103 protein-coding genes, 1 tRNA gene, 6 rRNA genes and 3 riboswitches (1 of these 113 running past the window's edge) are annotated in these 115,343 nt (G+C 51.0%); of the genes, 93 read left to right on the top strand and 17 right to left on the bottom strand.

Features of this window, described 5'->3' with window-relative positions; genetic code table 11:
* Positions 1–87 precede the first annotated feature (87 nt).
* The 6 genes from dnaA to gyrB all read left to right on the top strand — a co-directional run bounded on the left by dnaA (position 88) and on the right by gyrB (position 6,411).
* Complete coding sequence (dnaA, locus tag R50912_RS00005) at positions 88–1,434, top strand: chromosomal replication initiator protein DnaA (protein ID WP_042231376.1); 1,347 nt, start codon at positions 88–90, stop codon at positions 1,432–1,434.
* A 196-nt stretch (positions 1,435–1,630) separates the two neighbouring features.
* The gene (gene dnaN / locus R50912_RS00010; RefSeq protein WP_039295747.1) at positions 1,631–2,773 is read left to right on the top strand and encodes a DNA polymerase III subunit beta; all 1,143 of its coding nucleotides are present in this window, start codon (positions 1,631–1,633) and stop codon (positions 2,771–2,773) included.
* Between the two features lie 46 nt (positions 2,774–2,819).
* Positions 2,820–3,047 carry a S4 domain-containing protein YaaA gene (yaaA, locus tag R50912_RS00015; RefSeq protein ID WP_039295744.1) on the top strand — a complete coding sequence of 76 codons (228 nt, stop codon included), beginning with the start codon at positions 2,820–2,822 and terminating at the stop codon, positions 3,045–3,047.
* A 23-nt stretch (positions 3,048–3,070) separates the two neighbouring features.
* On the top strand, positions 3,071–4,189 hold the full coding sequence (gene recF / locus R50912_RS00020) for a DNA replication/repair protein RecF (protein WP_042231378.1): 1,119 nt from the start codon (positions 3,071–3,073) through the stop codon (positions 4,187–4,189).
* Positions 4,190–4,205: 16 nt separating this feature from the next.
* The gene (gene remB / locus R50912_RS00025) at positions 4,206–4,454 is read left to right on the top strand and encodes an extracellular matrix regulator RemB (protein ID WP_039295738.1); all 249 of its coding nucleotides are present in this window, start codon (positions 4,206–4,208) and stop codon (positions 4,452–4,454) included.
* Between the two features lie 46 nt (positions 4,455–4,500).
* Positions 4,501–6,411, top strand: coding sequence for a DNA topoisomerase (ATP-hydrolyzing) subunit B (gene gyrB / locus R50912_RS00030; RefSeq protein ID WP_042132667.1), 1,911 nt, complete (start codon positions 4,501–4,503; stop codon positions 6,409–6,411).
* Positions 6,412–6,501: 90 nt separating this feature from the next.
* Here the strand turns inward: gyrB and R50912_RS00035 are convergent, their stop codons facing one another.
* Positions 6,502–7,389 carry a YheC/YheD family protein gene (locus R50912_RS00035; protein ID WP_042231381.1) on the bottom strand — a complete coding sequence of 296 codons (888 nt, stop codon included), beginning with the start codon at positions 7,387–7,389 and terminating at the stop codon, positions 6,502–6,504.
* Positions 7,390–7,732: 343 nt separating this feature from the next.
* On the opposite strand from R50912_RS00035, the gene gyrA reads away from it, so the two are divergent.
* The 6 genes from gyrA to R50912_RS00065 all read left to right on the top strand — a co-directional run bounded on the left by gyrA (position 7,733) and on the right by R50912_RS00065 (position 17,642).
* Entirely contained in the window at positions 7,733–10,279 is a 2,547-nt protein-coding gene (gene gyrA, locus R50912_RS00040; protein WP_042231383.1) for a DNA gyrase subunit A, read from the top strand.
* A 149-nt stretch (positions 10,280–10,428) separates the two neighbouring features.
* Positions 10,429–11,529 (top strand): HD-GYP domain-containing protein, encoded by a 1,101-nt coding sequence (locus R50912_RS00045; protein ID WP_042231385.1) that lies wholly within the window; start codon positions 10,429–10,431, stop codon positions 11,527–11,529.
* A gap of 376 nt (positions 11,530–11,905) precedes the next feature.
* Positions 11,906–13,463 (top strand): 16S ribosomal RNA (locus R50912_RS00050).
* 334 nt (positions 13,464–13,797) lie between these two features.
* Positions 13,798–16,726: ribosomal RNA gene (locus tag R50912_RS00055) — 23S ribosomal RNA — on the top strand.
* A 127-nt stretch (positions 16,727–16,853) separates the two neighbouring features.
* Positions 16,854–16,970: ribosomal RNA gene (rrf, locus tag R50912_RS00060) — 5S ribosomal RNA — on the top strand.
* Together the 16S, 23S and 5S rRNA genes form the textbook arrangement of a ribosomal RNA operon.
* Before the next feature lie 258 nt (positions 16,971–17,228).
* Positions 17,229–17,642, top strand: a complete 414-nt coding sequence (locus tag R50912_RS00065; protein WP_042231394.1) for a hypothetical protein — start codon at positions 17,229–17,231, stop codon at positions 17,640–17,642.
* Positions 17,643–17,726: 84 nt separating this feature from the next.
* On the opposite strand, the gene R50912_RS00070 is transcribed toward R50912_RS00065, so the two are convergent.
* Entirely contained in the window at positions 17,727–18,251 is a 525-nt protein-coding gene (locus R50912_RS00070) for a hypothetical protein (protein ID WP_042231396.1), read from the bottom strand.
* A 209-nt stretch (positions 18,252–18,460) separates the two neighbouring features.
* On the opposite strand from R50912_RS00070, the gene R50912_RS00075 reads away from it, so the two are divergent.
* From R50912_RS00075 to rsmI, 10 genes are all read left to right on the top strand, one after another.
* Positions 18,461–18,646, top strand: a complete 186-nt coding sequence (locus R50912_RS00075; protein WP_042241246.1) for a sigma factor G inhibitor Gin — start codon at positions 18,461–18,463, stop codon at positions 18,644–18,646.
* A gap of 219 nt (positions 18,647–18,865) precedes the next feature.
* Positions 18,866–20,602, top strand: coding sequence for an aminotransferase class I/II-fold pyridoxal phosphate-dependent enzyme (locus R50912_RS00080; protein ID WP_042231398.1), 1,737 nt, complete (start codon positions 18,866–18,868; stop codon positions 20,600–20,602).
* Entirely contained in the window at positions 20,603–21,244 is a 642-nt protein-coding gene (tmk, locus tag R50912_RS00085; RefSeq protein ID WP_039305713.1) for a dTMP kinase, read from the top strand. It abuts the gene before it with no gap.
* 113 nt (positions 21,245–21,357) lie between these two features.
* Complete coding sequence (locus tag R50912_RS00090; protein WP_036723983.1) at positions 21,358–21,687, top strand: cyclic di-AMP receptor DarA; 330 nt, start codon at positions 21,358–21,360, stop codon at positions 21,685–21,687.
* Positions 21,688–21,727: 40 nt separating this feature from the next.
* Entirely contained in the window at positions 21,728–22,171 is a 444-nt protein-coding gene (locus R50912_RS00095; RefSeq protein ID WP_039305718.1) for a YaaR family protein, read from the top strand.
* Between the two features lie 17 nt (positions 22,172–22,188).
* Positions 22,189–23,163 (top strand): DNA polymerase III subunit delta', encoded by a 975-nt coding sequence (gene holB / locus R50912_RS00100; protein WP_042231400.1) that lies wholly within the window; start codon positions 22,189–22,191, stop codon positions 23,161–23,163.
* A 149-nt stretch (positions 23,164–23,312) separates the two neighbouring features.
* The gene (locus R50912_RS00105) at positions 23,313–24,113 is read left to right on the top strand and encodes a PSP1 domain-containing protein (protein ID WP_039305726.1); all 801 of its coding nucleotides are present in this window, start codon (positions 23,313–23,315) and stop codon (positions 24,111–24,113) included.
* Between the two features lie 31 nt (positions 24,114–24,144).
* A complete protein-coding gene (yabA, locus tag R50912_RS00110; RefSeq protein ID WP_039305729.1) occupies positions 24,145–24,507 on the top strand; it encodes a DNA replication initiation control protein YabA in 363 nt (120 codons plus the stop codon).
* Positions 24,508–24,566: 59 nt separating this feature from the next.
* Positions 24,567–25,343 (top strand): tRNA1(Val) (adenine(37)-N6)-methyltransferase, encoded by a 777-nt coding sequence (locus tag R50912_RS00115; protein WP_042231402.1) that lies wholly within the window; start codon positions 24,567–24,569, stop codon positions 25,341–25,343.
* Positions 25,340–26,245, top strand: a complete 906-nt coding sequence (gene rsmI, locus R50912_RS00120; protein ID WP_042231404.1) for a 16S rRNA (cytidine(1402)-2'-O)-methyltransferase — start codon at positions 25,340–25,342, stop codon at positions 26,243–26,245. Before R50912_RS00115 ends, rsmI begins: the two co-directional genes overlap by 4 nt.
* Before the next feature lie 833 nt (positions 26,246–27,078).
* On the opposite strand, the gene R50912_RS00125 is transcribed toward rsmI, so the two are convergent.
* Positions 27,079–27,333, bottom strand: a complete 255-nt coding sequence (locus R50912_RS00125; protein WP_019914502.1) for an AbrB/MazE/SpoVT family DNA-binding domain-containing protein — start codon at positions 27,331–27,333, stop codon at positions 27,079–27,081.
* Between the two features lie 303 nt (positions 27,334–27,636).
* Between R50912_RS00125 and R50912_RS00130 the strand changes: the two genes are divergently transcribed.
* The 13 genes from R50912_RS00130 (at position 27,637) to R50912_RS00190 (ending at position 40,320) form a co-directional block, all read left to right on the top strand.
* Positions 27,637–28,920 (top strand): HD domain-containing protein, encoded by a 1,284-nt coding sequence (locus R50912_RS00130; RefSeq protein WP_042231406.1) that lies wholly within the window; start codon positions 27,637–27,639, stop codon positions 28,918–28,920.
* Positions 28,921–28,973: 53 nt separating this feature from the next.
* Positions 28,974–29,744 (top strand): TatD family hydrolase, encoded by a 771-nt coding sequence (locus R50912_RS00135; protein WP_039305744.1) that lies wholly within the window; start codon positions 28,974–28,976, stop codon positions 29,742–29,744.
* 198 nt (positions 29,745–29,942) lie between these two features.
* A riboswitch (cyclic di-AMP (ydaO/yuaA leader) is annotated at positions 29,943–30,172 on the top strand.
* 287 nt (positions 30,173–30,459) lie between these two features.
* Positions 30,460–31,620 carry a resuscitation-promoting factor gene (locus tag R50912_RS00140; RefSeq protein ID WP_042231408.1) on the top strand — a complete coding sequence of 387 codons (1,161 nt, stop codon included), beginning with the start codon at positions 30,460–30,462 and terminating at the stop codon, positions 31,618–31,620.
* A 160-nt stretch (positions 31,621–31,780) separates the two neighbouring features.
* Complete coding sequence (rnmV, locus tag R50912_RS00145; protein WP_039305750.1) at positions 31,781–32,332, top strand: ribonuclease M5; 552 nt, start codon at positions 31,781–31,783, stop codon at positions 32,330–32,332.
* Positions 32,329–33,213: a 16S rRNA (adenine(1518)-N(6)/adenine(1519)-N(6))-dimethyltransferase RsmA gene (rsmA, locus tag R50912_RS00150; protein ID WP_042231410.1), complete on the top strand. Its 885-nt coding sequence runs from the start codon at positions 32,329–32,331 to the stop codon at positions 33,211–33,213. Before rnmV ends, rsmA begins: the two co-directional genes overlap by 4 nt.
* Before the next feature lie 73 nt (positions 33,214–33,286).
* Complete coding sequence (yabG, locus tag R50912_RS00155) at positions 33,287–34,186, top strand: sporulation peptidase YabG (protein ID WP_042231411.1); 900 nt, start codon at positions 33,287–33,289, stop codon at positions 34,184–34,186.
* Between the two features lie 325 nt (positions 34,187–34,511).
* The gene (gene veg, locus R50912_RS00160; protein ID WP_036696386.1) at positions 34,512–34,787 is read left to right on the top strand and encodes a biofilm formation stimulator Veg; all 276 of its coding nucleotides are present in this window, start codon (positions 34,512–34,514) and stop codon (positions 34,785–34,787) included.
* A 125-nt stretch (positions 34,788–34,912) separates the two neighbouring features.
* Positions 34,913–35,089, top strand: a complete 177-nt coding sequence (locus tag R50912_RS00165) for a small, acid-soluble spore protein, alpha/beta type (RefSeq protein WP_039305760.1) — start codon at positions 34,913–34,915, stop codon at positions 35,087–35,089.
* Between the two features lie 175 nt (positions 35,090–35,264).
* Positions 35,265–36,119: a 4-(cytidine 5'-diphospho)-2-C-methyl-D-erythritol kinase gene (gene ispE, locus R50912_RS00170; protein WP_042231412.1), complete on the top strand. Its 855-nt coding sequence runs from the start codon at positions 35,265–35,267 to the stop codon at positions 36,117–36,119.
* 170 nt (positions 36,120–36,289) lie between these two features.
* Positions 36,290–37,117 carry a pur operon repressor gene (gene purR, locus R50912_RS00175; protein WP_042231413.1) on the top strand — a complete coding sequence of 276 codons (828 nt, stop codon included), beginning with the start codon at positions 36,290–36,292 and terminating at the stop codon, positions 37,115–37,117.
* A gap of 209 nt (positions 37,118–37,326) precedes the next feature.
* Positions 37,327–37,614 (top strand): septation regulator SpoVG, encoded by a 288-nt coding sequence (gene spoVG, locus R50912_RS00180; RefSeq protein WP_036696395.1) that lies wholly within the window; start codon positions 37,327–37,329, stop codon positions 37,612–37,614.
* 258 nt (positions 37,615–37,872) lie between these two features.
* Positions 37,873–39,276 carry a bifunctional UDP-N-acetylglucosamine diphosphorylase/glucosamine-1-phosphate N-acetyltransferase GlmU gene (gene glmU / locus R50912_RS00185; RefSeq protein WP_042231414.1) on the top strand — a complete coding sequence of 468 codons (1,404 nt, stop codon included), beginning with the start codon at positions 37,873–37,875 and terminating at the stop codon, positions 39,274–39,276.
* A 90-nt stretch (positions 39,277–39,366) separates the two neighbouring features.
* Positions 39,367–40,320 (top strand): ribose-phosphate diphosphokinase, encoded by a 954-nt coding sequence (locus R50912_RS00190; RefSeq protein WP_019914487.1) that lies wholly within the window; start codon positions 39,367–39,369, stop codon positions 40,318–40,320.
* Between the two features lie 92 nt (positions 40,321–40,412).
* On the opposite strand, the gene R50912_RS00195 is transcribed toward R50912_RS00190, so the two are convergent.
* Complete coding sequence (locus R50912_RS00195; RefSeq protein ID WP_039305774.1) at positions 40,413–40,613, bottom strand: hypothetical protein; 201 nt, start codon at positions 40,611–40,613, stop codon at positions 40,413–40,415.
* 92 nt (positions 40,614–40,705) lie between these two features.
* Here R50912_RS00195 and pth point away from each other — a divergent pair, with 92 nt between their 5' ends.
* The 48 genes from pth (at position 40,706) to R50912_RS00430 (ending at position 93,129) form a co-directional block, all read left to right on the top strand.
* Positions 40,706–41,266, top strand: a complete 561-nt coding sequence (gene pth, locus R50912_RS00200; RefSeq protein WP_042231417.1) for an aminoacyl-tRNA hydrolase — start codon at positions 40,706–40,708, stop codon at positions 41,264–41,266.
* An 89-nt stretch (positions 41,267–41,355) separates the two neighbouring features.
* Positions 41,356–41,586 carry an anti-sigma-F factor Fin family protein gene (locus tag R50912_RS00205; RefSeq protein WP_042231418.1) on the top strand — a complete coding sequence of 77 codons (231 nt, stop codon included), beginning with the start codon at positions 41,356–41,358 and terminating at the stop codon, positions 41,584–41,586.
* A 131-nt stretch (positions 41,587–41,717) separates the two neighbouring features.
* Positions 41,718–45,242 carry a transcription-repair coupling factor gene (mfd, locus tag R50912_RS00210; RefSeq protein WP_042231419.1) on the top strand — a complete coding sequence of 1,175 codons (3,525 nt, stop codon included), beginning with the start codon at positions 41,718–41,720 and terminating at the stop codon, positions 45,240–45,242.
* Positions 45,229–46,263, top strand: a complete 1,035-nt coding sequence (locus tag R50912_RS00215; RefSeq protein WP_042231422.1) for a peptidylprolyl isomerase — start codon at positions 45,229–45,231, stop codon at positions 46,261–46,263. Before mfd ends, R50912_RS00215 begins: the two co-directional genes overlap by 14 nt.
* Positions 46,264–46,547: 284 nt before the next feature.
* Positions 46,548–47,090, top strand: coding sequence for a stage V sporulation protein T (gene spoVT / locus R50912_RS00220; protein ID WP_039305786.1), 543 nt, complete (start codon positions 46,548–46,550; stop codon positions 47,088–47,090).
* A 221-nt stretch (positions 47,091–47,311) separates the two neighbouring features.
* Complete coding sequence (locus tag R50912_RS00225) at positions 47,312–48,967, top strand: putative polysaccharide biosynthesis protein (protein ID WP_042231424.1); 1,656 nt, start codon at positions 47,312–47,314, stop codon at positions 48,965–48,967.
* Positions 48,968–49,041: 74 nt separating this feature from the next.
* Positions 49,042–50,541, top strand: coding sequence for a bifunctional methyltransferase/pyrophosphohydrolase YabN (gene mazG / locus R50912_RS00230; RefSeq protein WP_042231426.1), 1,500 nt, complete (start codon positions 49,042–49,044; stop codon positions 50,539–50,541).
* Positions 50,542–50,805: 264 nt separating this feature from the next.
* Positions 50,806–51,078, top strand: a complete 273-nt coding sequence (locus R50912_RS00235) for an HU family DNA-binding protein (protein WP_039309509.1) — start codon at positions 50,806–50,808, stop codon at positions 51,076–51,078.
* Positions 51,078–51,356 (top strand): RNA-binding S4 domain-containing protein, encoded by a 279-nt coding sequence (locus R50912_RS00240; RefSeq protein WP_036723951.1) that lies wholly within the window; start codon positions 51,078–51,080, stop codon positions 51,354–51,356. Before R50912_RS00235 ends, R50912_RS00240 begins: the two co-directional genes overlap by 1 nt.
* 138 nt (positions 51,357–51,494) lie before the next feature.
* Positions 51,495–51,779, top strand: coding sequence for a sporulation protein YabP (gene yabP, locus R50912_RS00245; RefSeq protein ID WP_042231427.1), 285 nt, complete (start codon positions 51,495–51,497; stop codon positions 51,777–51,779).
* Positions 51,776–52,339, top strand: a complete 564-nt coding sequence (gene yabQ / locus R50912_RS00250) for a spore cortex biosynthesis protein YabQ (RefSeq protein ID WP_042231430.1) — start codon at positions 51,776–51,778, stop codon at positions 52,337–52,339. Before yabP ends, yabQ begins: the two co-directional genes overlap by 4 nt.
* 22 nt (positions 52,340–52,361) lie before the next feature.
* Positions 52,362–52,694 (top strand): FtsB family cell division protein, encoded by a 333-nt coding sequence (locus R50912_RS00255; protein ID WP_042231432.1) that lies wholly within the window; start codon positions 52,362–52,364, stop codon positions 52,692–52,694.
* 127 nt (positions 52,695–52,821) lie between these two features.
* Positions 52,822–53,325, top strand: a complete 504-nt coding sequence (locus R50912_RS00260; protein WP_042132690.1) for a S1 domain-containing RNA-binding protein — start codon at positions 52,822–52,824, stop codon at positions 53,323–53,325.
* Positions 53,326–53,768: 443 nt separating this feature from the next.
* Complete coding sequence (gene spoIIE / locus R50912_RS00265) at positions 53,769–56,276, top strand: stage II sporulation protein E (RefSeq protein ID WP_042231433.1); 2,508 nt, start codon at positions 53,769–53,771, stop codon at positions 56,274–56,276.
* 936 nt (positions 56,277–57,212) lie between these two features.
* On the top strand, positions 57,213–57,959 hold the full coding sequence (locus R50912_RS00270; protein ID WP_042231435.1) for a vWA domain-containing protein: 747 nt from the start codon (positions 57,213–57,215) through the stop codon (positions 57,957–57,959).
* On the top strand, positions 57,949–58,887 hold the full coding sequence (locus R50912_RS00275; RefSeq protein WP_042241248.1) for a serine/threonine protein kinase: 939 nt from the start codon (positions 57,949–57,951) through the stop codon (positions 58,885–58,887). The genes R50912_RS00270 and R50912_RS00275 overlap by 11 nt, the downstream gene beginning before the upstream one ends.
* A gap of 74 nt (positions 58,888–58,961) precedes the next feature.
* Complete coding sequence (gene tilS / locus R50912_RS00280; protein WP_042231437.1) at positions 58,962–60,404, top strand: tRNA lysidine(34) synthetase TilS; 1,443 nt, start codon at positions 58,962–58,964, stop codon at positions 60,402–60,404.
* A gap of 45 nt (positions 60,405–60,449) precedes the next feature.
* The gene (gene hpt, locus R50912_RS00285) at positions 60,450–60,989 is read left to right on the top strand and encodes a hypoxanthine phosphoribosyltransferase (protein WP_039309523.1); all 540 of its coding nucleotides are present in this window, start codon (positions 60,450–60,452) and stop codon (positions 60,987–60,989) included.
* A 111-nt stretch (positions 60,990–61,100) separates the two neighbouring features.
* Complete coding sequence (ftsH, locus tag R50912_RS00290) at positions 61,101–63,152, top strand: ATP-dependent zinc metalloprotease FtsH (RefSeq protein WP_042231440.1); 2,052 nt, start codon at positions 61,101–61,103, stop codon at positions 63,150–63,152.
* 215 nt (positions 63,153–63,367) lie between these two features.
* The gene (nadA, locus tag R50912_RS00295; protein WP_039309543.1) at positions 63,368–64,306 is read left to right on the top strand and encodes a quinolinate synthase NadA; all 939 of its coding nucleotides are present in this window, start codon (positions 63,368–63,370) and stop codon (positions 64,304–64,306) included.
* A gap of 39 nt (positions 64,307–64,345) precedes the next feature.
* Positions 64,346–65,962 carry an L-aspartate oxidase gene (gene nadB / locus R50912_RS00300; RefSeq protein WP_042231442.1) on the top strand — a complete coding sequence of 539 codons (1,617 nt, stop codon included), beginning with the start codon at positions 64,346–64,348 and terminating at the stop codon, positions 65,960–65,962.
* Complete coding sequence (gene nadC, locus R50912_RS00305; protein ID WP_042231443.1) at positions 65,952–66,824, top strand: carboxylating nicotinate-nucleotide diphosphorylase; 873 nt, start codon at positions 65,952–65,954, stop codon at positions 66,822–66,824. The genes nadB and nadC overlap by 11 nt, the downstream gene beginning before the upstream one ends.
* On the top strand, positions 66,824–67,591 hold the full coding sequence (locus tag R50912_RS00310) for a type III pantothenate kinase (RefSeq protein ID WP_042231446.1): 768 nt from the start codon (positions 66,824–66,826) through the stop codon (positions 67,589–67,591). The genes nadC and R50912_RS00310 overlap by 1 nt, the downstream gene beginning before the upstream one ends.
* 47 nt (positions 67,592–67,638) lie before the next feature.
* Positions 67,639–68,523: an Hsp33 family molecular chaperone HslO gene (gene hslO / locus R50912_RS00315; RefSeq protein ID WP_042231450.1), complete on the top strand. Its 885-nt coding sequence runs from the start codon at positions 67,639–67,641 to the stop codon at positions 68,521–68,523.
* Between the two features lie 9 nt (positions 68,524–68,532).
* Positions 68,533–69,477, top strand: coding sequence for a peptidylprolyl isomerase (locus R50912_RS00320; RefSeq protein WP_081956329.1), 945 nt, complete (start codon positions 68,533–68,535; stop codon positions 69,475–69,477).
* 124 nt (positions 69,478–69,601) lie between these two features.
* A complete protein-coding gene (gene cysK, locus R50912_RS00325; RefSeq protein ID WP_039309530.1) occupies positions 69,602–70,540 on the top strand; it encodes a cysteine synthase A in 939 nt (312 codons plus the stop codon).
* Between the two features lie 271 nt (positions 70,541–70,811).
* Entirely contained in the window at positions 70,812–72,434 is a 1,623-nt protein-coding gene (locus tag R50912_RS00330) for an anthranilate synthase component I family protein (protein ID WP_042231453.1), read from the top strand.
* Positions 72,434–73,015, top strand: coding sequence for an aminodeoxychorismate/anthranilate synthase component II (gene pabA / locus R50912_RS00335; RefSeq protein ID WP_042231456.1), 582 nt, complete (start codon positions 72,434–72,436; stop codon positions 73,013–73,015). The genes R50912_RS00330 and pabA overlap by 1 nt, the downstream gene beginning before the upstream one ends.
* On the top strand, positions 73,012–73,893 hold the full coding sequence (locus R50912_RS00340) for an aminotransferase class IV (RefSeq protein WP_042231459.1): 882 nt from the start codon (positions 73,012–73,014) through the stop codon (positions 73,891–73,893). Before pabA ends, R50912_RS00340 begins: the two co-directional genes overlap by 4 nt.
* Positions 73,890–74,747 carry a dihydropteroate synthase gene (folP, locus tag R50912_RS00345; RefSeq protein ID WP_042231461.1) on the top strand — a complete coding sequence of 286 codons (858 nt, stop codon included), beginning with the start codon at positions 73,890–73,892 and terminating at the stop codon, positions 74,745–74,747. Before R50912_RS00340 ends, folP begins: the two co-directional genes overlap by 4 nt.
* Before the next feature lie 30 nt (positions 74,748–74,777).
* Complete coding sequence (gene folB / locus R50912_RS00350) at positions 74,778–75,140, top strand: dihydroneopterin aldolase (RefSeq protein ID WP_042231463.1); 363 nt, start codon at positions 74,778–74,780, stop codon at positions 75,138–75,140.
* Between the two features lie 9 nt (positions 75,141–75,149).
* Positions 75,150–75,701 (top strand): 2-amino-4-hydroxy-6-hydroxymethyldihydropteridine diphosphokinase, encoded by a 552-nt coding sequence (folK, locus tag R50912_RS00355; RefSeq protein WP_042231465.1) that lies wholly within the window; start codon positions 75,150–75,152, stop codon positions 75,699–75,701.
* Positions 75,668–75,862 (top strand): helix-turn-helix domain-containing protein, encoded by a 195-nt coding sequence (locus R50912_RS33945; protein WP_331281922.1) that lies wholly within the window; start codon positions 75,668–75,670, stop codon positions 75,860–75,862. The genes folK and R50912_RS33945 overlap by 34 nt, the downstream gene beginning before the upstream one ends.
* Positions 75,863–75,901: 39 nt before the next feature.
* Entirely contained in the window at positions 75,902–76,918 is a 1,017-nt protein-coding gene (dusB, locus tag R50912_RS00365; protein WP_042231467.1) for a tRNA dihydrouridine synthase DusB, read from the top strand.
* Positions 76,919–77,142: 224 nt separating this feature from the next.
* The gene (gene greA / locus R50912_RS00370; RefSeq protein WP_039309541.1) at positions 77,143–77,622 is read left to right on the top strand and encodes a transcription elongation factor GreA; all 480 of its coding nucleotides are present in this window, start codon (positions 77,143–77,145) and stop codon (positions 77,620–77,622) included.
* A gap of 195 nt (positions 77,623–77,817) precedes the next feature.
* Positions 77,818–79,332 carry a lysine--tRNA ligase gene (gene lysS, locus R50912_RS00375; RefSeq protein WP_039309542.1) on the top strand — a complete coding sequence of 505 codons (1,515 nt, stop codon included), beginning with the start codon at positions 77,818–77,820 and terminating at the stop codon, positions 79,330–79,332.
* A 365-nt stretch (positions 79,333–79,697) separates the two neighbouring features.
* A 16S ribosomal RNA gene (locus R50912_RS00380) occupies positions 79,698–81,255 on the top strand.
* Between the two features lie 336 nt (positions 81,256–81,591).
* Positions 81,592–84,520, top strand: a 23S ribosomal RNA gene (locus tag R50912_RS00385).
* Positions 84,521–84,647: 127 nt separating this feature from the next.
* A 5S ribosomal RNA gene (gene rrf / locus R50912_RS00390) occupies positions 84,648–84,764 on the top strand.
* Between the two features lie 388 nt (positions 84,765–85,152).
* Entirely contained in the window at positions 85,153–86,610 is a 1,458-nt protein-coding gene (gene guaB / locus R50912_RS00395) for an IMP dehydrogenase (RefSeq protein ID WP_042241251.1), read from the top strand.
* Positions 86,611–86,777: 167 nt separating this feature from the next.
* Complete coding sequence (locus tag R50912_RS00400; RefSeq protein WP_042241254.1) at positions 86,778–88,136, top strand: D-alanyl-D-alanine carboxypeptidase family protein; 1,359 nt, start codon at positions 86,778–86,780, stop codon at positions 88,134–88,136.
* A 118-nt stretch (positions 88,137–88,254) separates the two neighbouring features.
* A complete protein-coding gene (gene pdxS, locus R50912_RS00405) occupies positions 88,255–89,136 on the top strand; it encodes a pyridoxal 5'-phosphate synthase lyase subunit PdxS (RefSeq protein ID WP_042231469.1) in 882 nt (293 codons plus the stop codon).
* A gap of 18 nt (positions 89,137–89,154) precedes the next feature.
* Positions 89,155–89,739, top strand: a complete 585-nt coding sequence (gene pdxT / locus R50912_RS00410) for a pyridoxal 5'-phosphate synthase glutaminase subunit PdxT (protein ID WP_042231471.1) — start codon at positions 89,155–89,157, stop codon at positions 89,737–89,739.
* Positions 89,740–89,828: 89 nt separating this feature from the next.
* A complete protein-coding gene (gene serS / locus R50912_RS00415) occupies positions 89,829–91,118 on the top strand; it encodes a serine--tRNA ligase (RefSeq protein WP_042231473.1) in 1,290 nt (429 codons plus the stop codon).
* A gap of 65 nt (positions 91,119–91,183) precedes the next feature.
* A tRNA-Ser gene (locus R50912_RS00420) sits at positions 91,184–91,272 on the top strand.
* 158 nt (positions 91,273–91,430) lie between these two features.
* Entirely contained in the window at positions 91,431–91,772 is a 342-nt protein-coding gene (locus R50912_RS00425; protein WP_042231474.1) for a hypothetical protein, read from the top strand.
* Positions 91,773–91,784: 12 nt separating this feature from the next.
* Entirely contained in the window at positions 91,785–91,937 is a 153-nt protein-coding gene (locus tag R50912_RS33950) for a small acid-soluble spore protein P (protein WP_042132708.1), read from the top strand.
* Between the two features lie 103 nt (positions 91,938–92,040).
* Positions 92,041–93,129 carry a DUF6612 family protein gene (locus R50912_RS00430; protein ID WP_042231476.1) on the top strand — a complete coding sequence of 363 codons (1,089 nt, stop codon included), beginning with the start codon at positions 92,041–92,043 and terminating at the stop codon, positions 93,127–93,129.
* A gap of 92 nt (positions 93,130–93,221) precedes the next feature.
* On the opposite strand, the gene R50912_RS00435 is transcribed toward R50912_RS00430, so the two are convergent.
* Both R50912_RS00435 and tadA read right to left on the bottom strand, forming a co-directional pair.
* A complete protein-coding gene (locus R50912_RS00435; RefSeq protein WP_042231477.1) occupies positions 93,222–93,788 on the bottom strand; it encodes a GNAT family N-acetyltransferase in 567 nt (188 codons plus the stop codon).
* A gap of 47 nt (positions 93,789–93,835) precedes the next feature.
* Positions 93,836–94,339: a tRNA adenosine(34) deaminase TadA gene (tadA, locus tag R50912_RS00440; protein ID WP_268794628.1), complete on the bottom strand. Its 504-nt coding sequence runs from the start codon at positions 94,337–94,339 to the stop codon at positions 93,836–93,838.
* A 308-nt stretch (positions 94,340–94,647) separates the two neighbouring features.
* Between tadA and R50912_RS00445 the strand changes: the two genes are divergently transcribed.
* Positions 94,648–96,960 (top strand): ATP-binding protein, encoded by a 2,313-nt coding sequence (locus R50912_RS00445; RefSeq protein ID WP_042231479.1) that lies wholly within the window; start codon positions 94,648–94,650, stop codon positions 96,958–96,960.
* A gap of 5 nt (positions 96,961–96,965) precedes the next feature.
* The gene (gene rluF / locus R50912_RS00450; RefSeq protein WP_042132713.1) at positions 96,966–97,667 is read left to right on the top strand and encodes a 23S rRNA pseudouridine(2604) synthase RluF; all 702 of its coding nucleotides are present in this window, start codon (positions 96,966–96,968) and stop codon (positions 97,665–97,667) included.
* Positions 97,668–97,766: 99 nt separating this feature from the next.
* Here rluF and motB read toward each other — a convergent pair whose 3' ends face one another.
* The gene (gene motB / locus R50912_RS00455) at positions 97,767–98,585 is read right to left on the bottom strand and encodes a flagellar motor protein MotB (RefSeq protein ID WP_042231482.1); all 819 of its coding nucleotides are present in this window, start codon (positions 98,583–98,585) and stop codon (positions 97,767–97,769) included.
* Entirely contained in the window at positions 98,569–99,369 is an 801-nt protein-coding gene (gene motA, locus R50912_RS00460) for a flagellar motor stator protein MotA (protein ID WP_039303855.1), read from the bottom strand. The genes motB and motA overlap by 17 nt, the downstream gene beginning before the upstream one ends.
* Before the next feature lie 205 nt (positions 99,370–99,574).
* Here motA and R50912_RS00465 point away from each other — a divergent pair, with 205 nt between their 5' ends.
* A complete protein-coding gene (locus R50912_RS00465) occupies positions 99,575–99,868 on the top strand; it encodes a hypothetical protein (RefSeq protein ID WP_042231484.1) in 294 nt (97 codons plus the stop codon).
* A gap of 212 nt (positions 99,869–100,080) precedes the next feature.
* On the top strand, positions 100,081–100,356 hold the full coding sequence (locus R50912_RS00470) for a 4a-hydroxytetrahydrobiopterin dehydratase (protein WP_042231486.1): 276 nt from the start codon (positions 100,081–100,083) through the stop codon (positions 100,354–100,356).
* A 105-nt stretch (positions 100,357–100,461) separates the two neighbouring features.
* Here R50912_RS00470 and R50912_RS00475 read toward each other — a convergent pair whose 3' ends face one another.
* The 6 genes from R50912_RS00475 to R50912_RS00500 form a co-directional block, all read right to left on the bottom strand.
* A complete protein-coding gene (locus R50912_RS00475) occupies positions 100,462–100,818 on the bottom strand; it encodes a c-type cytochrome (protein ID WP_042241255.1) in 357 nt (118 codons plus the stop codon).
* 126 nt (positions 100,819–100,944) lie between these two features.
* Positions 100,945–101,430: a GNAT family N-acetyltransferase gene (locus tag R50912_RS00480; protein ID WP_042231489.1), complete on the bottom strand. Its 486-nt coding sequence runs from the start codon at positions 101,428–101,430 to the stop codon at positions 100,945–100,947.
* Between the two features lie 248 nt (positions 101,431–101,678).
* Positions 101,679–102,170 (bottom strand): C40 family peptidase, encoded by a 492-nt coding sequence (locus R50912_RS00485; RefSeq protein ID WP_042231491.1) that lies wholly within the window; start codon positions 102,168–102,170, stop codon positions 101,679–101,681.
* Between the two features lie 5 nt (positions 102,171–102,175).
* A riboswitch (cyclic di-AMP (ydaO/yuaA leader) is annotated at positions 102,176–102,319 on the bottom strand.
* 387 nt (positions 102,320–102,706) lie between these two features.
* The gene (locus R50912_RS00490) at positions 102,707–103,135 is read right to left on the bottom strand and encodes a C40 family peptidase (RefSeq protein WP_042140612.1); all 429 of its coding nucleotides are present in this window, start codon (positions 103,133–103,135) and stop codon (positions 102,707–102,709) included.
* Positions 103,136–103,192: 57 nt separating this feature from the next.
* Positions 103,193–103,331: riboswitch (cyclic di-AMP (ydaO/yuaA leader) on the bottom strand.
* Between the two features lie 216 nt (positions 103,332–103,547).
* Positions 103,548–104,345, bottom strand: coding sequence for a hypothetical protein (locus R50912_RS00495; RefSeq protein WP_052416812.1), 798 nt, complete (start codon positions 104,343–104,345; stop codon positions 103,548–103,550).
* A 44-nt stretch (positions 104,346–104,389) separates the two neighbouring features.
* A complete protein-coding gene (locus R50912_RS00500; protein ID WP_042231496.1) occupies positions 104,390–106,405 on the bottom strand; it encodes a M1 family metallopeptidase in 2,016 nt (671 codons plus the stop codon).
* Positions 106,406–106,509: 104 nt separating this feature from the next.
* Here R50912_RS00500 and R50912_RS00505 point away from each other — a divergent pair, with 104 nt between their 5' ends.
* Entirely contained in the window at positions 106,510–107,016 is a 507-nt protein-coding gene (locus R50912_RS00505; protein WP_042231499.1) for a YwhD family protein, read from the top strand.
* 92 nt (positions 107,017–107,108) lie between these two features.
* Here the strand turns inward: R50912_RS00505 and R50912_RS00510 are convergent, their stop codons facing one another.
* The 3 genes from R50912_RS00510 to R50912_RS00520 all read right to left on the bottom strand — a co-directional run bounded on the left by R50912_RS00510 (position 107,109) and on the right by R50912_RS00520 (position 110,712).
* Positions 107,109–107,588 carry an AbrB/MazE/SpoVT family DNA-binding domain-containing protein gene (locus R50912_RS00510; protein ID WP_042231503.1) on the bottom strand — a complete coding sequence of 160 codons (480 nt, stop codon included), beginning with the start codon at positions 107,586–107,588 and terminating at the stop codon, positions 107,109–107,111.
* Between the two features lie 271 nt (positions 107,589–107,859).
* Complete coding sequence (locus tag R50912_RS00515; RefSeq protein WP_042231506.1) at positions 107,860–108,540, bottom strand: DNA-3-methyladenine glycosylase; 681 nt, start codon at positions 108,538–108,540, stop codon at positions 107,860–107,862.
* A gap of 99 nt (positions 108,541–108,639) precedes the next feature.
* Positions 108,640–110,712, bottom strand: coding sequence for a transglycosylase domain-containing protein (locus R50912_RS00520; protein ID WP_042231509.1), 2,073 nt, complete (start codon positions 110,710–110,712; stop codon positions 108,640–108,642).
* Between the two features lie 222 nt (positions 110,713–110,934).
* Here R50912_RS00520 and R50912_RS00525 point away from each other — a divergent pair, with 222 nt between their 5' ends.
* The 5 genes from R50912_RS00525 to argS form a co-directional block, all read left to right on the top strand.
* Positions 110,935–111,792 carry a carbon-nitrogen hydrolase family protein gene (locus tag R50912_RS00525; RefSeq protein WP_042231512.1) on the top strand — a complete coding sequence of 286 codons (858 nt, stop codon included), beginning with the start codon at positions 110,935–110,937 and terminating at the stop codon, positions 111,790–111,792.
* Positions 111,793–111,807: 15 nt separating this feature from the next.
* Positions 111,808–112,476, top strand: a complete 669-nt coding sequence (locus R50912_RS00530) for a GNAT family N-acetyltransferase (RefSeq protein ID WP_042231516.1) — start codon at positions 111,808–111,810, stop codon at positions 112,474–112,476.
* 47 nt (positions 112,477–112,523) lie between these two features.
* Positions 112,524–113,192, top strand: a complete 669-nt coding sequence (locus R50912_RS00535; RefSeq protein ID WP_042231518.1) for a hypothetical protein — start codon at positions 112,524–112,526, stop codon at positions 113,190–113,192.
* Between the two features lie 115 nt (positions 113,193–113,307).
* A complete protein-coding gene (locus R50912_RS00540) occupies positions 113,308–113,751 on the top strand; it encodes a YwiB family protein (protein ID WP_042231520.1) in 444 nt (147 codons plus the stop codon).
* Positions 113,748–115,343 carry the 5' portion of an arginine--tRNA ligase gene (argS, locus tag R50912_RS00545; RefSeq protein ID WP_042231524.1) on the top strand. 90 nt of this gene lie beyond the right edge of the window, so only the first 1,596 of its 1,686 coding nucleotides appear in the window; it begins with the start codon at positions 113,748–113,750; its stop codon lies off the right edge, out of view. The genes R50912_RS00540 and argS overlap by 4 nt, the downstream gene beginning before the upstream one ends.

Raw genomic sequence — 115,343 nt, forward strand, 5'->3', positions numbered from 1 at the left:
GATAAGATTCAGCAACAACCCATTTTCTTCGACATTTCCACTTCATGGCTGATGCCACATTTGGAAGATTTAAAGGAGTGACAGTCTGTGGACAGCCATACTTCCGAATTATGGCAGCAAATTTTATCGATTATTCAAACCAAACTAAGCAAGCCGAGCTATGACACCTGGTTTAAGGCTACCAAGGCCTTAACGTTTAGCCACCAGGCTCTTATTATCTCGGCGCCTACAACTTTTGCCGTAGAATGGCTGGAAAGTCGCTACACCAAACTGGTAGGAGCAACGGTTTATGAGGTCACCGGACAACAGGTTGACGTCAAATTTGTAATTGAAGAGAACAAACCCTCTGAGCCAATAGTTCAACAAATGGCGACCACTCCCGCAGTTTCACGCGAAGAAGCACAGACGCATTTGCTCAATCCCAAATACACTTTTGATACGTTCGTGATCGGTTCGGGCAACCGTTTTGCGCATGCAGCCTCACTGGCTGTAGCCGAAGCGCCCGCCAAAGCTTACAATCCTTTGTTTTTGTACGGAGGCGTGGGTCTCGGGAAGACTCACTTGATGCATGCCATCGGGCACTATGTGCTGGAGCATAACCCCAACAATAAGGTTATCTACATCTCGTCCGAGAAGTTTACGAATGAATTCATCAACTCCATCCGTGACAACCGCGGCGAAAGCTTCCGTAACAAATACCGCAGTGTTGACATTTTGCTGATTGACGATATTCAATTCCTGGCCGGCAAAGAGTCAACGCAGGAGGAATTTTTCCATACGTTCAATGCTCTTCATGAAGAACGCAAGCAAATTATCATCTCAAGCGACCGGCCTCCCAAGGAGATTCCCACACTGGAAGAACGGCTGCGATCCCGGTTTGAATGGGGATTGATCACCGATATTCAGCCTCCTGATCTGGAGACACGGATTGCGATTCTCCGTAAGAAGGCCAAGGCGGAGAACCTGGATATCCCTAACGAAGCGATGATGTACATCGCTAATCAGATCGACACAAATATCCGCGAGCTGGAAGGTGCACTGATCCGCGTTGTAGCCTATTCATCACTGACAAATCAGGATGTGAATACGCATCTGGCAGCTGAAGCGCTGAAGGATATCATTCCCTCCAGCCGGCCGAAGATGATCACCATGAATGATATTCAGCAAAAAGTCGGCGAATACTACAATTTGCGCATGGAGGATTTCAAAGCACGGAAACGCACGAAGGCTGTTGCTTTTCCAAGGCAGATTGCCATGTATCTCTCACGTGAATTAACGGATTATTCGCTTCCCAAGATCGGTGAAGCCTTCGGAGGGCGCGATCATACGACAGTTATCCATGCCCATGAGAAGATTACGCAGCAATTAAAGGTGGACCAGGAGCTCTATAAAGTGGTAAATAATCTTGCGGAGAAAATTAAAAATCCTTCCTAAGAGGAACAAAGAGCCTATACACAATCTATACACATGTGGGTAGGCTTAATTTTATGCTGTTTAGCGACTTATCCACATAAACGGAGCCCCTACTACTAATACTATTAAATAACTATAATAATTCATCTTCTAAGAGCAGGATTCAAAGAGGTCAAACGTACACCCATTTCCCAATTTTTCAGCTAGGAGTGAAATCATGAAAATCAGCATTCTCAAAAATGAACTCAACGAATCTATAGGCCATGTCTCCAAGGCGATCTCGAGCAGAACAACCATCCCTATTTTGACCGGAATAAAGCTTGAGGTTAGCCACCAGGGAGTAACATTGACGGCAAGCGACACGGATATCTCAATTCAATCCTTCATCCCTGCCGAGAATGACAGCCATACGATCGTAAAAGTGGAACAGCCCGGCAGCGTAGTGCTTCCAGCCAAGTTCTTTGTCGAGATCATCAAGAAGCTTCCCTCCAAAGAAATTCACATGGAAGTCAAAGAGGGCTTTCAAACCTATATCTCTTCCGGATCTACGGAGATTCAGATTGTTGGCCTGGACCCTGAAGAATTCCCTGTTCTGCCAAGCATTGAGGAGAATGAAACCATCTCAATGCCAGGCGATTTGCTGAAGAATATGATTAAACAAACCGCGTTCTCCATCTCTACCCAAGAGACAACACCAATTCTGACGGGTATTCTCTGGAATCTTGCCGATAACGAGTTCAAGTTCACGGCTACCGACCGCCACCGTCTGGCAACAAGAGCAGCACATCTGGAAGGTACAGAGAATGTTCAGTTTGCGAATATTGTTATTGCCGGCAAAACGCTGAACGAGCTCAGCAAAATTATCCCGGATCAGAATATGCTGGTGGATATTGTCGTTGCGGATAACCAGGTCCTCTTCAAAATCGACAAAGTGCTGTTCTATTCGCGGATCCTGGACGGCATTTATCCGGATACTTCTAGAATTATTCCAACCACCTACAAAACAGAACTAACTCTTGATACAAAAAAACTCAGCGAATCGATTGACCGCGCTTATTTGCTATCCCGTGAAGAAAAAACGAACATTGTCCGGATGCAGACTCTTGAGAATGGCGACGTAGAGATTTCTTCCAGCTCATCAGAGCTGGGTAAGGTCCGGGAAGAACTTGAAGTAATTGATTTCAAAGGTGAGCCTTTGCGGATCTCCTTCAACTCCAAATATATGCTTGATGTGCTGAAGGTTGTGGAGAGTGAGCAGCTCGTGATTGCCTTCACCGGCATGATGAGTCCGATTATTCTCAGACCGCTCGACGAGAGCCGCAGCCTGTACGTCATTCTGCCTTACCGCACAACCAATTAATGCCCTGTCCATGGCCTGTGGATAAGTGGTGGAAAGGACAAAAAAGATGAAAAAAATAGTTATCCACAGTGGATATATCAAACTGGACCAGTTTTTGAAGCTGGCAGATTGTGTATCCACAGGTGGTATGGCCAAAGCGCTGCTGCAGGAAGGGCACGTACAAGTGAACGGGGAGAAAGAAGAACGGCGTGGCAGAAAGCTCTACCCGGGTGATAAGATAGAGGTACAGGATAACGGCGTATTCGAGGTTGAAGGCGGCGGAGTCAAAGAGTAGTACACCCAAGGAGGCACAGGGTCTTGTTTGTCAAAAATATCGGTCTGCAGTATTACCGCAACTATGGGCTGCTGCGCCTTACGAGCCTGGGCGATGTAAACCTCATTCTCGGTCAGAACGCCCAAGGCAAAACAAATCTCATGGAGGCTTTGTTCGTCCTGGCGATGACCAAAAGCCACCGTACCTCCAAGGACAAGGAACTCATATCCTTCGATGCTCCTGCAGGTTCCGCACAGATTGTGGCCGAAGTGGAGCGCAAATACGGTGATCTTAAGCTGGAGCTTACCCTGTCACCCCAAGGCAAAAAAGCCAGAATTAACGGACTGGAGCAGCGCCGGCTTAGTGAATTCGTAGGTTCACTGAATGTGGTGATGTTTGCTCCGGAGGATCTCGAGATTGTCAAAGGCACCCCGGGCATCAGGCGCCGGTTCCTTGACATGGAGATTGGACAGGTCCAGCCCAGCTACCTGTTTCATCTGCAGCAATACCAGAAGGTGCTGCTCCAAAGAGGGAATCTGCTGAAGCAGCTATGGGGAAAAGAAGCTGCCGGCAAGGAGCTTCTGGAGATATGGGATGCGCAACTTATAGAGCATGGTGTTAAAATCGTCAAAAAAAGGAAACAATTCATAAAGAAGCTGCAGATATGGGCAGAAAGCATCCATCGCGGCATTACAAACGGCGGAGAAGAGCTCAAACTGCTCTATGTCCCCTCTTTCGGTGAGCGCGAAGAGGAAGATGAAGCTGTCTTATTGGACAAATTTATGTTAAAGTTATCACAAACAAGAGATCAGGAAATCAGGCGCGGCATGACGCTGACGGGTCCCCATAGGGATGACCTGTCCTTTTTTATCAACGGAAGAGAAGCTCAGGTCTACGGTTCCCAGGGACAGCAACGTACGGCAGCTTTATCGCTCAAGCTGGCGGAAATTGAACTGATCCATGAGGAGATCGGAGAGTATCCTGTGCTGCTTCTTGATGATGTTTTGTCCGAACTTGATCCCTATCGTCAGACCCAGCTTATCGAAACATTTCAAAGCAAGGTACAGACCTTCATCACCGCCACCGGTGTAGAGGGACTGAATGCCGATAAATTAAAAGGCGCGAGCCTGTATCATGTGCACGGCGGCACAGTGGAGCTATAAAGAGCGGAGGAAGACCATGTATATTCATTTGGGCGGAGAGAAAATTATTCGATCCTCAGAGTTAATTGCTATATTTGATATATCGATTGAGAAGTCCTCCAAGGTGTCGAAGCAATTTATGACTCATTCCCAGCAGGATAAAAAGCTGGAGCGCATTGGTGAAGAGGAAGCGAAGTCTATTGTCGTCACCAAGAATACTGTCTACTACTCCCCTATCTCCTCCTCCACTCTCAAAAAAAGAGCCAAAATCTTGTTAGAAATATAATGTTTCGGTAGTTACAGGAGATAATCTGAAAGAAGTAGGTGAAGGCATGTCAATGAATCAACCGACATATGATGAGAGCCAGATTCAGGTACTGGAAGGGCTGGAAGCGGTTCGGAAACGTCCCGGCATGTACATTGGCTCCACTAGCGCCAAAGGTCTGCATCATTTGGTCTGGGAGGTTGTCGATAATAGTATCGATGAGGCGCTGGCAGGTTTTTGCGACCGGATTCAAGTGAAAATTCATGAAGATAACAGTGTGACTGTTATTGATAACGGCCGGGGAATACCTGTCGGCGAGAACGTAAAGCTGAAGAAATCCACGCTTGAAGTCGTTATGACTGTCCTGCATGCAGGCGGTAAATTTGGCGGCGGGGGTTACAAGGTTTCCGGCGGTCTTCACGGTGTGGGGATCTCGGTAGTTAACGCACTGTCCGAGAAGGTAGTTGTAACGGTCAAACGTGACGGACATGTCTACCAGCAGGAATACAGACGCGGTGCGCCGCAATATGATATCAAGGTAATCGGCGATACCGAGGAGACAGGGACAACAACAACCTTCCATCCGGATCCGGAGATCTTTACCGAGACCACTGTGTTTGAATATTCCACTCTGCTTACCCGCATCCGCGAGCTTGCCTTCCTGAACAAGGGCATTGAGCTGTCTCTGCTGGATGAACGGACCGGAGTCTCCAATACGTTCAAGTATGACGGCGGTATTGTGGAGTATGTGAAGTATCTCAACGAGAAAAAAGAAGCCCTGCATGATGATCCGATCTACGTGGAAGGCTCACGGGATATGATCGCTGTTGAAGTGGCTCTCCAATATAACGATTCTTATACAGAGAACATCTATTCCTTCGCCAACAATATCAACACCCATGAGGGCGGAACGCATGAATCCGGCTTCAAGAGTGCTTTGACGCGGATTATCAATGATTATGCCCGCAAGGCAGGCGTGATCAAGGACAGCAGCCAGAATCTTACCGGAGATGATGTCCGTGAAGGTCTGACGGCGATTATTTCCGTCAAAATTCCTGAGCCGCAGTTTGAAGGCCAAACCAAGACCAAGCTGGGGAACAGTGAAGTCCGCGGGATCGTCGAATCTCTGTTCGGCGAGAAGCTGCAGGAGTTCCTGGAAGAGAATCCTGCTGTCTCACGCAAGGTGCTGGAGAAGTCGCTGCAGGCTTCCCGTGCCCGTGAAGCGGCCCGCAAGGCCCGTGAGCTGACCCGCCGTAAGAGTGCCCTAGAAGTCAGCGCCCTTCCGGGCAAGCTGGCTGACTGCTCCTCCAAGGATGCGTCGATCAGTGAGCTGTACATCGTCGAAGGTGACTCTGCGGGCGGATCGGCCAAGCAAGGCCGTGACCGTCATTTCCAAGCGATCCTGCCGCTGCGCGGTAAGATTCTGAACGTAGAGAAAGCCCGGCTCGACCGGATCTTGTCCAATGCGGAAATCCGGGCGATTATTACCGCTCTTGGGACTAGCATCAGCGATGATTTCGATCTGTCCAAAGCACGTTACCACAAGGTTGTAATTATGACCGATGCGGACGTCGACGGTGCCCACATCAGAACATTGCTGCTGACGTTCTTCTACCGCTACATGCGGAAGATTGTCGATGCCGGATATATCTATATCGCCCAGCCTCCGCTGTTCAAGATCGAACGCAACAAAGTCATCCGCTATGCGCAGACCGAGAAGGAACGCGATGAGATCATTGCCGGCTTTGGTGAGAACGTCAAAGTAAACGTTCAGCGCTACAAAGGTCTGGGTGAGATGAATGCTGCACAGCTCTGGGATACTACAATGGATCCTGAGAGCCGCACGATGCTGCAGGTAACGATTGAGGATGCGATGCTGGCTGACAGCATTTTCGATACACTGATGGGTGACAACGTTGAGCCGCGCCGTGAATTCATTCAGGAGCATGCCCAATCGGTCAAAAATCTCGACATTTAAGCGTAAGCTGTATAACGAACCTCCGGTTTTCTCCCTTATAGGGGGGACCGGAGGTTTTTTAATGCAGGGAGAGAGTTTTTTGGCGTAACTTTAATGCTTGAGTGTTCGTCTGCGGCGGTAGGTTGGGGACGGGTGGGTGCGTTTCAAACGTCCATAGGCAACAGCATAGCGGTGGATTCTGCGGTAAATGGCTTTGTTCGGAAACATTTTGAAGACGATGATCGAAGGCAGCGTATTAACTTCAAGCAGCCATAGATCATGATGCTGATCCATCGCCACATCCAGTCCGATTTCTTTGAGGCCCGGATAGGCAGTTTCCAGCTGGGACCCGATTCTAACCCCCAGTGATTTCAACTGCTGGATGGTTGCCGTCATTTCTTCAGGCGTCATATGTTCTTTGAACAGGGCATCTACCGAAAAAATGCTGCCTCCATTGTGATAGTTGGTGACCACCTTTTGCGGCGCAGCCACCCGCCCGAGCATGCCTGTAGTCTCCCAGGATCCCTGAAGATTCTTCTGGGTCAATACCCGTAGGTCAAATGGCCGGTCCTGATGCTGAAGCAAATCAATGCCTTGCTGAACGAGATAAGAACGTCCCTTAATCCGCGGCAATAGGGCAGCATGAAGCTCTTCCGGTGTATTGAAGATTTCTGCATCCTTGGCGTATCTCAGAATATACATCAGCTTGGGTTCTGCTGGTGCTTCCGCTTCACATGTTAAAGGTTCTGTTTCCGGTTGGCTTAAATCCGGCTGCTGCTCGCTTGGGCTTAAATGAACTACCCGCTGTTCAGCTCTCATGACTCCGCTGCCGTAGGTGCCGCGGTCCGGTTTGATATATACCGTTCCGTACAGACCCAGCAGCTCTTTCAAATCTTCCAGGGCGTATTTACGTGTTTCCGGAATGAAGACCGAGAGCAGGCGGTTCTGAAGAATGACTTTCGTTTTTGCCCACTTGCTGGACACGCGCTGAATCCTCATTTTCTGCCTCCTTGGGTAGTTGTGCGGTTGCCGGTTTCGCCACAGATGAACGTATATCCGTTTGTTCATCTGTGGCGAATTTTCAGGACAATCTAACTAAACAATGTTATAATATAAGGATATGGGGTTATGCTTTTTTGGACGAAATCAGGGTCATAGAGCCATTCTTCTAGTCTTTACAGTCTATGTACTGAAGACACCAGCGGAAAGGGCGTATATCCTTATCCGTACTAAAAGAAAATCAATATAGAAGATAAAAGGCTATCATGTTTAATTGTGCTGCTTTTGTGAAAGTAATATAATAAAGGGTAGCGGTTTTTAACTGAAGGAGGTCCACCAACTCATGGCTGAACAAAATAACCCGCAAATCAGGGATCGGGACATTGGCGTGGAAATGCGCGAATCCTTTATGGATTACGCAATGAGCATCATTGTAAGCCGGGCTTTGCCGGATGTGCGGGACGGACTTAAGCCTGTTCACCGACGCATTTTGTTTGCGATGTCGGAACTTGGAATGTCCTCGGATAAACCTCACAAGAAATCAGCGAGAATCGTCGGTGAGGTTATCGGTAAGTACCACCCTCACGGTGACTCGGCGGTTTATGAAACAATGGTACGTATGGCACAGGATTTCTCCATGCGCTATATGCTCGTAGACGGCCACGGAAACTTCGGCTCTATTGACGGAGATATGGCAGCTGCGATGCGTTATACCGAAGCGAGGCTGTCCAAAATTGCGGGAGAAATGCTCCGCGATCTGAACAAAGAAACGGTTGATTTCGCTCCCAACTATGACGGTGAAGAGCATGAGCCTGTAGTATTGCCGGCGCGTTACCCTAACCTGCTTGTGAACGGGGTTTCGGGGATTGCGGTCGGTATGGCTACCAATATTCCTCCGCACAATCTGGGCGAGGTCATTGATGGTGTGCAGGCAATGATCAAGAATCCTGAGATTACGCCTATGGAGCTTATGGAATATATTCAAGGTCCGGATTTCCCAACGGCTGGTTATATTTTGGGCCGTGAAGGTATCCGTCAGGCTTACCGCACTGGACGCGGGTCGGTTACTATGCGTGCCAAAGCGACGATTGAAGAGAATAACGGTAAAGCGCGGATTATTGTGCACGAGCTTCCTTACCAGGTCAACAAAGCCAGACTGGTTGAGAAGATTGCTGAATTGGTGCGTGAGAAACGTATCGAAGGCATTACGGATCTGCGTGATGAATCTGACCGTAACGGAATGCGTGTAGTCGTTGAAATGAGACGTGATGTGAATCCTAGCGTCGTGCTCAACAACCTCTACAAACATACCTCCATGCAGTCTACCTTCGGGATCAACATGCTGGCTATTGTCAATAATGAACCGAAGATTCTGAACCTGCGTGATGTGCTGTATCATTATTTGCAGCATCAGATCGAAGTTATCCGCCGCCGGACCGTGTTTGACCTGAAGAAGGCGGAAGCCCGGGCGCATATTCTGGAAGGGCTGCGTGTTGCCCTCGATCATCTGGATGAGGTTATTGCTCTTATCCGTGCTTCACGGACAACAGATATTGCCCGTGAAGGCTTGATGGAGACCTTCAGTCTAAGCGTGGAGCAGGCGCAAGCGATCCTAGATATGCGGATGCAGCGCCTTACCGGTCTGGAACGTGAGAAGATCGAGAATGAATATAACGAACTGCTCGCCAAAATCACTGAATACAAGGAGATTCTGGCTAACGAGCATCTCGTACTGGAGATTATCAGCAATGAGCTGCAGGAGATTCGTGATAAGTACTCGGATGACCGCCGTACGGAAATTACGGTTGGGGAAGAGAGTATTCTCGATGAGGATCTGATTCCGCGTGAAGAGGTTGTAATCACGATTACACATACCGGTTACATCAAACGTCTTCCGGTCAGCACTTACCGCAGCCAGAAGCGCGGCGGCCGCGGGGTGATCGGGATGGACACCAAGGACCAGGACTTTGTGGAGCATCTCTTCGTGAGTAACTCCCACAATTACCTGATGTTCTTCACCGACAAGGGTAAAGTGTACCGGATTAAGGCTTATGAGATTCCGGAGCTCGGACGTACCGCCCGGGGAACGCCGATCATCAACCTGATCCAGATTGAGCAGGGCGAGAAGATTAGTGCGGTAATCCAGGTAGAGGAAGCGGACAGCGACAAATACCTGTTCTTCGCTACCCGTGAGGGAATCGTGAAGAAGACGCCTCTGGAAGACTACAACAACATCCGCAAGGGCGGTCTGATAGCGATCAATCTGCGTGAGGAAGATTCACTGATCGAAGTGAAGCTGACAGATGGAGAGCAGAATCTGATTATCGGTACGGCACGCGGAATGTCGATTACTTTCTCGGAGAGCGATGTCCGTTCCATGGGCCGTAGTGCTACAGGGGTTAAAGGGATCACGCTGGATGACAATGACCATGTCATTGGTATGGACTGCGTAGATAAGGATCTTGAAGTGCTGATCGTAACAACCAAGGGTTATGGTAAACGTACGCCTGCCGGCGACTATCGTTCCCAGACACGCGGGGGTAAAGGCATCAAGACCATTAACCTTACCGATAAGAACGGTCCGGTAGTCGGGCTGAAGGTTGTCAAGACAGATGAGGACCTGATGATTATCACGACCAGCGGTACCCTGATCCGGACCAGTATGGATGGAATTTCTACCATGGGCCGGTACGCACAGGGCGTTAAGCTGATTAACATCCGTGAAGATGATGCAGTGGCTACGCTCTGCAGAGCGGATAAAGAGGAAGATGACTTGTCTGAGCAAGAGGACGGCGAAGAAATTCAAGGTGCAGTAGTGGAAGGCGATGGCGAAATCAGCGAGCCTGAAGCGGAAACTGATACCGGGAACGAAGACGATAGCATCGAATAATCCTTTGCAGCGAAAGCATGAGTTTCTGATTATAGAAGCTCATGCTTTTTTTAATTTTGTAGAATGGGAATCCTCTATCTAGCCGCTTGCCGGGTTCCATACTATAATTAGAGAACTAGAGGTGTCAGAGAAATAAAGGGGCTGAATTTATGCCAAATATATCCGTTGGAGAGATCAAGGCGGGATCAAAGATTATTAAGGATGTAATCACTCCTTTGGGAGGAGTGTTATTCGGTAAAGGCAAGATCATACTTCCGCGGGATATTGAGATTCTCCAAGCTTTTTTGATAGGACAAGTTGAAATTGAGGGAGTTCAGGGAGAGGACAAAGCGCCAGAAGTCTCCAAGCCGCCAGCAAAGCAGCAGACTGCCAAAACAGGTGCACTGATCAATGAATCCGTACTGGCCAAAAGTAATTCTCCGCTTCATGATGAGTATGAGAAAATGCTGGTGCTTATTAAGCAGAGCTATCGTGCAGCAACCGCAGCGGTACTTCCGATTTTTGAATTGCGGAGCCAACTGGAGCTGCTGATCAGCCATTTGAAGGATTATCATGTCCTGAAGTTTGCACCGCGTGTCCTGTTTGACCAGGAGTATAATTATCATAACGCTGTATTGTCTGCCTTAACTTCATATAAAATTGCCCAGTGGTGCGGATATCCGCAAAAGGATTGGATGCAGGCTGCCTTTGCCGGCTTGCTTCATGATATAGGTAACATTAAGGTAGATGAGACTTTGCTACACAAACCGACTCCCCTGACGGGCGCGGAGATAGAAGAAGTACGCAGGCATACCACTTATGGCTACCAGCTGCTGCGTAATGTTACAGCAATCAACGAAGGCGTCAGATTAGCCGCCCTGCAGCATCATGAGAAGATCGACGGTTCCGGTTATCCGCTTAAGCTGGAAGGCACTCAGATTCACTTCTATGCCAAGATTGTTGCAGTAGCTGATATCTTCCATGCCATGACGCTTGAAAAAGCCTACAGAAAGGCTCAGTCGCCTTATCTGGTACTGGAGCAGATTCAGAAGGAGAGCTTCGGGAAGCTCGACCCGGTTATTGTACAAACCTTCATTCAAAAAACAACGGATCTGTATAATGGAACACGGATACGGCTCAGCGACGGGCGTCACGGAGAAATCATCTTCACGGATCGCACTAATCCCACAAGACCAATGGTTCAGGTAGAGGGCAAGATCGTGAATCTGGTCAATGAACGGGAGCTGCATATTCAGGAGATTATCGCTTAGGTGGTAAGCGGGTATGATTTACAGAAGCTATGTCATCTGTGGCTGGCTGTGGCCGGGCGTTTATAAGGAGCATAGCTTTTAAATTTGATTTCAAAATACTGCTTGCAAAAAGAATCTATACATGATATATTCTATTTCTGGCCGCGAAACATCAACGCCGAGCTCGAAAAGAAGTTGAAAAAAAGAGCTTGCATTGATCGGTTGGATGTGATATATTATAAGAGTTGCTGGTGACGCGGTAGTCGTCGCTGACAACGAGCTTGATCTTTGAAAACTGAACAACGAGTGAGTGGGAGATCGCTTCGGCGAGATCCAAAAAAGAGAATGAAAATTCTCGTCAGATGTTTCAAAATGAGCAATCGCTCTTTCTAAAACCAATTTGGAGAGTTTGATCCTGGCTCAGGACGAACGCTGGCGGCATGCCTAATACATGCAAGTCGAGCGGAGTTCATTTGAAAGCTTGCTTTCAAATGAACTTAGCGGCGGACGGGTGAGTAACACGTAGGCAACCTGCCCTCAAGACTGGGATAACTACCGGAAACGGTAGCTAATACCGGATAATTTCTTTCCTCTCCTGAAGAGAGAATGAAAGGCGGAGCAATCTGCCACTTGGGGATGGGCCTGCGGCGCATTAGCTAGTTGGTGGGGTAATGGCTCACCAAGGCGACGATGCGTAGCCGACCTGAGAGGGTGAACGGCCACACTGGGACTGAGACACGGCCCAGACTCCTACGGGAGGCAGCAGTAGGGAATCTTCCGCAATGGGCGAAAGCCTGACGGAGCAATGCCGCGTGAGTGATGAAGGTTTTCGGATCGTAAAGCTCTGTTGCCAGGGAAGAACGTCCGGTAGAGTAACTGCTACCGGAGTGACGGTACCTGAGAAGAAAGCCCCGGCTAACTACGTGCCAGCAGCCGCGGTAATACGTAGGGGGCAAGCGTTGTCCGGAATTATTGGGCGTAAAGCGCGCGCAGGCGGTCATTTAAGTCTGGTGTTTAAACCTTGGGCTCAACCTGGGGTCGCACTGGAAACTGGGTGACTTGAGTACAGAAGAGGAAAGTGGAATTCCACGTGTAGCGGTGAAATGCGTAGATATGTGGAGGAACACCAGTGGCGAAGGCGACTTTCTGGGCTGTAACTGACGCTGAGGCGCGAAAGCGTGGGGAGCAAACAGGATTAGATACCCTGGTAGTCCACGCCGTAAACGATGAGTGCTAGGTGTTAGGGGTTTCGATACCCTTGGTGCCGAAGTTAACACAGTAAGCACTCCGCCTGGGGAGTACGGTCGCAAGACTGAAACTCAAAGGAATTGACGGGGACCCGCACAAGCAGTGGAGTATGTGGTTTAATTCGAAGCAACGCGAAGAACCTTACCAGGTCTTGACATCCCGATGAAAGCATTAGAGATAGTGCCCCTCTTCGGAGCATCGGAGACAGGTGGTGCATGGTTGTCGTCAGCTCGTGTCGTGAGATGTTGGGTTAAGTCCCGCAACGAGCGCAACCCTTGACTTTAGTTGCCAGCAGGTTAAGCTGGGCACTCTAGAGTGACTGCCGGTGACAAACCGGAGGAAGGTGGGGATGACGTCAAATCATCATGCCCCTTATGACCTGGGCTACACACGTACTACAATGGCCGGTACAACGGGAAGCGAAACCGCGAGGTGGAGCCAATCCCAGCAAAGCCGGTCTCAGTTCGGATTGCAGGCTGCAACTCGCCTGCATGAAGTCGGAATTGCTAGTAATCGCGGATCAGCATGCCGCGGTGAATACGTTCCCGGGTCTTGTACACACCGCCCGTCACACCACGAGAGTTTACAACACCCGAAGTCGGTGGGGTAACCCGCAAGGGAGCCAGCCGCCGAAGGTGGGGTAGATGATTGGGGTGAAGTCGTAACAAGGTAGCCGTATCGGAAGGTGCGGCTGGATCACCTCCTTTCTATGGAGAATCGTTTCCTGCAACGGAAACATTCAAATCGGAAGCTAAAGCTTCCACAACGAACCTTAGGGTTCAAACACTCACTCGTTGGTCAGTTTTGAGAGTTTAAGCTCTCATCTTTACCTTGATCCTTGAAAACTGGATACCGAAACGAATTTGCGTTTTAGAACATCTTTTAGCTGAAACTTGTGTAAGCAAGTTGAAATAGTTATTAGTGCAGAACGAAGGTTTTCGATTGTGCAGCGACCTTTGGCTTTGAATGTGTTGGTGAATGGAGCAATCCATGAGCAGTATTCAAAACAAGATGAGCAAGCAAGCGAAACACCGGAGTGACGGTTAAGCTAATAAGAGCACACGGAGGATGCCTAGGCGCCAGGAGCCGACGAAGGACGTGGCGAACAACGAAACTGCCTCGGGGAGCTGTAAGCAAGCTTTGATCCGGGGGTGTCCGAATGGGGAAACCCAGCTGTGGTAATTCGCAGTTACTCGTATCTGAATACATAGGATACGCAGAGGCAGACCAGGGGAACTGAAACATCTAAGTACCCTGAGGAAGAGAAAACAATAGTGATTCCGTCAGTAGCGGCGAGCGAACGCGGAACAGCCTAAACCAAGGGGCTTGCCCCTTGGGGTTGTGGGACGTCTCACATGGAGTTACAAAGGAATATGGTAGGTGAAGAGGTCTGGAAAGGCCCGCGATAGAGGTAAAAGCCCTGTAGCCTAAACTGTGTTCTCTCCGAGACGGATCCCGAGTAGTGCGGGGCACGTGAAACCCCGTATGAATCCAGCAGGACCATCTGCTAAGGCTAAATACTACCTGGCGACCGATAGTGAAACAGTACCGTGAGGGAAAGGTGAAAAGCACCCCGGAAGGGGAGTGAAATAGAACCTGAAACCGTGTGCTTACAAAAAGTCAGAGCCCTATTACTGGGTGATGGCGTGCCTTTTGTAGAATGAACCGGCGAGTTACGTTTAACATGCAAGGTTAAGTCGAGAAGACGGAGCCGCAGCGAAAGCGAGTCTGAATAGGGCGAATGAGTATGTGGACGTAGACCCGAAACCGTGTGATCTACCCCTGTCCAGGGTGAAGGTGCGGTAACACGCACTGGAGGCCCGAACCCACGCATGTTGAAAAATGCGGGGATGAGGTGGGGGTAGCGGAGAAATTCCAATCGAACTCGGAGATAGCTGGTTCTCCCCGAAATAGCTTTAGGGCTAGCCTCGGTGAATGGAGTGGTGGAGGTAGAGCACTGATTGGGTGCGGGGCCCGCAAGGGTTACCAAGCTCAGTCAAACTCCGAATGCCATTAACTTCTTGCCGGGAGTCAGACAGTGAGTGCTAAGATCCATTGTCAAAAGGGAAACAGCCCAGACCATCAGCTAAGGTCCCCAAGTGTGTGTTAAGTGGGAAAGGATGTGGAGTTGCACAGACAACCAGGATGTTGGCTTAGAAGCAGCCACCATTGAAAGAGTGCGTAATAGCTCACTGGTCGAGTGACTCTGCGCCGAAAATGTAACGGGGCTAAACACACCACCGAAGCTATGGCTAGATACTTTGTATCTGGGGTAGGGGAGCGTTGTATGTGGGTTGAAGGTGTACCGTAAGGAGCGCTGGACAGCATACAAGTGAGAATGCCGGTATGAGTAACGAAAAGATCAGTGAGAATCTGATCCGCCGAAAGCCCAAGGTTTCCTGAGGAAGGCTCGTCCGCTCAGGGTAAGTCGGGACCTAAGGCGAGGCCGAAAGGCGTAGTCGAAGGACAACAGTTTGAAATTACTGTACCACCGTAATCCGCTATGAGCGATGGGGTGACGCAGGAGGGTAGTGACGCGGACTGATGGATATGTCCGTCTAAGCAGTGAGGCTGATGTGTAGGCAAATCCGCACATCAATAAGGCTGGGCTGTGATGGGGAGCGAAAATTGTAGTAGCGAAGGTCATGATCTCACACTGCCAAGAAAAGCCTCTAGCCAGGAGAAGGTGCCCGTACCGCAAACCGACACAGGTAGGCGAGAAGAGAATTCTAAGGCGCGCGGAAGAACTCTCGTTAAGGAACTCGGCAAAATGACCTCGTAACTTCGGGAGAAGAGGTGCCTCGGTAGGGTGAATAGCCCGAGGGGGCCGCAGTGAAAAGGCCCAAGCGACTGTTTAGCAAAAACACAGGTCTGTGCGAAGCCGCAAGGCGAAGTATACGGGCTGACGCCTGCCCGGTGCTGGAAGGTTAAGGGGAGTGGTTAGGGGCAACCCGAAGCTGTGAACCGAAGCCCCAGTAAACGGCGGCCGTAACTATAACGGTCCTAAGGTAGCGAAATTCCTTGTCAGGTAAATTCTGACCCGCACGAATGGCGTAACGACTTGGGCGCTGTCTCAACGAGAGATCCGGTGAAATTTTAATACCTGTGAAGATGCAGGTTACCCGCGACAAGACGGAAAGACCCCATGGAGCTTTACTGCAGCTTGATATTGAATTTGGGTACGATCTGTACAGGATAGGTGGGAGCCGTAGAGGCAGGAGCGCAAGCTTCTGCGGAGGCGCCGTTGGGATACCACCCTGATCGTATCTAGGTTCTAACCTAGTACCCTAAGCGGGTACGGGGACCGTGTCAGGCGGGCAGTTTGACTGGGGCGGTCGCCTCCTAAAGAGTAACGGAGGCGTTCAAAGGTTCCCTCAGAATGGTTGGAAATCATTCGCAGAGTGCAAAGGCATAAGGGAGCTTGACTGCGAGACCTACAAGTCGAGCAGGGACGAAAGTCGGACTTAGTGATCCGGTGGTACCGCATGGAAGGGCCATCGCTCAACGGATAAAAGCTACCCTGGGGATAACAGGCTTATCTCCCCCAAGAGTCCACATCGACGGGGAGGTTTGGCACCTCGATGTCGGCTCATCGCATCCTGGGGCTGAAGTAGGTCCCAAGGGTTGGGCTGTTCGCCCATTAAAGCGGTACGCGAGCTGGGTTCAGAACGTCGTGAGACAGTTCGGTCCCTATCTGTCGTGGGCGCAGGAAATTTGAGAGGAGCTGTCCTTAGTACGAGAGGACCGGGATGGACGTACCGCTGGTGCATCAGTTGTTCCGCCAGGAGCATGGCTGAGTAGCTACGTACGGACGGGATAAGCGCTGAAAGCATCTAAGCGTGAAGCCCCCCTCAAGATGAGATTTCCCAACTAGTAAGACCCCTTGAAGACGACGAGGTAGATAGGTTGGAGGTGGAAGTGCAGCAATGCACGGAGCTGACCAATACTAATCGGTCGAGGGCTTATCCAAATTTCTTAGAGCGCAGATTCGTTTCGGATTCAGTTTTCAGGCGATCAAGCCTGTACGCCATGAAATTCATTCACACATCCGTGATGAACCGAATTTCAAGCGGCAGCGTCTGTTTCACAGACGCATGTTTGGTGGCGATAGCGGAGGGGTTCCACGCGTACCCATCCCGAACACGACCGTTAAGCCCTCCAGCGCCGATGGTACTTGGACCGAAGGGTCCTGGGAGAGTAGGACGCCGCCAAGCACATGAGCCATTGTTGAGCAATCGACAATGGCTTTTTTGTATATATATTGAGAAAAAGAGGGCAAATAAGCAGAAACCATATATAAAACGCTTACAAACGAGTGACATTTTTGTTACCGACGTGTCGATAGTTCCAAGTATAATAGAAAAGTGCAAATATTAAGCAGAGGCCTTAATACGAATGAACTACAGATAAATTCTAACTTTGAATTTTCTTGCGTCTTTAGATGCATGGTAGAGGTAAGGAGGATTTAAGGTATGAAGCGAACCCAACCTTTATGGATATTAGTTATTCTTTGTATAGTTGGAGTTATGCTGGCCGGCTGCGGAGCGAAGGAGCCGGCCTGGGAGACTTTTGACGGTGCGCTCAATGAGAAAAGCTTTCCCGTTCCTAAAGAAGCCAGTTCCCCCGACAGGACCACTACGAACGTGGCCATGGATTATGTAAGATACTCTTTGCCCGGGCTGAAAGAGAAGAAGGGTGTACCTGAGCCTTATCTGGAGGAGATCAAGGCATGGGGATGGGAAGAGCAGAGTAATGAGGATTCAGGAAGCTCGCGCGTTTTTCAGAAGGAAGGACTTATTGTACACTTAACCGTGCATGATGGCTACTTCATTGTAATGATCCCGAAGGAAAAGAAAGTCACCACCAAAGGATTAAAGAGCAAATAAAAAAATCGCCGTCCGTATAGGGATGGCGATTTTTTTGTGTGGGATGCAAGTTGAATATGCGCCCGTATGTATGATTGCATAAGATTATTGGGCGTAATAGGAGGCATCAGACGGATTAAATTTCAGCATGCCGTCTTTCGCTTCGCTGCGCAGCCGCAGAAGGGTATACAGGCGGGGCAGCAGCAGCCATAGATGGCATATTACTAAAGATGCGGTAAATGCAGGCGGTGCCCAGACGATAAAGAGCGCTGTGATGCAGAGACCGATCCACAGGTTATGCATTTGTACTTTGCTGAAGATGCCATAGTTGATATATTGATCAGGCATATAACCGGGCCAGGGCAGGTGCAGGGACATTTTCCACCGTTTTACGATAGGGTGTCCGGAGATCAGCAGAACTGAACGCGAAATGACATATTGAATCCACAGCATTACGGGTCCGGCAATAATCATGAACAGAATGCTTAGCCAGGATAGGAAAACTGTTTCCAGTACAAGGAACACAAAAGGAAGCGCAATATAGACCCGCAGCAGGGATGCGGAAATATTAATTTTTTTGATAAGCTTGTATTGATAGAATGTAGCAGCGCCTTTAGTGTTTGGTTCCATAAAGAAATTTCAGACCTCCTCACAAGTTCTCATGTTATTAATATCGGCCTAACCGTGCGATTTATTAAACCCGGGATCAGATACACCGATTGGGCATTAGGCGAATATATATATTTCAGGCTATGAAGGATTAGGAAAAAACTATGAAAAGGTTTAAAATGATAGAAGGTGTACCATACTGATCTTAAAAGAGTCAAGGTGGGATGATTATGGAACAGCAAACCGGGCAGGCCTGCATCATCTGCGGGCAAGTAAAGGAAGAAGGCATTGTGATTGTCTCGCATTTCATCTGTGAGGATTGTGAGAGTGAGATGGTGCGTACAGAGGCGGAAGATGCCAAGTACCGTTTTTTCATCGGCCGGATGAAGAAGATCAATCTGCAGAAGAATGCTTAACCCGAGAGCAGCAGCAACAATTTACAAGTAAGTATATAAAGAGCGGGCGGTGGATGTGTGTCGCGTTGGCTGCAAATAAAAGGGTTTCTCTAACGGTTTCTCCGCCAGGGTCTGGTGTGGGAGCCGTTTTGTTGTTTCAGGAAGACTTTGTGCATAATAATAGGCGTTTGGGTATATTTGCGTTAAAATAGAAGGTAACCCCCAGGGAAGGAAGAACAAATGAACAATTTACAGCCTGGCAGGGCACCTGTATACGAAATGCTGGAACAATATAAACTTAAGGGTAATATATCTTATCATGTGCCGGGGCACAAGAATGGCGAAGCTTACCGGAATACCGGCGGTGCAGGGTATCTGGCTGACGTGATGCGCTATGATGCGACAGAGATTACCGGAACGGATGATCTTCATCATCCTGAAGGGGTAATTCAGGAGGCTCAGGAGCTGGCGGCGGATTGTTTCGGCGCAGAGGAGAGCTTCTTTCTGGTAGGCGGCAGCACATCAGGCAATCTGGCACTTATTCTGACCGTTTGCTACGAGCCGGGGATGCTGCTTATCCTGCAGCGCAATGTCCACAAATCTGTAATCCACGGACTGATGCTGGCCGGGGCACAGGCCGTTTTCTTGGAGCCGCAGATTGATCCAGGCAGCGGGCTTGCGGTTGCACCGGCGGTAGAAACGGTCCAGGCTGCACTGGCGGCTTATCCGGAGGCTGCCGCGGTACTGGTTACTATGCCGAATTACTACGGCATGGGCAGCGATCTTGCGCCCCTCGCGCAGGCCTGTCACGACAGCGGGATTCCGCTACTGGTGGATGAGGCGCACGGGGCGCATTACGGGCAGCACCCGGCGCTGCCAGCCGGGGCGCTTGCCAGAGGCGCGGACGGCGTGGTGCAGTCCACGCACAAGATGCTGACGGCGCTGACGATGGGCGCCATGCTGCATGTGCAAGGGCCATGGCTCGACCGTGCGCTGCTTCGCCAGCGCCTCGCCATGGTGCAGAGCTCCAGCCCATCATACCCCGTGATGGCTTCGCTCGATCTGGCCCGGCGGCTGCTGCACAGCCAGCGCGCCGGTGCCTTCACGGCGGGGCTTGCCGCCGTGGACGTCCTGCGGCGCGGCCTGGCTGTGCTGCCGCGCTTTGGTCTGCTGCAGCCGGCCGTGCCGCTGCAGCGCACCTGCGGCGGTGCTGACGCCGCAGAGACAGATACGCCGCCGCAGCACGGGGCGGCGTACGGGACACAGGACCCCTTTAAGGCCGTCATTTATGACGCCGCCGGGGTCCTGGGGGGCTTCGAGCTGCAGCGCAGGCTCGAAGAAAGAGGAATCGTGCCGGAGATGAGCGACGACCGGCACGTGGTACTGGCTTTCAGCCTCGGCTCGAAGGCAGAGGATGCAGCGGTGCTGCTGGAGGCGCTGCGGGATATCGCGGCGCAGACAGCCTGCGGGGTGCCGCAGAGGAGCGGCACGGGGTCAGCTTTTGATTCTGGATGCGGCCTTGCTTCTATTTCCGATGCTACAGCAGGCTCTGGCTTTGTCCTTAATTCTGCCCCTATCGTAGAGTCTCAATCGGATTCCACCTCCAGGACCATACTGGCGGCTGCATCATACAATAAGGGGGAAGAGGCTATGTCAGCCTTTTCCAGCCTAAATTCCACGTGGAACAATTTCAGCACATCGCTGATCTCAGCTCCGGTCCGGTTCTCCACGAAGCCGGTTGCTGCTAGGGAGACAGAGAGTATAACGCTTGAAGCAAGTGCGGGCAGGGTGGCGGCCGAAATGGTTATTCCCTATCCGCCCGGAATACCGCTGCTTTATCCCGGAGAGATCATAACAGAGTCCATATGCGGCAGGCTGGGCAGCCTCCGCGCTGGCGGGGCTAAATTTCAGGCCTGTGCCGATCCCGCCTTACAGCATATTAAGGTATACAACATTCAGAAGGGCGGAGAAGTATAAGTGAAGCGCGAAGGTTTCTTCATTACTCTGGAGGGAGGCGACGGCTCCGGTAAAACAACCGTACTCGGCAGAGTAGCGGCTTATCTGCAGAATCATTCCATGCCCTACTTAATCACCCGCGAACCGGGCGGAATTGAAATCGCCGAGAAGATCCGCTCCATTATTCTGGACCCGGCCCATACGGCTATGGATGCCCGGACAGAAGCCCTATTATACGCGGCAGCAAGAAGCCAGCATCTGGCGGAAGTAGTCGAGCCTGCACTGCAGGAGGGGATTACTGTGTTATGTGACCGATTTGTAGACAGCAGCCTGGTCTATCAGGGTTATGCAAGAGGACTCGGCATCGAGGAAGTGTGGGGAATTAACCGGTTCGCGACCGGCGGCAGGATGCCTGACCTTACCTTCTATCTTGATGTTGATCCTGAGGTGGGGTTGTCTCGGATAGCAGCTAATCAGAACCGGGAAGTCAATCGTCTGGATCTGGAGAGCCTTGAATTTCACCAGAAGGTTAAGGCGGGTTACCAGCTTGTGGTGGATTCCGATCCGCAGCGGATTGTTGTACTTGATGCCAACCGCCCGATCCATATGGTGGAGCAGGACATTGTACAGACACTGAAAGACCGGATATTAAAGGATTTCTAAGAGGTTTTGTCAAATAAACAATAGAGGTATAATGATTACACACAGACCTGAAGCAGGCTAGCGCAGCTGCGAGGAACTCTGTGATCACACAACATGCAGGAGGGGAAACGAAGATGAATTTGATCATTGCAATTATCCAAGATAAGGACAGCAACCGGCTATCCAGTGAACTAGTCAAAGCGAATTTCCGTGCAACCAAGCTGGCCAGTACAGGCGGATTTTTGCGGGCGGGGAACACCACTTTTCTGATTGGGGTAGATGATATTCAGGTTGATGCAGTACTGAGTGTAATCCGCAACAGCTGTAAAGTACGTGAACAATTGGTCACACCTGTAACACCGATGAGCGGTACGACAGATTCATATTTGCCTCTTCCCGTGGAAGTTCAAGTAGGCGGAGCTACAGTATTCGTCCTTCCGGTTGATCGTTTCGAGCATTACTAACGCATAATATAGCAATAAACCATAGGGGCGGTAGATACCTTTGAAGATCAACCCGGGCTACAGGCCCTTAAAAAGTGAATTGTCGACCACGGAAGCTGACCGGCGGCCTGTTCAGCAAAAGAACTTCACCGATGTATTTCAACAGCAAAGTGAGCAAAAAACAATAGATGAACTAAACCGCCAGATTAAAGATATCCAGCAGCAAGGCGACCGGCTCTCTAAATCCATGACCGTCCGTGAACTGGCGATCTACCGGAACATGATCAAACGGTTCCTGGAGGAGACCGCCCGCCGCGGAGTGATCCTGAAGGAGACCAAGGGCTGGGACCGACGCGGCCGGGGCAAACGCTACAAGCTGCTGGATGAAATTGATGCCGCTCTGCTGAATATGGCAGATGATCTGCTGGACAGTGAGCAGGGCAGGATTGATCTGCTCGGACGGGTCGGAGAGATCCGAGGACTGCTGATTAATCTTTCGTTCTGACAAACTTGGAGGAATATATGTCTTTTCATGAACTATTAGGCCAGGAGGATGCCAAGCGGCTGCTTCAAAATGCCTTGCGTAAGGACGCTGTAAGTCATGCCTATCTGTTCACTGGTCCGCCAGGGAGCGGCCAGGTCAGAATGGCTATGACGTTCGCCCAAGCGATATTCTGCACGAAGTGCAAGGATGATGCCTGCGGGGAATGTCTGGAGTGCCGTAAGGTGGAGCATGGCAACCATCCCGATTTATCGTTGCTGCGGCCCGATGGGGCGAGTATCAAGATTGACCAGATCCGCGAACTTCAGCGTGTTTTTTCCTACCGCTCGGAAGGAATTAACCCGAAGGTTTATATTATAGAAGGAGCGGACAAAATGACGGTGCAAGCCGCCAACAGTCTGCTGAAATTTCTGGAGGAGCCTCCTGCTCCTGCGGTAGGAATTCTGATCTCTGATAACAGCAGTTCCCTGCTGCCGACGATCCAGTCCAGAACCCAGCGCATTCCGTTTAGTCCGCTTCATCCGGATATTATGCTTCAGGCGCTGTCCAGTGAAGGGGTTCCGGTGCCGCTGGCACGGTGCGCGGTATCACTGACTGCAGGTCTTGACGGCTGCAGGGAACTTTTGGCACAGAATTGGTTTGCAGAAATGAGAAATCTAGTGTTACAATTAGCAAAGGAGTCTTTGGGCAAAGGCAGCTCCGCAGTAGCAACTGCAGGGCAGAAGGTGTTCAAGACCGGGCTAGGTGAACATTTGGATATTCTATTCAGCATGTTTCACTTATGGTTCAAAGATATGCTCTACTTCCTGTACCGAAAGCACGAAAGTATCGTTTTCATAGATCAGTTAGACTTCATTTCCAGGGCTGCCCGTCAGCGGAGTACGGAACAATGGGTAGCTTACATGGAATTTGCGGTGGAGAGCAAGCGCAGGCTCCGCTCCAATACCAATACCCAGTTGTGTTTGGAGCAGTTCTTAATCCGGTTGGAAAGTTAACAGGCCGGGTTATTTATGATAAATCCTCCGGATAAACGCTTCAGCACCTGGAAGTACGGGTTTAACGGATGAGGAAGGACAAGCATGAATCATCTGGGAAGCAGGCTTGCTTAAGGATTCCTTTTACCGGCAAACAAGGGGGTTAATTTTTGTACAGCGTAGTAGGTGTCCGCTTCAAAAAAGCGGGTAAAATATATTATTTTGATCCACTTGATTTCCCGATTGAGCGCGATCAATGCGTTATTGTTGAGACAGCAAGAGGGGTCGAATACGGTAAGGTTGTCGTTGGCAAAAAAGAGGTGCAGGAAGCAGACGTTGTACTGCCGCTCAAGAAGGTCATGCGTATTGCCGGTGAAACCGACGCACGTGTGGTCGAAGAGAACAAAGGTGCTGCAAAGGACGCTTTTACCACCTGTTTAAATAAAATCCGCGATCATGGCCTCAAAATGAAGCTCGTGGATGTGGAATTTACGTTTGACCGTAATAAGATCATTTTTTATTTCACTGCCGAGGGCCGCGTGGATTTCCGCGAACTGGTTAAGGACCTGGCAAGTATTTTCCGAACCCGCATCGAGCTCCGGCAAATTGGTGTGCGTGATGAAGCCAAGATGCTTGGCGGACTTGGACCTTGCGGACGGGTGCTCTGCTGCTCCTCCTGGCTGGGTGATTTCGAGCCGGTGTCCATCAAGATGGCCAAGGACCAGAATCTCTCGCTGAACCCGACCAAGATCTCGGGACTATGCGGACGGCTGATGTGTTGTCTGAAGTTTGAGCATGATAATTATGAGAGCACGAAGGAAGAAATGCCGGCGGTAGGCAAAATCGTCGTAACCTCACTGGGTGATGGCAAAGTAGTAGGTATTAATGCCGGAAGCCGCACAGTTCATGTGCAGTTGTTTGAAGTGGGCAAAGTTAAAGAACTTCCAATGGATGATGTTGTCGTCAAGTAAACCATTATAAGGTTACTTTCGGGGTGGAAACTTGGAGAAGAAAAATATATTTGCACACATGCAGGAGATGGAAGCGCAGATGGATGAAATGCGCGCCACTCTAGGAGATTGGAAACAGACGGTTAAAGAGCTGATGGAAGCAAACCAGAAGCTTAGTCTGGAGAATGAGCAGCTACGTATCATATTGAAAAGGGAAGCCCCTCTGGATAAGGCCGCGCTTTCTGCTGAGGCGGAGGCTATACTGGCTGCCGAAGGCAAAGAAGAGGTTGTCGGAGAAGGTTACGATAATCTGGCCAGACTGTACCATGAAGGTTTCCACATCTGCAATGTCTATTTCGGGCATTTGCGGACGGAAGGCGATTGTCTGTTCTGCCTTTCTTTTCTGAATAAATGAGGATATCCAGCCGTAGGAGATTTTCGCCTACGGTTTTTTTGAATTTGGAGGAATGTACAATGACCAATTCGTTTAACGATACCCCGGTGTCCTTGCATAGTGCGGAGCGGATCGATGACTTGCTAACCCATGATCTGCGGATTATCCAGAGTGACGAAGTATTCAGCTTCTCTATGGATGCTGTACTGCTGGCCCGGTTCGCCAGTATACCGCCGCGCGGAAGAGTACTTGATCTATGCACCGGTAACGGAGTTATCCCTATGCTGCTGACCACGCGCACCAAAGCTTCTATTGAAGGGATAGAAATTCAGCCCCGTCTTGCCGACATGGCCCGGCGCAGTGTAGCTTTGAACAGGCTGGAGGAGCGGGTGCTGATCCATGAAGGTGATTTGCGGGAGCTGCATAATACCGCAGGGTATGGTGTATATGATGCAATAACGGTTAATCCTCCCTATATGCCGCTTAACGGGAGCGACCTGAAGCTGAATTCACATCAGGCCATGGCCCGTCATGAAATTGGCTGTACGCTGGAGGAGGTCATTCAGGCCTGTGTCCGGCTGGTCCGCACTGGAGGCAAAGTCAGTATGGTACATAAGCCGCAGCGTCTGGTGGATATCATCAGTCTAATGCGTAAGCACCGGCTGGAACCGAAGCTGATCCGCTTTGTACATCCCCGTGCCCATCTGGAGGCGAATATGGTACTGATTGAAGCGGCGCGCGACGGGAAGCCGGAGGTGCGTTTACAACCACCTTTAATCGTATATAATGAGGACAATCAATACTGCCCGGAGATTATGGATATTTATTATGGGAACAAAGAGGATAACAGCCAATGACGATAACATGCCAAAGCAGCTTTCAAAATAACAATGACGGAGCAAAGCCCGAAGGATGCGGCTGTCTGTATCTGGTGGCTACACCGATCGGTAATCTGGAAGATATGACGTACCGCGCGGTACGCACTTTGAAGGAATGCGATATTATTGCCGCAGAGGATACGAGACAGACGCGTAAATTACTGAGCCATTTTGAAATTACACCCTCCATGCTGTTCAGTTACCATGAGCATAATAAGGCGGCAAGCGGACCTGAACTGATACGCTATATAATAGAAGGTAAAAATTTAGCCCTTGTCAGCGATGCCGGCCTGCCGGCGATTTCTGATCCTGGAGCTGATCTCGTAGCTCTTGCTGTAAGTCATCAAATTCCGGTCATTCCGATTCCCGGAGCTAACGCGGCGCTGTCAGCTTTGATTGCTTCGGGATTGCCTACCGCCAGCTTCACATTTATCGGTTTTCTGCCCAGAGAGCGCAAGGATATCCGGGCCGTTCTGGCACCTCTCCGCTCAGCCCAGGGCACACTACTCTTCTATGAGTCACCGCATCGTGTCGCTAAGACGTTGGTTCATTTGCAGGAAGCCTTTGGCAACCGCCGGGTTACACTGGCCCGTGAGCTGACCAAACGGTATGAGGAATTTCTGCGCGGTACGATTGAAGAATGCTGTGCCTGGCTGGAGGAGCATCCTCCGCTTGGTGAGTACGTAATTGTGCTTGAGGGGGAGAGCAAAGAAGAGGCGGAGCTCGCGGAGTCTTCCTGGTGGCGGGAGCTGAGCATCGAAGCTCATGTGACCCACTATGAAGCTTCAGGCCTGACGCGAAAAGACGCTATGAAAAAAGCGGCCTCTGACCGCGGCTTGGCCAAGCGTGATATTTATAATGCGCTGCTGGAGCGGGAATAAGGGGATAGCGTAACTGATCACGTTTATTGCGAGTTAAGTATCTGTTAGATAAACTCTGAAATAGCTCAGATGATTAGAATGTATGATGAAATAATTGTATTCTATACACTTATATGGATATAATTATTCCTTATATTAGATATAAGTGTAGTTTGTACATTTATATTTATGGAAAAAGGATAATTTAGAGGATATGTATGGATATAATTGTATGAAATACAACTAAAACAATCAGCCGCTCACTTTGGTATTAAATAACTGTACAGAATGCAGCTATCCAATTTTTCCAAAACCGATTATCCAATATTGCACCTAAACATTTTCCAGTATCAACTGGCTGCACCAATGTTAACGCCACTCTGACAGATAGCGATTCCCGCAGGGAGAGCGGTTCCACGCTCAAATGTCGCTTAAGAGCGTAACCGCACGGCCGCTGCAAATGCGAAGCGTGCGGCGGAATACTGCGCATGGCAAGGCCCTGAGGACTTACCTTCAGGGAGTCCGAAAAGGGCCGGTCCACCGCTGAACATTGCTTCCTTCCGCGCCATCTGCAGAGTTAGCCAAACTTCCGGGTGTCCAGAGGGCCGGGGCCCTTGGGGCCCTCCCTGTAGGGAGGGTTTGGGAGGGGAAGAAGAAGTTAAGGGTTATGATCTAAAGGTTATGATCTAAGGGTTATGAATTTAATAGTTAATGTTTAAATAGGATAAAGGGGCATCCGGGGAAAGTCCCCGAAAAAAGTGCAAAAAAATACCTCCCGCGCGAACGGGAGGCCAAGGAGATATAAAAAGGTTAGAATTAACAATTTGATTAGTTCCTATTATAACCTATTTGTTTTAGTTTGTCACAGGGGTAGGGATAGCAGAAATACATTCATGACAAACAATTTTACCTTTGAAATAGGTTACATTCTCAGCATTGCCGCAGAAAATACAGGCAGGCTCATATTTCTTAAGCATGATCCGCTCACCGTCCACGTAAATTTCGAGCGCATCTTTTTCTCCGATACCCAGTGTGCGGCGCAATTCAATTGGAATAACGACCCGTCCAAGCTCATCTACCTTACGTACAATTCCTGTTGATTTCATCATTACAATCGTTGCTCCTCTCAATGTTCAAAAGCGTCAATATTCGACATTGTTCACTGTTTTATGATATTTATAATACCAACCATTCCCAAAACAGTCAACCTTTTTTGAGGCGAATTTTAAGGAAACTTTAAAGGAAACATTCATACCGCCATTGATTAGGCATATATCCTAAAAAGAACCTCGAAAATATTTGTCGATTTGTAAGTTGTTAAATTGTCATAATTCGACAAAGTACGACAATATTTATTATTATAACTGTAATTTCATCCTATTTCTATGGATATTTTCAAAGGAGTTGATCTCATGAAGCAACCGTTGACAGAAGAGAAGGTATTTAAGGATCCGGTTCATAACTACATTCACGTCCAGGACACCATTATCTGGCGACTGATTAACACCAAGGAGTTCCAGCGTCTGCGGCGCATCCGCCAGCTTGGCACCTCTTATCTGACTTTCCATGGAGCAGAACACAGCCGGTTTTCCCATTCGCTTGGTGTTTATGAAATTACCCGGCGGATTATATCGCAGTTTGAAAGAAGCGGATATAAGGATTGGATGCCTGAGGAGAGTCTGCTTACCCTGTGTGCGGCACTGCTGCATGATCTGGGACATGGTCCGTTTTCCCATTCTATAGAAGAAGCTTTTGAGATGGATCATGAGGACTGGACCTGCCGGATCATTCTGGAGGATACGGAAATTACCGCTATTCTGCGTGATGTAGCTGAGGATTTCCCTAATAAAGTAGCCTCTGTGATCTCCAAAACGTATGAGCATGAAATTGTTGTCAATTTGGTGTCGGGGCCGCTGGATGCAGACCGGATGGATTACCTTTTGCGAGATGCCTATTATACAGGGGTGAATTACGGAACCATTGACATTGACCGTATTCTGCGGATGCTGCGCCCCTATGACGGCCGGGTAGTTGTTAAAGAATCCGGCATGCATGCGATTGAGGATTACCTGATGTCACGTTATCAGATGTACTGGCAGGTCTATTTCCATCCGGTAACACGCAGCTCGGAGATTATTCTGCGCCAGATTCTCCGCAGAGCCAAGGAGCTGGTGCAGGAGGATTATGGTTTCCGGTTCATGATTGAGCCGCTTAGTGATTTGTTCCGCGGGGATATAACGGTGCAGCAGTACCTGCTGCTGGACGAGGCTTTGATGCAGACAGCCTTCATGCAGTGGACGCTGGAGAAAGATGAAATTTTAAGCGACTTGTGCAGCCGTTTTATTCATCGTAAACTGTATAAATATGTGGAGATGGAGCATCTGGATACAGAGACGATTGACGAAATCCGCCGCAGCTTTGCGGGTGCCGGACTGCGAGCGGATTATGATCTGGAAATCGATTTTCCGACAGACCTTCCTTATGATGTATTTCGTCCAGGGGATGCTTTTGACAGTAAACAGATTCTGCTTCTTGACCGTCATGATAAGCTGCGGGAGATCTCTGAGGTATCAGATATTGTACGCTCGATCAGCGGGATTCACCGAGGCAGATACCATCTCTATTTCCCGCAGGACAGGCTGCAGAAAGCCCTTCCACGGCTGCCGTCCTCCATTGCAGATATTTTTGCAAAATAACCTAAAATACTTGTAATTCTTCATAGAAATCAAGGCGGAAAGGATGTAATATAATGCAGTTATTCGACACACATACCCATCTGGATGCTCCGCAATTCGACGAGGACCGCGAGGAGGTAATCGCCCGGGCGCTGGAGTCCGGAGTCAGTAAAATGATCAATATTGGCTTCAACCGGGAGACGATACCGACAACGATGGAGCTCGCAGAGAAATATGATTATATTTATGCAGCGGTGGGCTGGCATCCCCAGGATGCATTCAGTATGAAGGAGGGCGACCTCGAATGGATCGCTTCGCTTTGCAGCCATCCCAAGGTAGTGGCCATCGGCGAAATCGGACTTGACTATTATTGGGACACCTCTCCTAAGGATGTACAGCATGAGGTATTCCGCAAGCAAATCGGCCTGGCGCGTGAACTGAAGATGCCCATCTGTATCCATAACCGCGATGCCCACGAGGATGTAATCCGGATTCTGCGGGAGGAAAAAGCGGGTGAGGTTGGAGGGGTGATGCATTCGTTCTCCGGCAGCTGGGAAAGCGCCAAAATGTGTCTGGATCTCGGCTTCCATTTGTCCTTCGGGGGACCGATTACGTTTAAGAATGCCAGGGTGCCCAAAGAGGTGCTCGCCCAGACTCCGCTGGACCGGCTACTGATCGAAACGGACTCCCCATATTTGACTCCGCACCCCTTCCGCGGCAAGCGGAATGAGACCGCACACGTAAGACTTGTAGCGGAGGCAGCTGCGGCAATAAAAGGGATTGATTTACAGGAATTGGCTGAAATTACGTATGCGAACGCACTGGAACGATTTGGGATTGTCTGAAAACGGGAGAAAAAGCGGTGAAAAATGAAGTATAGCCGATATATTAAACTTTTATAGTCCAAAAACGGCTGAATATTACAATATTTTAATCATTTTTTTACGTAAACGTGGTTGAATCGTCCTTTACAACATGCATCAAAACAGGATATCATCTTTTCAGTGCAGTGAGCTGTTGTTACTGTGACAGTCACTATTTCATGGATCGTCTCGCTGAGTCTCCGTATGGAGAACGGGGGAACCAATAAATGCCCTGCCGCATGCCCGTACATAGAGTACAACACAGAATTGCCGCAGAATTTATTTGATTTCTTCACGTGGTCTTTGGGGTGAATTTGAGGGCAACCGCCGTGAGCGGGTGACCTGAGATAGGGCGTCTCTCTTATGCCCGAACCCGACAGCTAACCCCGTAAGCGCAAGTAAGAGAGGAAACCTCGTGCATAAACATTCCCGCGTATTCGACACCGGAGAAGCCACGAAAGAGTCCTCTGTGAACTCTTTTTTGGGCTTTTTTTGTTATGAATAATGCGGATGTTCCCGGCATACTGTTATACAACAGATATCCGGAGTAGCTATGCCGAGCAGGCGATCCATGAGCAGGAAACGCTGGAGCAATGCGGGCGTATCCTGTTGCAATCTCAAACCTAGTTTCGTCAGAAATGATGCAGTCACCATGATATAACTTGGACGACGGGGCTATGTAAGGAGGATGGAGAGAGTGGGCGTATTCCAACCAGAGGTATCCCATGATTCGCAATCATCCAGCAGGTCTTTCGCATTACGGCTGAAGCAAGTGAATCCTCGCGTACTTTCACTTGCAGGTGTGATATCAATTGTTATCGGACTGTTAATTCTGCTGTACGTACACGGTCAGAGCAATAAAGAAATAATTTTAGTTATAGACGGACAGGTGCAGACACTGGAAACGCGGGAAACGCTGCTCAGTGATGTGCTGGCAAAGGAACAAATTTCGCTGCAGCCGTATGATAAGCTATCTATTGGCCTTAGTGATGAAATACAAGACGGCGACCGTGTCGTAATCACCCGTGTGCAGAAGCTTTTGCTTACTGCAGACGGTGCAACCAAGACCCTATACACCACCGAGGATTCGCTCGGAGATGCCATTACCAAGCTGGGTTACAGCCTGGAGGGCAATGATAAGATTTTCCCTTCGCTTGATACCGCAGTCACACCCGACATGGAAGTCAAGATTGTCCGTATTACCAAGCAGACCGTACAGCGGACAGTAAACTTGCCTTTTAAGGTCATCAAAACCGCAGACCCCTCTCTGTATAAGGGAGACGTAAGAGTTGCACAGGCAGGCAAGCCGGGCGCGATCATCCAGCATATCGAGAAGATATATCAGGATGGGGAGCTAGTCTCCATGAATATGGTCGGCAAGGAAGTTCAGACGGTAACCAAAGACAAGGTTATTGCCGTCGGCACCAAAGCGGTTCCGAAGCCTGTTGTAGCTGCTGCAACTACATCCAAAGCAACAACAACCTCCAAATTATCCAAAGTCAGCGCGAAGAGCAACAACGTCACGAGCAAGGCAGGCGTAGATTTTGAATACAAAAAAATGATCAAAAACGTATCTATGACGGCGTATTCCTCGGAAGAACCGGGAATTGGAACACGTACCGCCTCCGGCACACGCGTAACGGAAGGCCGCACTATTGCAGTGGATCCGAATGTAATACCAATTGGCTGGTGGGTGTACATTGAGGGATTAGGGTTTCGCCGAGCAGAGGATACCGGCGGTGCCATCAAAGGCAACAAGGTGGATGTTTACTACGATTCACTAAGCCATGCCCGTAATTTCGGCCGGAAGTCGCGGACCATCTATGTGATTGGACCTGTGAAGCCGGAGCTTAACTAAGCGCCAAGTCTTTTGCAAATTAGCGGTTTATAAGATATAGTGGGGGTAGCACTTACGGAATTTAGAGAGCTACCGCTCATCACTTATACATTCTTTAGCCAAAAAGAAGAGGAGCGAATCCTCTTCTTTTTGCGTTTTAGAGTAGGGGAGTAAATTATTTATGATTAAAGAATTAATTGTCGTCGAAGGTAAAAGCGATACCGTAGCCGTTAAGCGGGCCGTAGAAGCGGATACGATTGAAACAGGCGGATCCGCAGTGGACCGCAAGGTCATTGCGAAGATTACATTAGCCATGGAGCGCAGAGGGGTTATCATCCTCACGGATCCCGATCATGCCGGAGAACGGATTCGTAAAATTGTCTCCTCCAAGGTGCCCGGATGCAAGCATGCGTTCATTCCGGAGAAGGACGCTACCCGCAAAGGGGATATAGGTGTGGAGAATGCTTCGCCTGAGGCCATCCGCCATGCGCTGGAGCATGTTCACACGTCTTTTGAGGGGGCGCCGGCTGTAATCGGGCTGGATGATCTTATGGCCGCAGGCATGATGGTACACGCACAGGCAGCAGAGCGAAGAATGCAGCTTGGCAATCTGCTCGGTATCGGTTATTGCAACGGCAAGCAGCTGTACAAGCGTCTGGCGATGTTCGGTATTACACGCGAAGAGTTCGCGCGCGCGCTCGCCCAAATTGATCAGGGAGGCATTACTTCATGAGCGAAACTCTGAATATCTCATCACCAACCAGAACCAAAGCAATAATACAGCGGTACGGGTTTTCGTTCAAAAAAAGCCTGGGCCAGAACTTCTTGATCGACCAGAATATTCTGGACAAAATTGTCGATGCTGCAGGCCTGGATACTGCCGCAGGCGCACTGGAGATTGGCCCGGGTATCGGAGCCCTGACGGAAAGGCTGGCGATGACAGCGGGAGCAGTCACAGCGGTGGAGATTGACCGCAGACTGATTCCGATCCTAAGGGATGTCCTCTCACCCTATCCCCATGTAAAGATCCGCAATGATGATGTACTGAAGGTCAATATGCAGGAGCTGTTTGCCGAGGATTTCGCCGGTGTGGACCGGGTCAGTGTAGTGGCCAACCTCCCGTATTATGTAACGACCCCTATTCTCATGAAGCTGCTGGAAGAGAAGCTGCCGCTTGATAACATCGTCGTTATGATCCAGAAGGAAGTTGCAGAACGTATGGCGGCTTCTCCGGGCGGTAAAGAGTACGGAAGCCTCAGCATTGCCGTCCAGTATTACAGCGAGCCTGAACTGGTCTGCATGGTACCCCGCACGGTGTTTATTCCGCAGCCGAATGTGGAGTCAGCCGTCATCCGGCTGAAGGTCAGAGAGCGCCCGCCGGTTGAAGTAGCTGATGAGAAGCATTTCTTTGATGTCGTCCAGGCATCCTTCACCCAGCGGCGCAAGACAATTGCCAATAACCTGAAGGCCCGCTTCTTCCCTGAAGAAGGACGTGAACGTCTGGAGGCTCTGCTGGCGGAAGCAGGGATTGAGCCCTCCCGCCGTGGTGAGACGCTTAGCCTGGAGGAATATGCGCGTCTCAGTGCTGTCCTGCTGGCAGCAGGAATTGCTTAATCAATAGAAAACGCGCTGTGTGATGAACCATCCGGGACCTTTGCCCATAACATGGGGTAGAGGTGGTGTTGAAATGAATTTAGGAGACTTGGTCGTTCGTAAATCTTATGGCGGCGATGTGACCTTCCGGGTGGATAATATATTTCAGAATCGGGCCGTCATCAAGGGGACTGAATTCCGTCTGCTGGCGGATTCTCCGCTGGACGATTTGGTGCAGGTGCCGCCTACCCGGATTACCGAGCGGGGGCAGCAGGCACAGATCAAAGCTATAGAATCCCTAAGCTGGCTGCGCAAGAACCGCCAGGAGCAGAGCCAGCGCAGCGGAGAGAGTGTGTCCGGGACATGGACCCAATCTCCGAAGGAAGCTGCTTATTTTGAAGTGCCGGGTAAGGTGCTCCATCTGGACGGCGACGCGCTTTACCTGAAGAAAAGCCTGAGTCTGTATGAGCAGTTGCGCATACCCGCCGAAGGGCATCACATTCATGAGTCCAAAATGGCGGAGACCTTATACCGGCTGCTGCCCCGTGTGCGCCCGGATATTGTGGTGATTACCGGTCATGACGGAGTACTTAAGCAACAGCAGGCTTATGATCTCTACAGCTTGAGCAGCTACAAAAATTCACAGAATTTTGTTGCGGCCATCCAGGTGGCCCGGGAGTATGAGCGGAATTTCGATGCTCTGACGATTGTTGCAGGGGCCTGCCAATCGCATTTCGAGGCGCTGCTGGGCACAGGGGCGAATTTTGCCAGCTCACCGGGAAGAATACTCATTCATGCCCTGGACCCCGTCTATATTGCGGCCAAGGCTTCGTTCACTTCGATCCGCGATACGGTCAATTTGAGCGATGTATTGAACCATACCATTAGTGGCAACCAGGGAATGGGCGGAATTGAGACCCGCGGGAGCTTCCGTATCGGGATGCCCCGGCTGCAAAATCTTGCTACCCTGAAGGTGGCGCCTTCGGTGATGTAGTGGCAGATATAGAGAAGGAAGGATAAGCGATCCGGCTTATCCTTCCTTTTTTCGTGGAAATATAAGAATTTATATGTTTCACACGATAACTTATCCTTCTATTTCTCGCTGAAACAACACCGTCCCTTAAAAGGACGGCAAAGCCGTTTCTACTTGGCAGATTTGCGTTCAGCATTACCGCTAACAAGGAGCTTAAGCCGGGACTTCGTGATGCTAAAAAAATTCCGTTGACAACTTTTTTGGCATCATCTATAATTATTTATTTGATTTGACAATGATTGTGAAAAGTTGTATAATGGACAAGGAAAGAGGTGGTCGTCAGGCAATGGCTAATAACGCGCTGTTGGAAATCAAACGCAGTCTCGAAGCTCACGTCGGTCATAAGATCACGTTGCGGGCTAACGGTGGTCGTCGCAAAACCGTTGAACGTACCGGTGTCCTGGAAGAAACGTACCCTTCTGTATTTATTGTCAAACTGGATCAGGAGCAGCAAACCTTTAAGCGAGTCTCCTATAGCTATGCCGATATACTTACTGAATCTGTGGAAATCACAGTTACCGAAGACGATGGGCAGATGCGGATTATGTATATTAAAGCTTAGCGTCACGGACAGTCTCCCTGCAGGGGGGCTGTTTTTTGTTTTTCCGCTGCATGACCTGTGTCCCTTGGCCGCATACTACATAAGCAGTAGCTCATCATCCAATAGCATAAAGGGAGGAATCCGTAATGAGCCGCAGAAGACGGGGCATGATGTCGGAGGAACTGAAGACAGAGCTGGCCAAGGAGCTTGGATTTTATGAAACGGTAGAGCAGGAAGGCTGGGGCGGGATTCGGGCAGTTGATGCCGGGAACATGGTCAAGAGAGCCATTCAGCTTGCTGAACAGGCAGCACGGAAATCGTAACGCCGTAAGCTGGGGTCTGCAGTTGTAACCTTGGTATCGCCTGCCGGCGGTACCTTTTTCCAAATACAGGGGTCCGTAGAAGCTTGCTCAACTTTTGTTAATGGACTTCACTGCCAGTTTCTCATATAATATGTTAAGTTGTTTTTACGGGAAAAGCTGAGGGTGGGTGAACGCCTTGAAAATGTATGAGAAAGCGCCGGCCAAGATTAATTTGATGCTGGATGTGCTGAATAAACGCGCTGACGGATTTCATGAAGTGGAAATGATTATGACTATGGTCGATCTGGCCGACCGTCTGGAGCTCTCCGAGCTGAAGCGTGATTCCATTATTATCTCTAGCCAGGCCGGGTATATTCCGCTGGATGAGAAGAATCTGGCCTTCCAGGCCGCAAGACTGATTAAAGACCGCTATAACGTGAGAAGCGGTGTACATATTCACCTGGACAAAAGAATTCCGGTCGCTGCCGGCCTCGCCGGCGGCAGCAGTGACGCCGCGGCTACGCTGCGCGGCCTGAACCGGCTCTGGCGCCTCGGGATCCCGGCGCAGGAGCTGCAGGAACTGGGTGCCGAGCTGGGCTCGGACGTCCCGTTCTGCGTCACAGGAGGCACTGCCCTCGCTACGGGCAGGGGAGAACGGCTGACGCAAATAGCGAGTCCGCCGCAATGCTGGGTCGTCCTGGCCAAGCCGCCGATTAATGTATCGACGGCTGAGGTGTACGGACGCGTACGCGCGAATAACATCGCGGTTCATCCGTCCGCACTCCGGATGCAGCAGGCGATTGAGGCCGGCGATTTCGCGGCGGTCTGCGCGGGCCTGGGCAATGTGCTGGAGGATGTGACCCTGAAGCTGCACCCGGAGGTACAGCAGCTCAAAGAAGCGATGGTGAAGCTGGGAGCAGACGGGGTACTGATGTCCGGCAGCGGACCGACAGTGTTCGGCCTGGTGTCGAAGCAGTCCAAGGTGGCGAGAATCTATAACGGACTTCGCGGATTCTGCAAGGAAGTCTATGCCGTGCGTTCGCTGAGCTGATCCAGAAGGCACACAGAAACGGTTAGCGCTGCCCTGGCGGCTTAGCCGTTTCTTCTTGAGCCGAAGCGCAAGCCTTCTTCTGAAGGACGGTATAACCGTTTTCGCTTGTGTAAATCCGTACAAAAATGATATTATTCATAATAATATTCGGTTTTGGCGAGGAGCATTCCGTGAAGAAACTTAAACGAAGCCAGCGATTGGTTGATATGACCCAATTTTTACTTGAGAAGCCGCATGATCTGCTGCCGCTCTCGACCTTCGCAGAGCGGTACGGTGCAGCGAAGTCATCGGTCAGTGAAGATCTGGCTATTATAAAAGAGGTATTTGAAGGCGAAGGCATGGGCGAACTGCAAACCCTTGCGGGTGCTGCAGGCGGAGTCAGGTATATTCCGCGGATGCCGATGGACATGGCACTTGCTTTCGTGAACCGGCTGTGCGGACAGCTGGAGCAGAGTGACCGGATTCTGCCCGGCGGTTATTTGTACATGTCCGATCTGCTGGGACTGCCGTCCCTGATGGAGCAAGCCGGTAAGATTATTGCTACGGCTTTTTACGGAGTAGAGATTGATGTCGTGATGACAGTGGAGACCAAGGGGATTCCGCTCGCTTATGCGACGGCTGCACAGCTTGGGCTGCCTGTAGTACTGGTGCGCCGCGACCATCAAGTGACCGAGGGTTCGGCGGTAAGCATTAACTACGTCTCGGGTTCGCACAAGAGTATACATACGATGTCGCTGTCCAGACGGGCATTGCGTGAGAAATCACGGGTGCTGATCGTGGATGACTTCATGAAGGCGGGCGGTACCGTACGCGGGATGGTTGATCTGCTGGGCGAGTTCAATGCCGAGGTCGCCGGTGTAGGCGTACTTGTAGAATCCGGAGCGGTGGAGAAGGAAGAACGCCTGCTGCATGATTACGTATCGCTCGTAAAGCTGACGGAGGTAGATTCCAAGGTACGGCGCATTTCCGCGTATCCCGGCAATTATTTCTCCTCCTGAGTGAGCTGGATTTCCAAAGTTAAAAACCCGGGCATAATGTCGAAACCGTGAGGAATCTTAAGATAACAGCACGAAATGTGTCGAAATCAAAGGTTCTGCGAAAATAATCTTCTTTATCAGGCATTTTATGGAATGAAAAAGAAGGAATTCGCTTTGCTGTGTGGAATTATACACCAAGTCTCTGATGGAAAAAGGTGGTGAACACACACATGCAAATTACGGATGTCAGACTCCGCCGCGTCAACTCTGAGGGGAGAATGAAAGCAATCGCATCCATTACAATCGATAACGAGTTTGTTGTTCATGACATACGCGTCATCGATGGTAATAACGGGATGTTCGTTGCAATGCCCAGCAAGCGTACACCTGACGGTGAATTCCGCGATATCGCTCACCCGATTTCTTCGGGAACGCGCGAAAAGATTCAATCTGCGGTTCTGGCCGAGTACGAACGCGCCGCTACGGAAGAAGAAGAAGTCATTGAAGAGGGAGCTTAAGCTGTGAAGCGCTGACTCTCAAGGATTGCTGCCCTCCCGGGCGGCGTAAAGCCATGCCGTTTTTTAAGATAAGACTTTTTTATGTTTCGGGGTCCCCGCAAAAGTACCTGGGTCAGCCTCGAAGCCAAAGCCCCACTTTGTGGGGGGATTTTATTGGGGTTCGAAGAAAAGGGAACCATGCCTTCATGGTTCTCTTTTCTTTTTGCCCGGAATGAGATATATTCAGTAGTGAGTTCAAGAAGTAGGAGGTTGGCATTCTTGAAAAGAATGGCTGTTGTACTTGCTGCAGGCCAAGGCAAGCGTATGAAATCTAAATTATACAAAGTGCTGCACCCCGTCTGTGGCAAACCGATGGTAGGGCACGTGCTTGATACAGTAAAGGCGACCGGATGCGAGCGTACAGTAGTCGTCGTAGGCCACGGCGCTGAGAAAGTTAAAGCTTATGTAGGCGACAATGCCGAATATGTGCTGCAGGATATCCAGCTTGGAACCGGGCATGCCGTCAAACAAGCCAAAGATCTGCTTGGCGGTGAAGAAGGAACTACGATCGTGATCTGCGGGGATACACCGCTGGTAATGACCGAGACACTGGAAGGGCTGATGGCGCTGCATGAAGCACAGAAAGCTGCCGCAACCGTCCTCACTGCTGTTATGGAGCAGCCTGCCGGATATGGCCGGATCATCCGGGGCGAAGACGGCGGAGTGCAGAGGATTGTAGAACAGAAGGACTGCACAGAGAGCGAAGCCGCTGTCAGCGAAATCAATACAGGCACTTATTGTTTTGATAACGTTAAGCTATTTGCCGCTCTGGAGAAGGTTACCAATACCAATAACCAGCAGGAATATTATTTGACTGATGTTATCGGTATACTCCGGGCACAGGGAGATATCGTTCTTGGATATCAGGCCCATGATGCTGCAGAGTCTATTGGTGTGAATGACCGCCTGGCGTTGTCCGAAGCGGAAGGCTATATGCGTGAGCGTATCAACCGCGGGCATATGCTGAACGGTGTAACTTTAATCGACCCTGCCTCTACCTATATTGGAGCAGATGTTGTCATTGGAGCAGACACTGTGCTGTATCCGGGCACTGTGCTCAAAGGCAAGACGGTAATCGGCGAAGATTGTGTGATCGGACCAGCGAGCGAAATTGAAGACTGCGTGATTATGGACGGTGCTGTAGTGAAGCATTCCGTACTGAATCAGGCTGAGGTCGGCGCACGGGCTTCCGTTGGGCCTTTTGCGTATTTGCGTCCGGGTGCCGTGCTTGGCGAAGAGGTCAAGATCGGCGATTTCGTGGAGATCAAGAATGCTACAATCGGTCACGGCTCCAAAGTGTCCCATTTAAGCTATGTCGGTGATGCTGAGGTCGGTAAGAATGTGAATATCGGCTGTGGTGCCATCACCGTTAACTATGATGGCTATAACAAGTCAAGAACAGAGATCGGTGATGATGCTTTTATCGGCAGCAATGTGAATCTTGTCGCTCCGGTAACTGTGGGCAAAGGCGCATTCGTTGTCGCCGGATCCACCATCACGCGTTCTGTACCAGAGAATGATCTGGCAGTTGCCAGAGTAAGACAGGAGAACAAGCCGGGTTATGCGGACAAGATCCGCTCCCGTGCCAAAGCGAAGAAAGACCAGTCGAAGAGTCCATCGTAAAGCGCTCAAGGCCAAAGCGCCGGACGGACTCTGCAAATCCGCGCCGGCGCTACTTGGAAGTTAAATTCCGTCACGGAGGGTTTATATTTTATGACTTATTGCGATTCCAAACTAAAGATTTTCACCTGCAACTCCAATCCTAAGCTGGCTAGTCAGATTGCCGATTATATCGGTATTCCGATGGGCGAGTCCCATACTACTAGCTTCAGTGACGGAGAGATTCAGGTTAAGCTGTCGGAAAGCGTCCGGGGCTGTCATGTCTATATTGTACAGTCCACCTGTGGACCGGTTAACGACAATCTGATGGAGCTTCTCGTTATGGTGGATGCGCTTAAGCGTGCGTCTGCGAAGAGCATCAATGTCGTGATTCCTTACTACGGTTATGCGCGCCAAGACCGTAAGGCCCGTTCCCGTGATCCGATTACGGCCAAGCTGGTAGCCAACCTGATTGAAAAAGCGGGTGCACATCGCGTCATTACCATGGACCTTCATGCGATGCAGATTCAAGGCTTCTTCGATATTCCTGTAGATCATCTGCTGGGTGTTCCGATTCTGGCCCAATATTTCCGCTCCAAGCAAATTCAGAACCCGGTTGTCGTCTCACCGGACCATGGCGGTGTTGTGCGGGCAAGAAAGCTTGCTGACTTCCTCAACGCTCCACTGGCGATCATCGACAAGCGCCGTCCGGAGCCGAACGTTAGTGAGGTTATGAACATTATCGGTAACATTGAAGGTAAAACAGCGATTCTGATTGATGATATCATTGATACGGCAGGAACCATCGTTCTGGGGGCCAATGCTCTGATGGAAGGCGGCGTGAAGGAAGTCTACGCTTGCTGTACACATCCGGTATTGTCTGGACCTGCGCATGAACGCCTGGAGAACTCTCCAATCAAAGAAATTATCGTGACGGATACCATTCCAATTCGCAGCAGTAATCCGACAAGCAAGCTCAAAGTGCTGTCCGTAGCTCCGCTTATGGGCGAAGCTATTATTCGTGTGCATGAAGAGCTGTCGATCAGCAAACTGTTCGAGATCGAATAAGCTGCTTATATTAGAAAAAGGGTTACACCTCCGTGAAGCGGAAGATGTAACCCTTGTCGGCGTGATGCGGGAAACAGAGCAGATCGTACGTCTCAGTATCCCGGGCGGGAGATGAAGGTGAACAGGCTGCGGTTGTATAGCGTCCCCTGAAGCTCCACAAAGCCTTCATCCACCGCTGTAATCACACCGATGTCTACATGAGCGCTACCCCTAAATACTTCAACAGGCACAGCATATTGAATATGGTACTGGAAATGGCGCGGTAATGTTAAAATATCGCCCTGATGTGGCATTGTTCATCACCTGTCTTCGGAGTATAAACTTATTGTACCAAAAACGGAACTCTTCTGCTGGGAGTACCGGGCGGAAAGGATAGACTTTAGTTATGAAATGGATTGTTGGACTCGGAAATCCCGGAACGCAATATGCGAAGACCAAGCATAATGTTGGTTTTATGGCGCTGGATGAGCTTGCGTCCAGACACGGCATTGTCTTTAACCAGAATAAATGCAAATCGGTGATCGGCGAAGGGGTCATTGGCGGAGTTAAGACCGTACTGATTAAACCGATGACCTTCATGAACCTGTCCGGTGAGGCGGTCCGCGCTTATATGGATTATTACAAGGTGCAGCTGGAAGATATGATTGTTGTCTATGATGATCTGGATACGGAGCTGGGCAAAATCCGGCTGCGCTATCAAGGCAGTGCCGGTGGACATAACGGAATCAAGTCGATCATTCAGCACACAGGCACCCAGAGCTTCAACCGGGTGCGGATGGGAATCTCACGTCCGGAGCCGGGATTTGCAATTGTCGATTATGTGCTGTCTACATTCGCCAAGAAAGACGGACCCAAGCTGGAAACGATGATTATGGATACTTGTGATGCAGTGGAATTTGGCCTGCAGCACACATTTGAGCAGACTATGGCCAAGTTCAATGGCTGATTACAAGGTATAGGGTGCAGTAATTTAAGGCTAAAGCTATCCGGGGCGGGGCATACTGGAGGTATATACTACCTTCAGGAGGCATATAGATGGCAATAAACTATGTATGCAGGCACTGCCGGACATTCTTAGGAAGCATCGACAGAAGTGATATCACAGAGATGCAGCTGGGCCTACATTCCTTGACCCCTGCGGAACGCAGAGATATAATAGCGTATGATTCAGAAGGTGAGATTACGGTGAAGGTTACCTGCGGTTACTGTAAGCAGGCCCTGGATAACAATCCGGAACTTAGCCTGCTGGCCAGTCCGCTTCAGTAGGTGGAAGCGCCTGTCTCTATCGTCATCCGCAAGCCTTGGCCTTATCCGCTGAGGCTTGTTTTCGATTCTAATTATAATAGGTGGCAGCGGCAACGCTGCTGTCAGCCTATTTAGTAAGAGAGGTGCACCTGTTGTTACAAGGTCTTATAGAAGCTTTTTCGAAGGATCCCGATTTTCAGTCCGTCACCAGCGGTATCGCTGCAGGTATGAAGGAGCAGCTTATCTCCGGCTTATCCGGCTCGGCCAGACAAATTATGCTGGCTGCGCTGCATGAAGAGACGGAGCGTCCGCTGCTGGTAGTCACTCATAATATGTTCTCGGCACAGAAGATGGCCGAGGATTTGCAGGAAGCGCTTTCTCCGGACCGTGTGCTGCTGTATCCGGCTAATGAGCTGGTAGCTGCTGAAGCTGCAGTCTCCAGCCCCGAGACACTCGCACAGCGTATTGATGTGCTTACGAAATGTGCCAAGGGCTTCCGTGGAGTTGTAGTTGTTCCCTACTCCGGTGTCCGGCGGCTGCTCCCCGCCCCACATGTGATGGCTGGAGCCCAGCTGACCGTTTCGCAGGACGGTACCCTTTCGCTCGATGAATTCCTCATGTCTATGATTGAAATGGGCTACGAGCGTGTCGAGCGGGTGGAGAACCGCGGTGAACTCAGCGTGCGCGGCGGTATTATTGATTTCTATCCTATGACTTCTCCACTAGCTTACCGGGTGGAGCTGTTTGATGATGAAGTAGACTCCATTCGTACCTTTGATCCCATAGACCAGCGGTCTATTGATAAGGTCCGCACTGTGAAGATTACTCCGGCCAAGGAGATTATTGCCGATCAGCTGCGCCAGGATGCGGCCTCTACAGCTGCGTCAGCACTACTGGAGCGGCAGCTCGAGAAAATGAGCGACCGTCAGGCCAAGCTGCGTCTGCGTGAGGAAATGGGCCGGGAGCTGGAAATGCTGCGCGAAGGCACTTATTTTCCGGAACTCTATAAATATATTAGTCTCTTATATCCTGAACGCTCTCATCTGTATGATTACATGGCACAGGATACGTTGCTTGTACTGGATGAACCGGCCCGATTGCTTGAAACTGCGAAGCAGCTGGAGCGCGATGAGTCGGAATGGAACCTGCACCTGCTGCAGAACGGCAAAACGCTGCCTGACCTGCATCTTTCTGTCGAGAGCGATGTGATTATGTATCACCGTCCGTTCCAGAGCTTGTTCATGTCGATTTTCCTGCGTCAGGTTCCGCATATTCAGCCGCAGAATATCCTGGGCTTCATCAGCCGGGGAATGCAGGATTTCCATGGGCAGATGAACGTGCTGAAATCCGAGATGGAACGCTGGCATAAGTCCGGCGTGAAGGTTATTATGCTGGCCAATGGCGAGGAGCGGATGGAGCGTGTCCGCCGGGTGCTGGACGACTACGGGATTGAAGCCCCGACCATCCTTCAGGGCAACCTGGGCTCCGGTTTTGAGCTTCCTTCGATTCATTTGGCTGTCATCACCGAAGGTGAGATGTTCTCGCAGAAGCAGCGCAAGGCGCGGAAGGTCTCCAAGGGAATTGACAATGCCGAACGGATCAAGAGTTATACGGAGCTGAAGATTGGCGATTATGTGGTTCACCAGAACCACGGGATCGGCAAGTACATGGGCATCGGCACGCTTGAGGTCAGCGGGATTCACCGCGACTATATGCATATTCTCTATGCCGGCGGCGACAAGCTCTCGGTTCCGATTGATCAGATCGATCTCATCCAGAAGTATGTCGGTTCTGAAGACAAGGAGCCGAAGGTATATAAGCTTGGCGGCAACGAGTGGACGAGAGTTACCAGCAAAGTACGGAGCTCGGTCCAGGATATCGCCGATGATCTGATCAAGCTCTACGCCGAACGCCAGAGCGCGCTTGGTTACGGCTTCGATAAGGATACGCAGGAGCAGCGTGAATTCGAAGAGATGTTCCCGTATGAGGAGACCCGTGACCAGCTTCGCGCGATCGAAGAGATCAAGAAGGATATGGAGCAGAACCGTCCGATGGACCGCCTGCTTTGCGGAGATGTGGGCTACGGCAAGACAGAAGTGGCGATCCGGGCTGCTTTTAAATCAGCGATTGAAGGCAAGCAGGTGGCAGTCCTCGTGCCAACGACGATTCTGGCACAGCAGCACTATGAGACCTTCCGTGAGCGCTTCGCTAATTATCCGCTGAATATTCAGGTGCTGAGCCGTTTCCGCAGCCGCAAGGAGCAGAATGACACCATTAAGGGAGTAAGACAGGGTACCGTGGATGTGGTTATAGGCACACACCGACTGCTGTCGCAGGATCTGGTGTTCAAGGATCTGGGTCTCCTGATTGTCGATGAAGAGCAGCGTTTCGGCGTGACCCACAAAGAGAAGCTGAAGAAGCTTAAGACCAATGTCGATGTGCTGACCCTGACGGCAACGCCGATTCCACGCACTCTGCATATGTCGATGCTTGGTGTGCGGGACTTGTCAGTTATTGAGACGCCGCCAGAGAACCGCTTTCCCGTACAGACGTATGTTGTTGAGCATAGCCAGACCCTTACCCGTGAAGCGGTAGAGCGGGAGCTTGCCCGTGGCGGCCAGGTCTATTACCTCTATAACCGCGTCCAGGGGATTCAGGAGATGGCTGCACAAATCTCCATGCTGGTGCCGGAGGCAAGAGTAGGCATCGGGCATGGACAGATGTCAGAGTCGGAGCTGGAGAAGACTATTCTCGATTTCCTCGATGGAGAATACGATGTGCTGGTCAGCACAAGCATTATAGAAACTGGTGTGGATATTCCAAACGTCAATACGCTCATTGTGCATGATGCCGATAAAATGGGACTTTCCCAGCTCTATCAGCTGCGCGGACGTGTAGGACGTTCTAACCGGATAGCTTATGCCTATTTCACGTACCAGCGGGATAAGGTGCTGACAGAAGTGGCCGAGAAACGTCTGCAGTCAATTAAGGAATTCACGGAGCTTGGTTCAGGCTTCAAAATCGCTATGCGCGATCTCTCTATCCGCGGAGCAGGCAATCTGCTCGGTGCGGAGCAGCACGGATTCATTGCTTCTGTTGGGTTCGATCTGTATTCGCAGATGCTGGCGGAGGAAATCCGCAAGCGTAAGGTCAGCGTGCTAGGTGAAGAGGATACTTCGCTGAAACAGGGCAATACCGTGATTGATTTGTCGATTGACGCATATCTTCCATCCGAGTATATTTACGACAGTATCCAAAAAATTGAAATCTATAAAAAAGTTGCTGCAGTGGCGACTTTTGAGGATGCCTCGGAGCTTGAGGATGAGCTGCTTGACCGGTTCGGCGAATTGCCGGAAGCAGTCATCAATCTGCTCTCTGTGGCCCGGCTGAAGGTATACGGCAAACTGTATGGTATGGAATCCATGGTCCGGCGGGGCGATGAGGTCTCACTCAATTTCCATGAAGGAACTATCGGGGCGTTAGATACGGCGAAGCTGGCCAAAGTTGGAAATAGCTTCGAAAGACGTGTACAATTTGATAAGGATGCGAAAGCAACGATCCGCATCAAGTCCAAAGACTTGGGCGACAAAGAGCTGCTTGAACTGCTGGAGCAATTCCTCGGGGCAGCTAAACAGTCTTTAAAATCGAAGGGAGAATTACACAATGTCGTTAAATAAAAAACCATGGAAAGTGCTGCTGGTCTCACTGGTTGCAGCAGTTTCCTTCTCAATGCTTGCTGCCTGCAGCAGCAACAGCGGCGATGATACAGCGGTGGCAACTTATAATGGCGGAACGATTACTGCGAAGGAATTCGATCTGGATACCCGCGTAATGAAATTCCTGTCTCCGCAGCAGGCGCAGTATCTGGAGATTGATATGTTCAAGGAGTCTATCCTGAAGCAGGAGGTCGCGTTTGAACATCTGGCTGGCCAGGCAACGGATGAGGCGAAGAAGGCAGCAGAGAAAGAGGTCGATACACAGATTGAGACGATCAAGAGCAGTCTGGGCGACTCCTATAAAAGCTCTCTGAAGGAGCAGGATCTAAGCGAATCGGACCTGCGTTCTTATATGCAGCGGGTGCTTACCGTTTATCAGGACATGCTGCTCAAAGTAACGGACGAGCAGGTGAAGACAGAGTACGAAGCGATTAAAGCTGATTTCACCGTGGCTACACTGCGTCATGTGCTGGTTGGCTTGACGGATGGTGACGGCAAGGAGCGTGCGGATGCAGATGCGCTGAAGCGTGCCAATGAAGCGAAAGCGAAGCTGGACGGCGGTGCAGACTTTGCAGCCGTTGCCAAGGAATATTCGGATGATACCAGTACGAAGGATACCGGGGGCTTATATAAGGATGAGCCGCTGTCCAAGTACGTAGAAGAGTTCAAAGCCGCAGCCCAGACGCTGCCGCTTAATACGATTAGTGATCCGGTGAAGAGCAGCTACGGATATCACGTCATTAAAGTTGAAGCCCGCAAGGAGACAACCTTCGACACGCTGACGGCAGAGCAGCTGGAGACTGTTAAGAGCTCAGCAGCTTCCACCAGCCTGGAGTCGTTCCTCGAAAAGGATCTGGATAGCCTGAAGATTGAGATCAACCTGCCGAAGAGCACCGCCGCAGCCGATGAACCGGGAACAGCAGCTACTCCAGCCCCGGCTGATGCCACACCAGCTCCGGCCGCTACAGAAGCAGCCAAATAATTTTATAGGTGGACAAGCCGTCTGATGCGCCAAGCATCAGGCGGCTTTTTTTGAACAGGCTGGAGCAGGTATAGAATGGTGAATTTAAGAACATAACTGGAATGATGCGCCTGTTGTGTTTGTGATTTTGCATGAACTATTTTAAACAGGCGGCTTGAATGTATAAGGAACTGGGAAGAGATGAATACTATGGTCAGATATTACGATAAATCACTGGGATTAACCATTCCCATAATGGACAGTAGTTGGACCATACTTCTTAAGAAAGCGGGGCAACATGTGAAATGAAAGCTACTGGAATTGTACGCCGTATTGATGACCTCGGACGAGTTGTTATCCCTAAAGAGATTAGACGCACCTTGCGCATTCGGGAAGGAGACCCTCTGGAAATCTTCGTCGACCGTGATGGTGAAGTTATATTGAAAAAGTATTCTCCGATTGGCGAGCTGGGTGATTTCGCGAAAGAATACGCGGAGTCACTGTTTGAGGGAACAGGGCATATTACGATGATTACGGACCGGGACACCTTCATCGCACTCGCCGGCGGCTCCAAGAAGGATTATTTGGAGAAGCAGGTTGGCGTGCTGCTGGAGAAGGTAATGGAAAGCCGTAAAACGGTGCTTGAGACGAATGGGGGCAGCTACGACATCAGCAAAGACCACACGGAGCTGCTATCCAGCTATGTGGCAGCACCCATTATCTCCGGCGGAGATCCAATCGGCTGTGTAGTACTGCTGAATAAGGATGACACGGTGAAAATGGCGCAGATGGAAGTGAAGATGGCTGAAACAGCCGCAGCCTTCCTGGGCAAGCAGATGGAGCAGTAAGAGATTGGCCTATAGAACCCCGCTTATCCTCTGGGTATGACTCCACAGGAAATGGCGGGGTTTTGTTGTATGAAGTGAAGCCATTTCCACTTACAGGCATACTTAAGCTATAATATAGAAATTCATTCTAATATGATGAGCTTAAGAATGGGGACCTCATTGTAACATGCTTAAGTTCACGTTCAATAATATGGCAGTCACGCTGTAGAAGCAGGTATATCATGAAATCGGACACCCAAGGCTCGAAGCTGCTGCAAGGTGCATTTATTCTTAGCGCGGCAGCTATTTTCTCAAAACTGATCGGTACCCTGCAGAAGATTCCGCTGCAGAACCTGGGCGGTGACGCAGCATTCGGTATCTACAATACGGTCTATCCGCTATATACGATCCTGGTCACGGTGGCCATGCTGGGATTGCCTGCAGCCATCTCCCGGTTCGTGGCAGAGGCATCTGCTGCGCAGGATGACCAGGAAGGACGGCGGGTGCTGCGCCTGTCAGCGGGCATTACAGCAGTCTCCGGACTGATTCTCGGGATTCTGGTCTATACCGGAGCACCGGTTATTGCTGTGTGGGTCGGCAATTCCCATATTACCTCCGCTCTGCGCAGCAGTGCCTGGGGACTGGCAGTAGTACCGCTGATGGCCGCACTGCGCGGTTACTTCCAGGGGCTGCATAATATGATGCCAACCGCTGTGTCACAGGTCGTAGAGCAGTCGGTGCGTGTGGCAGTCATGATCGCACTGCTGCTCTATCTGACAGCGGCCGGTGCCGATGCGGCAGGTATTGCCGCCGGCGCATTGCTCGGTCCTGCGGGCGGAGGATTGGCAGGTCTGGCCGTTATGCTCCTCTATTGGCGCACTTACCGCCGCAGCGGGCTGAAGGCCGCTATGCTTCAGGTTCCCGCCAGAGGGAAGCCAGCCGCAGCTGAAGTCCACCCGGAACGCGAGACGAATGTCCGTAAGCTGCTGGCTTACGGACTGCCGGTGATGCTGGGCGCTCTGGCTATGCCGCTGATCGGCCTGGTGGATGTGTTCACGGTTCCCCGTCTGCTGACGGGAAGCGGCAGCAGCGAGACGGCCGCTATGGCCCAGTTCGGCATCTATAACCGCGGACTGCCGCTCGTCCAGATCGTAACCATGCTGGCCACCTCATTGTCGGTAGTATTCATTCCGGCCCTGGCGGAAGCGAAATTCCAGCGGAACGAGGAACTTATCCGCACACGCATCACGTTGTCGCTGCGCTGGTTCTGGCTCCTCGGCTTGGCCGCGTCCGTAGGCCTGGCCGTCCTTGCAGAGCCCGTTAACACGGCTCTGTACGGGGACGCTGCCGGCAGCGGCGCGATGACCTGGCTGGCCTTCACCGCCGCCGGCGGCACGGTCAGCATCATCTCCGCCGCGCTGCTGCAGGGCCTTGGCGCCGTGCGTGCGCCGGCGCTGCACCTTCTGGCCGCCGCTGCGCTTAAGGCGGCCCTGAACCTGCTGCTGGTCCCGCAGCAGGGCATTACCGGTGCGGCCATCGCCGGCGTGGCCGCACATCTCTTCGCAGCAGCGCTGAACGTGCTGCTGCTCTACCGCCAGGGCTATCTGCGGCTGCGCTTCGCAGATGCCCTGCTGAAGCCCGCGGCGCTGCTCGCGGGCCTGGGGCTGGTTGCCGCGGCCGTGAGCCTCGCCGCGGGCAGAGCGGCGGACGCGGCCGGCTTCGGCGGCGGGCGGACCGCTGCGCTGGCGCAGAGCCTGCTCGGCGTGCTCGCAGGCTGCGCCGTCTTCGCACTCGGCGCAGTGGCGCTGCGGCTGCTCAGCGAGAACGAGCTGCGCCAGCTTCCGGGCTTCGGCCCCCGGCTGGCGGACAAGCTGAAGAAGCTGCGCCTGTTCCCTTAAGGCTTACTAATAATTTACATAGGGCCACCGGCTGCACAAGCAGCAGGCAGATGCCCTCAAAGGAGTAGACAGGCATGAGCGCAATACTAACGGTGGTCGGCCTCGGGTCCGGTAATCCGGACCGGCTGACACTGGGCATTATCAAGAAGCTCAAGGCGGCATCCGCCGTTTACGTGCGGACCGCAGAGCATCCCGCCATGGCTGCACTGGCTGAGTTTGAGATTTCTTCGGAGTCTTTCGACGGGCTGTATGAATCGTTATCCTCCTTCCCTGAGGTCTACGAAGCCATTACGGCAACCCTGATTGAGAAGGCAGCGGCGGCTCCGCAAGGCACAGAAATCGTCTATGCCGTGCCGGGACATCCCATGGTTGCTGAAGCCGCTGTATCCCTGCTGCGACAACGCTGCCCGGAGGCCCGCATTGAGCTGAATATCCTCGGCGGGGAAAGCTTCCTCGATGAGGCATTCGTCCGTCTGGGCTTTGATCCGATTGAAGGATTTCAGCTGCTGGATGCTTCGGGCATCCGCAGCTCCCAGCTCCACCCGGAGCTGCACACACTGATCGGGCAGGTCTATGACAGCTTCACTGCGTCAGAAACCAAGCTCTGCCTGATGGAGCTGTATCCGCCGGAGTATGAAGTAGTTGTCGGACATGCTCTCGGTGTAGAGGGTGAGGAGCAGATTCTGCGTGTGCCGCTGTATGAGCTGGACCGGCTGGACGGATACGGCAACCTCTCGCTGGTGTATGTTCCAATCAACCCTGCAGAGGATGCGCGAAAGCGTACGTTTGCCCGGCTGCATGAGATTGTCGATATTTTGCGGAGTCCGGAAGGCTGTCCCTGGGACCGTGAGCAGACCCATGAATCCTTGCGCAAGAACCTGATCGAAGAGACCTATGAGGTGCTGGAAACGATCGACGAGGATGACCCGGACCATATGAAGGAAGAGCTGGGCGACCTGCTGCTCCAGATTATGCTTCATGCCCAGATGGAAGAGGAGCTCGGTACATTTAGCGTCTATGATGTGATTGAAGGCCTGAATGAGAAGCTGATCTTCCGCCATCCGCATGTCTTCGGCGACCGTGTTGCCGGCAATGCCGAGGAGGCGCTGCAGAACTGGGACGGCATGAAGGCCGAAGAGAAGCGGCGCAAAGGCGTGAAGCCTGAAGCGCTATCCGCGCTCAGCGGGGTTCCCCGTGACCTGCCTGCACTGATGAAGGCTTACAAGCTGCAGAAGAAGGCCTCCAAGGTGGGATTCGATTGGGATAATACCGGAGATGTCCTAGCCAAAATCCGTGAAGAGGTCGACGAACTGCAGGAAGCGATTGAAACGGGGCTGTCTGCCGAGGAGCAGATGCTGGAGCTGGGTGATCTGCTGTTCGCGGCAACTAATGTAGCCCGCTTCATCGATGCCGATCCGGAGGAAGCGCTGACCCGCACAAACCGCAAGTTTATCTCCCGGTTCCAGTACATTGAGCAGCGGCTGCTTGATAGAGGTACTAGTGTTCAAGACAGTAGTCTGGAAGAGATGGAGGCTCTCTGGCAGGAAGCCAAGACAGAAGAGCGGAGCCAGTAGGGTATACAGTGCCGGAGAAACGGTAATGCTGTGAACAGGACCTTAAATCTCTGATTTAAAATGCAAATAGAGGTTTATAATGTTATAGTGCTATAAGCCCCGGTTCTCTGCCAGCGGTTACTTTTTTAAAAAAAGGGCGGATCATGGCAGGAATTGAAGGCAGCATCAAGAATATCATAAAGACGAAATGACGATTTGCGGCATTTTTTGCCAGCGAGCCGGAATTTCATTTATTTTTTTGTATCCTAGGAGGAACTTCAAATTATGAACAAGACAGATCTGGTAAACAACATTTCCGAAAAAAGCGGATTGGCCAAAAAAGATGTAGAAGCGGTACTCAATGGGGTTCTGGGCGAAATTACAGAAGCTCTGGCAAGCGGAGATAAAGTGCAGCTGATCGGATTCGGCACTTTTGAAACCCGCAAACGTTCCGGCCGTACCGGCCGTAACCCGCAATCGGGCACACCTATTGAAATCCCTGAATCGACTGTACCGGCCTTCAAGGCAGGTAACAAGCTTAAAGAAGCCGTTAACTAATGCGTCTGGACAAGTTCCTGAAAGTTTCCCGTCTGATCAAGCGCCGCACCGTGGCCAAGGATGTGTCCGAACAGGGCCGGGTACTGATCAATGGACGGGAATCCAAACCGAGCAGCACTGTGAAGATCGGTGACGAGATTACCGTGCAGTTCGGCCAAAAGCTTGTGACGGTCAAAGTCGAAAAGCTGGTGGAGACCACCCGCAAGGACGAGGCCGCCGGAATGTATACCCTGCTCCGTGAAGAGCCTGTGGCCAAAAGCACCGGACTCGACTGGTAAGGCAGATTTCAGTCAGTAATCGAAAGCGTAACTTTACTCTATGTGAAGTTACGCTTTTTTACGATGCATGGCACGCCTTCATGTTCTATACCCTGTCCTTCCGTCATAGATTAGAACCAAGAAGGAGGGGTACATGCTATGATCGAGCCAGCCAAAGTCAATAAACAACATGATCTGCACATGCACAGCCGTAAACAGGTCGAACTTACGGGCGTGCAGAATGTAGAGAGCTTTGACAGCGAGGAGTTTCTGCTACGTACGGAACTCGGCCATCTCACCATTCGGGGAAGTCATTTACATATCAAAAATTTGAGTCTGGAGAATGGATTGTTGTCACTTGAAGGCAATGTTCATTCCCTGATTTATCTGGATCCCGGTACGCAGGACAAAAATAAAGGGATTCTCCGTAAGCTGTTCAAATGAATCCCGCGGTCCAATGGATCACCCTGCTCTATATGGTGCTGGCCGGCACAACCATGGGACTGGCCTATGACAGCTACCGGGTGCTGTCGCTGAAGCTGAGCTTTCCCAAATGGCTGAATGCGCTGCTGGATTTGCTGTACTGGATAGCAGCTGCCCTGTTCGTCTTTCGCATGCTTTATGCCGGAAATCAGGGACAATTGAGGTTTTATGTCTTTCTCGGACTCTTTCTAGGTGTATGGATCTATTTTTTGATCTTCAGTGTTACGGTGCGGCGTTTTGTGTTAATGTTAATTCAGTCGGTTCAGTATACGTGCAGGCTGCTATGGAGATGTATTGAGATCGTGATCGGATGGCCGCTTCTCTGGCTGTGGCGCCTTGTAAAGGGAACGCTGCTGCTGCTCGGCCGGATCCTACTCTATATTTTCAAGCTGCTGCTGCGTCTAACCAAGCCAATCTGGGTACTTCCTGTAAGGTGGGTCTCTCCGTATCTTTCCCGGTTCTATCATAGTCCCAGGGTAGTGAGGATCACTAAATGGATATCGGGATGGCGGAAACGCTGATCTTGAACTGGGGGTACGCTGTATGAACAGATTCTCTGCGGAAGAGAAGAATAATAACAATAAGGCTTCGGCCGCAGGCGCGAAGAGAAGAAAGTTTATATGGATTTTTGTAGTGGCGGTATTCTTCGGCTGGGCCGGGTTTACTTTCTTTGCCCAGAGTTCAGCTATTGCCGACAAGACTGAACAGCTTGCGAAGAAGCAGCAGAGCAATGAAAGCGTCACAGCTTCGCTCAACCAACTGAAATATGAAGTCTCGCGGCTGAATAATGATGAGTATATCGGACAATTAGCGCGTAAATGGTATAATATGTATCCAGAAGGTGAATCACCTATCCGCACAGAGCAATCTGAGTAATAAAAGCAGGCTAAAAGGGGCTTTCGCTCTGTTGCCTTGCTTTGTTCTTTACTGTATAATCAAATCACCGCAGACAGGATGAACTAATATTCGTCTGTATATTTTTAAGGGAGGATCATTTTATTCTATGGCAATTGAAGTGGGCACCAAGTTAGAGGGCAAGGTGACAGGCATCACGCATTTCGGAGCATTTGTGGATCTGTCAGGAGGTGTCACAGGTCTCGTTCACATCTCGGAGATCGCCGATAACTACGTCAAGGATGTTAACGATCATTTGAAGATTGCGGATGTAGTAACCGTCAAGGTGATCAATGTTGACAAGGACGGCAAGATCGGACTTTCCATTAAGCAGGCCGTTGATAAGCCGGCGTCGGAAGTACGTCCCCCCAGAGCTCCAAGACCAGAACGTCCAAGCGGTGGAGACCGTTTCGGCGGTGGTGGCGGCAGTGGCGGAGGCGGCGGTGGTGGATTCAATCGTGAACGGGGTGGGCGTCCATTCAAGCCTGCAGCCGGTAAACCTTCATTCGAGGATAAAATGTCACGCTTCCTGAAAGACAGCGAAGAACGGATATCTTCGATCAAGAAGAACACAGAAGGAAAGCGCGGTGGCCGTGGAGCCAAGCGCGTATAATCTGAGTCTTGCACATCATAAATAACCGCTGGGGCTTCATGCCCTTCGCGGTTTTTTTGTTTGTCCTGGTAATTGTTCAATTCCTGGCATTTGCCCGCGGGTGGCAGGAAGCTCTGCAATACCTTCAGTGTAGGATTCGCAGCCGGGCTGTTTTTTGTCGGCCACAAACAAATTGCCGACAGCATCCAAGCCATTCTCACATAACTCTAGGGCAATCGCTGACGAATGTCTGCGGGGGCACCGGCAACGTCCGCCGTCAAGGCCAGCCCCAGCATGGGCTAACCTTTTGCTCCGTAAGGGTTAGAAAGGTTTTTCCATAAAATGTCGGCAGAGGCTTTTTTGTCGGAATATTTTTGCAGCCTGCTCTCTGTTTCTGACAAACTTTCATAAGACCCCCGCTATATAATGAGAACCATAAATTCATATACGGGTGGTGCAGGGGAATGAGTAAAAGCAATGTGGTGAATTTGCCGGAGTGGACAAGAGCAGGAAGCAAAGACAAGGTTCAGAAGGAAGCTTGGAGTACACGTCTGAAGGCGTGGAGTATGAGACAGCCGGTCCTCCAGTTCATCGCGGTCAAGAAGTGGGCACTGCTGCTGAGTCTGATGGGCTTTTTACTAGGCCGTGCCATGATTTTGGACGAGCTGACTCCCTTTGCTGCCGCTTATTTCGCCGTCATTGTATTTATGCGCAGGGACTCTACGCTGCCTGTGGCTGCGGCTATTCTTCTCGGAAGTCTGTTTACCCCGTTTCCCGGTGCTATAGTGGTTGCCGCAGAGCTGATTATCTTTTATCTGATTTACAAAGGAATGGAGAACTTCCAGCGGGTGGATCTGTCCTATGCGCCGCTCATGGTATTCGTCGCTTCTTTTATGGTGGGACTGTTCCGGGTGGTAATCGGGCCGACGCTGGCCTGGTATCCGCTGATGATGGCAACGATTGATGCCTTGCTTGGGTTTGTGCTGACGCTCGTATTCCTGCAGGCGCTTCCAGTGTTCACTTATAAGCAAAAAAGCAGGGCGCTTCGCAATGAAGAGGTCCTCTGCCTGATTATTCTGCTGGCCTCCGTGATGACAGGCCTGGTCGGGTGGACGGTAAATGGCCTTTCTCTGGAGCATATTTTATCGCGTTTCCTCATTCTGCTCTTTGCCCTTGCCGGTGGAGCCCCGCTCGGGGCAGCCGTCGGTGTCGTCACCGGTCTGATCCTTAGTCTGGCTGATGTAAGTGCCATTTATCAGATGAGTCTGCTGGCCTTCTCCGGTATGCTGGCGGGAATGATGCAGTCCGGACGCAAAGGGGCCGTCTCAATCGGGATGCTGCTGGGTTCAACCATATTGTCGGTATATTTCATGGGACCAGGCGATGTGATGAATTCCACCTGGGAGACCTGCGCCGCCGTAGTGTTGTTTCTTTTGACACCTAAAGGCATTATTTCTGCCATTGCCAAATATGTACCGGGCACTGCTGATCATAGCCGCTCTCAACATGAATATGCCCGCAGAGTACGGGATATTACAGCAGACCGGGTTACCCAATTCTCTCAGGTATTCCGTCAGCTCTCCAGCAGCTTTGGTCAAATTCCCCGTGCCACGGAAGCCGGTAAAAGCGACCGTGAAATGGAGGACTTTATGAAAACGGTAACGGAAGGAGCCTGCGCCGGCTGCATCCGGCGTACCCACTGCTGGGATGCCAAGTTCTATCAGACATACAGATATATGACCGATATGATGACTACTGTGGAAGAATGCCCCGACATTACAGCGGCCCAGCTGCCTCCGGAATGGAACCGGATCTGCGGCAAGACGGGCGAAGTACTCGAAGTAATGAAGGGCCAATATGAACTCTATCAGCATGATATGCGCTGGAAGCGGCAAATATACGACAGCCGCCAATTTGTTGCCGAACAATTATCCGGGGTCTCTCAGGTTATGGAGGATCTGGCGAAGGAGATCAAGCGGGAAGGCCAGGCGATGTACCGCCAGGAGGGACAGATCCGCGAGGCACTGGAGAAGCTGGGCCTGTCAATTCATACCATAGAAATTCTAAGCCTTGATCCCGGCCGGGTAGAGATTGAAGTGGTGCATGCTTATACCCGGGGCTTCGACGAATGCCGCAAAATGATTGCCCCGTTGCTCTCCGATATCCTGGAGGAGAATATTGCGGTGGTAAGTGAAACAGCGGTGCACCCGCGCGAAGGCTTATCTATGGTGACTTTTGGTTCAGCCAAGGCTTATGAAATTAACACAGGTGTAGCCGGTGCTGCCAAAGGAGGCGATATAATGTCCGGCGACAGCTTCAGTACGGTGGAGCTCGGAAATGGCACCTTTGCTGTGTCGATCAGTGATGGAATGGGCAACGGCGAGCGGGCCCGGATGGAGAGCAGTGCTGCGCTATCCATGCTGGAGAAGCTGCTGCAATCAGGGATGGATGAGAAGCTGGCGGTCAAATCTGTCAATTCGATTCTGCTGCTGCGTTCCCCGGATGAATTCTATGCGACCGTGGATATGGCGCTGATCGATCAATATTCGGCGCAGACCATCTTCATGAAGATTGCGTCAGCACCAAGCTTTATCCGGCGGGGAAGCGAGGTTATTCCGGTGACAGCCAGCAATCTGCCGATTGGAATTATTAAAGATATTGAAGTGGACCTGGTCACCATGCAGCTGCGTCCCGGAGATATTCTCATTATGATGACCGATGGTATTTATGATGCGCCCGGATATGCCGTTAATAAAGAGATATGGATGAAACGACTGATTCAGGAGCTGGAAGGCGATGATCCTCAGGATATGGCCGACAGCCTGCTGGATAAGGTAATCCGTTACCAGGGCAATGAGATCCATGATGATATGACGATTGTCGTCAGCCGTGTCGATCATTTCCATCCCGAGTGGTCCAGCCTGCATATGCCGGGAGTGGGCCGGATGGAGAGACCGCGCACAGTTAGTTAGGTAACCTATCATTTACCTGACACTGTTCTTTCATTATCTTCTATATAAGATTAGCAAAACTTAAGAATGACAGCCGGCAGCCGATAAAAGATTCCCCTGCAGGGTAAGGATTCCTCCATGCAGTAAGTTGGATTCTTAGGTCCACTCTGTCTTCTGCCCGGTATGCAGCAATGGGATTCAGGGAACTTAGGAAGGCAATACCGGTTCGTCTCTGTGCAGACATTAAATGTTGTACTGAGTGCAGCTTTGATATGAAGAAACCAGGGTGTTTGGAAAAATTGTTGTACGAAATACAAGAATTGCTTCGCAAAGTGGCTTGGAAGCTGAGAAATCCTGCATTTCGTACAACAATATCCGTTTAAGGGTGATTGGTATGAGGGAATTGTTGTATTTGGTGCAGGATTTAAGACCTCAGACTGGAGGAGCGATAGCGGGCACTTAATAGTTATCTGCATGATAACTTATCAATTTAGCTGCAGCAGTCACCAGATTCCCACCAACTAGCTAAGTGGTTAACCAAGTTGATCACCACTGGAGGTTCCAAATATTCTGCTGGCTGAGGCCTGTGTTCTCAATCTTGCGTTAACCGGCAAGTGCATTCCATCCACTGGCCCGTTTCTGCCCGCCCCGTTTCAACCGCCGCTGACTCAGCGGCGTAAACTTGTATTGATGGAAAGTGAAGTATATGGAACGGAGAGGAATTTTGGAGCCGCAGAAGCGGCAGTGTTCGCCTTTGTCCTCTGATTTCAACCGCAAACTGCGGTACTCAAATCAGGAAATCAGAGGACAACAGCGATCGGAGGCCCAAAACTTTCTCGCAGTGACCCTTATTTCACGAAGCCATTCGATTCTAGTTTTTCCCGCTAAGCGGCGTTTGAAATCTCTCTACCTTGGATATGCTAGAACTAGATACAAGGCAAAGGGGAGTGAACGGTCATGAAGCAGATCCTACTCATTACTGACGGTTGTTCGAATGTGGGGGAAAGTCCGGTACTTGCGGCGGCGCATGCCCGGCAGGAGGGTGTTACGGTCAATGTCGTAGGTGTCGTGGACTATGGAACGATCGGTGAACTCGGAAGCCGGGAGATCGCTGATATTGCCAAAGCGGGAGGCGGACTCAGCCGGATTGCCTCAACGTCGCAGCTGGCACAGACCATTCAGATGATGACCCGCAAGACCGTGGTTCAGACGATCCAGCAGGCGGTTAATAAAGAGGTAAAAAAAATTCTCGGCGAGGGTTCCCTCGAAGAATTGCCTCCGCAGCAGCGGTCACAGGTGGTTACGGTTGTCGATGAGCTGACCGAGACTTCTCCGCTGCGTATTGCCCTATTAATTGATGCAAGTGCGAGCATGAAGCCCAAGCTGGGTGCCGTGGAGGATGCCATCCGTGATTTGGCTCTCAGTCTGGAGGCACGGGAAGGGCGGAGCGAGCTTGCCGTGTTCCATTTCCCCGGGCGTACCAGCAGTGAAGATATCGTGCTGGATATGGACTGGACGCGGAATGTATCGGAAGTCCGCTCACTGTTCTCCAGGCTGAAGATGCGGGGGGCTACTCCGACAGGACCGGCTATTTTCAAGGTGCTCGAACATTACCGTTATGATAAACTGGATGAACCTCGTGACTATCTTGTGAATGGAGATGACGAGGCAAGAGAAGGGATGATTGGTGGGTATGTCGTCTAATCCACCCTTTCCGGCAGGCACTGTAATTACCGGCAAATGGCGGGGGAACCGTTATGTTGTGGAGCGGATGCTGGGGAAAGGGGCAAACGGAACCGTATATCTTGTGCAGCGGGAAGGCCGGCGGGAGCGGTATGCGCTCAAAATCGGATACGATACGCTGGAGCTGCAGTCAGAAATCAATGTACTGACTTCTCTGCAATCCTGCCGTAAACGCAGCGAGCACCGGGCGCGCAAGGAGTCACCGTTGTCCTCTTACCTGCTGGAATCGGATGATTTCAAGGATAGGGACCATACTCCTTTCTACGTGATGCGTTATGTGGAAGGCAGGCCGCTTCATCATTTTTTGTCCAGGAACGGGGCGTCCTGGCTGGGGCTTGTCGGCATGAAGCTCCTGGAGAAGCTGCAGACCCTGCATGAGTGCGGCTTTGTGTTCGGAGACCTTAAGCCGGAGAATGTCATGGTATCCAATTACGGGGAAGCCGAGCTGATTGACTACGGAGGCGCGAGTCCCCTGGGACGCAGCGTGAAGCAGTTTACCGAATGGCATGACCGCGGGTTCTGGAACGCCGGCAGCCGGACGGGAGACGAGAACTATGATCTGTTTGCTTTTGCCGTACTGTGCCTGCGCCTGCTTAATGAAGAAGGTCTGAAGTCCGCAGCCCAGCAGCTGCCGCAGACCCGGAGTGTGGATGAACTGCTGAAGCTTTCCAGAAATCTGCCTGACAAAAAGCTGGCCTCCTGGCTGTGTCTGGCGCTCAAAGGCGGTTTTCCCGGTTCCGCACAAGCTGCGGAGATCTGGAGAAGTCAGATATACAGAGCACGGAAGACGGGAAAAGATACGATGGCAACTCCCCGCTGGCTCAAAAATGCGTTTGCGCTGTCTTTATTTCTGCTGGCCTTTACGATCTACTGGGTATTCCGTTTTTGAAATTATACATAATACCAGCGTGCTGGAATTCCGGAGCAAGACAGGCAAGTGATCTGCAAGAAAGGATGCCGCATATGGAACAAATGAAAGAACTGGTGGAATCCGTACTGGAGGCTGCGGCTGAGCATGAACTGTGGCAGCCCCATGACACCATAGTAGTCGCAGTTTCCGGAGGGCCGGACTCTGTGGCTCTTTTGCGTATTTTGCACGAGATTGCCGTAAACCGGATGCCATTAACTCTGGTCTGTGCCCATGTGAATCATGGCTTCAGAGCCGAATCAGCGGAAGAGGCGGAGTTTGTCAGGAATATGGCTGCTGAGCTGGGAATCCCTTTTGAGCTCGCGGAGTTTGATATTCCATCCATGGTCAAGGAAATAGGACTGGGTCCGGAAGGAGCGGCAAGGGAGAAACGCTATCAATTTCTGATTGAAACCGCGCACCGTTACCATGCACGTTCTGTCGCACTGGCCCATCATGCCGATGATCAGGCTGAGACTGTGCTGATGCGGCTGCTGCGGGGGAGTGGTCCTTCAGGCCTTGCAGGCATGCGCTGGAAACGGACTGAAAAAAAGGTGGAACTCATCCGCCCCTTCCTGCGTATTAACAAAACAGCTCTTGTCGGCTTATGCCGGGAAGAGGGGTTTGCTTACGCGGAGGATGCCAGCAATCTGCTTATGAAGTATAAGCGGAACGCGGTCAGGCTGGAAGTATTGCCCCTGCTTGAACAGCATAATCCGAGAGTGAGACAATCACTTCTGCAGCTGTCTGAAATTGCCGGTGCGGAAGATGAATATATGGAGGCGAATGCGGCAAAATGCTTCGAAGAGCTTGTTTTTATCGAGCATGGAAAATACACCTTGAAGAGAGCTTCATTTGCGGCCCTACCCTCCGCTTTACAACGGCGTTTGATTAAACTAATATTAAATTATCTGTCAGCGGATTCATCTGTGATGGATTTCCCCAAGATTGAAGCTGTGCGCCGGGGAACGCTGCAGGAGCACCCCACCGTATGGACTTTGGATTTGGGCAGGGGTTTCGTCTGTATGCGGCAATATGATACCCTTTTATTCTCGTCCAAGCCCTTGCTTCGGCAGGTGAGCTATACATACCCTCTGTCTTTGCCTCATCCCCGGATTCACCTGAAGGAGATAGGAAAAGTTATGACGATGAAGGTGCTGGAGAGAGAAGATTTTTTTGCACAGGAGGAGGACTCTGGGAAGATGTCGGCTTGGTTTGATGGCGATGAGCTCGTCTTACCACTCACCATCCGTTCCCGATTGCCTGGAGATACCATAAGGGTTATGGGATTAAACGGAAGCAAAAAGGTAAAAGATATTTACATTGATGATAAAATACCTTCTTCCGAACGCTCTGCGATTCCCCTCGTTTGTGATGGTTTGGGCAATATCGTCTGGATTCCGGGCGTTAGGCGCTCGATGCATGCCGCAGTAGGGCGGCACACGGCCTCGGTGCTTCTCCTGTCCATGGAAGACATGGAACAGGGCGAAGAAACGTAATGGTCGAAGTAAGTCTTTCATAGTATAACTTAGGAGGTTCGCAAGTTGCAGAATGATATTCAAGAAATCTTGATCAGCGAAGAAGAAATCCAACAAAGAATCAGGGAGCTTGGCGCCCAGCTGAGCAAGGAATATGCAGGCCGCACACCTTTAGTCATCTGTGTACTCAAAGGTGCGTTTATCTTTATGGCGGATCTGGTTAAAGTGATTACAGTACCCGTTGAGATGGACTTCATGGCAGTATCCAGCTACGGTGGTACGACCAAATCCTCCGGTGTAGTCAAAATCATCAAGGATCTGGACACATCGGTTGAAGGCCGCGATGTTCTGATTGTCGAGGACATTATCGACAGTGGTCTTACCCTCAGCTATCTGATTGAGATGCTGCAGGGCCGGAATGCTGCTTCCGTCAACGTAGTCACCCTGTTCGATAAACCTTCAGGCCGTGCAGTTAATCTTGAAGCCGAATATACCGGTTTTGTGATTCCTGATGCTTTCCTGGTAGGCTATGGACTCGACTATGCCGAACTGTATCGGAACCTCCCATACGTAGGTGTACTGAAGCCTGAAATTTATTCCAAATGAACCAATCGACAGCCTTAGATTCAAGGATCACTTTTCTGGATTTCCTGACAATTTGAGGAGTCTGGTCAGGCTATGGTACAATAACTTGAGCGTTGTGAGAGGAGGTAGGGGATGAATCGGTTCATCCGGAATTCTGGTTTTTATTTGATTTTATTTTTAGTCGTGGTGGGCATTGTCCAGTTTGTAAGCAATGGAAATGAATCCGCCGATTTCCCTAGATATGATGAGTTAAGACAGGAGATCAAGGACAATAACGTGAAGAGCCTGACGGTTCAGTTTGAGGGTAACGCATTTCTGGTTACAGGCGAATACAAAGAATTGCCACCTGAAACTAAATCTAAGAATTTCTCCACTTATGTTCCTCCTACAGATCGGGCCCTTGATGAACTTATAGCTGCCAGTGAAGATAATGGCGTGGAGCTGACTCAGAAGAAAATGGAAGGCGACAGCATCTGGCTGACATTCCTTTCTTCCATCATTCCATTAGTTATCATGTTCATCCTGTTCTTCTTCCTGTTTAACAATGCACAGGGCGGCGGCGGCAAGGTCATGAATTTCGGCAAGAGCAAAGCCCGGTTATATAATGAAGAGAAGAAGAAAATCAGCTTCGAGGATGTTGCAGGAGCTGATGAAGAGAAGCAAGAGCTGGTGGAGGTCGTGGAATTCCTCAAGGATCCGCGTAAATTCGCAGCTGTAGGTGCACGTATTCCTAAAGGGGTACTCCTTGTGGGACCTCCGGGAACAGGTAAAACCTTGCTGGCCCGTGCGGTAGCAGGTGAAGCCGGTGTTCCATTCTTCAGTATCTCCGGTTCCGACTTTGTGGAAATGTTCGTCGGTGTCGGCGCATCCCGGGTACGTGATTTGTTCGAGAATGCGAAGAAGAATGCTCCTTGTATCATCTTTATCGACGAAATCGATGCTGTGGGACGTCAGCGTGGCGCAGGACTTGGCGGCGGACATGACGAACGCGAACAAACCCTTAACCAATTGCTCGTTGAAATGGACGGCTTTGGCGGCAACGAAGGCATTATCATTGTCGCGGCTACTAACCGCGCCGACATACTGGATCCGGCATTGCTCCGTCCAGGCCGGTTTGACCGTCAGATTACGGTTGACCGTCCAGACGTGAAGGGCCGTGAAGCTGTACTGAAGGTTCACTCCCGCAACAAACCGCTTACCAAGGATGTTCGGCTTGACGTAATTGCCAAGCGTACAACTGGCTTCACCGGTGCGGATCTGGAGAACCTGCTTAACGAAGCGGCACTGCTTGCTGCACGCCGCAACCGTAAGGACATTACCATGCGTGAAGTGGATGAAGCGATTGACCGTGTAATTGTCGGCACAGAGAAACGCAGCCGCGTAATCAGTGACCGCGAGAAACGTATTGTAGCTTACCACGAAGCAGGTCATACCATTGCCGGCTACTTCCTCGAGCATGCCGATGTGGTGCATAAGGTTACCATTATCCCGCGCGGCCGCGCAGGCGGATATGTCATTATGCTTCCTAAGGAAGACCGGATGATCGTTACCAAGCAGGAACTCTTGGATAAGGTTACCGGACTCCTGGGCGGACGTGTTGCTGAAGAATTGTTCATTGGCGAAATCGGCACAGGCGCTTATAGTGACTTCCAGCAGGCTACGCGCATTGTGCGTGCGATGATTATGGAATATGGAATGAGCGATAAGCTTGGGCCATTGCAGTTCGGGACATCCCAAGGCCAAGTCTTCCTTGGCCGTGATATCGGACATGAACAGAACTACAGTGACTCCATTGCTTACGAGATTGATCAGGAAATGCAGAACCTTATCCGCAGCAGCTATGAGCGCTGCAGAGAGCTGCTGACTAAGCATTCCAAAGAAATGCACCTGATTGCGAACACCCTTCTGGAGAAGGAAACGCTGGAACTTGATCAGATCACAGAATTGATTGAGCAAGGCTACCTGACAGAGGATGGCAAACCGGAAGAAACAGAGGCAGTTACGCACGAAGCGGGCGAGCCAGTAATTGATTCTATCGGTGATGTACGTGTACGCATTCAAGGCAAATCCGGTGAAGAACCGCCATTCCTTGGCGATCTGTCCAAGGATATTCCGAATAAACCGGATCCTGAAGAAGGAAACGGTTCGGATGAGGGCAACAAAGGCGGCGGAAGTCTGGTTTAATCACTTTTTGAACAAAACATCGTAATTTTATCCGGAGAACCTGAGGTTCTCCGGATTTTTCTGTCTATACGTACATCAAGACATAGAGCTACACCCGGCTTGCCCGCATTGACAGGGGGTGGAACGTTGTGTACATTAGTGATTAAATATTAAATAAGTTAACTTAATAGAATGTACTGGCTATAAGCCATGAAGACATAAGGGGGAGAATGACCGTGGAAGCTCTGGCGCTTGAGCGCAAGCAGGAACAGAATCGTGAACTTCGTGTGCGCCTCGAACAGCTTAAGAAAGAACGGAATGCAATAATTCTGGCTCATTATTATCAGCGGGATGAAATTCAGGAAGTAGCGGATTTCCGTGGCGACTCTTTTTTACTGGCTCAGAAGGCTGCGGAGACAGAGGCAGATGTGATTGTATTCTGCGGGGTTCACTTTATGGGGGAAAGCGCCAAGATTCTTGCGCCTAACAAAACTGTAATAATTCCTGATGAACGCGCCGGCTGTCCTATGGCGGATATGGTCAACGTGGACGGACTCCGGAAGCTGAAGGCGCAGCATCCTAATGCCAAAGTAGTAACCTATATCAACTCCTCCGCTGAGATCAAAGCAGAAACTGATATTTGCTGTACCTCTGCCAATGCGGTGAAGGTGATTGAATCGCTTGATGCGGAAGAGATTATCTGGGTACCCGATAAGAACCTGGGCCAATATGTTCAGGATAAGACCGGCAAGAAGCTGATTATATGGGAGGGCTACTGTAATACTCACGATATGCTTACCGTCAAGGATGTAGTGGAGATGAGAGCCAAATATCCGGAAGCAGAATTTGTGGTACATCCGGAATGCCGTCCTGAAGTGGTGGCCATGGGTGATTATGTGGGCAGCACAACCTCGATTATAGAGTATTGCCGGAAATCGGACCGCCGGCAGTTTATCGTGGGAACTGAGGATGGAACCGGATATCAGCTGCGTTTGGACAGTCCGGATAAAGAATTCCATTTTGCCACCAAATTTCTGGTCTGTCCCAATATGAAGGTTAACAATTTAAAGAAACTGGTAAAATGCCTGGAGACGATGAAGCCGCAGATTTATGTACCGCCCGCTGTCGCCGACAAAGCCAGAACTTCCCTAGAGCGCATGCTACAAGTCCGGTAGCATGCGCTACTCTTTCGTTGAAACAGGTGAAAAGCGGTCATGATTCCAAAATATTTGGTTGATTTCGATCTTCTGGGGCTTCCTGTAATTAAAACAGACTGTATTGTGATTGGTTCGGGCATTGCCGGTTTGTTCACAGCGATCAAAGCCAGTGAAGACCGGAAGGTCATTATGATTACGAAGAAGACAGTGATGGAGAGCAATACACGGTATGCCCAAGGGGGGATAGCCGCTGTGTTCTCAGACGATGATTCTCCGGTGTACCATCGTCAGGATACCCTGATGGCCGGTGCGGGGCTAAACTCCTCTGCGGCTGTTGATGTACTGGTGAATGAAGGTCCGGAAGGTGTCCGCGAACTCATTCGGCTCGGGACGAAGTTCGACAAGGAGAATGGCGAGCTTGCGTTAACACAAGAGGCAGCACATAGTCACCGTCGTATTCTGCATGCGAATGGGGATGCTACAGGCTATGAAATTGTCCGCGCCTTGGCTGAGCAGGCAGAGCAGCATAAGAATATCGAGGTATGGGATGACCATTATGTCATTGATCTGATTACCGTAGACGGGGAATGCGTGGGGGCACTGGTACAGCGGCCGGGCGGCGGACGTTTGTTCCTGCAAGCCGATGCAACCATCCTGTGCTCAGGCGGAGCAGGGCAATTATACCGCTATACGACCAATCCTGAAGTGGCAACCGGTGACGGTGTCGCCATTGCTTATCGGGCTGGAGCCCATGTACGGGATATGGAATTCATCCAGTTCCACCCGACAGCACTCAGTTATCCCGGAGCGCCGCGCTTCCTGATCTCGGAAGCGGTACGCGGTGAAGGCGCTGTGCTGCGCAATATCAACGGAGACCGTTTTATGGAACGGTACCATGAGCTGCTGGAACTGGCCCCGCGCGATATTGTGGCCCGGGCGATTGTGAGCGAGATGGAGCTGACCAAATCCACCTTTGTCTACCTTGATATTACACATGAATCAGCCGATATGGTCAAACACCGCTTCCCGACGATCTATGAGACCTGTATGAGTTATGGACTGGATATTACAAGTGACTGGATTCCAGTGGCTCCTGCTGCGCATTATATGATGGGGGGCGTCAAGACCGATCTGAACGGGGAGAGCACCGTTTCCCGCCTGTTTGCCTGTGGCGAGGTTTCTTCTACAGGGGTACAGGGAGCCAACCGGCTGGCCAGTAATTCCTTATCGGAAGCGATTGTCTTTGGCCGCCGGATCGTAGAGCGCATCCGTCAGCTCCTGCCGCTTGGGCAAGATACAGTATCAGCAGGCTGTGACCATGGCCGGGTGGAGTCGCCTACCCAGGCAATTGTGGAACGTCGTCTGAAGCTGCAAAAGGTTATGGTACGCTACGCCGGACTACGGCGGAACCAGGAAATGCTGATTAAAGGACTGGATGAATTAAAGCGTCAGCTGCCGATTTTTAATGCGGCACTTACCAAACGTGAAGAATACGAGTTCGCTAATATGCTTACGTGCTGCCTGCTGATTACCGAATCAGCGCTGGCACGGGAGGAGAGCCGCGGCGCTCATTATCGCGAGGATTATCCGCTGCGGAATGATGCAGAGTGGCAGAAGCATCTGCTCCAGATTCGCGAACTGGGAATAGTGGAGGAATTAAGTGATGATGTTTAATGGCTATAATGAAGAACTGCTCCAGTCTATTAAGGGATGGCTGCAGGAGGATGTCGGATCAGGGGATATCACAACACGTACCACTATACCCCAGGGACATGAATCCAAAGGGATTATCCATGCCAAAGAGGACGGAGTAATCTGCGGAATTCCCGTGGCTGAACTGGTTTTTGAGGTGGTAGACCCGACACTCGTATTTACGGCATTGGTTCAAGAGGGCCAGCCTGTGTCCAAAGGCACGGTCATCGCAGAAGTCGAGGGCAGCACGCATGCCATTCTTACAGGCGAACGGCTTGCCCTTAATCTGATGCAACGGTTGTCCGGTGTGGCCTCGCGGACGGCGTCATTCGTGCAAGAGCTTCAAGGTCTGCCAACCCGGCTGGTGGATACCCGCAAGACAACACCAGGTCACCGGATGCTGGAGAAGTATGCTGTGCGCATAGGCGGCGGAGCCAATCACCGCTTCGGCTTATATGACGCGGTAATGATTAAGGATAATCATATCAAGGGCGCCGGAGGCATTCGTCAGGCGGTAGGACGCGCCCGGGCCAATATCCCCCACACCATGACGATCGAAGTGGAAACGGAAAGCCTGGAGCAGGTAGAGGAAGCACTCGCTGCGGGGGCGGACATTATCATGCTTGATAATATGTCTCCTGAGCTGATGACGGAAGCGGTAAGAAGAATCAGAACCAAAGCGCGGCATGTCAAAATCGAGGCTTCAGGCAATGTATCTCTGGAAACGGTACGCGGGATTGCAGAATCGGGTGTAGATGTTATTTCTGTAGGCCGGCTTACCTATTCCTTCGCCAGTCTTGATATCAGTCTGGATCTGAATGGCAAGAAAGGCGGAAATCTCTAATGATACTTGTCGTTGATATCGGGAATACGAACATCGTGCTTGGAGTCTATCGGGGGCCTGAGCTGCTTCATCATTTCCGGCTTAGCACAGCGCGTCAATCGACTGTGGATGAATATGGTGTCCTGATTCATAATCTGTTCCACATGTCGAATATATCGTTTAAAGATGTAGAGGGCGTCATCATCTCCTCAGTTGTTCCGCCGCTGGTTCAGGTTATCGTGGAAATGTGCGTGAAATATATCGGCAAAGACCCGCTGCTCGTAGGCCCCGGAATCAAAACCGGGCTTAATCTGCGTTATGAGAACCCGCGCGAAGTGGGGGCAGACCGGATTGTTAATGCCGTTGCGGCTATCGAGCAGTATAAATGCCCGCTCGTGGTCGTTGATTTTGGTACGGCAACTACGTTTGACTGTATTGATTCCGGAGCGAACTATCTTGGCGGGGCAATCGTGCCGGGTCTCGGAATCTCTACAGAGGCCTTATATCAACGGGCATCCAAGCTGCCGCGGATTGAGCTGGAGAAGCCCAAGAAGGTGATCGGACGCAATACTGTTCACGCGATGCAGGCAGGAATTATTTTTGGCTATGCCGGCCAGGTAGAGGGAATTGTAAGACGCATTAAGCTGGAGATGAATGCGCCCGTTCTCAAGGTTATTGCTACAGGGGGGCTTGCTCCGCTGATTGCCGGCGAGACAGATTGCATTGATGAGGTTAATCCGATGCTCACGCTGGAAGGACTGCGTATTATTTACAATCGTAACAAATAATCATGAAATGAAACCTTATACAGACAGATAGGAGGAGTATGCACCCAATGGAAAAAAAGAAGGATCGGCTTATCCGGGGAACTGCCATGAACGGGAAGGTCAGAGCGTTCGCAGTCCGGACAACAGAACTTGTCGACGAATTGCGGCGCAGACATGATACCTATCCGACAGCTACAGCTGCGCTTGGCCGTACTGTAACCGCCGCAGCCATCATGGGCGCTATGCTCAAGGGTCAGGAGAAGCTGGCGATTATGGTCAAAGGGAATGGACCGATCGGACAGATTACGGCCGAATCCAACGCCCTGGGCGAGGTTCGCGGTTATGTGAGTAATCCGCATGTTCATCTGCCGAGCAATAGCCTTGGCAAGCTGGATGTCGCAGGTGCTGTGGGTACGGAAGGATTCATTGATATCAGCAAGGATCTGGGGATGAAAGAGCCGTATCGCGGCAGTGTGCCTATTGTCTCAGGAGAACTGGGCGAGGATTTCACTTATTATTTTGCCGTTTCGGAACAAACACCTGCTGCTGTAGGGCTGGGTGTATTGGTGGAGACAGATAATTCGGTAAGAGTTGCCGGAGGGTTCATCATTCAACTGCTTCCCGGCCTGACAGATGAAGAGATCACCGAGATTGAGCATGCCGTCGGAGCGATGCCTTCAGTGACGGCGATCCTGGACCAGGGCCTTGAGCCTGAAGAGATGCTTCGTTTGCTGCTGCCGGATGCTGTAGTCCTTGATGAACTCGAGATCTCTTTTGTCTGTCAATGCTCGCGTGAGCGGATAGAAGAGACACTGGTCAGTCTGGGCCAGCACGAACTGGAGCAGCTGATCGAAGAAGATGATCAGGCTGAAGTCATATGTCATTACTGTAATGAAGCTTATGTGTTTAACAAGGATGAACTGCAGGTAATCCTCGATCAAGCGAAATCGTAGGGCTATGAGATGATGACAAGACAGGAGCGCGCGCTGCGCAATACCGTTATATTACTCGCCGTCGCGACCTTAATGCTTGGAGGTCTTTTATTCTGGAGCCTGCGTGCAATGGCCCTGCTTAAGGGAGAGGCTGCAGACGGGGAGGCTTCGGATATTGCTGCCGCTGGAGGCCAGCCGGTCACGGACCGGGAATGGATAGATGAACTCAAAAAAAAGCATGGAGCTGAAGTGCTGCTGGGCATGCTTAATCATATCGTTGTTGGCAAGGAAGCCAAAGCTCTCGGTATTACCGTGACCGATGAGGAGATTGAGCAGGAATTGAAGCGCGGCATGTCCGGCTACGGTTCAGAGGAGCAGTATTATGATCAGATGCAGTCTGAGCTTGGTCTTTCCCGCCAGGAGCTGCACGACGAGACCGCGTATCGGCTGACGCTTCAAGCGGTAGCCACCGCCGGTATCACGGTTAGTGAAATTGAAATTGATGAATATTTGACCCAAAACGCCGAGAGATTTACTCCCAGGAAGCAAATGCAGCTCTCTATGATTAAGCTGGCAACCTATAACGGGGCTAATCAGGTTATGGACCGCCTGGAGCAGGGAGAGGATTTCGCCGGCCTGGCCAGAGAGGTATCCATTGATGAGGAGAGCCGCCAGCATGGCGGTAATATCGGAACAGTGGAGGAGAATGATCCGTTCTGGCCGGAGGAACTGCTGAAGACAGCAGCGGGCCTTGAGACGGGAGACATCGCAGGGCCGCTGCAGGTCGAAGGCGGCTATGCCGTGATCCGGCTGGAGAAGCTTATTGATCCCGGGAAGCCGGATCAGGATGAGCTCCGAGGGCTGATACGCCAGGAGCTGGCGCTTGAACAAGCAGCGCCCCTGCAACAGGTGGAAAGCGATTTGCGTGCCAAATATGCTACAGCAATATATATTGACAACAGCCTGCAAGATTGATAATATGAAATTATGTAAAACCTACTGATTTAGTCGGAAATAATAAGCGGCACAACATATGCGAATCATAACTGTCACAGGTTCCGCACCCAATTCATCTATCATCCCAAGGAGGTTTTTGCTCATGGCTAAAGTCGTCAACAGTGTAACAGATTTGATCGGTGGCACACCGCTCGTTCGTCTGGGTCGGATTGTTCCGGAAGGTTCAGCAGAAATTTACTTGAAGCTGGAATATCAAAATCCGGGTTCGAGTGTGAAAGACCGCATCGCTATCAGCATTGTGGAAGAAGCTGAGAAGGACGGTTCCCTGAAACCTGGAGGCACCATTGTAGAAGCGACCAGCGGTAATACAGGGATTGGCCTGGCGCTTGTTGCTGCTGCCAAAGGCTACAAGGCGATTATTGTTATGCCTGAAACGATGAGCCTTGAGCGCCGCAACCTGCTGCGTGCTTATGGTGCTGAGCTGGTATTGACTCCAGGATCCGAGGGGATGAACGGGGCAGTTAAGAAAGCTGAGCAAATCCTCAGTGAGAATCCGGATTACTTCCTTGCAGAGCAGTTTAAGAACAAAGCCAATGTGAAGATTCACCGCGAGACCACTGGACCGGAGATCGTGGAAGCAATCGAATCCATTGGTGGGCCCCTGGATGCGTTCATCGCAGGTGTCGGTACAGGCGGAACGATCAGCGGCGCGGGTGAAGTGTTGAAGAGCCAGTATCCTGATGTGAAGATCTATGCTGTAGAACCTGCAGCTTCCCCAATCCTGGCCGGAGGCAAGCCGGGTCCCCACAAAATCCAGGGGATTGGCGCCAACTTCGTTCCTGACATCCTGAACCAGGATATCTATGATGAAATCATTCATGTAGAGAATGACGAAGCCTTTGAAACAGCCCGCCGCGTAGCCAAAGAGGAAGGCGTTCTGTCCGGTATTTCTTCCGGCGCTGCTGTATTTGCTGCCCTCAAAGTAGCTAAGGAACTGGGCGCAGGTAAAAAGATCGTTGTTATTATCCCAAGTAACGGCGAACGTTATCTGAGCACACCGCTGTATAACTTTGAAGTATAATTGCTGAGAACCAGCAATTCAGAAGAGCCTGTGATCCGCTTCCATAGGGATATCGCAGGCTCTTTTTCTGAATAATAAGCATTTATGAGGTCTAAAGGCTTTTCAAAGTAACCGGATGTACAGTATACTGACAGGCAATAAACTATCGTAGAAGCCAGCGTATGCTTTCGAGGCTATGCTTCACAAAACTTAGCACATGCTTCCGAAGCGAGTTTTGTTGCGAAGTAATTCTAGAGAAGCAAAGGCTTCACAAAACTTTAGGGGGATAAATGTGGGGATCTTAACGGCTTGGCAGGAGTGGGAACAATGGGCGGACGAAGCCTGGAGCGTTCTTCCGCTGGTCCTTCAGTCACGGCAGGAGAAAGCGGGACTGCCGGGCAGCTGGCAGAGAGCCTGGGAGATGGCTTCACCATATTCCGTGGTCCTGGAGAGCGGTAAGGGCGGACGGTATACGTATCTGGGCTTGCGTCCGGTTTCAGTCATAAAGGGCATTGGAGATACTGCGGAGCTCTACAGTCTATTTGATGCGGCTGTGGGACAGGCCCAAGCTGAACCTGAAGCTACGGAGCTGCTTCAAGGACAGCCGCTGAAAGTGCTGCAGGAGTGGATGAAGGATTATGTCTCACCCCGCGTACCGTTCGACGGGCAGCCGCCCTTTACCGGAGGTTGTATCGGATTTCTCGGCTATGATGTAGTCCGCTCTCTGGAGAAGCTGCCGTCCTGTGCCAAGAGGGATCCCGATTTCCCGGATTATCTGTTCATGAGGCTGGAAGAGCTGTGGATCTATGACCATCACGAGGATATTGTGTATTGTGCAGTCCATGTACCTGTTCCGGCTGTGATATCCGCTAACAGGGCTGAGCTGCACGCCATGTATCTTGATGCTGTGAGCCGTGCGGAGCGAATGCTGGAGGAGTGGCAGCGTATCATGGCACCTGCTTCTTCTGAAGCAGCTGCTGCCTCCCAGTATGCTGACATTTCCGGCCTGATTGATACTGAAGCTAGTATCACCGGAGAATGGCCGGGCATGAGCTCGGATTTCTCGCCGGAGCAATTCCAGCAGGCCGTGCTGGATGTTCAGGAATACATCCGTGCCGGCGATGTCTTCCAGGTGAACCTATCGCTGCGCCAGCAGGCGCAGCTGCAGTCCTCGCCGGAGGATGTCTACGAGTGGCTGCGCAGACTCAACCCGTCCCCGTACATGGGGCTGCTCCGCACGCCCGGCTTCGCCCTCTCCAGCGCTTCGCCGGAGCTGCTCGTGAAGCTGCACGGGGACAAGGTCAGCGCCCGCCCCATAGCCGGTACCCGGCGCCGGGGCCACACTCCCGCGGAGGATGCCGCCATGGAGGCGGAGCTGCGCGGGAGCGAGAAGGAGATCGCCGAGCATGTTATGCTTGTCGATCTCGAGCGCAACGACATCGGCCGTGTCGCTGCGTATGGGACGGTCAGCGTGCCGGAGCTGCTGACCGTGGAGCGATACTCGCATGTGATGCATCTCGTCTCGCAGGTGGAGGGCATCGCCGCACCCGGCAAGGATGCTTACGATGTCATTGCCGCCTTATTCCCCGGCGGCACGATTACCGGAGCGCCCAAGGTGCGCACCATGGAAATCATTGAAGAGCTGGAGCCGGTCCGCCGGGGTCCATATACTGGATCCATGGGCTGGATTGACTATAACGGCAATATGGAATTAAATATAATTATACGTACACTGGCCGTGAAGGACGGAATCGGCTACATTCAGACAGGAGCGGGTATTGTGATCGATTCGGATCCTTACCGGGAGTACCGGGAATGCCACAACAAAGCCAAAGCGGTAGTGAAAGCGATTCTCTGCAGTGAACGCGAGCAGGAATTGCGGACTACCTCCGGCACAGAAGGAGGAAGCTTTTAATGATCTTGGTCATCGATAATTATGATTCCTTTACGTATAACCTGGTGCAATATCTGGGGGAGCTGGGGGAGGACGTTAAGGTATCCCGTAACGATGAGATCAGTATTCAGGAGATTGAAGCCCTGGCACCGGATCATATTTTGATCTCTCCGGGACCCTGTACACCCAATGAGGCAGGCATCAGTCTGGAGCTGCTGCAGCATTTCAAAGGAGTCATCCCGATCTTTGGTGTATGCCTCGGCCATCAGGCCATCGGACAAGCCTTCGGCGGTAATGTGATCCGGGCAGAACGCCTGATGCACGGCAAAACCTCGCCGATTCACCATAAGGGCACCTCTGTCTTCGAAGGACTGGAGTCCCCGTTTACAGCAACACGATATCATTCCTTGATTGTAGAACGTGAGAGTCTGCCGGATTGCCTGGAGATTACTGCAGAAACGGCCGAAGGCGAGATTATGGCCCTGCGCCATAAGGAATACCCAATCGAAGGCGTGCAGTTCCATCCCGAGTCGATCATTACCGATCATGGACATACGATGCTGCGCAATTTCCTGAAACGGAGAGCCGGAGAACCGGCATGAAATATATAGGACTTAACAATAAAGCAGTCGACGCCAAAGACGCCGTGGTCTCCGCCCTGGATCACGGCTTTTTGTACGGAATGGGTCTGTTTGAGACCTTCCGCACCTACGGGGGGGAGCCCTTTCTGCTGCAGAGGCATCTTGACCGGATGGCAGAGGGCTGCCGGCAGCTGGGTATTCCCTTTGCGCCGGATGTGCAGCAGCTGCTGGAATGGATTCGGCTTATAATGGACAAGAATGAGCTTAGCGAGGCTTATGTCCGCTATACAGTTACAGCCGGTGAAGATATCCTCGGGCTGCCGGCAGGAGATTACAAGCAGCCTAATCAGCTGCTGTATATCAAAGCGCTGCCGGAACTGCCGGACAGCCTGTATAGCGAAGGCAAAGAACTGCAACTGCTGCATCACCGGCGGAATACCCCGGAAGGCCCTGTACGGCTGAAGTCGCTGCATTATATGAACAACATTCTGGCCAAGCGTGAGCTGGCCGGATACCCGTCTTCGTCTAGAGGAGCAGAGGGGTTGATGCTGACGGCAGCGGGCGACATATCCGAGGGAATCGTGAGCAACATCTTTTTCGCCGCAGATAACCGGCTCTATACCCCCGATATAGCTACAGGCATTCTCCCCGGAATTACCCGGGAAATGGTGCTGGAGCTGGCAGCATCCGCAGGGCTCCATCCAGAACAAGGCTTTTACCGCTGGGAGCAGCTTGAGGCTGCTGACGAAATTTTCCTAACCAATTCGGTGCAGGAGATTGTACCGGTAACGGCTCTCTGGAACGGGGACCGGCGGATAAAGATAGGCAGCGGGCGCTGCGGAGAACGGACAAATGCAATCCTGAAGCTTTACAGAGAAAGGGCGGGGGGGCTGGAATGAAGCCGGTAATATATAAACGGACCTACCGATGCGGAAGCGGCAGGCTGATTTTAGGCGAACGGACCCTGATCATGGGTATCCTCAATGTGACGCCGGACTCTTTTTCCGATGGGGGATTATGGACAGACCCGGATAGAGCGGTAGAGCATGCACTGCGAATGGCAGCCGAAGGTGCCGATATTATTGATATAGGCGGAGAGTCAACGCGTCCCGGTCATCAGCCGGTAGGAGTTGAGGATGAGTTGGAACGCGTACTGCCCGTTATCGAGAGCATCCACCGTGCCGCGCCTCATCTGCCGCTATCTATAGACACCTACAAAGCGGAAGTAGCGCGCCGTGCGATTCAGGCAGGTGCCCATATCATTAACGATGTCTGGGGAGCCAAAGCAGATCCGCAGATGGCGGCAGTTGCCGCACAGGCGGGTTGTCCGATTATCCTGATGCATAACCGCCATGACCGCAATTATCAGGAATTGATCAGCGATATGACGGAGGATTTAACCGCGAGTATTAACCTTGCCCTGACAGCCGGAGTAGAGCCGCAGAATATCATTCTCGATCCCGGAATCGGCTTTGCCAAGGATTATACGGAGAATCTACAGGCAATGATGGGCCTGGATGTACTGGGGGAGCTTGGGTATCCGCTGCTGCTGGCCACTTCGCGCAAAAAATTCATCCGTACCGCACTCGATTTGCCGGCGGATGATGTTGTGGAAGGGACCGCTGCTACGGTCGCTTTCGGAATTGCCCAGGGCTGCCAGATCGTGCGGGTGCATGATGTCTCTTTAATCAAACGTACGGTAGATATGTGCGATGCCATGTTGTATGCCGCAGCACCTGTGGTGCGTGAATAGACTATTTTCAAGAGAAGGCAGGTACCCTAGATGGATAAAATGAAGCTGCACCGCATGGAATACTATGGATATCACGGTGTGTTTGAAGAGGAGCGCAAGCTGGGCCAGCGTTATTATGTGGATTTGGAGCTCGAGCTTGATTTGCAGGGAGCGGGTCTCTCTGATGATCTGGAGCTAACCGTGAATTATGCCGAAGTACATTTCTTGGTCAAAAAAATTGTCGAAACAAAGTCCTTCAAGCTGATTGAGGCTTTGGCAGAATATATTGCATCCGCAGTACTGGACACTTATACTGTTATCAATGCAGTAACCGTCAAGGTGACGAAACCGCATCCGCCATTCGATATTCATTTTCAGGGAGTGACCGTAGAACTGCGCCGGACGAGAAAGTGAGACAGAGTCATGAATATACATTCTACCTCTGAGGCATCAGAGGCTTATATTGCTTTAGGGGCTAATTTGGGCGACCGCGAAGGAACGCTGAGAGAAGCTTTGAACCAGCTGGACCGGCATGAAGAGATTGAAGTTCTACGCACCTCATCGGTATACGAGACCGAGCCGGTGGGTTATCTGGATCAGCCCCAGTTTCTTAATATGGCTGCGGCTCTGCGTACTACGCTTGCTCCGGAGGCTCTGCTTCATGTGATGCTGGAGACAGAAACCCGGTTAGGCCGTGTACGTGATATCCGCTATGGGCCGAGAACGGTGGATTTGGATTTGCTTTGGGTAGAGGGGTTGAGCCTGGATACACCGGACTTAACGCTGCCGCATCCCCGGATGCTGGAGCGTGCGTTTGTGCTCTTACCGCTTAGTGATATCGTTTCGCAGAATGAAGAGTCTTCCGGATTCCGCGGCTTAATTACAACAGCGCTTCAAGACATAGACGGAAAGGAAGGAATTCGCTTGTGGACAACAAACGTATGGGACGGCGGGTTAGGGCGTTCCGAAAGCTGAAGGGCTACACTCAGCAGGAGTTGGCGGATTCTGTCGGAATATCCTTGGCCGTGCTTGGTGCGGTCGAGCGGGGTAATAGACGTTTGGAAGATCAAATTTTAAATAAAATTGCGGATTTCCTGGGAGTTACGGTCGATGAACTAGCCAACCCGGCTACGTGAGCTCCTCAAGCTGATCCACAATATAAGGAAGTGATTCGTATGTTGAAGATTGGTGATATTGAGATGAAGAACCAGGTGGTATTGGCCCCTATGGCCGGCGTGTGTAATCCTGCGTTTCGTCTGATTGCCAAGGAATTCGGGACGGGTCTAGTCTGTGCCGAAATGGTGAGCGGCAAAGCTATTGTGCATGGCAATGCGCGTACCCGTGAGATGCTGTTTGTGGATGAGCGCGAGAAACCGCTGAGTCTGCAGATTTTTGGGGGAGACCGCGAGTCGCTGGTTGATGCAGCCAGAATCGTGGATCAAGAAACGAACGCTGATATCATTGACATTAATATGGGCTGTCCGGTGCCGAAGGTGACGAAATGTGATGCCGGAGCGCGCTGGCTGCTGAATCCGGACAAGATTTATGAAATGGTATCTGCCGTTGTGGATGCCGTGGATAAACCTGTGACGGTGAAGATGCGCATCGGCTGGGACAGCGAGCATATCTTTGTCGAAGAGAATGCACGTGCAGTGGAGCGTGCCGGAGGCAAGGCAGTCAGTGTTCATGGCCGCACCCGCGAGCAGCTCTATACAGGGCATGCCGACTGGAAGTATATCCGGATGGCCAAAGAAGCTGTGTCCATTCCGGTCATCGGCAATGGTGATGTGAATACGCCTGAAGATGCGCGGGCGATGCTGGATCAGACCGGCTGCGACGGCGTAATGATCGGGCGGGGGGCGCTGGGCAACCCGTGGATGCTGTACCGGACCATTCAGTACTTGAGTACCGGAGAGCTGATACCTGAACCGGACGCTGAAGAGAAAATCAAGGTGGCCATTCTTCACATGGACCGTCTGATCGCCCTTAAGGGTGAGGCGGTGGCGGTCCGCGAAATGCGCAAGCATCTGGCTTGGTATTTGAAGGGCCTTAAGTCAGCCGCACGGGTGAAGGACATTATTATGGAAGAAACGAAACGTGACGAGATGGTGCGGATTTTGAGTGATTTTGTCGTTCAGCTTAAGGACGAAGAAGTGCAAGAAGGCGCAGATATCGCTCTTTCGGCCGTTTAATTCCCTGATTTGCCGCGTTGTCAGACCCGTCCCTGCCTGCATTATTGAATATCGCTAAACATTATATGGGGCGTCATTGACATTTTGTAGCGGTTCCAATATAATTTCACAGTATAAAATCGCCGTTACAGCAGGAGCAATGGAGAAGGAGGGTTCTGTTCCCTCCGGATTCGCATATAGTATGGTGTTTTCAATAAATGTATACGACAGGAGAATCGGTTGAGATGAGCGATAAAGAAGTCATCCTTACACCGGACGGACTTAAGCGTCTGGAAGAAGAACTGGAGACCCTCAAATCCGTAAAACGCCGCGAGGTAGCGGAACGTATTAAAGTGGCCATCGGCTACGGAGATATCAGTGAAAACTCGGAATATGAAGACGCGAAGAATGAGCAGGCCTTTATCGAAGGACGTGTTCTGACTTTGGAGAAGATGCTACGCAACGCGCGTATCATTAATAGTGATGAGATTGTGACAGATGTAGTAAGCATCGGGGTTACAGTGAACGTTGAGGATATGGAGTACGGAGACGTTATGGAATATACAATCGTCGGAACCGCCGAATCCGATCCGCTGAATAATAAAATCTCCAATGAGAGCCCGGTTGGCAGAGCCATCATCGGTAAGAAGATTGGTACCATTGTGGATGTAAGTGTCCCTGCAGGCGTCATTCAATATAAAATTCTTGATATCAAAATGAAGTAAGATGGATCCGAAAGCTTCCTTAGGGGAGCTTTTTTCAAAAGTTAAGAATTTATAGGCTTCGCGCAACGTATAACAACCGAAAAATATGGGTGAACACATACAGCTTATATTTTGTACTGGAACGGACTGTCCCCTTGGTATGAGGGCGGAGCCGTTTCTTCTTTTGTATACCGTGAGTAAGAGAGGATGAAGAACATGACGGAAGAAATCAACAACGTGGAAACTACAGAGAGTGAACTAAGTGAGTTGCTGCAGATCCGCCGGGGTAAGCTGGACGAGCTCCGCGCGCTGGGAATCGACCCGTTCGGCAAGAAATATGAGCGTACAGCAGCGGCTGGCGATCTTCTGGCCAAGTATGACGGACTAACCCATGAGGAACTGGACGAGCTGGCACTTGAGGTTAGTGTAGCAGGACGTATTATGGCTAAGCGGGTAATGGGCAAAGCGAGCTTCTCGCACATCCAGGATCTCAGCGGTAAAATTCAGATTTATGTCCGCCAGGACAGCATTTCTGAATCCCAGTACGCAGCTTTCACCATTCTGGACCTGGGCGATATTATCGGAATCCGCGGTACCCTGTTCAAGACCAAGACCGGTGAAACCTCTATTAAAGTGCATAACCTTGAGGTGCTGTCTAAATCCCTGCTTCCGCTTCCAGAGAAATATCATGGACTGAAGGATGTAGAACTCCGCTACCGTCAGCGTTACGTTGACCTGATTATTAATCCGGAAGTACAGCAGACATTTATTGCGCGTTCACGGATTATCCAGTCGATGCGCCGTTATCTGGACTCATTGGGCTATCTCGAAGTAGAGACTCCAACACTGCATACGATTGCCGGGGGAGCCGCCGCCCGTCCGTTTATTACACACCACAACACGCTGGACATGCAGCTGTATATGCGTATCGCAATCGAGCTTCACCTGAAACGTCTGATCGTAGGCGGTTTGGAAAAAGTATATGAAATCGGCCGCGTATACCGTAACGAAGGGATCTCTACACGCCACAATCCGGAATTCACGATGATTGAGCTGTACGAAGCATATGCCGACTACAAGGATATCATGCAGCTGACAGAGAATATGATCGCTCATATCGCTCAGGAGGTTCTTGGCAACCAGGTGATTAACTACCAGGGGCAAGAAGTAGATTTGTCTCCAGGCTGGCGCCGTGTGACTATGGTGGACGCTGTCAAAGAAGTAACAGGCGTAGACTTCGGGGTCCACATGACGAATGAAGAGGCACAGGCTCTGGCTAAGGAGCATCGTGTACCGGTTGAGAAGCATATGACCTTCGGACATATTCTTAACGCATTCTTCGAGCAGTTTGTAGAGGAAACATTGATTCAGCCGACGTTCGTAATGGGACACCCAGTAGAAATATCACCGCTGGCCAAAAAGAATGATCAGGATCCACGCTTTACTGACCGCTTCGAGCTGTTTATTGTAGCCCGTGAGCATGCGAATGCGTTCAGTGAGCTGAACGACCCGATTGACCAGCGTCAGCGCTTCGAGGCACAGATTCACGAGAAAGAGCAGGGGAATGACGAAGCGCATGAGATGGATGATGATTTCATCCGTGCACTGGAATATGGCATGCCGCCTACAGGCGGACTGGGAATCGGCGTAGACCGTCTCATCATGCTGCTTACGAATGCCGCGTCTATCCGCGATGTACTACTGTTCCCTCATATGCGCAACAAAGACTGAATAATTATCTGATTCTTAACCATAATATCCAAGGGAGCTGCACAAGCAGTTTCCTTGGAACAATGGTTGAAGGGTTAATTGAAATAAATGCTTGCAAAAAGAATCTATACATGATATATTCTATTTCTGGCCGCGAAACATCAACGCCGAGCTCGAAAAGAAGTTGAAAAAAAGAGCTTGCATTGATCGGTTGGATGTGATATATTATAAGAGTTGCTGGTGACGCGGTAGTCGTCGCTGACAACGAGCTTGATCTTTGAAAACTGAACAACGAGTGAGTGGGAGATCGCTTCGGCGAGATCCAAAAAAGAGAATGAAAATTCTCGTCAGATGTTTCAAAATGAGCAATCGCTCTTTCTAAAACCAATTTGGAGAGTTTGATCCTGGCTCAGGACGAACGCTGGCGGCATGCCTAATACATGCAAGTCGAGCGGAGTTCATTTGAAAGCTTGCTTTCAAATGAACTTAGCGGCGGACGGGTGAGTAACACGTAGGCAACCTGCCCTCAAGACTGGGATAACTACCGGAAACGGTAGCTAATACCGGATAATTTCTTTCCTCTCCTGAAGAGAGAATGAAAGGCGGAGCAATCTGCCACTTGGGGATGGGCCTGCGGCGCATTAGCTAGTTGGTGGGGTAATGGCTCACCAAGGCGACGATGCGTAGCCGACCTGAGAGGGTGAACGGCCACACTGGGACTGAGACACGGCCCAGACTCCTACGGGAGGCAGCAGTAGGGAATCTTCCGCAATGGGCGAAAGCCTGACGGAGCAATGCCGCGTGAGTGATGAAGGTTTTCGGATCGTAAAGCTCTGTTGCCAGGGAAGAACGTCCGGTAGAGTAACTGCTACCGGAGTGACGGTACCTGAGAAGAAAGCCCCGGCTAACTACGTGCCAGCAGCCGCGGTAATACGTAGGGGGCAAGCGTTGTCCGGAATTATTGGGCGTAAAGCGCGCGCAGGCGGTCATTTAAGTCTGGTGTTTAAACCTTGGGCTCAACCTGGGGTCGCACTGGAAACTGGGTGACTTGAGTACAGAAGAGGAAAGTGGAATTCCACGTGTAGCGGTGAAATGCGTAGATATGTGGAGGAACACCAGTGGCGAAGGCGACTTTCTGGGCTGTAACTGACGCTGAGGCGCGAAAGCGTGGGGAGCAAACAGGATTAGATACCCTGGTAGTCCACGCCGTAAACGATGAGTGCTAGGTGTTAGGGGTTTCGATACCCTTGGTGCCGAAGTTAACACAGTAAGCACTCCGCCTGGGGAGTACGGTCGCAAGACTGAAACTCAAAGGAATTGACGGGGACCCGCACAAGCAGTGGAGTATGTGGTTTAATTCGAAGCAACGCGAAGAACCTTACCAGGTCTTGACATCCCGATGAAAGCATTAGAGATAGTGCCCCTCTTCGGAGCATCGGAGACAGGTGGTGCATGGTTGTCGTCAGCTCGTGTCGTGAGATGTTGGGTTAAGTCCCGCAACGAGCGCAACCCTTGACTTTAGTTGCCAGCAGGTTAAGCTGGGCACTCTAGAGTGACTGCCGGTGACAAACCGGAGGAAGGTGGGGATGACGTCAAATCATCATGCCCCTTATGACCTGGGCTACACACGTACTACAATGGCCGGTACAACGGGAAGCGAAACCGCGAGGTGGAGCCAATCCCAGCAAAGCCGGTCTCAGTTCGGATTGCAGGCTGCAACTCGCCTGCATGAAGTCGGAATTGCTAGTAATCGCGGATCAGCATGCCGCGGTGAATACGTTCCCGGGTCTTGTACACACCGCCCGTCACACCACGAGAGTTTACAACACCCGAAGTCGGTGGGGTAACCCGCAAGGGAGCCAGCCGCCGAAGGTGGGGTAGATGATTGGGGTGAAGTCGTAACAAGGTAGCCGTATCGGAAGGTGCGGCTGGATCACCTCCTTTCTATGGAGAATCGTTTCCTGCAACGGAAACATTCAAATCGGAAGCTAAAGCTTCCACAACGAACCTTAGGGTTCAAACACTCACTCGTTGGTCAGTTTTGAGAGTTTAAGCTCTCATCTTTACCTTGATCCTTGAAAACTGGATACCGAAACGAATTTGCGTTTTAGAACATCTTTTAGCTGAAACTTGTATAAGCAAGTTGAAATAGTTATTAGTCATGCTGAGCGATGGTTTTGGATTATGAGCGACTTTTGGCGTTAAACAGACTAGCGGACGGATTCATCCGGAAGCGCTGTTTAAAACAAGATGAGCGAATGAGCCAATACCGGAGCGATTGGTTAAGCTAATAAGAGCACACGGAGGATGCCTAGGCGCCAGGAGCCGACGAAGGACGTGGCGAACAACGAAACTGCCTCGGGGAGCTGTAAGCAAGCTTTGATCCGGGGGTGTCCGAATGGGGAAACCCAGCTGTGGTAATTCGCAGTTACTCGTATCTGAATACATAGGATACGCAGAGGCAGACCAGGGGAACTGAAACATCTAAGTACCCTGAGGAAGAGAAAACAATAGTGATTCCGTCAGTAGCGGCGAGCGAACGCGGAACAGCCTAAACCAAGGGGCTTGCCTCTTGGGGTTGTGGGACGTCTCACATGGAGTTACAAAGGAATATGGTAGGTGAAGAGGTCTGGAAAGGCCCGCGATAGAGGTAAAAGCCCTGTAGCCTAAACTGTGTTCTCTCCGAGACGGATCCCGAGTAGTGCGGGGCACGTGAAACCCCGTATGAATCCAGCAGGACCATCTGCTAAGGCTAAATACTACCTGGCGACCGATAGTGAAACAGTACCGTGAGGGAAAGGTGAAAAGCACCCCGGAAGGGGAGTGAAATAGAACCTGAAACCGTGTGCTTACAAAAAGTCAGAGCCCTATTACTGGGTGATGGCGTGCCTTTTGTAGAATGAACCGGCGAGTTACGTTTAACATGCAAGGTTAAGTCGAGAAGACGGAGCCGCAGCGAAAGCGAGTCTGAATAGGGCGAATGAGTATGTGGACGTAGACCCGAAACCGTGTGATCTACCCCTGTCCAGGGTGAAGGTGCGGTAACACGCACTGGAGGCCCGAACCCACGCATGTTGAAAAATGCGGGGATGAGGTGGGGGTAGCGGAGAAATTCCAATCGAACTCGGAGATAGCTGGTTCTCCCCGAAATAGCTTTAGGGCTAGCCTCGGTGAATGGAGTGGTGGAGGTAGAGCACTGATTGGGTGCGGGGCCCGCAAGGGTTACCAAGCTCAGTCAAACTCCGAATGCCATTAACTTCTTGCCGGGAGTCAGACAGTGAGTGCTAAGATCCATTGTCAAAAGGGAAACAGCCCAGACCATCAGCTAAGGTCCCCAAGTGTGTGTTAAGTGGGAAAGGATGTGGAGTTGCACAGACAACCAGGATGTTGGCTTAGAAGCAGCCACCATTGAAAGAGTGCGTAATAGCTCACTGGTCGAGTGACTCTGCGCCGAAAATGTAACGGGGCTAAACACACCACCGAAGCTATGGCTAGATACTTTGTATCTGGGGTAGGGGAGCGTTGTATGTGGGTTGAAGGTGTACCGTAAGGAGCGCTGGACAGCATACAAGTGAGAATGCCGGTATGAGTAACGAAAAGATCAGTGAGAATCTGATCCGCCGAAAGCCCAAGGTTTCCTGAGGAAGGCTCGTCCGCTCAGGGTAAGTCGGGACCTAAGGCGAGGCCGAAAGGCGTAGTCGAAGGACAACAGTTTGAAATTACTGTACCACCGTAATCCGCTATGAGCGATGGGGTGACGCAGGAGGGTAGTGACGCGGACTGATGGATATGTCCGTCTAAGCAGTGAGGCTGATGTGTAGGCAAATCCGCACATCAATAAGGCTGGGCTGTGATGGGGAGCGAAAATTGTAGTAGCGAAGGTCATGATCTCACACTGCCAAGAAAAGCCTCTAGCCAGGAGAAGGTGCCCGTACCGCAAACCGACACAGGTAGGCGAGAAGAGAATTCTAAGGCGCGCGGAAGAACTCTCGTTAAGGAACTCGGCAAAATGACCTCGTAACTTCGGGAGAAGAGGTGCCTCGGTAGGGTGAATAGCCCGAGGGGGCCGCAGTGAAAAGGCCCAAGCGACTGTTTAGCAAAAACACAGGTCTGTGCGAAGCCGCAAGGCGAAGTATACGGGCTGACGCCTGCCCGGTGCTGGAAGGTTAAGGGGAGTGGTTAGGGGCAACCCGAAGCTGTGAACCGAAGCCCCAGTAAACGGCGGCCGTAACTATAACGGTCCTAAGGTAGCGAAATTCCTTGTCAGGTAAATTCTGACCCGCACGAATGGCGTAACGACTTGGGCGCTGTCTCAACGAGAGATCCGGTGAAATTTTAATACCTGTGAAGATGCAGGTTACCCGCGACAAGACGGAAAGACCCCATGGAGCTTTACTGCAGCTTGATATTGAATTTGGGTACGATCTGTACAGGATAGGTGGGAGCCGTAGAGGCAGGAGCGCAAGCTTCTGCGGAGGCGCCGTTGGGATACCACCCTGATCGTATCTAGGTTCTAACCTAGTACCCTAAGCGGGTACGGGGACCGTGTCAGGCGGGCAGTTTGACTGGGGCGGTCGCCTCCTAAAGAGTAACGGAGGCGTTCAAAGGTTCCCTCAGAATGGTTGGAAATCATTCGCAGAGTGCAAAGGCATAAGGGAGCTTGACTGCGAGACCTACAAGTCGAGCAGGGACGAAAGTCGGACTTAGTGATCCGGTGGTACCGCATGGAAGGGCCATCGCTCAACGGATAAAAGCTACCCTGGGGATAACAGGCTTATCTCCCCCAAGAGTCCACATCGACGGGGAGGTTTGGCACCTCGATGTCGGCTCATCGCATCCTGGGGCTGAAGTAGGTCCCAAGGGTTGGGCTGTTCGCCCATTAAAGCGGTACGCGAGCTGGGTTCAGAACGTCGTGAGACAGTTCGGTCCCTATCTGTCGTGGGCGCAGGAAATTTGAGAGGAGCTGTCCTTAGTACGAGAGGACCGGGATGGACGTACCGCTGGTGCATCAGTTGTTCCGCCAGGAGCATGGCTGAGTAGCTACGTACGGACGGGATAAGCGCTGAAAGCATCTAAGCGTGAAGCCCCCCTCAAGATGAGATTTCCCAACTAGTAAGACCCCTTGAAGACGACGAGGTAGATAGGTTGGAGGTGGAAGTGCAGCAATGCATGGAGCTGACCAATACTAATCGGTCGAGGGCTTATCCAAATTTCTTAGAGCGCAGATTCGTTTCGGATTCAGTTTTCAGGCGATCAAGCCTGTACGCCATGAAATTCATTCACACATCCGTGATGAACCGAATTTCAAGCGGCAGCGTCTGTTTCACAGACGCATGTTTGGTGGCGATAGCGGAGGGGTTCCACGCGTACCCATCCCGAACACGACCGTTAAGCCCTCCAGCGCCGATGGTACTTGGACCGAAGGGTCCTGGGAGAGTAGGACGCCGCCAAGCACATGAGCCATTGTTGAGCAATCGACAATGGTTTTTTTGTATACTTTTATACATGGAAAATGCATAGACGTTACGGTGTTAAATTATGGATGATTATATAATCTGTCCACTGTACACGGACTTTAGTCCAAGAATTCGCTTACCCGGAGCAAGATTTCTTAATACCTTATCAGAAGATGTAATATTCTTGACAGGCCAAAAGCCCTTTGCTAAGATAGCTCTAATATATTTTTGGACAAGCATCTCAAACCTTAACTGAAGACACTATTATGTATAACTCCCAAGCCTTTACCGCTGTCTATCGGGTATGGACTTGAAGCAGGAGTTTTTTTATTCATAAGTTAGCAGGCAGGTGGAGAAAAGAATATTTCGAGGAGGAATGACCCAGGTGTGGGAAGATAAGTTTGGTAAAGAAGGATTCACTTTTGATGATGTGCTGCTGGTTCCGCGTAAATCCGAGGTACTGCCTAAGGAAGTGGATTTAACCACTGTACTTAGCAAGAATGTGAAGCTGAACATCCCTTTGATGAGTGCAGGTATGGATACAGTCACGGAAGCAGCTATGGCGATTGCTATTGCCCGTGAGGGCGGGATCGGCATCATTCATAAGAATATGTCCGTGGAGCAGCAGGCGGAAGAGGTGGACCGTGTGAAGCGCTCCGAGAGCGGCGTTATTACCAATCCATTCTCACTTACGCCAGACCACTGGGTATCCGATGCTGAAGTTCTGATGGGGAAATACCGCATTTCAGGTGTACCTATCGTAGATGAAGGCGGTAAGCTTGTTGGTATTCTGACTAACCGTGATTTGCGTTTTATCCACGATTTCAATATTCAGATCAAAGAAGTTATGACTCATGAGAATCTGGTTACCGCTGCTGTAGGTACAACGCTTCAGGAAGCGAAAGGCATCCTTCAACGTCACAAGATTGAGAAGCTGCCGCTGGTGGATGAGCACAATATTCTTAAAGGTCTCATTACTATTAAAGATATAGAGAAAGCTATCCAGTTCCCTAACGGGGCCAAGGATGCTCAAGGCCGTCTGCTTGTTGGAGCTGCAATCGGTATTTCTAAGGATACATTAGAACGCACAGAGGCATTGGTAAAAGCCGGTGTTGACCTTATCACAGTGGATTCGGCACACGGACACCATATTAATATTATCGACGCGGTCCGCCAGCTGCGCGAATTGTATCCTGATCTTACTATTGTGGCTGGTAATGTAGCTACAGGTGAAGCTACCCGGGAATTGATTGAAGCCGGAGCATCCGTGGTCAAGGTCGGTATTGGACCCGGGTCGATTTGTACAACCCGTGTAATTGCAGGTATCGGCGTTCCACAGGTTACAGCAATCTATGATTGTGCAACGGTTGCCCGCGAATACGGGATTCCAGTTATTGCTGACGGGGGAATTAAGTACTCCGGAGAGATTACTAAGGCAATTGCTGCCGGAGCTGCTGCAGTGATGATGGGCAGCTTGTTCGCCGGTACGGAAGAGAGTCCTGGGGAGTCGGAAATTTATCAGGGACGTAAATACAAGGTATACCGCGGAATGGGCAGCATGAGCGCCATGAAGCAGGGCAGTAAAGACCGTTACTTCCAGGATGATGATAAGAAGCTCGTTCCTGAAGGCATCGAGGGGCGGGTTGCTTTTAAAGGGCCGTTGTCCGATACCGTTCATCAACTGATCGGCGGATTGCGCTCAGGTATGGGTTACTGTGGTACGAAGACATTAGAGGAACTGCGCAATGATACCTCATTTATCCGTATCACTGGCGCGGGTCTTCGTGAGAGTCACCCGCATGATGTGCAGATTACCAAAGAAGCGCCGAACTATTCCCTGTAAACCGGGAAGAATCGCATATTTTTGCGGACAGGCAGGACTAAATTCGTCCTGTCTGTCTTTTTTTGCAGATACCCCTGTGTTAGAATAGAACAAGCACTGATCTGAGGATTAAAGGAGAGTAGTAATCATTGAAGTACAAGCGGAAACTAAGTAGTAAGCAACTTGTGATGAAGACAGCGACAGTAGGTCTGCTTTTAAATATGCTAGCATTCCCGGCAGCGTCTGCCATGGCAGAGGCGGTAAGCACACCGGCTGCAACAGAGGCTGCGGCTCCATCGACAGCGGCAACACCTGCCAAAACGGCAGTAACCAAGATTCCAAGCGTGGAGTCACTCGGACTTAATCTGAAGTCTGCAGTATTAATAGAGCCGACCACAGGAGAGATCCTCTTATCTTTGAATGCGGACGAGCCATTGCCACCGGCAAGTATGACGAAGATGATGACAGAATATCTCGTGTCTGATGCGGTGAAGAACGGACAGATATCCTGGGATGAGAAAGTTGTTGTACAGGAGAATGCGTCGAAGCAGATCGGGTCACGTATTTTCTTAGCCGAGGGCGATGAACATACCGTCAAAGAACTCTACATAGCCATGGCCGTCGGGTCAGCCAATGATGCCACGGTAGCTTTGGCTGAACTGGTGTCGGGTTCTGAGCAGGAATTCGTAACCCTAATGAACGAAACCGCTAAGAAGATGGGGATGAAGACCGCCCACTTCATTAACTCCACAGGGCTTGACCGCGCTGATATGCCGGAGAAATTCCGTCCGGAGGCTGAAGGCGAAACGTTAATGTCCGCTATGGATGCTGCCCTGCTCGCTAAGTTTATTGTAACGGACCATCCGGATTTCACCGAGTTCACGACAATTCAGTCCTACAAGTTCCGTGAACGTGACGCGAAACCGATGATTAACTATAACTGGATGCTGGAAGCCAACAAAGATATTGCTAATTTCAAGGCCTATGCCTATCCGGGTCTCGACGGATTGAAGACTGGACATACCACCAATGCCGGCAACTGTTTCACTGGTACGGCCGTTCGTGATGGCATGCGTCTGATCAGCGTAGTCATGGGGGCCAACTCAGAAGCACACCGTTTCACGGAAACGAAGAAGGTGCTTGATTTCGGCTTCAATAACTTCGAGATTAAGCAGGTTGTAGCGCCTAAGGCAGTCATTGCCGGAACTGAAACAGTGCCTGTACTGAAAGGGAAGAACAAGGAAGTATCCGTTGTTACCGACGCTGGAGTTACGTTCATGGTACCAAAGGGTACGGTTTCTCCACAGATCAAAACTACAGTGGTGACGAACGACCCCGCAACTTTGATCGCGCCGATTGCCGGAGCCAGTAAAGTAGGTAAGGTCACATATAGCTACCAGATCGAAGGAATGTCTCAGGTTCAGGAGAAGACGGTTAACCTGATTACTGCTGAGGAAGCAGAGAAGGCTGGCTGGTTCAAACTGCTGATGAGAGCAATCGGTGAGTTTTTTGGCGACCTGTTTACAGGAATTAAGAACTTGTTCTAACTGCAAGGCAGCCTAATGCCAGCAATACGACAAATTCCCAGTAAATAGGTTGTATATATCACCGCCTTGCGGTAGAATTACAAGTTAGATTAGGATAGATCATTCGGGAGGCTTAGACATGGAAACAGGAACATCGCGAGTTAAAAGAGGCATGGCAGAAATGCAAAAAGGTGGCGTCATTATGGACGTCATGAATGCAGAGCAGGCAAAAATTGCTGAGGCAGCGGGCGCAGTAGCCGTTATGGCTCTGGAACGTGTACCTTCCGATATCCGCGCAGCGGGTGGTGTAGCACGTATGGCCGATCCTACTATTGTAGAAGAGGTTATCAAGGTAGTGAGCATTCCTGTTATGGCTAAAGCCCGTATTGGCCATTATGTAGAAGCCAAGGTTCTTGAATCCCTCGGTGTTGACTATCTGGATGAGAGCGAAGTGCTCACGCCGGCTGATGAAGTGTTCCATATCAATAAACGTGAATTCACCGTTCCTTTTGTATGCGGAGCCAAGGACCTTGGGGAAGCCCTGCGCCGGATTAACGAAGGAGCTTCGATGATCCGTACTAAGGGTGAGCCGGGAACCGGCAATATCGTTGAAGCCGTCCGCCACATGCGCTACATAAACAGTCAAATCCGCAAAGTGACTAACCTCTCGCTTGATGAGCTTTATAATGAAGCCAAGACACTGGCTGTTCCTTATGAGCTGCTGCTGGAGGTTCACCAGCTTGGTAAGCTGCCTGTCGTTAATTTCGCGGCCGGCGGTGTAGCTACACCTGCCGATGCTGCGCTCATGATGCATCTTGGTGCTGACGGCGTGTTCGTCGGCTCGGGGATCTTCAAGTCGGACAACCCTGAGAAATTCGCGCGTGCCATTGTAGAAGCGACCACCCACTTTACAGACTACAAGCTGATTGCTGAAGTGTCGAAGAACCTTGGCGCCCCGATGAAGGGGATTGATATTGCCACTTTGACTCCGGCTGAACGTATGTCGGAACGCGGCCGTTAATAGAGAGAAGGCTTCCGGATGAGAATAGGAGTGTTGGCGCTTCAGGGCGCTGTAACAGAGCATATCGTTAGTATTGAGAAGACGGGTGCGCAGGGTCTGCCTATCAAGCGTGTAGAGCAGCTGGAAGAGGTAGAGGGTCTAATTATTCCCGGCGGCGAGAGCACGACCATCGGCAAACTGATGCGCAAATATGGCTTTATAGAAGCTATACGTGAGTTTGCGGGTCAAGGCAAGCCGATTTTTGGCACATGCGCCGGTATGATTGTCCTGGCCAAGCACATTGCCGGAGGCGAACCCGGCCATCTGGAGCTGATGGATATTACCGTTTCCCGGAATGCCTTTGGCCGCCAGCGGGAAAGCTTTGAATGTGATCTGGAGGTTAAAGGGATTGCTGAGCCGGTACGTGCGGTATTTATCCGTGCTCCGCTCATTAACGAGGTGGGTCCGGATGTCGATGTGCTTACCATCTATAAGGATGAGATTGTAACTGCACGTCAGGGCAACCTGCTGGTATCCTCTTTTCACCCGGAACTGACTGATGATTACAGGCTGCATCAATATTTTGCCGACATGGTAGAGGACAGTATCGCAGCCAATCAATAGAACTGCATATAAAACATCCTGACTCTTTCAAAGCTGTAAACAAATCAGCATTTTGAAAGAGTTTGGGCTGTTTTCAGGAGGGAAACTTTGTGTTAGATGTTAAAGTGTTGCGTAGTGATTATGCCAGAGTAGAAGAGGCCCTTACTAAAAGAGGAAAGTCGCTCGATTTGATTGCCAGCTTCCCGCAGCTTGATCTGCGCCGCCGTGAGCTGCTTCAGGAAACAGAGGGACTTAAGAACCGCCGGAACACCGTATCCGGAGATGTAGCCAAGAAGAAGAAAAATGGAGAACCGGCGGATGATTTGATTGCAGAAATGCGTACGGTGTCCGACCGGATCAAAGAGCTGGACGATGAAGTACGAGAGCTCGAAGCTAAGATTGATGAATTAACCATGAGCATTCCGAACATCCCGCATGAATCGGTGCCGGTTGGGAAGTCCGAGGAGGACAATGTTGAAGTACGCCGCTGGTCGGAGCCTAGAGAGTTCGGATTCACTCCGAAATCACACTGGGAGCTGGCGCAGCAGCTGGATATCATTGATTTTGAAGCGGCAGCCAAGGTTACGGGTTCCCGGTTCGCCTTCTACAAAGGGCTGGGAGCAAGACTGGAGCGCGCGTTAATCAACTTCATGATGGATCTGCACAGCGGAGAGCATAACTATGAAGAGATGCTGCCGCCGTACATTGTCAACAAGGACAGCCTGTATGGAACAGGACAGCTGCCGAAGTTCGAAGAGGATTTGTTCAAGCTGCGTGATACAGAATATTATCTGATCCCTACAGCAGAAGTGCCTGTAACGAACTACTACCGTGAAGAGATTCTGACGGCTGGTGATCTGCCGAAGTACCATGTAGCCTACAGCTCTTGCTTCCGTTCGGAGGCCGGATCTGCGGGGCGTGATACCCGCGGTCTGATCCGCCAGCATCAGTTCAATAAGGTGGAGCTTGTGAAGCTTGCCAGTCCGGAGACCTCCTATGAGGAGCTGGAGAAGATGACAGCCGATGCTGAACGCGTCCTACAGCTCCTGGGACTGCCTTACCGCGTCCTGCTGCTGTGTACGGCAGATATGGGCTTCACATCGGCGAAGACGTATGACCTGGAGGTGTGGCTGCCGGAGAGCGGAATGTACCGCGAAATTTCCTCCTGCTCCAACACCGAGGATTTCCAGGCCCGCCGGGCCAATATCCGCTTCCGCAAAGAGCCCAAGTCCAAGCCGGAATTCGTGCATACGCTGAATGGTTCTGCGCTGGCCGTAGGCCGTACGGTAGCGGCTATTCTGGAGAATTACCAGCAGGAAGACGGCAGTGTTCTGATTCCGGAATGCCTGCAGCCGTATATGCGTAACGTGAAATCCATAAGCGCACAAACTGCTCAATAATTATAGTTGCATATTATTTGTTGGGTGTGTTATAATTCCTAATGCATGTGAAATTTAGATGCATTGGAGAGGTACCGAAGCGGTCATAACGGGGCGGTCTTGAAAACCGTTAGGGTGCAAGCCCACATGGGTTCGAATCCCATCCTCTCCGCCATTCCTTTACACTCAAAGATTTGCAGATAGAAGCCGTTCTCCTTATGGGGGACGGTTTTTTGTTGTACTCAGAGGATTCTTTTGGATGGAACCTGTTCCAAAGAGAATAAAAAGCTCTCTTTCTCGGCAATGTATTAGAGAAGGAGGATGATCATAAAGATGGACCGACAATTACAAGTAGATCAGCAGAATCTGGTGTCTGCCTGGCAGGAGCGCCTGCCTGCACTGATGGAGGATGGGGACAGCTTCAGTGTGCAGGGGGATGCGGCGGACCAGAACAGTCTGCTTATTCATTTCAATGCATCCGGGCGTCAAGGGTATTCCCTCGATTTCCGCTGCACCTATGTGGATAGCCGCGAGGTTGCTGTGGATCTGCTCGATGCCGAGCAGGATGGGCGCGTGGCGGACGAACGTACGGATGCCGTACAGCTTTTGGCGCAGCAGTATACAAGGCAGATTCATGAATGCGCGCAGGCGCTTCAGGGCTTAACCAATCCATAGGAGGTGAACAAAGTGAGCAAACCAAAAAGCATGCCGGTACCCGGTGTACAGCAGGATAATCAGGGACCGCGCAAGGAACATCATTCATCAGGTCCTGAGCCGTTGTCCGGTTCAAAAAAGGTAAAACAGGCTAACCACGTTGACCATAATAATCCTCAGGGCTGACCCTAGCCGGAGATGAAAATGGAGAGAAATGTTTCTCATATTTGCCAAATGGTTTATCATTAGGGAGGGGAAAGAATTTTTCACATGGGAGAGGAGAACAATAATGAATAAAAAATGGGGGTTATCCGCTGCCGCATTGCTGCTCACCGCCGCAGTAATTCTGCCGGGGTGTGCAAAGAAAGAGGCTCCGAAAGAGGCATTGTCCGCTGCTGCAAATAAAGTTGCGGCGATGACATCGTATGAAATGAAGACGAAGCTTACCGTTAATGACCTGACGATCGACACAGGTACAAGCGAAGCTGATGCTACAACGGGTCAGATTCTCAGCATGCTTAAGAATGCTGAGCTTACAGTTGATGGAGTCTACCAGGCAGAGCCGATGCAGACAGAGCTTACAATGGTTCTGAATCTGAAGGGGGATATGGCGATGTCCTTCACGGTTCCGATGGTAATGACAGCGGAGAAGCTGTATGTCAAAGTGCCGTCCATTCCGTTCCTGCCGCTTCCCGAGACAATCGTAGGTAAATTTGTTGAAGTGGATCTGAAGGAACTGGCCGAGCAGGAGGGGGCTAAATTCAACCCTTCGGCTATGGACACGCAGAAAGTGCAGAAGCTGTCTAATGAAGTGATGAACACATTACTGGGTGAGTATAACGAAGAGAAGTACTTTAACGAAATCAAACCTAAGGAAGCCGGCCTGCCTGAAGGGGTTGAAGCCAAACAGGTTGTCCAGTTCCAGGTAACGAATGATAATGTCAAAGAGGCGCTCACCATCCTGGTGAACAATGCGCTGCCTAAGATCATCGATATTCTCGGCAAGGATGAATACAAGGAACTGCTGAAGATCGATGCTGCCGACTTGGCTAAAGCGAAGGAAGAGCTGCAGTCCAGTGAAGCACGTGCTGAATTCGATAAGGATCTGGCTGAGCTGAATACGCATCTCACGATTAACCAGTTCCATCTTAACACGGCGATCAATGACGATAACTTCCCGGTGTATCAGGATATGCTAATGGATATCAAAGTGAATGATCCTGAACAAGGTGAGAATGTCGCTCTGTCTATGACCGCTAGCAATCAATACAGCAAGATCAATGAGAAACAAACCTTCCAGATCGGAATTCCGCAAGGCGAAGATGTGATTACCCTGGAAGAGCTGCAGCAGCAGTTCGGAGCCACAGGCACTTATTAATAAATACTGCAGCAACACAGAAATCCCGTATAAGCGAACCTCCGCTCATACGGGATTTTTGTGCTGCTTGCCGGCGGCTCCGGCAGATCAGGCTATTGCTCCTGTGGAAGAAAATCTTCAGCCAGAATGGCGTAAGTGCGGTGGTCCTGCCATTCTCCGTTGATTTTGATGAAGCGGCGGGCAAGCCCTTCAGCCTGAAAGCCGTTCTTCTCCAGTACTCTGCGGGAGCCGTCATTATGAGGCAGGATGGCCGCCTGCAGCCTGTGAAGGCCGAGGGAACGGAAGGCATAGCCCAGGATCAGATGCACCGCTGCGCTGGTATACCCTTTACCCTGCATTTCATAATCAATAAAATATCCGATATCGGCAAATTGTCCGACACCCCGTACCACATTAGAAATGGTAATCTGGCCAATCAGCTCGCCGCTGAGCAGATAGATGCCGAACATATAAGCACTATCCTGCCGGGCGTCCACGATGCGCTGGTTAATCAGCTGCCGCTGGCTCTCCAGGGTGAAGTAGTCATTGTCACGGAGGGGTTCGAACTGCTGATGCTCCTTGCGGTTGCGGTGACGGAGGTTAAGCAGCGCTTCGGCATCCGTGAGCTTCAATAAAGAGATATAGATTCCCTTCGGGGTATTGTACAGCTTAAAAGACATGGATCGTCCTCCTGGTCACAATAGAATGATATATCTGATCCGTTTCATTAGAGCTTGGCAGGTCTTTGCCGCAGCCGGCGGAAGAACGAAGTCAGCAGCTCTGCGCATTCTTCCTGCAGCACACCCTGGATGACCTCTGTACGGTGGTTAAAACGCGATTCCTCCAGCAGGTTCATCAGAGTCCCTGCACAGCCGGCCTTGGGATCAGGAGTACCATACACGGTGAGCGGGACTCTGGCCTGCACCATGGCTCCTGCACACATGGGACAGGGCTCCAGGGTCACGTAGAGCTGGCAGTCGAGCAGACGCCAGGAATTAAGGGCCGTACTCGCTTCACGGATGGCAACCATCTCCGCATGGGCAGTGGAATCGAGCGTGGTCTCACGCAGATTGTAGCCGCGCCCGATAATTTTACCTTCACGGACAACCACTGCCCCGATCGGCACTTCACCCAGTGCTTCTGCTTTGCGGGCTTCGCCTATTGCCTCGTTCATCCAATATTCATGAATTGCCCGCTCGTCAGGCGGCAACTCTTCAAGTCGTGTATTCAAGTTCATCTTCCCTTCTAAAATAGCCCCTTGTACAACGAACAAATATTCGTTCTTAACAAATTGTGGACAACTCTGTGGATAAAGCCCGACTTATGCACAAAATTGTACACATCGCGATTTAGCAAAATGTTTATATGTGCATAACCTGTGGATGGTTTCCTACTTATTGTAGAGAAAGTGTCTGAAGAATTCAATATGTTCCCCAGGTTATCCCTGTTTGAAATGTCTTTTCAAATGGAGAGGCAAAAGGTATGATAATTATGAATGCTCCGCTAGGATTTACCAGCGGTAAGAGGTGAACAATACGCTTGTCTATAAAAACGAAATTATCGGCTATTATTTTCGGCTCGGTACTCTTAATCCTGACGCTGAATCTTACACTTAATCTATATGCCGTCCGGAATAATCTGCGTAATGAAAGTCTGAGTAATATGAAGATAACTGCCATGCAGATCGCTGTTTCGGTTGAGCAGAGCAGTTATAGTTCCAACTATGTGCAGCATAAAATTGCCCAGAACCTGAGGATGACCTCTATTCTGGCTTCGCTTGAGCTTGATCCGGATATCAAGAATGTGGACAATAGGGAGCTGCAGGCCTTGGCCATCAAGCTGGGCGTGTCTAATATCTCGCTTCTGGTCAAGACTGATAATGATATTGTTGTAGCCAAGTCATCAGATCCCACAGAGATCGGACTCTCGACCAAAGGCATGGGATACTGGTATGTGGCTTTTTTGGAGTTGTTTGCAGGCCAGCGGGTATCCGTTGACCAGGGGCAGACGATGGATAATTTCTGGTCCGGCCCTTTCGAATATTCAACCTCAAATCCCGAGTACATTGATAAATGGGGTTACTATTATGATGGCACCAGCAACTATATCATAGATCCTTATATCCGCAGTACTGCCGTAAGCGATTACGTCAAGATTATGGGACCTGACGAAATTATTCAGGACTCCAAAGCTGTGAACCCCGGCATCCTGGAGATCACAGGCTTTAATCCCAAAACGTTCGGATCGCCCAGCATGCTGCCCGATGGCAGTGACCCGATCAATGTGAAGCTGCGCAACCGTCCTATTCATTACGGTACGTATACGTACGGCAACGTTGCACAGGATAAAGCTGCAATACGGGAAGCGATCAACGGGGGTGAGCCGGTAACGCTGGATACGGAGGTTCTGGGCAAAAGAGTGCTCAAGAGCTTCATTCCAATCAAACAGCCGGGAGCCGACGATTATGTAATTACTGTGGTTATGGATTACTCGCTGATCTCATCCGTAATTAAAGAGCAGCTGTTCAATAATATCACCACGTCCGTGCTGCTGCTTATTATCTTTTTCCTGGCCAGTTATATTATGGCCGGCTTCGTCACGCGGCCGATTCAGGATATACTGGCTAAGGTGAATGATGTGGCCAAGGGCAAATTTGAGCCTCCATTAAATGTAGAGAGCCGGGATGAACTCGGACAGCTGGCCCACCGGATCAACGCGATGACCTCCCACTTGCTGCAGCATACGGACCGGCTGGGACAGACACTGGAAGAGAATAGGGCGGTTAAAGAGCATCTCGAATCGGTGATTAACGGCACCTCCGATGCGATTCATACGGTGGATATGGATGGACGGATTATCAGCACGAACAGAGCCTTTGAAGAGCTCTATGGATGGAGTGCTGCGGAAGCGCTGGTCAAGACGCCATATCTGGTGCCGGCTACAGTACAGGAGCAGGAAGATGTCCGTTTGCGGCAACTCAAGAACGGAATGTCTCTGCCACCGGTAGAGACCGTACGTCTGAAACGTGACGGTTCTATCGTAGAAGTCAGTGTGAGCACCTCGGTGATCCGGGATGAGGAAGGGCAGCCGCAGTCTTTTGTACATGTATCCCGTGATATGACTGAGCGCAACCGGATTGAAGAGCTGCTCAGACGCTCTGAGAAGCTGACTACGGTCGGCCAGCTGGCAGCAGGAGTTGCCCATGAGATCCGCAATCCCTTGACCACCTTGAGAGGGTTCCTGCAGCTGCAGCAGGAGAAGAAGGTTCTGGTCCCGCTGCATATTGATCTTATGCTCTCGGAGCTGGACCGGATCAATCTGATTGTAAGTGAGTTCCTGATCCTGGCCAAGCCGCAGGCCGTTCATTTTCAGTTGAGGGATTTGCGGCATATTGTCGGCGATGTGATCTCTCTGCTGGATAGCCAAGCCCATCTTTTTGGCATAGAGTTTGTAACGTATTTCTCGGATATGCCGGCTATGGTGCACTGTGAGGAGAATCAGCTGAAGCAGGTATTCATTAATGTAATCAAAAATGCGATTGAGGCTATGCCTGACGGAGGGACGATTACCCTGGAGGAGCAGCAGCAGAATAATTCTGTGGTTATTATTGTTTCTGATGAAGGCGGAGGGGTTCCGGAGGATATGCTTCCTAAGCTGGGCGAGCCGTTCTTCACGAATAAAGAGTCAGGGACCGGGCTTGGACTCATGGTCAGTCAGCGTATTATACAAGCCCATAAGGGCAGTCTTGAGATCCGCAGTGAGTATGGACGGGGGGCGCAGGTGACCATTAAGCTGCCTGAAGCCGGGGAGAATAACCTTCCGTCAGGCATGTATATAGAACGGAGTGAATGACAGATATGAGAATTAATAAGTTCATCAGTGAGACAGGGTACTGTTCGCGCCGTGAAGCAGACAAGCTGGTGGAAGGGGGAAGAGTCACCATCAACGGTGAGACCGCTCTGCTGGGCAGTCAGGCAGAAGCCGGAGATACGGTGCTGATCGACGGCAAACGCCTGGAAACAGGCAGCAGGATCGTTTACATCGCACTTAATAAGCCGGTAGGCATCACTTCTACAACAGAAGGCCATATTCAGGGCAATATTGTAGATTTCATTGGACATGAAGAGCGTATTTTCCCTATCGGCCGGCTCGACAAGGATTCTGAGGGATTAATTCTGCTGACGAATGACGGGGATATTGTGAACAAAATATTGCGTGCTGAAGGCAGACATGAGAAGGAGTACGTAGTTACCGTGGACAGGCCAGTCACGCAATCTTTCCTTACAGGTATGGCCACCGGGGTGAAGATTCTGGGCAGCAGAACGCTACCTTGTGAGGTAACGCGGATCAGCGAGCGGGTATTCCGGATTATTCTTACCGAGGGCAAGAACCGGCAGATCCGCCGCATGTGCAGCGCGTTTGGCTATGAAGTGCGGCGTCTGCAGCGCATCCGGGTAATGAACATCCGGCTGGGCGCCCTGCAGACCGGGGAATGGCGTGATCTGTCACCGCAGGAGAAGCAGGAGCTTGGGGCGATGCTGAACTATGAGCTGCAATAAGGAGCAACGTATCAAGTGAGTAAATAAAGAGCTGTTCCGGAAGGCTGATGATGGCCTTTGGAACAGCTCTTTGTGCTTGATGTACTATGAATGTTCGCATTATTTACCGGGAGCGGCAACATCAGTTGTTTCTGTTGTTGCATCTTTGTATTTGCGGAGAACGGAAACTTCTACACGACGGTTCTTGGCCCGTCCGGCGGCAGTCGTATTCTCAGCGATGGGATGATATTCCCCGTATCCGATCGGACTGAACTTGACCGGGTCCAGATTGGGGTTAAGCAACAGAATTTTCATGAATTGAAGGGCGCGGGCCACACTAAGATCCCAGTTGGAGGAGTAGCTGCTATTGGAGATAGGAATATTATCCGTATGTCCCTGCACTAATATATCATAATCGGGAAACTGCTGCAGCATCGTCGAGATCGACTTGGCCAGCTGGCGGGAGTCATCTTTGACTATAGCCTGTCCCGAAGCAAATAAGGCGTTGTCGCTGATCGTAATCATTAATTGGGACTGATTCAGCTTCGTACTGAGCAGATCAGTCATTCCGTTATTCTTGATGTACTGATCGAATTGCTCCTTCAGCTTCTCCAGATCCTCCTGTTCTTTGGCACGAAGTTTGGAGATCTCGGAGGTGCCTGTATTTTTATCTATAACATTATTCAGTTTATCTTTTGAACCTTGGTCTAATTGAGTACTCGTAGGTGAATCCGAGCGGAATTCCAGTACGCCGCCACCGCCGCTAAGCGCTGAATTGAATGCTTGGGCCATTTGCTCAAACTTCTGGGCGTCCGTAGCACTCATAGCATACATAACCAGGAATAGAGCAACCAGTAGGGTCATCAGATCGGAATAGGGCAGCAGCCAGGATTCATCGGCATGCTCTTCGTGCTCCTCATGCCTAGTCTTTTTGCTCATTGGAGGCGCCCTCCTTCTCACTTAGCTTGGCCCGTTCGGACGGAGTAAGGAAGACGGAAAGCTTCTGATTGATAGCAATGGTGGAGACCCCGGACTGAATGGACAGTAAACCTTCTACCATCATCAGGCGGACTTCAATCTCGCGTTTGGAAATTCGCTTTAACTTGTTGGCCATAGGATGCCACATTACGTAACCGGTGAATATCCCCAGGAGAGTAGCAATGAAGGCTCCGGCAATCGCGTGGGCCAGGACGTCCATGTTGCTCATATCCCCCAAGGCGGCAATCAGCCCGATAACAGCCCCGAGCACCCCCAGTGTAGGGGCGTACATCCCGGCTTGGGAGAAGATTAAGGCGCCGGCTTTATGTCTATCTTCTGTAGCGTGAATATCTTCCATTAATACATCGCGGACAAATTCCTGGTCATTGCCGTCGATAATCATCCGCATACCGTTTCTTAGGAAATTATCTTCAATTTCATCAACATTGGATTCCAGCGCAAGCAGACCTTCACGGCGGGTGATCGATGCCCATTCCATGAACATTGTAATCAGTTCGGGCTTGCCGACCATCTTTTTCTTCACAAATAGGATCTTTAGCAGCTTAGGGAAATTCTTGACTTCCGACATAGGAAAGGCCATGAAGATTGAGGCGGCCGTACCAAGAAAGATAATTACATAGGCGGCGGGATTGTTCAAGCTTTCAAGCGGAGCATGCTTGAGTACCATCCCCCAGACTACTGCGATCAGACCAAAAACCAGTCCTAGTATTGTTGAAATTTCCATTTATGCACCTCGTCCATGAGAATTAAGAAGTGATCCGACTATACCGCGTTTATCATCCTTGAACCGCGGGAGGACACTCTGCACGTAACCAAATCACGTATATTCTTATTTATCGACAGCATTCCCTTTTTTGTGAAGTGATTTTTTCGGCTATAATGGATAAGGTAAGTAATTATTCATCAGCGAAGAAAACGGAGTGATTGACGTGGGAGTAAAGCATGGCAGAGATTACAGTGAAATTCTGGTTGAGCTGACAAGCGCAGTCGGACGGATTTCCGACGGGTATATTTTTTTCGAAATGGAGCCAGAGGAGTGGGAGAACCTGCCGGAGGAGTCGAAGCTGGAGGTATGGGAGGCGCTTGCGGAGGATCTGTTCTACGCACTGGGCAATGAGCCGGTGATTAAGGTCGGAAGCGGTGTTGTAATGTACGATAAAGAAACGCACCGGATCAATATTCTGCTCGGCGACGAGGATTTGGCGTCGGTCGTTCTGGTGTAGCCTGGAGGCAGCCGCGGAGCGGAGTTTGTCCCCAGGCATCTGCCCATGTTAAAATTGGGATAAGAAGTACTATTGGCCGGGATTTAAGAATACATTTAATCGAAAAAAATCTTTGGCCCGGCACATCCCTTGGACTTTAAGAAGCTGAGGGATGTTTTATTTAAAAGACAGGACTGCTGTGATGTAGCTAATTAAGCAAGGGAGGAAACAAATTGCCATTTACAGAGGAAGAACTGCGGGAGCAGATCGGCAAGCTGGAAGGCTGGAAATTGGAAGAGGATATTATGGTACGCAAATATATGTTCAATGAATATATGAAGGGAATTGCCTTTGTAGATGAGGTTGCTGCGATCTCGGAAGCGTTCGACCATCACCCGCATATCACCATTGATTACAAGACCGTTATCGTGCGTCTGCCTGCAGATGTGCAGAAGCTGGATATCCGCCAGGCCAATGAAATTAACGAGGCTTTTGAGAAAAACCGTTAGAGGACAGGATCCTTATGGAAATGACAGTACTGCCTGATCCATAAAAATGCCCGTGCAAGGATACCAGGTATCTTTTGCAGCGGGCATTTTGCTTTGGGCATGTTATTATTTCTTCTCGGCCAGCCATAAAGCGACATTCGCAATTTCCTCAGGGGCTAGTTTGTCTTTGAAAGAAGGCATCTGCCCGCGTCCCTTGGTCACAATGCTGTAAATCTGCGCCGCGTCATGCTGAGCGCCCTCCTGCTGCAGGTTCGGCCCTACACCGCCCTGAAGCTGATCCCCGTGGCAGGTGATGCAGTTGGCTTTTACCAGGGCCTCCGCGCTGGCTGCGTCCAGCACAACCTCAGGCATTGTAGGCTTGTTCTCTTCAGCCACCTCGGCTTTGCCGGGCAGGGTAAACATTAAGACCACGGCAAAGGCACAGGCGGCAAAAAACAAACCGCTCATGATCCATTTCTGCATCTGCATCCGTCCCTTCATGTAAGCTGCTTCCTTCATTATACCGGATGGTGAAGCGTTATCATAGTATTTGTGTCAAAAAAATGAACGAAACTCCTGGGAAATTTGCATACATACAGAAGTGGAATGCTATTTCTCATAGACCATACAATAAAATGGTTTATCGCCAGATGGAGTTCTTCGTTCATAAGTATCCGTTATGGTAAATCCGCATTTCTGGTAAGCACGGATGGCCCGCTGATTCCAGGTCAGTACCTCCAAATCGATCTCCCGTTCCGGATAACGCAACAGAGCCGCCTGAACGATGGCCTTCATGAAGAGATGTCCCATGCCATGACCGCACAGATCGGGCCGCATGCCGATTCCGAGCCGGACTACACCCTCCATAGGGAACAGCTGGGCGAAGCCGCATAGGATTCCCTGTCCGTTCACGATGGAAACGTATTGTTCGCTGCGAAGCTGCGGATCACCGAATTCAACACCGAGCGCCTGCATCTGCTCCCAGGGCATCCAGCCGTAAATATTATACGGGGGCCTATAGTTCCACTCACAGATCTCAGCGCCATGCCGCGACTCCATAGCAACAACATAAAAAGATACCGGAGAACTTATCATAAGCGGAGGCCACCTTTCAAGGGAACATTACTTCATTCTATAAATATTATATACAAAATGAGCAGGATTCGACGCAAAAACCTTGCAGATAGACCGGAACTTGACAAACGCCAAAAAATATTTTAGGAAAGGGCCGAATTGATGTTTTACAAATATAGAGCGGGGTAAGTAATTTTATAGACAAAAAAATAAGCCCTCCTCCAAGATTTCGGCAAAAATCCTGGAAAAGCGCTTATATTTAGGACAAATTATTGCACATCGTCATTGTCTTCGGAATCAGTAGCTACAGTCTTGTAAGCATCTGTACTCATAATCCGTTTGGCGCCAACGTAGCGGTTGACGTAGTAGCTGTCACTCAGCGAACTGATGGTTACACCACGCGAGGAAGAAGCATGTGCGAACTCACCGTCACCAACATAAATACCGACATGGGAAACGCCTTTGCCGCTTGTATTGAAGAATACAAGATCGCCCGGTCTCATCTCATCACGGGATATAGCAGTGCCCATCTGATATTGGGAGCCGGATTGGTGGGGCAGGTTAATTCCGATCTTATCAAAAACATACATTGTAAATCCGGAGCAATCAAAACCGTTCGTGGATACACCGCCGGATACGTATTTGGTCCCGATGGCTTTGTCGATAACTTTATCCATTTTGGAATCCGCGAAAGCGCTTCCTGCTCCAATGGTGAAGATGATGGAAAAGCTTAGTACTGCGGCTGCTAGCTTCTTCTTCAAAAGTAAATACCCCTTCCAAATGCCTACGAGGTTAGCTTAAGGGTTCGGTTGAAGGTCCCCTATGACCCCTCTTAGAATAGGAGGTCAATTCACCCAAAGTTGGTTCCCCCGTTTCCCTAAATCTTTAGGGAACTCGGCACGACTGTTGATTAGGATTAGCTGTTATTCAATACATGACAAAACCTTTGTTAAAAGCGATTCAATAATTACAAAAATGTTACTAAAAGCTCACTGCGATAATTGTAGCAAAGACTAGGGCGCTTGGCAATCACTTATAACATATTAATGCATTTTTTTTGCGTTTTTTAGAGTTATAGCTGCATAGAAAGACTCATATTTAACGCAGCGGGTGAGCTGTTGATGAATTTTCTTTGGATTTGGGATAAAAAGGTGTTTCAGGGCCTGCAGATGAGTGTAAAAGGTAGAATAAGGAAAAGGAAAAACCCGGAAATGATTACGGCAATAATCAAAACCGGGCTCGTATAAGTTACATTTAGATGTTAGAGGTACAAATATTCGAGGAAATGTTCAAGGGTTCAATCGTAAGCGACAGCTTGGTAGGCTGTTGTGCTCATTACTCTTTTAGCGCCAACGTAGCGGTTGGCCCAGTATGCCTGACTCAGCGAACTGATGGTTACACCACGCGAAGTGGAGGATTGTGCGAATTTTCCATTGCCAACATAAATACCGACATGGGAAACTCCGTTGCCCAGGGTATTGAAGAATACCAAATCACCGGAACGCAAATTACTCTTGGATACGGCTGTTCCAACGCTGTACTGTGCCTTAGAGGTGCGCGGCAAGGTCAGGCCGATACTCTTGAATACGTATTTGGTGAATCCGGAACAATCAAAGCCGCTGGTGCTGGTGCCCCCGGTTTTATATGACGTTCCAATGGTTTTTGAGATCACAGTATCCATTTTGGAATCTGCGAAAGCGCTGCCCGCTCCGAGTGTAAATACCATCACAAGACCTAGCGCTGCTGCGGTGCATTTCTTCTTAAAGTTCTGACTTCTCAAAAGATGTACTCCTTCCAAGGCCTGCGAGGTTAGCTTAAGGATTCGGTAGAAGGTTCCCCTATGACCCCTCTAAAGCGAGATCAATTCACCCAAAATATGGTTCCCCCACTCCCCGGTGCTGGGAATTCGGCGTTTTGTGCACCAGAATAGTGACATATCGACATAAGGTTAATGGCTTCGGTTACATAGCTGCATAATTCCATTTGAAAGATTACAAATTTGTTACTAGTAGTACAGGCATCATTGTACCAAAGGATTTACAGTTTTGCAAATGCACTTGTCGCAGCTGTAAACAAAAAAGAGTCATGCACCTCACCAGAGGGCGATGACTCTTTTAGTATGCCGTTTTGGCGGCCGATTATTGTGGGAATGATTTACTGGACCAGAGATGATACTGCGCGGCTATGCCCCACATTTTGAATAGAGTGGATGGCAGAGGGGCAGCCTGGCGCAGGAGCAGGGCCGGGAGACCCGGAAAGAAGAGCGCTGCAGCGCCGCAGAGGATCAGCATCACCAGACTTCCTGCGCCCAAAATGACGGATATCCCGATGGAGTGCAGAAGGACTTTCAGACAGATCAGCAGCGAAGGGAACATGCCCGTGCCTGCAGTATAACCAAACTGCATATACAGCAGCAGCTTGCGGATAAGGAAGAGGTAGATGAGCCAGCCCAGCACATAAGGCACGAGCGTCAGCAGCAGCGGATAATCGAGAATGCCGTTCAGAAGCAGACGGTACATCTTCGGCAGCAGCCAATAGAGCGGCAGAAGGACCAGCGCCCATTCAACGAGACTGAACAGCAGGACAGGCAGACCATAACGCTTCATCCCGGGAAAAAAGAACAGTCCGCGCTCCCCGGCGCGTTCCTGGTGAAGCTCATGCAGCAGGCCCGCCCGGATAAAGGGGGAGAGCAGCAGCCGCAACACAGTCAGTGCCAGGAGCAGCCATAGCCATTGCTGGACGTCCGGGTCCGTGTGCAATGCAGTCTGCCCTTCAATATAATACAGCAGCCTGCCTATGCTACTGCCGCCGGCGTTCGCATCCGGATAACGCAGCAGTACCGGAACGACGGCGCTTTTAATGAATTTGTACATGAAGTAGCCCCAGAACAGCCGGTAGATAAATAGCAGAATCAGGATATAAAATTGCTCTTTCATGCTGTGCCAACCGCGGGTTATCGAAATTTTCACAATCCTTCACCTCACCAGACAAGAGTTCCGAGCAGGGTTTCAAGCAATGTCGTCGCACTGAGCGTCCAGCGGGAAAGAGTAGTGTGCTCAAGCTCCGCCATTCTGAAATTATTAAGATGCTTGCTCTCCAGCAGTATGGAATGTCCCGGATCAATCTCGGCGGAGACCAGAGGTGCTTTATACGATAATTCAAACGATGTTGTCTTCCCTTCGCCGTTCCAGTATTGCTGTACCGAGTACCCGTCCGAGAAAATAAATTTTACAGGAACATCCCCATAATGGCTGCCCTTGTTGCTTACCTCAACTACAGCATCATATTGAATGCCTGCTCCGTTGCCGCCGTCCCGTTTAGCTGTGAGCCTGATGTCGTCTACTGTAAAATCAGGGGCTCCGCCGCTGTAGACATACTGGTCAAAATAAGTCTGCCAGGATTGCTTGGTCACTTTCTCCACAATCTTCTGGAAGTCAGCGGTCGAGGGATGCTTGAAGCGGTATTTACGGGTATAGGCAGCGAGAATGGCATCCATGCTCTTGGCTCCTGCTAACCGTTCGATGTCACGGAGCACCAGCTTGCCCCGGATATAGACATTGCGCGTGTAGGCATCATCTCCGGTGTATTTCCACGTCTCCAGATTGAGCGGCTGCGAGGAGGAGACCAGACTGGACTGCAGCGGAAGGCTTGAGGCAACGCCATATTCCTGCTCCATCAGCCGATCTTCGGCATATGAGGTGAAGCTCTCATCCAGCCACGCCTCCTCGAATTCATTGCTGGCGACCATGCCATAGAAATACTGGTGACCGATCTCATGGATCACGGTCCGTTCAAGCGAGGTGCCGGGCGATGCCTCGGCAGCACCGAAGGCAGTGATCAGCGTCGGATATTCCATCCCCCCGGCCCCATTGCCAGATTCAGGCGGGACTACAATGGATAAGGTGGAGTATGGATACGGGCCGTACCATTTGCTGAAGGCGGTCAGGGCAGCCTCTGCGGCCTGGAAGTAGCGCTCCTGAAGATCCTTATGCAGCGGGTCCAGATAGAGCTTGATCTTTACTCCGGGCACCTGCGGCGCGGAGAAGGCCTTCTCGGCAACCACAAAATCCGGCGATGCCGCCCAGGCGAAGTCATGAACATCATCTGCGTAGAACTGATAGATTTTGCGGTCCTGTACCAGCCGCGCGTTCTTCACCGGAAATCCGGTGGCGGCAACCTTGTAATCAGACGGGACGGAGATGGTTACATTGTAAATACCGAAGTCACTGTAGAACTCAGATGTGCCATGGTACTGATGCAGGTTCCAGCCTTCCTCCTGTGCTCCTCTTGTGCCAGCAGGCTCGTAGACGCTGAGCTTGGGGAACCATTGGCCGGCCATGACGAAGTTACCGGCGGTTCCCATACGGGCGAATATTTTCGGCAGCTTGACCTCAAACTGGAGTTTGAGTGTTACGCTCTCACCACCGTTTACCGGCTGGGGCAGGTGGACCTTAAGCAGGGTCTTGTCATTCACATTGCCGTCGTCAGGCTGTACATACTGGGTGCGCTGCATTAGCGAAATCCCCTCGGAGGTCCGCAGATCCGTCAGCGTCAGGCTGCCGTATCCGCCCGCAGGCATAGAGTCGCCCCGGAGAGTTCCTCCGGATTCCTTCATAAAGGTTGTATTGCCGGAAGCGAATGCATTGGGATAAAGGTGGAAATAGAGCTCTTGGACCGGGTTTTTGCCCGGATGGATCCAGGTCACCGTTTCGGAAGCTGTTAAGGTTCCCGTATCGGCCAGCAGCTGAACATCCATGTGGTATTCCACCACACGCTGGCTTAAAACCTCCGACACTGGAGGCGGAGTGATCTCCGGAAGAGTGGACTGCACAATTTGCTGCTGCGGCAGGACGGCGGGGGACTTGGCCTCTTTTGGGGCAGAGGCAGTCCATACGGCAGGGCTATGCCCTGAAAGAAACCATATTCCGCCTCCAAGCAAGGTGAGAACAGCCAGAGCTGCGAAGATGAGGGTATACCTTAATGAATGTGGCTTCATACTGTGATTCCTCCCGTGACAAGCATCTACGGGATGTATATGTTTGCAATCGGCGCATTATTAGCTAAAATTAAATAATTAGTGAATGGAAAGGATGTGCACTTGTGGATAACGTACAACCAGAGGGCAAAAAGCAGATTGCCTTGAATATTGTGAATGCCAAGAGTAAGCATAAAGGCTTCGGGGCAGGCTCCATTGATCTGGGTAATGTATCGCCTGTTATTATTGATCAAGGTATCGCCGTTATCGATATCGGTGCCATGCATGCCAAGAGCAAAGTGGAGAAGGGGATTAAGTTCTCCGTGAACCGTGAGGATGTACCGGAAGGAAGACAGGTCTGGGTGGTCTGGGTCGCTGTGGACCGTACACCGGAGGGCCAGTTCTACGGCGGAATTACCGCCTGTGAGATGTGGATCGATTCCGAAGCCCGCCGGGGCTGGAAGATTCTTGCCGATCATGTCAATAAGCTGGATGCTGCCCTGAAACGGAAGATTATTGTGGAGGGACTTGGGTCTATGGAGCGGGAAGCGCTGAAATCACTGCTGATTGCCCATAATGAAGAGTGGTGGGCCGCTTCACCTGACGAGCTGAAAGCGGCATTGTCGGAGTAGTAAGCTGAACGAACATGTATATCGAAAAACAAGGCTTGGCTCTCTGTTAGCAGAGGGCCAAGCCTTATGTATAAGATGATGGATATGCGCTGCTACGGAGTCACTCTGCCGGCAGTATTTAGCTTGCGCTTCAACTGGCTTACTCTGGCCTGGCTGATTCCGAGCACCTCGGCAAGCTCCTTCTGGTTGGCATAGGGGTGGTCTTCCATCGCCTTCTCCAGACGCTGGCTCATTTCCTCCGTCTTCGTTCTCCGTCCACTGCGGACAGGTTCGGCAATCTCCTCTGCAGGGCCTGAGGAGATTGTGATCTCTTCAGATCCGCGCCCGGGGTCGCTCAGCTCTTTGAGGCAGGTATTGCAAATGAATTGATCTTTATAATAGGTTACATGATCAAGGCTTCTGCAAAAAGTGCATTCTGTGGAGGTGTACTTTCTGAGGACGATAATTTCCTCATTCAGAATAAAAAACTCGATGGGATCCCCAATGTCAATATTTCGTGTCATGCGGATTTCTACGGGAACCACAATTCTACCAAGACTGTCTAAACTCCGGATCATGCCTGTATCTTTCATTCCATGTCCCTCATTTACATCTTTATATTTTTTGTGGATATCTCTGATTATAGCAGTAATTGTAAGTTTAGAGAACGGGGAAAGCGCATACAAATTATGTTGTTTCTTGTCGCTTATACGGGAAATAGCCCGTTTTACTGCGCAGGAGAGGGTCCGGGGCAAAAAAACATATAAAACCTCTCCCTTCGGGAAATCCCAAGGGAGAGGTTTATTAGGGTTCTCTATTTTTTACCCAAATTAGCACAGTCGAAACAGCGGGATGAAACTATCTTCAGGTGAGGATAACCGGCTGCGCATCCGTGCTGCTGACCGAGACATAGGGATTGCCCCGAAGATAGAAACGCCAAGGCTTCAGCGCGTATTCTTCTGCATAGGGAATATTGATGCGCGGAGCCTGGACAATATCCAGAGATTCCGGGGCTTCACCTTGCTCCAGCCAAATCGGTCCCCCGCGGAGATCAAGCCTGGCCATGTTGAGGCTTTTGTCTATCCTCAGTGCCCGGCACAGCTTGCCCGGGCCGCCGGACAGATCCGAAGGCTTGCGGACAGCCATTCCCCGGTATGCAGCCATGAGCTCCGCGTCCCTGGCGGTAAACGGCTCCACTGCACGGATCAGGACCGCATGCGGTTCGTCTTCAGCAGCGGTAACCACATTGAAGCAATAGTGCATCCCGTAGATCAGGTATACATACGTAGCGCCTCCGGAGCTGAACATTGCTTCTGTACGGGTTGTCCGCCGCCCTCCGTAGGCATGACTCCCCTTGTCTTCAGCGCCGCCGTAGCCTTCAGTCTCCACAATACGGCAGCGGATATCACCGTTATCGGTGCGCCGGACGAGATGCTGGCCCAGGAGGCGCGGAGCTGCATCTACTGCCGCAAGCGCATAGAGTTCAGGCGGCAGCAGCCGCTGCGGGGCGGAATGGTCTGGTCCGACTGAAGAATTCAGCTTCATGAATGGTTGACACCTTCCTGCGGCGGACTAACGCTTACGAGAGCGCCTTGCCGGGCTCATCCCATCGTAACGCAAGTCTCCGGCGGCAGCAATGCCGGATCAGTTCATCCACCAGCGTTTGATATCATTCCATAGCGAATGTTCCTCCTTGACAGGCTCGGCAATCTCAGAGTTGCTCCCATCCGGGGAAGCATCGGAGTCGCCGGCGGCATGCTGGTCGCAGTACTCAGTAGGCTCAGTGCCGCTGATGAAGGTTGTAAGCTCCTTCTCCGGACAGGCTGCTGTAGCCAGCTTGCCGGACTGCGGATTGATATACACGCTGACCACGCCATCAGGAATCGGGAAAATCTTCGGCGGTACATTCTCCAGCGCTTTTTCCGTAAACTGCGCAAAGATAGGCGCTGCACGTCTTCCATCAGCGGTGGCAATGTCCCGGCCCTTGTCGTAACCTACCCAGACCGCAGTGGAGAGCTCAGGAGTGAAGCCCACCATCCAGCCGTCTGTATCGGTAGTGCCTGTTTTGCCGGCGACCGGGCGTTTAATCATCGAAGCTACGCGGTTCCCCGTTCCTCCGCTCTCAAATACGCCTTCCATCAGCCGGGTCAGCACATAAGCGGCTGCCGGTTCTACCACAGACTGCCCTTGAGGCTGCGGAGCTTCATATAGAAGGTGTCCGCCCGCATCTGTAATTTTCAGAATTGCGGTAACAGGCTGTTTGACTCCGCCATTGCCGATAACTGCGAAGGCGGAAGCCATCTCCAGCGGACTGACAGGGGAAGTGCCGAGCGCCAGAGACGGGACACTTTGCAGCGGGCTGTTGATTCCCATAGCGGCGGCCATAGCGGCCACCTTATCCGCGCCAATCTTCATAATTGTATTTACGGCATAAATATTGTCGGAAGCGGCAATCGCCTGCTTCATGTTGATCTCGCCAAGATACTTATCGCCGAAGTTGCGGGGCTGATAGGTTTTGCGGTTGTTGTCATAGTGGAACAGTGTCGGCTGGCTGTTGAAGACAGACAACCCGGTCATCTCCTTGGAAGACAGCGCGGATAAATACATAATAGGTTTAAAAGAAGAACCGGGCTGGCGTGTGGTGGCCAGGGCATGATTAAATGCGCTCGAACGGTAATTGGTCCCTCCGACCATGGCCTTCACATAGCCGGTACGGGGGTCAATGGATACCAAGGCGGTTTCCAGCTCGCTGTTATGGTCCATTCCCTGATCCACGGCCTCTTCCGCAGCCCGCTGCATATCCGGATCAAGTGTCGTGTAGACATTCAGTCCGCCCTGATCCAGTTCGTCGCTGCTGATATGCAGACTGTCTATAACGAGGCTGCGCACATAATCGCGGAAATAAGGAGCGGCTACAGTAGTATCCTTCTGCCCCTGCGGCTTGAAGGTCAGCTTCTCCATGGCTGCGGCCTCCGCCTGCGATTCCGTGATATCCCCTACATCGACCATGGCTGCCAGAATGATACCCTGCCGCTTAACAGCACTATCCAGGTGCGTGTAGGGCGAGTAATAGGTGGGGCCTTTGGGAACTCCAGCCAGCAGGGCACTCTCCGCCAGATCCAGGTCAGCGGCCGGTTTGCCGAAGTACATTTGGGCAGCTGCTTCAATACCATAGGCACCATGACCATAATAGATTTCATTTAGATACATATTCAGAATCTCGTCTTTGCTGTATTTCATCTCCAGCTGAAGGGTGTAGAGAGCCTCCTTGCTCTTGCGGGTCCAAGTTTTCTCATGGGTCAGGTACAAATTACGCGCAAGCTGCTGGGTTAGTGTACTGGCCCCTTGCGTACGCCCTCCTGCCTGCAGGTTGGCGAGCACCGCTCTGCCCATTCCTTTGAGGTCAAAGCCGGCATGACTATAGAACTTACGGTCCTCTACAGCCAGAGTGGCCTTGATGAGCAGCGGGGAGATTTGTTTAAGTTCCACAGGATCACGGCTGCGCCCGTCAGTAGTGAAGGTGGTCAGTACATTGCCCCTGGAGTCAAGCAGTCTGGAGCGGATATCATCCCCTAGAGGAGGGAGCGGTTTCTGATATAGGAACCCAAGCAGGACTCCGGCGCCCGCCAGGAACAGCAGGGCAGAGAAGAGCATCAGCCGGAAGAGCCGGCGGAGGCGGCGTTTCGGGACTTTGGGTGCAGTAGAATCGCGCGGCATAATATCAGGCTCCTTCTATTTCATGCAGAAACGGCCCGGTTGCCCTTGATAGGTAAGGCGAAGGCGTCTCTGCTGGTATTCTCCATTATGGGGAAGGAATAGAAGAGATATTCATGCGGCGGTACGCAGCATCTCCATCCTGTGTGATTTTGTGGTCTGTTATGGTAAAATTTTAGTTACTTTATGAATGCACGCCATATCACGTATAGGAGGATTGCCGCCATGGCTATTCGCGTATCCGCTGTACAATATCATTTGCATACCATTTCCTCCTTCGCGGAGTTTGCCGCCCGGTGCGAGCACTATATAAAGACTGCCGGGGAGTACGGGGCTGAATTCATCCTGTTCCCCGAGTTTCTGACGACGCAGCTGATGTCTATAGGCAATGAACAGGGAGAAGCGCTCGGTATAGAGGATCTGCCGCAGTTCACAGAACGTTACCGGGAGATGTTCTCCGGATATGCCAGGAAATATGCTGTACATATTATCGGGGGCACCCATGTGCTGCGCCGGAACGGTAAGCTCTATAATGTAGCCCATCTATTTTATCCGGACGGAAGAATTGCCGAGCAGGCCAAGCTTCATATCACACCGGCTGAGGTAGACGGCTGGAATATGGGCGCGGGTGAAGGACTGGAGGTATTCCAGACAGACAGAGGAACCATTGCCATGCTAACCTGCTATGATATCGAATTTCCGGAGATTGTGCGCATGGCCCGGGCCAAAGGTGCGGATGTAATCTTCTGCCCTTCCTGTACAGATGACCGTCATGGCTTCCACCGGGTGAGGTATACCAGCCATGCCCGTGCCATTGAGAATCAGGTATACGTTGTACTGACAGGTACTGTGGGCTCGCTGCCTACCGTGGATCTGATGCGGGCCAATTTTGGGCAAGCGGCAGTCATTACACCTAATGATATTCCATTCCCTCCGCAGGGCCTGCTGGCCGAGGGTGAAATAGGCGGCGATATGATCATCACGGCCGATCTGGATTTGGAGCTGCTGTACCGCGTCCGTGAGCACGGATCTGTAACTACGTGGCGCGACCGCCGGACGGATCTGTACACGGACTGGACGTAAGGAGGAAGAAAGGGAATGTATTACAAGAGCTTTTACGCTTTTGACGGTAAAATGCCGGTGCCAGCGGTAATCCGCAGCTATACGGAAGCCGATTTCGCGGAACTGGTCACGATTCAGTCCGAAGCCTTTCCGCCGCCCTATCCTGCAGAGCTGTGGTGGAACCGGGAACAGCTGCTGAATCATGTAACGCTTTTCCCGGAAGGGGCACTATGTGCAGAGGTAGACGGAGAACTGGCCGGTTCGGTAACTGGACTCAAAATCCATTATGATCCGGAGACACCGGCCCTTCATCATACCTGGTCGGAAGTTACGGATGACGGATATCTCACTACGCATCAGCCGGACGGGAACACGCTATATATTGCCGATCTGTGTGTCCGCCCCAAATACCGCAAGCTTGGACTGGGAAAGGAGCTGGTACAGGCGTTGTATCATGCTGTAGTGGAGCAGAAGCTGGAACGGCTGCTGGGGGCCGGGCGTATGCCGGGCTATCATCTAATGGCCGCACGGATGCCGGCGGAAGCGTATCTGGCCGGAGTAGTGGCCGGTACCTGGTCTGATCCGGTCATTACTTTTCTGCTGCGCTGCGGGCGTGTACCGGTCGGCGTTGTAGCGGATTATCTGGAAGATGAGGAATCGGGAAATTACGCAGCGCTTATGGAATGGCGGAATCCTTTTCTATAAGCTTCTCTAAAAGTAACTACAACCGGTATTGGAGGAGAGCCCTTACTATGGAATATAGAAGAATTACAAATTTAACCGATCCTTTATTCAGACAAGTACATCAGCTGCTGTCCGAAGTATTTCCACCCGAGGAGGTGCTGGAATACAGCTTATGGAAGGAACCCTTGGAGGATCCCGGCATTCGTGTATTCGCCGCAGTGCATGAAGGTACAGTTGTCGGCACCACGGAATACCGTTACTATGCGGACTGGAATGTGGCGATGACCGATTTCACTATTATTGGCCGGGAGGGGCTGGGCGTAGGCCGCTTTCTGGCACAGCGCCGGCTGAAGGATCTGCGGAAGCTGGCGGCTGACAATGGCCGGGAGCTGTTCGGAATGTTCGCCGAGATTTATGATCCTTACCGGGTCGAGCATGACTTCGGGGGAATTAAGCCCATGGACCCGTTTGTGCGCCGCGAGGTGCTGTCGCATCTGGGGTATAAGCGGATCGATTACCCGTATGTTCATCCTTCCTGGCAGGGTGACGGGGAGGCGGTATCCGGTCTGGATCTATGTTTTATGCCCGGAAATGAAGAGCTGGAGGAGATCCGGGCGCCGCTCGTTGCTGATTTTTTGACCCGTTATTACGCAGTGCTGGAAGATAAGCCGGAGGCGTGGACCTCCATGGTGGAGCAGCTTAGAAGCAGAGAGCGCTTGGCGCTGCTGCCGCTGTAATTATTTTGCCGGCGAAAAAGCCATTGAACTACTCTTCCGGATCAGGATATAGTGTACAATGGGAAAGCGAATATGGCCTTAATGAATATTAGTATGAATAAGTGAGGAACGTGTAATGACTGAAGGACAGCAAGGCAAATATGCCGTTAGCGTAACGCTGGAAAGCGTGCAGGGCAGTGAGCGGAATGTGGTGCAAAGCGTTGGGGAAGCCATTATGAAAGGGCAATTCCTGTATATCCGCTATGAAGAAACGCAGCCAGGCCCTCAGGGCGGTGAGGTTTCTGTGCGCAACACCCTGAAGATTTCGGACAGTGGAATCAAGCTAATCCGCCATGGCGGTGTCCAGTCGGAGCAATCCTTTGAGCCGGGCCAGCGTCTGCCGGGGTTCTACCGCTCGCCTTATACACAGTTTAATCTCATCACCGATACCCGGAAGCTCGATATCAAACGCGCCGGAAGGAAGCTTGCGGTTACATGGGAGTACGACTTGTACGTTTATGATGAGTTATCAGGACAGTTCGCTATAAGTTTGAATATACAGGAGGAACCACAATCATGACACAAAGTTTAAATCCGCTTCAGCTTGCCAATGAACGGGTGAAAGAGGCTATTGCCGAGGCTATCGTAGCTGCCGGTCTGGTGTCCCGGGAAGAGCTTCCGGCTATCGTGCTGGAAGTACCTAAAGACAAGGCACATGGAGATATGGCTACCAATGCCGCTATGCAGCTTACCAAAATGGCCAAACGCAATCCGCGGCAAATCGCTGAGGCCATTATCGAGCATCTGGATACCGGCAGCGCTTCTATTGAGAAGGCGGAAATTGCCGGTCCGGGGTTTATCAACTTCACGCTGTCCAAAAGCTATCTGTATCCTGTCATCGCACTCGTTGCCGAGCAGGGTGATGATTATGGCCGTGTAGAGATCGGTAAAGGGCAGAAGGTGGAAGTGGAATTTGTCAGCGCGAATCCTACAGGCAGCCTGCACTTAGGGCATGCCCGCGGAGCTGCTGTCGGGGATGCGCTCTGCAACGTGCTGGATTACGCCGGTTACAAGGTAACGCGCGAGTACTATATTAACGATGCCGGTAACCAGGTCGCCAATCTGTGTAAATCGATCGAGACCCGTTACCTGCAGGAGCTGGGCCAGCCGGCTGAGATGCCGGAGGACGGCTATCACGGCGAAGATATCAAAGGCTTCGCCAAAGAGCTTGTTGCCGAGAAGGGCGACTCCCTGCTTGCAATGACCCCGGGCGACCGCGCTGCGTTCTTCCGCACCTACGGTCTTGCCAAGGAACTGGACAAAATCAAACGCGACCTCAGCCGTTTCCGGGTTAACTTCGATATCTGGTTCAGCGAAACCTCCCTGTACGAGAACGGTGAAGTGCTGCGTTCGCTTGACGAGCTCCGGGAACGCGGTGAAGTGTATGAAGAAGAAGGCGCCACCTGGCTGCAGACCACCAAATACGGTGACGACAAAGACCGGGTGCTGATTAAGAATGACGGTACATACACGTACCTCACACCGGATATTGCCTACCATAGTGACAAGTACGGCCGCGGCTATGACAAAATGATCAACATCTGGGGAGCTGACCACCACGGCTACATCCCGCGGATGAAGGCTGCTATGTCGGCTCTGGGCAATGATCCCGAGAAGCTGGTCGTGCTGATTGCCCAAATGGTCAGCCTGTTCCAGAATGGCGAGAAGGTCAAAATGTCTAAGCGTACCGGCAAGGCCGTTACGATGGAAGACCTGATGGAAGAAGTTGGCCTGGACGCCATCCGTTACTTCTTCACGATGCGCAGTATGGATTCTCATCTGGACTTTGACATGGATCTGGCGATTTCGACATCGAATGAGAATCCGGTATTTTATGTTCAGTACGCACATGCGCGCATTTGCAGCATCTTCCGCCAGGCGGAAGAACAGGGCATTGTGCTGCCGGATACTGGAAACATTGATTACAGCAAGCTGACCGCTGTTCATGAATACGACCTGCTCCGCAAAATCGGTGAGCTGCCGGCGGAAATTACGATTGCTGCCGAAGGTTATGCACCGCACCGCCTGGTCCGTTACGTGTATGATCTGGCTTCGCTGTTCCACAGCTACTACAAGGCAGAGCGTGTAATCACAGAGGACGCCGCTCAGACC

The sequence above is a fragment of the Paenibacillus sp. FSL R5-0912 genome, from assembly GCF_000758605.1.
In the GTDB taxonomy this organism is placed as follows: Bacteria; Bacillota; Bacilli; order Paenibacillales; family Paenibacillaceae; genus Paenibacillus_AQ.

Coding starts and splice junctions, on each gene's coding strand:
- R50912_RS00475 (WP_042241255.1), bottom strand. CDS start 100,818: ATGCAGAAATGGATCATGAGCGGTTTGTTTTTTGCCGCCTGTGCCTTT.
- R50912_RS00065 (WP_042231394.1), top strand. CDS start 17,229: ATGAAGCGAACCCAACCTTTATGGATATTAGTTATTCTTTGTATAGTT.
- R50912_RS00125 (WP_019914502.1), bottom strand. CDS start 27,333: ATGATGAAATCAACAGGAATTGTACGTAAGGTAGATGAGCTTGGACGG.
- nadC (WP_042231443.1), top strand. CDS start 65,952: ATGATGTTTAATGGCTATAATGAAGAACTGCTCCAGTCTATTAAGGGA.
- R50912_RS00520 (WP_042231509.1), bottom strand. CDS start 110,712: ATGCCGCGCGATTCTACTGCACCCAAAGTCCCGAAACGCCGCCTCCGC.
- hslO (WP_042231450.1), top strand. CDS start 67,639: ATGGAAAAAAAGAAGGATCGGCTTATCCGGGGAACTGCCATGAACGGG.
- pdxT (WP_042231471.1), top strand. CDS start 89,155: ATGAGAATAGGAGTGTTGGCGCTTCAGGGCGCTGTAACAGAGCATATC.
- spoVG (WP_036696395.1), top strand. CDS start 37,327: ATGCAAATTACGGATGTCAGACTCCGCCGCGTCAACTCTGAGGGGAGA.
- R50912_RS00310 (WP_042231446.1), top strand. CDS start 66,824: ATGATACTTGTCGTTGATATCGGGAATACGAACATCGTGCTTGGAGTC.
- R50912_RS00115 (WP_042231402.1), top strand. CDS start 24,567: ATGACCAATTCGTTTAACGATACCCCGGTGTCCTTGCATAGTGCGGAG.
- rluF (WP_042132713.1), top strand. CDS start 96,966: ATGAGAATTAATAAGTTCATCAGTGAGACAGGGTACTGTTCGCGCCGT.
- R50912_RS00090 (WP_036723983.1), top strand. CDS start 21,358: ATGAATTTGATCATTGCAATTATCCAAGATAAGGACAGCAACCGGCTA.
- nadB (WP_042231442.1), top strand. CDS start 64,346: ATGATTCCAAAATATTTGGTTGATTTCGATCTTCTGGGGCTTCCTGTA.
- dusB (WP_042231467.1), top strand. CDS start 75,902: ATGTTGAAGATTGGTGATATTGAGATGAAGAACCAGGTGGTATTGGCC.
- gyrA (WP_042231383.1), top strand. CDS start 7,733: ATGGCTGAACAAAATAACCCGCAAATCAGGGATCGGGACATTGGCGTG.
- folK (WP_042231465.1), top strand. CDS start 75,150: ATGAATATACATTCTACCTCTGAGGCATCAGAGGCTTATATTGCTTTA.
- greA (WP_039309541.1), top strand. CDS start 77,143: ATGAGCGATAAAGAAGTCATCCTTACACCGGACGGACTTAAGCGTCTG.
- dnaN (WP_039295747.1), top strand. CDS start 1,631: ATGAAAATCAGCATTCTCAAAAATGAACTCAACGAATCTATAGGCCAT.
- R50912_RS00530 (WP_042231516.1), top strand. CDS start 111,808: ATGTATTACAAGAGCTTTTACGCTTTTGACGGTAAAATGCCGGTGCCA.
- R50912_RS00275 (WP_042241248.1), top strand. CDS start 57,949: ATGTCGTCTAATCCACCCTTTCCGGCAGGCACTGTAATTACCGGCAAA.
- R50912_RS00070 (WP_042231396.1), bottom strand. CDS start 18,251: ATGGAACCAAACACTAAAGGCGCTGCTACATTCTATCAATACAAGCTT.
- motA (WP_039303855.1), bottom strand. CDS start 99,369: ATGGAAATTTCAACAATACTAGGACTGGTTTTTGGTCTGATCGCAGTA.
- R50912_RS00240 (WP_036723951.1), top strand. CDS start 51,078: ATGCGTCTGGACAAGTTCCTGAAAGTTTCCCGTCTGATCAAGCGCCGC.
- yabG (WP_042231411.1), top strand. CDS start 33,287: ATGAATTTAGGAGACTTGGTCGTTCGTAAATCTTATGGCGGCGATGTG.
- R50912_RS00205 (WP_042231418.1), top strand. CDS start 41,356: ATGGCAATAAACTATGTATGCAGGCACTGCCGGACATTCTTAGGAAGC.
- R50912_RS00515 (WP_042231506.1), bottom strand. CDS start 108,540: ATGAAGCTGAATTCTTCAGTCGGACCAGACCATTCCGCCCCGCAGCGG.
- spoVT (WP_039305786.1), top strand. CDS start 46,548: ATGAAAGCTACTGGAATTGTACGCCGTATTGATGACCTCGGACGAGTT.
- R50912_RS00035 (WP_042231381.1), bottom strand. CDS start 7,389: ATGAGGATTCAGCGCGTGTCCAGCAAGTGGGCAAAAACGAAAGTCATT.
- R50912_RS00510 (WP_042231503.1), bottom strand. CDS start 107,588: ATGAAAGATACAGGCATGATCCGGAGTTTAGACAGTCTTGGTAGAATT.
- folP (WP_042231461.1), top strand. CDS start 73,890: ATGAAGCCGGTAATATATAAACGGACCTACCGATGCGGAAGCGGCAGG.
- R50912_RS00260 (WP_042132690.1), top strand. CDS start 52,822: ATGGCAATTGAAGTGGGCACCAAGTTAGAGGGCAAGGTGACAGGCATC.
- spoIIE (WP_042231433.1), top strand. CDS start 53,769: ATGAGTAAAAGCAATGTGGTGAATTTGCCGGAGTGGACAAGAGCAGGA.
- R50912_RS00535 (WP_042231518.1), top strand. CDS start 112,524: ATGGAATATAGAAGAATTACAAATTTAACCGATCCTTTATTCAGACAA.
- motB (WP_042231482.1), bottom strand. CDS start 98,585: ATGAGCAAAAAGACTAGGCATGAGGAGCACGAAGAGCATGCCGATGAA.
- yaaA (WP_039295744.1), top strand. CDS start 2,820: ATGAAAAAAATAGTTATCCACAGTGGATATATCAAACTGGACCAGTTT.
- pth (WP_042231417.1), top strand. CDS start 40,706: ATGAAATGGATTGTTGGACTCGGAAATCCCGGAACGCAATATGCGAAG.
- holB (WP_042231400.1), top strand. CDS start 22,189: ATGTCTTTTCATGAACTATTAGGCCAGGAGGATGCCAAGCGGCTGCTT.
- R50912_RS00425 (WP_042231474.1), top strand. CDS start 91,431: ATGGACCGACAATTACAAGTAGATCAGCAGAATCTGGTGTCTGCCTGG.
- R50912_RS00435 (WP_042231477.1), bottom strand. CDS start 93,788: ATGTCTTTTAAGCTGTACAATACCCCGAAGGGAATCTATATCTCTTTA.
- R50912_RS00235 (WP_039309509.1), top strand. CDS start 50,806: ATGAACAAGACAGATCTGGTAAACAACATTTCCGAAAAAAGCGGATTG.
- R50912_RS00340 (WP_042231459.1), top strand. CDS start 73,012: ATGAAATATATAGGACTTAACAATAAAGCAGTCGACGCCAAAGACGCC.
- R50912_RS00195 (WP_039305774.1), bottom strand. CDS start 40,613: ATGCCACATCAGGGCGATATTTTAACATTACCGCGCCATTTCCAGTAC.
- R50912_RS00480 (WP_042231489.1), bottom strand. CDS start 101,430: ATGATAAGTTCTCCGGTATCTTTTTATGTTGTTGCTATGGAGTCGCGG.
- remB (WP_039295738.1), top strand. CDS start 4,206: ATGTATATTCATTTGGGCGGAGAGAAAATTATTCGATCCTCAGAGTTA.
- R50912_RS00130 (WP_042231406.1), top strand. CDS start 27,637: ATGAAGCAACCGTTGACAGAAGAGAAGGTATTTAAGGATCCGGTTCAT.
- R50912_RS00500 (WP_042231496.1), bottom strand. CDS start 106,405: ATGAAGCCACATTCATTAAGGTATACCCTCATCTTCGCAGCTCTGGCT.
- R50912_RS00215 (WP_042231422.1), top strand. CDS start 45,229: ATGTCGTTAAATAAAAAACCATGGAAAGTGCTGCTGGTCTCACTGGTT.
- tilS (WP_042231437.1), top strand. CDS start 58,962: ATGGAACAAATGAAAGAACTGGTGGAATCCGTACTGGAGGCTGCGGCT.
- R50912_RS33945 (WP_331281922.1), top strand. CDS start 75,668: ATGGGACGGCGGGTTAGGGCGTTCCGAAAGCTGAAGGGCTACACTCAG.
- yabP (WP_042231427.1), top strand. CDS start 51,495: ATGATCGAGCCAGCCAAAGTCAATAAACAACATGATCTGCACATGCAC.
- R50912_RS00430 (WP_042231476.1), top strand. CDS start 92,041: ATGAATAAAAAATGGGGGTTATCCGCTGCCGCATTGCTGCTCACCGCC.
- R50912_RS00135 (WP_039305744.1), top strand. CDS start 28,974: ATGCAGTTATTCGACACACATACCCATCTGGATGCTCCGCAATTCGAC.
- lysS (WP_039309542.1), top strand. CDS start 77,818: ATGACGGAAGAAATCAACAACGTGGAAACTACAGAGAGTGAACTAAGT.
- rsmA (WP_042231410.1), top strand. CDS start 32,329: ATGAGCGAAACTCTGAATATCTCATCACCAACCAGAACCAAAGCAATA.
- R50912_RS00320 (WP_081956329.1), top strand. CDS start 68,533: ATGATGACAAGACAGGAGCGCGCGCTGCGCAATACCGTTATATTACTC.
- R50912_RS00045 (WP_042231385.1), top strand. CDS start 10,429: ATGCCAAATATATCCGTTGGAGAGATCAAGGCGGGATCAAAGATTATT.
- gyrB (WP_042132667.1), top strand. CDS start 4,501: ATGTCAATGAATCAACCGACATATGATGAGAGCCAGATTCAGGTACTG.
- R50912_RS00540 (WP_042231520.1), top strand. CDS start 113,308: ATGACTGAAGGACAGCAAGGCAAATATGCCGTTAGCGTAACGCTGGAA.
- veg (WP_036696386.1), top strand. CDS start 34,512: ATGGCTAATAACGCGCTGTTGGAAATCAAACGCAGTCTCGAAGCTCAC.
- folB (WP_042231463.1), top strand. CDS start 74,778: ATGGATAAAATGAAGCTGCACCGCATGGAATACTATGGATATCACGGT.
- R50912_RS00075 (WP_042241246.1), top strand. CDS start 18,461: ATGGAACAGCAAACCGGGCAGGCCTGCATCATCTGCGGGCAAGTAAAG.
- R50912_RS00255 (WP_042231432.1), top strand. CDS start 52,362: ATGAACAGATTCTCTGCGGAAGAGAAGAATAATAACAATAAGGCTTCG.
- ftsH (WP_042231440.1), top strand. CDS start 61,101: ATGAATCGGTTCATCCGGAATTCTGGTTTTTATTTGATTTTATTTTTA.
- R50912_RS00165 (WP_039305760.1), top strand. CDS start 34,913: ATGAGCCGCAGAAGACGGGGCATGATGTCGGAGGAACTGAAGACAGAG.
- R50912_RS00490 (WP_042140612.1), bottom strand. CDS start 103,135: ATGGTATTTACACTCGGAGCGGGCAGCGCTTTCGCAGATTCCAAAATG.
- pdxS (WP_042231469.1), top strand. CDS start 88,255: ATGGAAACAGGAACATCGCGAGTTAAAAGAGGCATGGCAGAAATGCAA.
- pabA (WP_042231456.1), top strand. CDS start 72,434: ATGATCTTGGTCATCGATAATTATGATTCCTTTACGTATAACCTGGTG.
- R50912_RS00495 (WP_052416812.1), bottom strand. CDS start 104,345: ATGAAAGAGCAATTTTATATCCTGATTCTGCTATTTATCTACCGGCTG.
- mazG (WP_042231426.1), top strand. CDS start 49,042: ATGAGCGCAATACTAACGGTGGTCGGCCTCGGGTCCGGTAATCCGGAC.
- R50912_RS00400 (WP_042241254.1), top strand. CDS start 86,778: ATGAAGACAGCGACAGTAGGTCTGCTTTTAAATATGCTAGCATTCCCG.
- rsmI (WP_042231404.1), top strand. CDS start 25,340: ATGACGATAACATGCCAAAGCAGCTTTCAAAATAACAATGACGGAGCA.
- R50912_RS00525 (WP_042231512.1), top strand. CDS start 110,935: ATGGCTATTCGCGTATCCGCTGTACAATATCATTTGCATACCATTTCC.
- R50912_RS00270 (WP_042231435.1), top strand. CDS start 57,213: ATGAAGCAGATCCTACTCATTACTGACGGTTGTTCGAATGTGGGGGAA.
- R50912_RS00225 (WP_042231424.1), top strand. CDS start 47,312: ATGAAATCGGACACCCAAGGCTCGAAGCTGCTGCAAGGTGCATTTATT.
- rnmV (WP_039305750.1), top strand. CDS start 31,781: ATGATTAAAGAATTAATTGTCGTCGAAGGTAAAAGCGATACCGTAGCC.
- R50912_RS00190 (WP_019914487.1), top strand. CDS start 39,367: ATGACTTATTGCGATTCCAAACTAAAGATTTTCACCTGCAACTCCAAT.
- yabQ (WP_042231430.1), top strand. CDS start 51,776: ATGAATCCCGCGGTCCAATGGATCACCCTGCTCTATATGGTGCTGGCC.
- cysK (WP_039309530.1), top strand. CDS start 69,602: ATGGCTAAAGTCGTCAACAGTGTAACAGATTTGATCGGTGGCACACCG.
- R50912_RS00080 (WP_042231398.1), top strand. CDS start 18,866: ATGAACAATTTACAGCCTGGCAGGGCACCTGTATACGAAATGCTGGAA.